Source organism: Cupriavidus sp. 01L45 (assembly GCF_056399885.1).
This window is the reverse complement of record NZ_JBFTSG010000003.1, coordinates 1-112,414: the sequence shown is the minus strand read 5'-3', so window position 1 is coordinate 112,414 and position 112,414 is coordinate 1. Positions and strand designations below refer to the sequence as shown.

Below are 112,414 nucleotides of genomic sequence, written 5' to 3'. Positions count from 1 at the left end.
GCCATGTGACATGTCGTGTGCGGTTCACAGCGGCGGCACCGCCGCGCGTCCTCTGCAAGCCAGATAAAGGTTGAGGGCATGCCTTTGTAGCCCTTGTATTGCAAGGGTTTACAAGTTTGAGACATTTGCCTGGCACCGATTATGCGGAAAGAGAGGCTGGTTTGGCCGAGTGCCGGACCCGGGCCTCCAGCCATCGTTCTCCCCGAGCGCTGGCGAGAGGCTGAGCCGCTGTGAAATTCTCCTGGGAGCTTTGTATGAAAAAGACCTTACTTGCGTCGGCGATTGCTTTGGCCCTTGGGGCAGGCGGTCAGGCGATGGCTAACCCGACGAACAACAATGGCGAGGAAACGCGCAGTACCACGCAGACAGCCACTGCAACTTCCACCCAGTCCGGCGGCGGCGCGGCGGCGAACGAAAACTCATCGGCCTCGCAAGACAACAGCTATCACTCGAGGACATCCACCAAAACTTCTACCAGGAACACCACCAATACCACAACCAAGAACAACGCCGATAACCGGGGCCGGGTCACTTTCGATGAAGGCTATGGCAATGCCGGCGCGAACAACGGCGGCACGGCCAACGCCGCTTTCACCAACTCCTTCAATACCAGCAAGGCAATTGCCATCAGCAAGCTCTCGGGCTCGGTGAGCGGCATTTCGATTGGCAACATCGGCAATGTCGCCACCAACAACGGTAACGCCAATGGCGGCGCCGGTGGCAAGGGCGGTTCCGGTCATGGCGGCGCCGGCTACGGTGGCTCTGGCGGCAACGGTGGCAACAGCGGCAACGGCGGCAGCGGCGGTAGCGGCGGTTCCGCTAGCAACGGTAGCGCCACCGCGGGTGCTGCCAGCAACGGCAGCGCCAATGCTGGTGACGGCGGCAATGGCGGCAAGGCCATCGGCTGGGCCGGAGACGGCGGCAACGGCAAGGGCTCTGGCGGCGATGCGCTTAGCGCCAGCGTCGGCGTGGGTGCCCGCGGCGGCAGTGCCAAGGGCTCCGGCGGCGACTCGCTGGGTGCCAGCCTCGCAGGCTCCGGCAAGGGCGGCAGCGCAGGTGCCGCCGGCGGTAGCGCCGGCAGCCTGAGTGCCGGCAAGGGCGGCAGCAGCGGATCGGCTGCCGGCAGCGGCGGCAACGGTGGCCGCTGGGGCTTTGGCGCCGGTGGCGGCGGTGGCAGTAGCACGGCAGGTGCAGGCGGTGCCGGCACTGGCGGCACGACCACAGCCACGGCAGGCGCAGGTACCGCGACCGGCGGTGCAGGCGGTGCGGCGACATCCGGCGCATCCAGCCCGACCGGCGGTGCCGGTACCGGGCTTGGCGGTGCAGGTGGTGCGGGCACAGGCGGCGCGGCAACGGCTTCCGGCGGCGCAGGCACCGGCACGGGTGGCGCGGGTGGTACCCAAACCAGCCTGGCCGGTAGCGGCGGCGGCGGCGGCAGCGCAGCCAACGGCAGTGCTACCACCCAGGCCACCAACGGCAGCGCAACGGCAGGCGCTGGCGCGGTTGGCGCGGCTTCCGGCGCCGGTGGCGCTGGCGGCGTGGGCAATGGCGGCACTGGCGGTACCGGCAATGGCGCAGTGGGTGGAGCTGGCGGCGCCGGCGGCACCAACTACGTCGATGCTGGCACCTTCAATATGTCCAACACCATGACCAGCGTCGGTCAGTCGGCAGCGGGCATCATGATCGCCAACCAAAACAGCGGCTTCGCTTCGCTGGTGCAACAAAGCGTCAACGTCCAGGCCAACCTGGCGGTCGGCAAGTAAGGCGCGTGCGTGGTGGTGGCGTGCGCTGCGGGTGGATGGCCCGCGCGCACGTCCCGCCGGCACAGCTTGACTCCGGCAACTCAGGGCATCCCGGCGCATCGTGCGCTGCCGGGGTGCCCATTCGACGAAGCGTCCACTCGCTTCCGGTGTGATCGTCTGGATGGGGACGGCACGCAAGAGGCTGAAGGAGACACCAACATGCGATCGGTCCGCTCCGCTGTCACCCTGGTCACGACAGCAATCCTGGTCTGGCCTGGCCTGCAAGCCTTTGCCGGGCCGCAGCCCGCCGGGCCATCAGCCGCAGTGCCTGCGGCCAACACCGGAACCGCCATGAACACCAGCGCGGCGGCGCCGGATCAGACTCCCGCTGCCGTGGTGGGTGGCGCTCGGCGCGGCATCTTTGCCGATCTCGGCAAACCCGTCGCCAGCGACAAGCTCGAAGGTATCCGCGGCGGATCCGAACTGGTGGTCAACGACATGCGCCTCGGCGGCACCGTGGCGGATAACAGCGTGAACCGCATGATCAGCGGCTCCAACAGCATTGCCGAAGGCTCTTTCGCCAGCGCCGCGGGTCTGCCCACTGTCATCCAGAACTCGGGCGCCAACGTGCTGATCCAGAACGCTACCATCGTCAATATCCAGTTCAAGCCATGATGCTGCGAAAGCTGCTTCTGCAGGCTACGCTCTTGCTGGCTTCGGCCGGCGTGTCCGTGGCGTGGGCCGACTACATATACGTGCCAGGCGATGGCGGAAACTACTACAACGTGCGGGTGACCAGCCTCAAGGAGGCACGGTACAAGACCACCATCCGCCAGCAATACGACTTCAGTTGCGGCTCTGCCGCGGTAGCAACGCTGCTCACTTACCAGTATGGCTTTCCGGTCAGTGAGCAGACGGTGTTCCAGAACATGTATGTCAACGGCGACCAGGCCAAGATCCGGCAGGAGGGGTTCTCGCTGCTGGACATGAAGCGCTTCCTGGAGTCGCGCGGCTTTCTTGCCGATGGCTATGAATTGCCCCTGTCCAAGCTGGAGGAAACCCAGATCCCCGCCATCGTACTGGTGGTGGAGAACGGGTATCACCATTTTGTCGTGGTCAAGGGGGTGCACGGCGACCGTGTGCTGGTCGGCGACCCGGCGCTTGGCACGCGCGCGCTGTCGCGTGAGCACTTTGAGCGGATCTGGGACAGCCAGTTGCTGTTCGTCATCCACAACCGCGAGGAATCCGCTCGCTTCAACCTGGCGGCCGACTGGCGTGTAGCGCCGAGCGGCCCTTATTCGATGGGTATCAACCGGGATAGTCTGTTCTTCACCGTCATGCCTTCGCATGGCGGTAGCGACTTCTAAGGAACGTACCATGTTCCAGACATCCTCAAAGTCCGCGCAGCATCGCCGCAGTAGCGCCGGTTCGGCCACTGCCGTCATGTTGCTCGGCGCGGGCCTTGCCTGCGCCGGGCCGGTGCGGGCCGACGAAGGCACGGGGATCGAGGCGCTCGGCACGCTCGGTGCGACCGACCCTGCCGGCTTCACGGCACCGCCCGCAATGCAGGCGGAAACCCACAACCCTTACCTGGCTGCGGCACTTGGCAGCATGGCCGGCCGGACGCCGGTCTCGCAAGACCCCCTCGCCGTGGCGGAGCCGGCTGACCGTCCGGCAGATGGCCGCGCCACCCTCGGCGCGGCCGATGCCCCCGATGCTGCCGACTTGGCGCCGCCGGTGGAGCGGCAGGCCGAAACCGGCAATCCCGTCCTGGCCGCCGCCAGCGCGCCTCGCCGGCTTGCGGTACGCAGCAGCGCGGGCGCGCCGAAGCCGGTAGCGTCGGAACGGCTGGAAGACCTGCGGGGCGGTTTCGCCGCCGCGAGCCAGTCGCCAGATGCAGCCGGCGCCGCTGCCCCGGCAACGCCTGCCGTGACGCTGGCGGCTGTCGGAACATCGCCCACACATGCCGCGCGCAGCACCATGGCGAGTTGGAAGCCGGTCGCGCAAGAGCGGCTTGACGATTTGCGTGGCGGGTTCGACGTGGGCGCCGGCTTGCAAGTTTCGTTCGGTATCGAACGCGCCGTGTACATCAACGGTGCCCTGGTGGTGGCAACCAGCCTTACTATTCCCGATGTGAGCCGCATCACCGCCGACCAGGCCAGCCGCCTGGCCACGGCGCTCGGTGGGGCTGCAGGTGCGGCGGCCATGGCCAGCGCAGCCGTGAACAACGCGCTGGCCGGCAACCCGGTAACCGCGACCGGCGCGAATGGCAGCAGCAGCACGGGAAGCAGCAGTAGCAGTACAGGCACCAGCGCCAGCGCGACCGGCAGTCCGGGCGCATCGGTGACCAGCCTGCCTGCCACGGCGATAGCGGCGGGTGGCGCCGTGGTGACAACCAACGGCGCACTAAGCCTGATACAAAACGGGCCGGGCAATAGCGTCGCCTCCAGCATGCTGGCAGGCACACCTGCCACGGTGATTCAAAACTCGCTGAACAACCAGTCGATCCAGAACCTGGTGACCATCAATGCAGGCGTGAACACCCTGCAGGCATTCCGCGCCCAGGTGGCTAATTCAGCATTGAACAGTGCATTGCAGAGTGCCGCGAGCCGGCACTGAATACCTGCAGGCGATTGGTAGTACGTGCAACGAGAGGGGCAGTATGCGTTAAGCAGGTTGCGGACTCCTGTACGAAGCAGTCCGCCGTCCGGGGGAGGAAGGCGAAATGAATAAAAAGTCGCTGCGCGGCATCCGGCAGGCAGGGTGCTCGACATTGCTGTTGCTGGGCGGGATGGCACACGGCCAGACCCCGCCTGACGAGGGACCAACGGCGGCGAAGCTGGATGCGCTCAAGCGCGAGGTGACAGAGCAGGCCGCGACACTGGAGCAGATGAAGCGGGCAATGGCGGAACAAGAGGCCACCATCCGCGAGTTGCGCAGTGTGCTGGGTCCCGAAGTGCTGGCGAGAAAGCGCGGCGGCCAGCGCGCGCCAGGCACCGGCGGCGTGACACCCGGCGACACCGCCACCAATGCCGCGGCGGCCGCCGCCGGCGCGGCAGGCACGCAAGCCCTGCCTAATACCGCCAATGTGCCGCAGGAAGGCGCCACGCAGGCGCAGCAAGGCGCAACGCCGGCACAGCCAGCAGCCGACAGCCAGGTTGCGCAGGCCGGCGACGAGCAGCCGGTGGGCAAACCGCCCGAGGCCGACACCGCTCCACCTGCGATTGCACCGATTTTCGACCAGCCTGGCGTACTCACGCCCGCGGGCAAGTTCGTGCTCGAGCCGAGCTTTCAGTATGGCTATTCGTCGAACAACCGTGTGGCGCTGGTCGGCTACACGATCATTCCCGCCATCCTGATCGGGCTGATCGATGTCCGCGAGGTCAAGACCTCAACCTATATCGAGCAGGCTGCGCTGCGCTATGGCGTGACCAAGCGGCTCGAACTCGAGGTCAAGGTGCCCTACGTGCAGACCTCGGGCTCCACCATCAGCCGCGAAGTCTTTACCGGCACAGCGGTCGACAACGTCTTTAATGCCAGTGGCCAGGGCCTGGGCGACGTGGAAGCCACCGTGCGCTACCAGCTCAACTACGGCAACGAGAAAATGCCGTACTTCATCGGCTGGCTGCGCTACAAGTCCAATACCGGCAAAAGCCCCTTCGACGTCGTGACCGACTGCGTGACACGTTGCGTGGGCAATACAACCGGCACGGGCTTGCCGCTCGGGCTGCCCACCGGCACCGGCTTCCAGGCGATACAGCCGGGCATTACGTGGCTGCTGCCCACGGATCCGGCGGTGTTCTTCGGTACCTTCAGCTACCTGCACAACTTCGCGCGGGACAATGTCAGCCGCACCGTGCTCAACGGGCAGCAGGAGAATCTCGGCAAGATCGCGCCGGGCGATATCTTTGGCTTTAACTTCGGCATGGGCCTGTCGCTCAACGAGCATGCGTCGTTCAGTATCGGCTACGACCAGAGCATCATCTGGCCGACCAAGCAAAATGGCCAGACCGTGCCCGGCTCGGTGCGCATCACGCAGGGCACCTTGCTGGTGGGTTATTCGTATCGCTTCAACAGCCGCTATACGCTGAATGTATCGGTCGGCGCGGGACTGACGCGCGATACCCCGGATCTGCAGGTCACGGTGCGCCTGCCAATCACTTTCTGAGGGCTGGTGACATGCGCGAATTCGACGGATGAGACGCCACGTGATGCGCGGTAGGCATGCCGTGGTCATCGCCTTGCGCTTGCCGCGCGACTGGCGTACAAATGAGTTACCCCGTCCCCTGGGCGGATACGGATGCACCTCCACCTCCATGTTTTCCGTGACTGCGTGAAGGCGACTCCGCATGCACACCGCTGCCGGGATGACCCGAAATGGCCGCGAAACGGCCTGAAGCGAGGAGAGAGTCATGCGCAAACGCATCTTCTGGTTGTTGCCCGATCTGGCGAGCGCCCGCCGCACCATGGACGATCTGCTGCTGGCTCGCGTCGAGAACAGTCATATCCACTTCATCGCGCGCGATGGCGCCGATATGACTGGCCTGCATGAAGCCAACCTGTTCCAGACTTCCGACATCGTGCATGCTGCGGAAATGGGCCTGATGGTTGGCGGCGGCATCGGCATCGTGGCCGGGGCACTGGTCGCCCTGTTTCCCATCGTCAGCGAGACCCCGCAATGGGGCCTGGTCGGTGTGCTGGCAGTGCTCGGCGCGGTGTTCGGCGCCTGGGCGTCCAGCATGATCGGCTGCTCAGCGCCCAACAGCCGGCACAAGACCTTCGAGAAAGACATTGAGGAAGGCAAGATCCTGCTGATGGTGGACGTACCGCGTGGCCGCGTTGAGGAAATCGAAGCGCTGCTGCAACAGTCCCATCCGGAAGCCCGCTTCGCCGGGATGGACCCGGCCATACCCGCCTTCCCCTGAACGGGGACCGGCCAATGCGGGGGCATGGCGGCCTGCGGGCCGCCTGCCCTTGTGCGCTCCGACCCTGCTTTTCCCTGCCATACCCGATTCCTTCCCGAGCTGCCGTTCGATGCCGCTGTGATGACTTTTGCAACAGCGATTTGCAGAATGGCGCCGCTTTGAGGTAATTTGCTTGTCGCCGCGCCCATTCGTGGCGCGCATGACAAAGCAAAAGATTCGTAAGCGAACGAGGGGTCGGAGATGAAAACAAAATGGATCGCGTGCGGCCTGCTGGCCGCGGCGCTGGGATTGGGCGCGCCGGTGGCGCAGGCGGAGCCGGGGGTCAGCAAGACCGCGATCCGGATCGGGCAGTCGGCCGGCGTGACAGGGCCGGTGGCGGGCTCGGTCAAGGAGCAGATCGCCGGGGCGCAGGTCTACCTGAAGACGGTCAACGCCAACGGCGGCGTGGGAGGCCGCCGGATCGAGCTGGTGACCTACGACGACGGCTTCGATGCCAAGCGCACCCCCGACAATGTGCGCAAGCTGGTCCAGGAGGACAAGGTGTTCGCGCTCTTCATGGTGCGCGGCACGCCGCAGAACGAAAGCATCCTGCCCATCATCCAGGCCGAGAAGGTGCCGCTGGTGGCACCGCTTACCGGCGCCATCACGCTGCATCGTCCGGTCAGCCGCTACGTATTCAACGTGCGCGCCAAATACCAGGATGAAGTCGCCCGCGCGATCAACCATCTTGCCACCACGGGCATGACCCGCATCGCCATCTTCTACGCCAATGACGGCTTTGGCCAGGACGTGTTCGAGGGCTTCAGCACCGCGCTGCAGGCGCGCGGCGTACAGCCTGCCGCAAGCGCCTCGTTTGCCCGCCCAATGGGCGATATCCAGGCTGGCGTCACCGCCATCAACAAGGCGAATCCGCAGGCCGTGCTGGTGATCGGCTCAGGCTCCGAGGCCGCGCGCCTGATCAAGGAACTGCGCCGCGGCGGCAGCCAGGCGCAGTTCGTCACGCTGTCCAACAACGCGGCCGATTCCTTCATCAAGGAGCTGGGCGAGGACGCGCGCGGGCTGATCATCACGCAGGTGGTGCCGGGCACCAATTCCAGCCAGATGAGCATTGCCAGCGAATATCGCAGCCAGGCCCGGCAGCAAGGCGTGGAGCCCAGCAATGCCGGCATGGAGGGCTTTATGTCGGCCAAGGTGCTGGTGGAGGGCTTGCGTCGCGCGGGGCCGGATCTGACCCGCGAGCGGCTGGTCGGCGCGCTGGAGAGCCTGCGCGACTTTGACCTGGGCGGGATCCTGATCAGCTATAGCCCGACGCGGCATACCGGGTCGTCATTCGTGGAGATGTCGATCGTGTCGTCGACGGGCAAACTGATCCGCTGAGCGAAGGGTCCGGCCGCAGCGCCCCGCCGGCGCGCTGCGGTATAGTCGCCGGATGGCTACCTCACTTTTTTCCCTGCAAGGCCGCGTGGCGCTGGTCACCGGCGGCGCGCAAGGCCTGGGCCTGGCGATTGCCGCCGCCCTTTCGCAAGCCGGCGCGCACGTGATCGTTGCGGCGCGCAATGCCGAGCGCGTGCATGCCGCCGCGGCCGAGCTCGCCCGGCACGGCGGCAGCGCCGAGCCACTGGTGCTAGACATTACCGACGAAGCGGCGGTCGACGCTGCCTTTGCCCACGTCGACGCCGTGCACGGCCGCCTCGATATCCTGGTCAACAACGCCGGCGCGCGCAAGCGCAGCAATATGGCGCATCTGGACGCGGCGGATCTGCGCGAGATGCTGGAGACCAACCTGGTGGCGCCGTATGCCTTGTGCCGGCACGCCGCGCAACTGATGCGGCGCGGCGGCTATGGACGCATTGTCAATGTCAGCTCGATCGCGGGGCAGGTGGCGCGTGCCAATGACGTGCTCTATCCCGCTACCAAGGGGGGGCTGGATGCGCTTACCCGGGCAATGGCGGCGGATCTCGGGCGGGATGGTGTGACTGTCAATGCCATTGCGCCGGGGTATTTTGCTACCGAACCTAATCAGCCTATGGTCGATGACGCTAGCGTTGCCGAGTGGTTGCGGCAGAGGACTGCGTTGGGGAGGTGGGGGCAGCCGGAGGAGGTGGCGGGGGCGGCGGTGTTTTTGGCTTCGCCGGCGGCTTCTTATGTTACTGGGCATGTGTTGGCGGTGGATGGGGGGTATTTGGCGCATTTTTGATGGATGCCTTAACTTCAACTTCAACTTCAAAGGCTTAAAAGTCAAAGGCGGTTTCACCCCCCTGCGGGGGGCGACCTACTTTCTTGTCTTGCCAAGAAAGTAGGCAAAGAAGGCGCGCCGGATGGGGCGACCCCCCCTCGTCGGCAGACAAAAAGAGCGGCCGGGACCCAAACTCGCATCGCCTTAAGGCGATACTCAAACATGGGTCCCTCTTTTCCGCTCTTTTTGCCTGCCGACGAGGCGCCCCATACGGCCTGGTACACCTTGACGGCTCGCTTCGCATCGCGGGTTGGTGCGGCCCGCCCTTGGGGGCGCTCCACACGGCTACACCAGGTCGTTGATCTGGCGGTGGCGCTTTTCTCTGCGTTGCTTCGGTCCGTCAGGCTTTGCTTGTCAGGCGCGAGTTCCACATTCGCCTTTGGTCTTGGCCAGGCTGTTGCCGTTAGAGCATCGTCGCTGCAGCCTAGCCGCTTCCGCCTTTCCTGAAATGCGCTTGCAAGGCTTCAATCATCGCCGCTGCCGCTACCGAGTCTCCTCTCTCTTTCAGCCGCACCAGGCATATCTCGCGTACCAGGGAGGGTAATTGCAGGGGCCGGATCGCCAGGCTTTCTTGCTGGAACTGGAACAGCGCCAGCGCGGGCACCACCGTCACGCCGAGCCCCGCCGCTACCAGTGCGGCTACGGTGGCGAGGTGTTCTACTTCCATCACCCCGTTAAGCTTGAGCGGATGGAGCGCGGCGTCCAGGTGCTGGCGCACGCTGCTGGTACGCGAGAGCTGGATAAAGGGCAGGCCCGCAAGCGCTTGCGGGGCCACCCGCCGGCGGCGCGCCAGCGGATGGTCCGCCGGGCAAACCAGGTGGAAGCTGTCCGTCACCAGGGGCTCGATGCGCAGGTCGCCGTCCTGCGCCGGGGCGGGCGCCAGCGCGAAGTCCGCGCGGCCTCGCCGTACCAGGTCGATGCAGCCGTCCGCCAGCAGGTCGAACAGCTCGATGGCAATGCCGGGATAGCGCTGGTGGAAGGCCGCGAGGATCGGCGGCAGGTCGCCCGCGGCCAATGAGGGCAGCGCTGCAATCGAAACCCGCCCCTTGCGGCGTTCGGCGTGGTCGCGCAGTTCCGCGAAGGCGGTCTCGAAATCCGCCAGCAGGCGCGTGGCCACTTCCTCGAAGCGCCGGCCTTCCACGCTCAGTTCCACATGCCGCGTGGTGCGCTCGAACAGCCGCGTACCGGCCTGTTCCTCCAGCGTCTGGATAAGTGCGCTGAAGGCCGATTGCGACAGGTGGCAGGCCTGCGCGGCGCGCGTGAAGTTGCGGTGCGTGACCAAGGCCACGAAGGCGCGCAGGTGTTTGACCGAGAGGTTCATTGGCAGGCGCCCAATTCAGCTGAAAAAACGATAGATTAATCCAAATTATCCATTTTTTAGTTGAGGATGACACGTCTAGAATGACTTCATCGGACGTGCTCATCGGGGCTCGTACTTCTTCATCACCCAAGCTTTTCTCAGGCCATCAACGGGCTTCCATCCTATGACCGCTCCTCTGCTGATTGGCTCAGGCGCCGGCTTCTCCGGCGACCGCACCGACGCCGCCCTGCCCGTGGTGCGGTCCCTGATCGCAGCGGGCGGTCCGGCCGTGCTGATGTTCGAGACGCTGGCCGAGCGCACGCTGGCGCTGGCCCAGCTGGCGCGCCGCGGCAACCCCGCCCATGGCTATGAACCGCTGCTCGACGCGCTGCTGGCGCCCGTGCTGGGGCTGTGCCTGGCCAATGGCATTCCCATCGTCGGCAATTTCGGCGCGGCCAATCCGCATGCCGCCGCGCAGCGCGTGGGCGCACTGGCGGCGGAGCTTGGCCTGGCGCCGCCGCGGGTGGCGGTGGTGGAGGGCGACGATCTTTCGCACGAGGCCGGCCGCGCCGTCCTGCGCCAGATCGTCGGCCCTGATTTTCCCGAGGCGCGCTTCGTTTGCGCCAACGCCTACATCGGGGCGCAGGGCATTGCCGATGCGCTGGCCGCCGGCGCGCAGGTGGTGGTGTGCGGCCGCGTGGCCGATCCCGCCCTGGCGGTCGGCCCGGCCATGGCGCATTTCGGCTGGTCATGGCAGGACTGGGATCGCCTGGCGCGCGCCACCATGGCAGGCCACCTGCTCGAATGCGGGGCGCAAGTCACCGGCGGCTATTTCGCCGATCCCGGCATGAAGGACGTGCCGGATGTGCACGCCGTCGGCTATCCCATCGTGCGCCTGGATGAAGACGGCAATATCGAGGTGGGCAAGGCGGCGGATACCGGCGGCTGCGTGGACCTGCGCACGGTCAAGGAACAGTTGCTGTACGAGGTGCATGACCCTGCCGCCTATCTCACGCCCGACGTGATCGCCGATATCAGCGCGGCCACGGTCGAGCAGGTCGGCCCCGACCGCGTGGCCGTGCGCAATGTGCGCGGCCGCGAGCGGCCCGGACAACTCAAGGCCAACCTGTTCTACGAAGGCGGCTGGATCGCCGAAGGCGAGATTTCGTACGCCGGCCCCAACGCCGCGGCGCGCGCGCGCCTGGCTGCGGAGATCGTGCGCAAGCGCATGGACCTGCTGGGCCACGCGGCGCCGATCCGCTTCGACCTGATCGGCGTGCTGAGCGTGTTCGCCGACGATGGCGGCCGCCTGCTGCAACAGCCGCAAGCCGGCGAGGCGCAGGCGCGGGACGTGCGTCTGCGCGCCGCGCTGGCGCATGAGGACAAGTCCGTGGCGGAAACGCTGCTGCGCGAGGTCAATGCGCTCTATACCTGCGGACCCGCCGGCGGCGGTGGCGTGCGCACCGCGCTGCGCGCGCGCCTGAATGCCATGTCCTGCCTGGTGCCGCGCAGCGCCGTCACCGCAAGCCACACTCTGCTGCCATGAACGCCACCACCTCCAATACCGCCACGCCGGCTGCCGCTGCAGCCACCATCGCGCTTTATCAGCTTGCGCACGGACGCACGGGCGACAAGGGCGATCGCTCCAATATCAGCGTGATCGCCTACGACCCGCGCGACTTCGACCATCTCGCCGCCCATGTCACCGAAGACGCCGTGGCGGCACTGTTCAGCTACCGGCGGCCGTCTGCGGTCAGACGCTACCTGGTGCCCTCGCTGCAGGCGATGAACTTCGTCATCGACGGCGTGCTCGACGGCGGCGTCAACGATGCACTCAACCTGGACACGCACGGCAAGGCGCTGTCCTTCCTGCTGCTGCAACTGGAAATTCCCTTGCCCCCGCGCCTGGCCGGCGCCGGCTGAAACGCCGGATCCAGACCGCAAGCGACAAACCACAAACCACGTATCACAAATCAAAACGATTCGAGATTCGAACAGGAGACCCAAGATGTCCGCATACACCAAGCCCGCTTCCGTCCTGAAGGCGGTCACCGGCATCGCCGCCGCCGCGCTCGTGCTGCTGGCCGGCCCGGCGCACGCGGAGTTCCCGGACAAGCCGATCCGCTTCGTGGTGCCTTTCGCCGCCGGCAGCGCGACGGACCAGCTAGCCCGCGCGATCGGCCAGGCCATCACGCTGGATGCCAAGGTAACGGTGGTGGTCGACAACAAGCCCGGCGCCAACGGCTTTATCGCCGCCAGCGACGTGGCCAAGGCCAGCCCCGACGGCTATACCGTGCTGATCACCAGCAACACTACGCATGCGGCCAACGAGCACCTGTTCAAGAAGCTGCCTTACGATCCGGTCAAGGACTACGTTCCGGTGACAGCACTGGGCCGTGGCGGCCAGATCATGGTGGTCAACCCGCAGTTGCCGGTCAATAGCGTGGGAGACTTCATCGCGCTGGCCAGGAAGGAGCCGGGCAAGCTCAGTTTCGGCAGCGGCAGCTCGTCCTCGCGTATCGCGGGCGAGCTGTTCCAGCAGATGGCGCATGTGCAATTGCTGCACGTGCCCTACAAGAGCAATCCGCTCGCGGTCACGGATCTGCTGGGCAACCAGATCCAGATGATGATCACCGATACCGCCACCGGACTACCCCAGGTCAAGAGCGGCAAGCTCAAGGCGCTGGGCGTGTCGGGCAAGACCCGCTCGCCGCTTGCGCCCAATGTGCCGACCATCGACGAGGCGGGCGTCAAGGGTTATGAGATGAGCTACTGGTTCGCCGCCTACGCGCCGGCCAAAACGCCGCAGCCGGTGGTGGACAAGCTCAACGCGCTGATGGTAAAGGCCGCCAGGAGTGACACCGCGGCCAATTTCTACCAGTCCACCGGTACTGAAGTGTTCACCAGCACGCCGGCGGAACTGGCGAGGTTCCAGACGCAGGAATCGGCCAAGTGGGGCCGCATCATCAAGGCCGCGAACATCCAGCCCGAGTAAGCCATGCGTGCCGCCTTGCCGTGCGATCCACCTGCACGGCATGGCCTGGCAGCCAACCGCATACGGCAGCTTGCCGGGCTAGGCGCTGCGCATCGGATGTGTTGGATGGGGCGGGGCGCGCCCTAGGTCAACCTTGCTGGCGGCAGGGCCGCAGCGCCCCGGGCGCCACAGACGGGCTACCATGCCGGCACCCACTCAACTTTCGCCACGCCCCGGCCCACGGCCATGCGCGGACGTACGCAAGGCACAGCATGAACGCAACCGCCGCTTCGGGACTTCCCGGCTCCCTCGACCCCCAGGCGCTGATCCGCACCTATATCCGCGCCAAGGACGAAAACCGTCCCCACCTGATGGCGCAGGCCTTCGCCGCCGATGCCACGCTGGAGATGACGGTCAAGTCCGCGGCCATCGCCTTCCCCGCGCGCAGCGAAGGCCTGGCCGCCATCAGCGATGTGCTGGTGCGGCGCTTTGGCCAGAGCTACGACAATGTCTACACGTTTTGCCTGGCCGAAGCCCAGCCCGCAGCGGATGCGCAGCGCTATGCCTGCGACTGGCTGGTCGGCATGACCGACAAGGCCACCGGCGGCGTACGTGTGGGCTGCGGCAGCTACGCATGGGAATTCTCCGGGCCGGGCAAGCCGCGCGTGCAAGCCCTCGCCATCGTGATCGAGGCCATGGAAGTATTGCCCTCCGACACCGCGCAACCCGTGCTCGACGGCTGGCTGGCGCGGCTGCCCTATCCGTGGTGTGCTGGTGCACTCGCCTGTCAGCAGGCGCCGGCGCTGCCGCAACTGGCACCGGTGCTGTCGTATCTTCGTGCCGGCGCCGCGGACCGGTGAGGAATCCGGGCGGCGCGGGCGCCGCTCAGCGCTTGAACCCGAGCACCAGCACGCCGGCGCCCACCAGAGCGATGCCGGCCCACTCGCGCAGGCTGGGGCGTTCGCCGAGGAAGATCACGGCGAACACCGCCACCAGCAGCAGGCTGAGCTTGTCCACCGGCGCCACCTTCGAGGCATCGCCGATCTTCAGTGCCCGGAAGTAGCACACCCAGGAGGCGCCGGTGGCCAGTCCCGACAGGACCAGGAAGATCCAGGTCCGGGGCGGCAGCGCGAGCGGGTTGCTCCACTTGCCCGTCAGCACCACGAAGATGCTCAGCACCACGATGATCACCGCGGTGCGCACCAGGGTGGCGAGGTCGGAATTAATGCCCTCAAGCCCGATCTTGGCAAAGATCGCCGTCAGCGCGGCGAAAACAGCCGACAGCAATGCCCAATGAAACCAACCGGTGGAAGAAGCCATGGCGTTGCGTGTGAGGTGTTTGGCGGCCGCCTTGCGCCACTCAGGTGCGCCGGCGCTCCATGGCCACCAGCGAAGGCACGAAGCCTAGCTGGCCGAAGAAGGCCGCCTCGGACGAGCGTCCGGCGCGTAGCACCCAGGTGATGTCGGGATCGTTGCCGACGATCTGGCGCACCAGGGCGCGCCCGATGCCGCGCCGGCGATGGCTCGGTGCCACCGCGACCATCGACAGATAGCCGTTGGAGATGTCGTCGCACAAGGCACGCGCGAAACCTACGACTTCACCGTTATCCACCGCCACCACCACCCGTTGCGAGTTGGCGATCAGGCGGGCGAAGCGTTCCGTATTGGCGACCCGGTGTGCCCACCCGTTGGCCGCAAGGAGTTGTCTGGCTGCCTCGGTTTCTTCTGGCAGCAGATTGCGGATTTCCATCAGGGCTCCCCATGCAAGCACATACTGCAACTCGGCGCTGCCCTTCTTGTGGGGGGGCGTCTCGAGGCGAGTGCGGCCCGAGGCCGCGAAAGACTGCTGGCAGTGTAGCGAGCGCGCGCAGGCCCGTCAATTTGCGACAGGCCATGTTGCTACCATGCTGTGGCGGGGTATCATGGACACCATGAATGCCTCGATCTTCTCTTCCGCCCATCCGGCCGATCAGCTGGCCGAGTTCAGCGATGCCGATGCCGCGCTGGCCCGCATCCGTGAAATCTACGATGCCTCGGTCGGCGCCATCCGCGCGCGCTTCGATGCCTTTGCCAAGGGACAGCCACTGCCGTCAGCGGCACATGCCTGTTACCCCTACCTCGGCATCTCGGTCAATCTCGAAACCATGGTCACCGACAGCCGCCCATCCTGGGGCACGGTCGCCTACCCCGGCGTGTACGGCACCACGGTCACCCGGCCCGAACTGCTGGCGGACTACTACCGGGACCAGATCGAGCGCCTGATACGCTACCACCGCGTGCCCGTGGTGGTCGGCGTGAGCCGGCGCCCGATCCCGCTGCCCTTCGTCATCGAAGCCTCCACCACGGACATCAGCTACACCCAGGCGCGCGAGCTGGAAGCCTCCTTCGTGCTGCCCGAGCTGAGCCGCATCGACGATGCCATCGCCAACGGTACCTATGAGCCGGTGGCGGGCGAGGCCTGGCCGCTCTCGATGTTCCCCGGCGAGCGCGTGGACCTGGCGCTGCAGCGTCTCTACCACTACACCGGCACCGCGCCACAGCACTTCCAGCGCTTCGTGCTGTTCACCAACTACCAGCGCTACGTCGATGAATTCATCGCGCTCGGCCGCTCGCTGATGGGGGCCGAAGATGCGCAGGGCGCCGATGGCTACGTGCGCTTCGTCGAACCCGGCGACGTGATCCAGGAGCGCGGCGCGGCCGAGCCCGACGACGCCCAGCGTCCGCGCGCGCTGCCGCAGATGCCCGCCTATCACCTGGTGCGCGAGGACAAGCTCGGTGTCACGCTGGTCAATATCGGCGTGGGCCCGTCCAACGCCAAGACCATGACCGACCACCTTGCCGTGCTGCGTCCGCACTGCTGGCTGATGGTCGGCCACTGCGGCGGCCTGCGCCGCTCGCAGCAACTGGGCGACTACGTGCTGGCGCACGCCTATGTGCGCGACGATCACGTGCTCGATCATGACCTGCCGCCGTGGGTACCGGTACCTCCCATCGCCGAAATCCAGGTCGCGCTGCAGGAGGCCGTGGTGCGAGTGACGGGCTTGTCCGGCAATGAAATGAAAACCCGCATGCGCACCGGCACGGTGGTTTCCACCGACGACCGCAACTGGGAGCTGAAGTCCAAGGCGCTGTACGCCCGCTTCAACCAGTCACGTGCCATCGCCATCGACATGGAGAGCGCCACGGTCGCGGCCAACGGCTTCCGCCTGCGGGTGCCATACGGCACGCTGCTGTGCGTGTCCGACAAGCCGCTGCACGGTGAGCTCAAGCTGCGGGGCATGGCGAATGCGTTCTACCGGCAGCGGGTGAGCCAGCATATGTCGATCGGGCTGGAAGCGATTCGTATCCTGCGCGAAGGTGGTGCCGAACAATTGCACTCGCGCAAGCTGCGTAGCTTCGACGAACCGGCGTTCCGCTAGGCGGGCTTCTTCGGGAAAGCTGCAATGCAAGGGGGCCCCGTGATGCGGGGCCTTTCTTCTTGTGCCGCGCTCTCATCGACGTGCGAGCTGGCGTACGTTCGCACTGGCGGTCCATCGCATTCCCTGTTCCCGCTCACCGCGCCGTTGGCCCGCCACGCGTGTTTCACCGGATCCCTGGCGATAACCGGCTATTGCCTATTGGCGATATGCCAGTCCAGGCATAGAATCTCGCGCTTTGCCAGATGCCATTCGCCGTCATGCGGCGAATGCCGCGATTGCCCGGCATGGCATCCACCTGGCCATGCCGGTGCCGTTGCGATCTGCACCACTTCAGAACTATGACTACGAACCACCATGCGGTCGTCACGCTGGCCAGCCTGACGCTGGCAGGCTGCTTGCGTTATCCGCATGCCTCTGGCCATCTGGTTCGCACCGCGACGATTGCGGCCGGCCTTGCGGAAATGGTCGGACTGCGTGCCGAGGAGTGCGAGCGCATTCGGCTCGCCACGCCGGCGCACGACGTCGGCAAGCTCGCCATCCCGGACGCCGTGCTGCTCAAGCCCGGCAAGTTGCTTCCCGAAGAGAGACAGGTGATCGAGCGCCACGCCGAGATCGGCGCGAACCTACTTGCGGGTAGTTCGAATGCCCTGATGCGGCTCGCATCGCAGGTCGCGCATCACCACCATGAGCGCTTTGACGGCACGGGCTATCCGTGTGGGCTGGCCGGCCAGGAGATCCCGCTGGCAGCTCGCATCGTGGCGGTTGCCGATGCCTTTGACGCGATGACCGAGGCGCGTTGCTATCGCCCCTGCATGACGGACGACGATGCGCTATCCATCGTCTCGGCTGGGTCAGGCACGCAATTCGACCCGGAGGTGACGAGCGTCTTCCTCGCCAACATCCCGCAGGTCTTGCACCGCCGGCGGTCGGCGCAAGCGCTGCTCAGCGCCGGCTCCGAGATGGCCGTGGTCGCGCGCTTCTACGGCTTGAATCGCGATGCATTGCGGCAGATCCCCCGTCAGGCGAGGGCCTGACGGGGGATCTGCCGCGCGCGCCTGGAAGCCCGGTTAAAGCGTCCGAGGCGTCCGAGGCGTCCGAAGGGCTCGATGTGTTCGATGTGTTCGAGGTGTTTAGAAGCGGTAGCCCACACCCATGCTGAACAGCCACGGATCCAGGCTCACGTTCGAGACCTTGACGCCGGCCGCCTTGACGTCGCTCGACAGCCACACCTTCTTGATGTCGGCATTGAGGAACCAGTTCTTGGTGAGCTTGTAGTCCATGCCGATCTGCAAGGCAGGCGCCACGCTCCAGCTGTCGAGCGATAGCGAGTTGTTGGCAATGTCGGCGCCCCAGATCCGCGTGAAGTTCAGGCCCGCGCCCACATAGGGGCGGAAGGTACCGTTGGGGATGAAGTGATATTGCACCAGCAGCGTCGGCGGCAGGTGGGTGAAGGAACCGATCTTGTTGCCATCGAGGTAGACGTTCTGCTTCTGCGGCACGGTCAGCACCAGTTCCGCGGCGATGTGTGGTGTGAAGAAGTAGGTGACGTCGAGTTCCGGGATCCACTTGTTGTTGACGGTGATGCGGTCCGATGCGCCAACGCCGCCGATCGGGTCCGACTTGTCGGCCATGTCCAGATAGGTGGCGCGCAGGCGCACCATCCAGTTGCCCTGGGTTTCGTCGGACGCTGCCATGGCGGGCGCCGCGGCAACGCTGCCGAGCAGGGCGATGGCAGCAACAACGGTTGTGGAAAGGCGGGTGGACAGACGCTTCTTCATGATGGTTGGCTCGTGTAGTAGGGAAACTTCACGCTCAGTGTGGCGTAGGGTTCCCAGCCAAGCCTTGACCGAAAGCAAGAAGCACTGCATCGGCGGCGCGCGTGTGCATGTGCGTCGCAGCGTCGCCACAGCCGCTGTCTGGTTGTCAGGCGGGATCGTGGGCAAGCCGCCGGACTTTCGCATTTCCAATCGCGCTCCGGGGTTCTAAGGACATGCGCAAATATTCGTGGCAACCGGCACCGGCGCCCCTTACGCTGTGCACACAGTCAAGCAACGAGCATGTCGTGGGCGTCCCGCCAAGGGCGTCTTTCCGGGTGTGCCCCGTGGGGGCGGGGCACACCGGTTTTTCCTCGGTGGACCTCAGCCGGCCAGGGCTTCCTCGCGTTGCGACTGACTGGTGGCGCGCAGGTGGCGGTTCACGCCGGACACCACAGCCTTGAGCGACGCCGTGACAATATTGGCATCGATGCCGGCGCCGAAGCCGGTGGCGGAATCGCCAACACGCACTTCCACATAGCAAGCCGCGGCGGCATTAGCGCCGGACGACAGCGCGTGCTCGTGGTAATCCATCACACGTACCGGCGCATCGAGCGCGCCGGCGAAGGCGCCGACGAACGCATCGATCGGGCCGTTACCCCGGCCGCGCACGCTGACGGACTCGCCGTCGCGCAGCAATGCCACTTCGATCTCCACCTGGCCTTCGCTATCGGACACCATCTGGTGGCCCACATAGCGCAACGGCGCGGCGTGTTCGAGATACTCGCGCTGGAACAAGCCGTAGAGGTCGTCGGCGCTGGCTTCGAGCCCGCTTTCGTCGGTCATTGCCTGCACCGCGCGGCTGAACTCGATCTGCAGGCGCCGCGGCATATAGATGCCATGCACCTGTTCCAGCAGGTAGGCCATGCCGCCCTTGCCGGACTGGCTGTTGACGCGGATCACCGCGTCGTAGCTGCGGCCAAGGTCGGCCGGGTCGATCGGCAGGTAGGGCACTTCCCAGATCTCGTCAGGCTTTTGCTGGGCGAAGCCTTTGCGGATCGCGTCCTGGTGCGAGCCCGAGAACGCGGTGAAGACGAGGTCGCCCACATAGGGGTGCCGCGGATGCACCGGGAGCTGGTTGCAATGCTCCACGCAGTGGCGCACTTCGTCGATATCGGAAAAATCGAGCGCAGGGTCCACGCCCTGCGTGTAGAGATTCAGCGCCAGCGTGACCAGGTCCACATTGCCGGTACGCTCGCCGTTGCCAAACAGGCAACCTTCCACGCGATCCGCGCCGGCCATCACGGCCAGCTCGGCGGCAGCCACGGCGGTACCGCGGTCATTGTGCGGATGGACCGACAGCACGATGTCAGCGCGCCTTGCGAGATGGCGGTGCATCCATTCGACCTGGTCGGCGAAGATATTGGGCGTGCTGCATTCCACCGTGGTCGGCAGGTTCAGGATCAGGGGGCGCGCAGCGCTCGGTTGCCAGATCGCGGACACCGCATCGCAGACCTCGAGCGAGAAATCCAGTTCGGTCATGCTGAAGGTTTCCGGCGAGTATTCGTAGCTCCATGCCGTCTCGGGCATGGCATCGGTCAACGCCTTGATCAGCCGCGTGCCCTCCAGGGCGATCTCCTTGACCTCCTCGCGGCTGGCACCGAACACGATGCGGCGAAACGCGGGAGCGATGGGATTGTAGAGATGCACCACGGCGCGAGCCGCGCCGCGCACGGAATCGATGGTACGGCGGATCAGGTCCTCGCGCGCCTGCGTCAGCACCACGATGGTCACGTCATCCGGAATGCGGTCTTCCTCGATCAGCATTCGCACGAAATCGAAATCGGTCTGCGATGCCGAGGGGAACGCCACCTCGATCTGCTTCAGGCCGATCTTCACCAGTTGCTCGAAGAAACGGAGCTTGCGCTGCGGGTTCATCGGCTCGATCAGGGCCTGGTTGCCATCGCGCAGATCGGTGCTCATCCAGATCGGCGCGCGCGTGATGCGCTGGTCGGGCCAGGTGCGGTCGGCGATTTCGACGGCGATGGCGGGGCGGTACTTGGCGGCGGGGTTGCACAACATCATGACGGTTCTCCTTCCTCGCGGGAAGATGCAAGACACAATAGGCCAGAGCGCTAAAGCGCAATGGCGGAAAAAGGGTGGCGCGAGGCTGCCGAACTGCCACGAGGCACTAGGCCCGGCAACCGATCGGTAGGTCTAGCAGTAGCGAGGAGGAGAGATGCGGCGCCGATAGCGCCGGAGCGGTGCCCGGCACACGGCCTGCTGCCGGCACGCGCACGGCTGCGGCGATGCTGGAAGCATCGGCGGCCTGGCGGTGGGAGCAGGTGGCTTGGTGCATTGCGTGCGGTGCGGGAAGCGGTCCGGATGGCGCGGCTTCCGTGGTTGCGCTGATCACTTGCGTTGCATGCCTGTCGCCAGCGAAGCGGCAAGCATCTGGCAAGAGTAGTCGAGTTGACGCGCGGGCGTCAAGGGCGCCGCCGCGTCGTCTTCGGGCCTGAGCCGCAAAGGTGCGCGTTTCGCATTTCACCCTGACGGATGGCGGCGCGGGGATGAGCGCTGCCGCACATAAGCCTCGAACCCTCAACCGTATGGCTGGTACAGCAGTCCGCGCATCCTGACTAGTCTGGTAAGCGACGTGACCAGAGATTCCGCCATTTTCCCAGCTGGCGCGTCCGGAAAACGAGATTCGGCACCTGCGCCTTTGCCTTGTTCGGCATGGCCCGCGGACAGGACGCCATACGGGGGAGACATCATGACAAACACCAAGAGGTGGCCAGCATGGCTGGCCTGTGGCGCCATGGCATTGCTGGTGGCGGGTTGCGGTGGCGGGGGCGGCGGCGGAAATTCAGCCGCGCCCAGCACGGCGAGCACCGCGGCCGATACGACACCGCTGAAATACTCGGTAACGCTCACGATGACCTCGGGACAGGTGGGCGTGGGACGCAGCATTTCGATGTCAGCCTCGGTGGTGGACAGCAAGGGCACGGACGTGACCTCGTCCACCGCCTTTGCCTGGACTTCGTCAGTCGATACAGTGGCCACCGTGGTCCCTGCCGCCGCTGCAAGCGGCAGCGCCACCGTGACGGGCGTGGCGGTGGGTACGGCCACCATCCAGGTGGTCGCCAGCGTCAAGGCGGCCGACAACACCACCACGCAGTTGCCCGCACAGACCGCGACGGTGACCGTGGAGCCGGGCACCGTCAGCTACAACCTGGCGTTGTCGAATCCGGTCCTGTCGCTGGTCGACGGCCAGGTGCAGCCAGTCACGGCGAAGCTGGTCGATGGCAACGGCAACGACGTCAGCGCGGCCGTGCATGACTGGGCCTGGGCCAGTTCGATTTCCAACGTGCAAGTCAGTGCCACGCAGAACTCGGCTTCGCTCAAGGGGGTCAACAGCTCTGATACGACCGAAGCGGTCGGCACGGTCACCGTGTCGGTCACCGCGCCCAACGGCAGTCCTGTCAGCGGGCAAATGCTGGTGACGGTGCAGAAGAACACCAGCTACACGTACCAGCTCGAACTGTCGCAGGGGGGGACGCCGATCAGTACGCTGACCGTGCTCAATGGCTATCCGCAGACCTTTGGCGCCCGCGTGATCCGCAGCGACTCACATGATTCCACCGCGGACTTCGACGGCACCTGGAGCTATGCGATCGCTTCCCCGACACTGTCCGTCTCCGCGACTCCGGCCACGCGGCAAGCCGTGGTGAGCAGCAATATCGTGATTGGCAAGCCCACCGTGCAGAGCCAGTTGCTGGTGACGGCTGCAAGTTCCAAGATATCCAGTACGCCCAAGGCCAGCCTGACGGTGACGGAGCAGCCGAAATGGGCGCTGGTGTATAGCGGGCCGCAGCCCCTGAAGCTGCTGCTGTCGCTGCCGGTGCCCATTCCAGTCAGCGCCAAGCTGATGTTCTTCGGTGCGGCAAGCCCGTCCCTCAACTGCACCGGCTGGAGCTGGACCAGCAGCGCAAACGTGACGTTCGGGCCTGGCGTCGATGCCGCGCAGATCGTAGTGACGCCCCTGGCGCTTGGCGACTTCTCCGTGACGGCAACCTGCACGGCAGGCCCCGAGTTGCAGCCGATCTCAATCACGATTCCGGGAACGGTGATCTGATACGAGGGCCAGGTCTTCCTGTACGCCTTCTCGGCTTTGACGCGGCGCCCGGCATGCTTATCTGCCGGGCGTCGTTGTCATTGCCGGCGCACTGCACAAGCAAGCAGAGGTTGGCCTGGCATTCGGGAAAATACCGTAACGCGGTGGGAATCCGGCAACTGCTCGTGCATGAGAGCCTGGACCTTGGCGCAACATCGTGGAGACTGCCTGGCCCAGGCTTCCTGGCGGGTAGAGAAAGACGGCGCAGGGGGAGGGGGAAAGGAGGCGGGAAAAGCCGGGATTCAGCCCCGGCGAACCCAGGGCGTACCCGTTTCTGCGTGGACCGGCAAGAGGGTTCGCGATGGGTCTTGAGGGTATTTCAGCGCTTGGCCACGAAACGGATGACCTGCTCGCCGGCCTGTTTGCCGGGCGCCGGATGCTCGCCCTGCGCCGTGCTGGAGTCGCAGGTATTGCACCCGCCGCTGTCGCAGCCGCTGGCGCAGCCGGCCGCGGCCTGCGGTGCCAGCCATGCCACGGCGCGCTGGCGCCAGCCGTTGGCGGCGCTGCCGCCCAGGCTCGCCGCCAGCCACGCCTTGACCCGCTCGCGCGTGCGCGGCGCGTAGCGCGCCAGCACGGAGAGCGCGCAGACCAGCACGATCAACGGTACGAGCAGGGTTTCGGCGGCGTGGTAGAGGTTCATGACTGGGTGCTGCTGGTTAGCTGAACATCAGGGCGATGCGGTATGTGGCAAAGGCTGCCACGTAGCCCAGCCCCGCCAGGTAGGCGGTCGAGGCCGCCATTACCTTCCAGGAGCCGGTCTCGCGCCGGATCACCGCCAGCGTGGAGATGCACTGCGGCGCGAACACGAACCACGCCAGCAGCGACAGCGCGGTGGCGAGCGACCATTGCGCGGCGATCATCGGCGCCAGCTGGCTGGCCATGGCGTCCTCGCTGCCCGACAGGGCATAGACGGTGGCCAGCGCGCCCACGGCGACTTCGCGCGCGGCCAGGCCGGGTACCAGCGCAATGCAGATCTGCCAGTTGAAGCCCACCGGCGCGAAGACATGCTCCAGCCCGCGGCCGATCATGCCGGCGAAGCTGTAGTCGATGGCCGGGGCGGTGGCGCCGTCCGGCGGCGACGGGAAGGTGGCCAGGAACCACAGCAGCACCGTCAGCGTCAGGATCACCTTGCCCACGCGGGACAGGAAGATACGGGCACGCTCCCACAGGCCGATCGCCACGTCGCGCGCATTGGGGATGCGGTACGAGGGCAGCTCCATCAGCAGCGGGTGGTCGGTGCGGTCGCGGCGGAAATACTTCAGCACATAGGCCACCACCAGCGCGCTCACGATGCCCGCCACATAGAGCGCAAACAGCACCAGTCCCTGCAGGTTGAACAGCCCCATCACCGTGCGCGCCGGGATGAAGGCGCCTATCAGCAGCGCGTATACGGGCAGGCGCGCGGAGCAGGTCATCAGCGGCGCCACCAGGATGGTCGCGAGGCGGTCGCGCGGGTCCTGGATGGTGCGCGTGGCCATGATGCCGGGAATCGCGCAGGCAAAGCTCGACAGCAGCGGGATAAAGGAACGGCCGGACAAGCCCGCGCCCATCATCAGCCGGTCGAGCAGGAAGGCTGCGCGCGGCAGGTAGCCGGATTCTTCCAGCGTCAGGATAAAGAGGAACAGGATCAGGATCTGCGGCAGGAACACGATGACGGCGCCCAGGCCGGCAATCAGGCCATCCACCAGCAGGCTGCGCAGCATGCCTTCTGGCAGGTGGCTGCCGACGATCTCGCCGAACCAGTGCACGCCGCCCTCGAGGCCGTCCATCAGCGGCGTGGCCCATGAGAACACCGCCTGGAACATCAGGAACAGCAGCACGGCCAGGATCAGCAGCCCGAACACCGGATGCAGCAGGATGCGGTCGAGCCGGTCGTCCATGGCGGCGGTGCGCGCCGGCATCGTGACGGACGCATCCAGCAGGCGCTTGACCTCCTGGTGGACGTCCAGGTCGGAAGCGCTTTCGGCGGCGGCCTGCGGCGCCGCGGGCAGGGCGGCGTCGAGGGCGGCCAGCAGGTTGGCGGCGCCATCGCGCCTGACGGCCACCGTCGCCACCACCGGCACGCCGAGCGCGGCGGACAGCTTGTCGCGATCGATGTGGATGCCGCGCTTGGCCGCGGCGTCGCTCATATTGAGCACCAGCACCATCGGCAGGCCGAGGCGGCGCAGCTCCAGCACGAAGCGCAGGTGCAGGCGCAGGTTGGTGGCATCCACCACCGACACCAGCAGGTCGGGGCGCGGCTCGCCCGGGCGCTGCCCCAGGCAGATATCGCGCGTGATGGCTTCGTCCAGGCTGGCCGCGTGCAGGCTGTATGCGCCCGGCAGGTCGAGCACCCGCACCTGGCGCCCGGCCGGCGAAACGAAATGGCCTTCCTTGCGCTCGACGGTGACGCCCGCATAGTTGGCCACCTTCTGGCGGCTGCCGGTCAGGCGATTGAACAGGGCGGTCTTGCCGCAGTTGGGATTGCCCACCAGCGCAACGCGCAAAGCGGGACGCTGGGAAGCGGAAGTCGGGGAGGCGACAGACATATTCTTGGCAGGTGCCCGGTCAGGCAGCGGAGCGTTTGACGGCGGGCGCGTCGGGCTGCGCTGCCGGCGTGATGCTGGAGACGGAAGCGCTGACCGCTTCCACGGTAATGCGGGCCGCTTCGGCGCGGCGCAATGCAAACCGGGTAAAGCCAACCTGGGCGACAAGGGGATCCATGCCGAACGGTCCCAGTGCAATGACCTGTACAGCTTCGCCCGGCACAAAGCCGAGTTCGCGCAGGCGGCGAGCTACCGGATCGTTAGGAGAGTTGTCATCGACAGACACGATGACAGCGGCAGTGCGCCGCGCAAGGTCAGACAACCGCATGTGGCTTCCAGTCCGTTGGCGCGAGGCACGGCACGCGGTCGGCAAACTCACACCAGGGTTGGTAAATGAAAATCGTTCCTATTGTAGCCGATTTGCATGCCTGTGTTCGGCTTTCGGGCCGTTGCCATGTTGCTGCCGCAAATCTTCCGCTGGTAACGGGCATTTGCGGTTGTGGAAGCGGACATTGCCGGGGGACGGACGGCGTTGCGCGACGGGATGTTGCCCCCTGTCATAGAATGCGAGTCGGCACACACCCGGCGCTGGCCCAGGGCGGCCAAGCCACGCTAACAGGGAGCACAAGACATGATTTTCGAAATAGCGCAGTTCCAGATCAAGCCGGGTTCCGAATCGGCGTTCGAGGCGGGTGTGGCGAAGGCGGCGCCGCTCTTCAAGCGCGCCCGCGGCTGTCACGCCATGCGCTTGCTCAGGTCGATCGAGAATCCCTCGCACTACACCCTCGAAGTGAAGTGGGAGACGGTCGAGAACCATATGGTCGATTTCCGCGAATCCGAGGATTTCACCGAGTGGCGCAAGCTGGTTGGCGAATACTTCGCGGCGGCGCCCAATGTCGGGCATGCGAGCGTCGCGGTCGAAGGGTTCTGAGGCCGGCGGCAGCCGGGGATGCCCGGGCTGCCGGCGCTTTTCCCCTGCTGCAGTCCCCTGCTTCGGGAGGGGGGCGAATAACGCAATTGCGTTATTGGTGGGGGCATGGCCAGGGGGTAAGCTGTTTGCACGCTGAACACCCCGTTCCACGCGTATTTGACGTGCCACCTGCCGGTAAAGCAGGTGGCATTTTCTTCTTGTGCCGGGGCTTTCGCCATAGGGGCGCTGCGATGCCCATTCAAACCCGAAAGCACCCTGCGTGAACTGCCGCGCTGTCCTCCTGCCTCATCCCCTCACCATTTCCAGGAACCGGTCCCTCGCCGGATCATCCGGCCCGGCCTTCCACACGCAATACACCTCCGACGGCACTGTCGCCTGCGCCAGCGGCAGGAACACCGCCCCGGCCATCGCCGAGTGCTGCAATGCCGCCGGCACCACGGCAACCCCGGTGCCTTGCGACACCAGCGACACCACCGACAGCCAGTGCCGCACCTCATGCCGGATCTGCGGATAAAAGCCCTGCGCCGCGCACATCTCGAAGATCCGGTTGTAATAGTCGGGCGAAGCCTTGCGCGAGAACAGTACGAAAGGCTCGCCACGCAACTCGCCAAGCGCTACGGAGGCTTGGTTGGCCAGCGGATGGTCGTCGGGCACGCAGCACAGGAACGGCTCGCTGTGCACTAGCGAGGTGGCGAGCTCGTCCGGGACGCGGTTGGTATGGATGAAGCCGGCGTCCAGCGCATCGTGCAGCAGCGCGTCGATCTGCTCCTGCGAGTTGAGTTCGGTCAGCGCCACCTGGATGCCGGGGTAGCTGGTCTGGAACGCACGCAGGCGCTGGGGCAGGCCGCGGTACAACATTGAGCCAACGAAGCCGATGCGCAGCCGTCCCACCGCGCCGGCCTCGATCTCGCGCGCCAGCAGGCGGGCTTCCTCGGCCTGCGCAAGCAGCGCGCTGGCCGATTCCCGGAAGGCCCGGCCGGCGGCGGTCAGGCGCACGCCGCGGCTGTCGCGCTCGAACAGGCGGGCGCCCACCGAAGCTTCCAACTGCTGGATATTGAGCGACAACGGCGGCTGGGAGATCGACAGCCGGCGAGCGGCACGGCCGAAATGCAGCTCCTCGGCGAGCACAAGGAAGTAGCGCAGGTGACGGAATTCCATAGCGATACAGAAATTATATGGATCAAGCCAATTTTAGAATTAGACACGAATCGCCGGGCTTTGAATAATGCAGACAGAGCATCCGTCCGCCGCCCCGCGCGCGATGCCACGGCCCAGGGGCCACGCAGATGCCCTGCCCGCTAAAAACGGCCGGTAAAAGCACAAAACTAACAGCAAGAGACAGCAAAACCACCACACCGCGCAAGAACCGCCCGCCAGCAGCCTGGAGCGTCCGCCCAGGGGCCGGTCTGGCTTTGGACCCGGCGTCACGCGCCGGCAAACTCAGGAGACACCTCATGCAGACCAGCGCAGCGCGCCAAACTGCCACTTCCGCCACCACCGCACCCGCCGCCACGGCCACGCCAGCCCATCCGGTGCCGGACCAGCAGGGCGTCAACCTGTTTGCCAGCGATCCGGATCTTCGCGCGCTGTTGCCGCTGTATCTCCCGGCGGACCTGTTCGCCCACCTGCTGCCCCACCTCGATCGCATGGGCGCGCTGGCCGGCGGCGTGCTGGACGAACTCGCGCATATCGCCGACCAGAACAAGCCCACCTTGTCGCACCGGACCCGCACCGGCATCGATGCGCAACGCATCGACAAGCATCCCGCTTACGTGGAGCTTGAGAAGGTAGCGTTCTCCGAGTTCGGCCTGGCGGCGGCATCGCACCGCGGCGGCGTGCTCGGCTGGGACAAGCCGATGCCCGCCGCGGCCAAGTATGCGCTGACCTACCTGTTCGTGCAGGCCGAGTTCGGCCTGTGCTGCCCGCTGTCGATGACCGATTCGCTCACCCGCACGCTGCGCAAGTTCGGCGATCCGGCGGTGGTCGAGCGCTTCCTGCCCAATCTCACTACCCAGGTCTTCGAGGACCTGTACCAGGGCGCCATGTTCATGACCGAGCAGGGCGCCGGATCCGACGTGGCCGCGACCACCACGCGCGCCGCCCGCGACGCGCAGGCCGAAGGCGGCTGGCGCCTGTCGGGCGACAAGTGGTTCTGCTCCAACCCGGACGCCGCGCTGGCGATGGTGCTGGCCCGCGTCGAAGACGAGAACGGCGAGGCCGCTCCCGGCATCAAGGGCGTGTCGCTGTTCCTGCTGCCGCGCACACTGGCCGACGGCAGCGCCAATCACTATCGCATCATCCGCCTGAAGGACAAGCTCGGCACGCGCTCCATGGCCAGCGGCGAGATTCGCCTCGAAGGCGCCCATGCCTACCTGGTGGGCGAACTGGGCCGGGGCTTCGTGCAGATGGCCGACATGATCAACAACTCGCGCCTGTCCAACGGCGTGCGCGCGGCCGGGCTGATGCGCCGCGCCCTGTCCGAGGGCCAGTTCATCGCGCGCGAGCGCCGCGCCTTCGGCAAGCGCCTGCTGGACATGCCGCTGATGCGCCGCCAGCTGCTCAAGCTCGTGCTGCCCACCGAGCAGGCCCGCACCATGGTGTTCCAGACCGCCGAGGCACTGCGCCGCGCCGATGCCGGCGAGGCCGATGCTTATCCGCTGATGCGCGTGCTGACGCCGCTGATCAAGTTCCGCGCCTGCCGCGATGCGCGCAAGGTCACCGGCGACGCCATGGAAATGCGCGGCGGCTGCGGCTATATCGAGGAATGGAGCGATCCGCGCCTGGTGCGCGACGCGCATCTTGGTTCGATCTGGGAAGGCACCAGCAATATCGTCGCCCTGGATGTGCTGCGCGCGATCCGCCGCGAAGGCGCGTTGCCGGTGCTCGAAGCCCACCTGGCAGGCCTGCTGCAAGCCACGCCGATGCATTCCACGGCGCGCGCTGCGTTCACCAGGGCCGTCGCTCGTGCCAGCACGCTGGCCGACCGCGCAGCCGAAGCCGGCGCCGATGGCGATGTGCTGGCCCGCCAGGCCGCCTCGGCGCTGTACCACGTGACCAGCGCGGTCGCCATGGCCTGGGAAGCCGGCCGCATCGGCTCGGTACGGCGCATGCGCCTGGCCCAGCTGGTGCTGCTCCATCGCGTGCTGCCCCAGGATCCTCTGGCCGGCGAGGCCGAACCCTACTGGCTGGCCGACACCGTCGCGCCGCCCGACGACGGCGCCGTGAGCGCTACCGGCGAGGTGGACCAAGTCAACCTCTTCTGACGCAGTACCGCAAAACCGTAAACCGACAAGCCCCCGCGGCGCCCACCGGCGCCGCGCACGCCGCCGCAGCATCGGCTGCCCGGCGGAAGAAGACCTAAACCAGGAGACAAGCATGACCCTCTGGCAACGCATCGCGGCCATCGCCGCCTGCACCCTCTGCGTAGGCGTGGCCCCCGCGCAGGCGCAGAAGGAATTCCCGTCCAAGCCGATCATGATGATCGTGACCTACCCGCCCGGCGGCCCCACCGACGTGATGGCGCGCACCCTGGCGTCCGCGCTCAAGGGCAGCCTCGGCCAGACCGTGGTGGTGGAAAACCGCGCCGGTGCCGGCGGCAATATCGGCGCCGAAGCGGTGGCGCGTGCCGAGCCGGATGGCTACACGCTGATGTTCGGTACCTCGGCCCCGCTGGCGATCAATGTCAGCCTGTACCGCAAGATCAACTACGACCCGGTAAAGAGCTTTGCGCCGGTGATCCAGATCGGGCAGTTGCCTAACGTGCTGGTGGTCAACCCATCCGTGCCCGCCAAGAACGTGAGCGAACTGATCGCGTACGGCAAGGCGCATCCCGGCAATCTCACCTATGCCTCCTCCGGCAACGGCGCGTCCTCGCATCTCGCAGGCGTGCTGTTCAACAACATGGCCGGCACCGACTTCCGCCATATCCCCTACAAGGGCACCGGTCCCGCGCTCAACGACCTGCTTGGCGGGCAGGTCAGCATGGCGTTCACCGATGTGCTCACCGCGCTGCCCTTTATCAAGAGCGGCAAGGTGCGCGTGCTGGGCGTGACCACCAAGGGCCGTTCGCAAGCGCTGCCCGATGTGCCCACCGTGGCCGAGCAGGGCGTGCCCGGCTTCGACGTCTCGGTATTCTTCGGCGTGGTCGCGCCGGCCGGCACGCCGCCGGCGGTCATCACCCGGCTCAATCGTGCCTTTGCCGAAGCGCTGCAACAGCCCGAAGTACGCAAGACCTTGCTCGCGCAGGGTCTGGAACTCGCGCCGTCGACGACGCCGGAGCAGCTCGGCAGCTTCGTCAAGGCGGAGGTGACCAAATGGCGCGGCGTGGTGCAGAAATCGGGCGCGCAGCTGGACTGAGCAAACGGCGCCGGGGCGGCCGCGCCGCCGCCCCGGCGGTGACGCTGGCCAGGCAAGGCTATGAACGATGGCCGGTTCGGCTGTAGTATCGTTGTTTGCGAACGAGCGTGCGTTTCTGCGCACCTCATGGCATGAAGCCTGTTCGTGGGCACAACAAAGCAGCGGTGCCCGCTCCGGACTTCATGACCGTCCCTCGTTCCCGCGTTTCCTGACCGCCCCCAACCGACCCCGCCTTATATGACCGATTTATCCAAGCCCACGCCCGTCAACGAATTCGCCGGTGAGGCGCCTGGCCTGCTGTTCGCCCTGCCGATGCCGATGGCCCGCGTCTTCGGGCTGACCGGCGTGCACATCGACGCCAAAGAAGCGCGCGTGCGCATGCCCTATCACCCGGACCACACCAACAGCCGCGGCGACGTGCATGGCGGCGCGCTGGCCACCCTGCTCGACTGCACGCTGGCCTGCGTCGCGCGCGGCCACGATCCCCGGCGCTATGGCGTGGCGACGATCGACCTGTCGGTGCATTTCACGGCGCCCGGACGCGGCGAGCTGACCGCCACCGCCTGGTGCGAGCGGCGTGGCCGCTCCCTGTGCTTCGCGCGCGGCGAGATCCGCGACGAGCAGGGCGAGTTGCTGGCGCTGGCTACCGGCACCTTCAAGCTGCTCGAGCGCGCCCCCGCGGCTGCCTGAGCAGCAAACGCCAATCGTCAACCGTCAACCACCGCCAACCGCCGCCAACCACCGCAGCTACGGAAACCCATCTCATGAGCAAACTCCCTGCATCCCCCGGCGCCCTCGCCGGCATCCGCGTGGTCGATCTCTCCCGCATCCTGGGTGGCCCGTTCTGCGGCCAGATCCTCGGCGACCATGGTGCCGACGTGCTCAAGATCGAACCGCCCCAGGGCGACGACACGCGCACCTGGGGGCCTCCGTTCAAGGATGGCGTGGCCTCGTACTACTTCGGGCTCAATCGCAACAAGCGCGTGATGCGCCTGGACCTCACCACCGATGCAGACCGCGAAGTGCTGCTCGCCTTGCTGGCGGATGCCGACGTGCTGGTCGAGAACTTCAAGACCGGCACGCTGGAAAAGTGGGGCCTGGGCTTTGACGCGCTGTCGGCGCGCTTCCCGCGCCTGGTGCACTGCCGGGTCTCGGGCTTTGGCGCCGATGGCCCGCTGGGCGGCTTGCCCGGCTACGACGCGGCGATCCAGGCCATGGCTGGCATCATGAGCATCAACGGCGAAGCCGGCGGCGATCCGCTGCGCGTGGGTTTGCCGGTGGTGGATATGGTGACCGGGCTGAATGCCGCGCTGGGCGTGCTGCTGGCGCTGCAGGAGCGCGAGCGCAGCGGACGCGGCCAGTTCGTCGAGGCGGCGCTGTACGACTCGGGACTGTCGCTGCTGCACCCGCATGCCGCGAACTGGTTCATGAACGGCAAGGAGCCCACCCGCACCGGGAACGCACACCCGAATATCTATCCCTACGACACCGTCGCCACCGCCACCGATCCGATCTTCCTCGCGGTCGGCAACGACCGGCAGTTCCGCATCCTGTGCGAGTACCTGGACCTGGCCGCGCTGGCCGACGACGAACGCTACGCCACGGCAGGCGCGCGTTCGGTCAACCGTGCCTTGCTGAAGGTGGAGCTGGAAGCCCGCATGGGCAAGCTGGATGGGAAGGTGCTGGCCGATACGCTGGTGGCTGCCGGCGTGCCGTGCGCGCCGGTGCTGTCGGTGGCCGACGCCTTGCAGCATCCGCACACCGCTCACCGCGAGATGGTGGTGGAGATGGCGGATGGTTACAAGGGACTGGGCGCGCCCATCAAGCTGAGCCGCACGCCGGCCACCTACCGCTACGCGCCGCTGGCCGAGGGCGATCAGTTCCTGCCGCGCGACGCCGCCAACGATAGCGAGTAACGTCGCCGCGCCCGCCGCGCATTGCACGCGGCAGGCGCCGGTGCCCGCTCAGTGCGGCACCATGCCCGTGAACACGTAAGCCTGCAGCACGGTGATGATGCCCACGATCACCGCGAACAGCAGGCTGTGCTTCACGGTGAAGCGGAACAACTCCGATTCCTTGCCCACCAGCCCGGTCGCCGCGCAAGCCACCGCGATCGATTGCGGCGAGATCATCTTGCCGGTCACGCCGCCGGTGGTGTTGGCCGCCACCAGCAGCGTGTCGGACACGCCGATCTGGTGCGCGGTGGTGCTCTGCAGCGAGCAGAACAGCGCATTGGACGACGTATCCGAACCGGTCAGGAACACGCCCAGCCAGCCCAGGAAGGGCGAGAAGAACGGAAAGGCCGCGCCGGTGCCGGCCAGCAGCAACGCCAGCGTCGACGACATGCCCGAGTAGTTCGCGACGAACGCAAACGCCAGCACCAGCCCGATCGACAGGATCGGGCGGCGCAGTTCCGCCAGCGTCTCGCCGAAGGTGGCCAGCGCATCGCGCGGCTTCATGCGCAGCAGCACGGCGGAGATCAGCGCGGTCAGCAGGATGGCAGTGCCCACCGCCGATACCAGGTCCAGCTTGAGCACTGCCTCGTAGGCCTTGGGCTGCGCCACGATCGGCGCGGCCTTGATCACCAGCTGGTCCAGCGCCGGCACATGGAACTTCAGCACCCATCCGGCCAGCGCGCCGTTGCCGGCGAACAGCGCCTTGAACGGTTGCAGGCTCCACACGGTAACGATGGCGGTGAGGATGCCGAACGGCGCCCAGGCGCGCACGGTCTGCGCCACGGTATAGGGCGAGGCGCGGCGATTGTCGCCCGCACCGTTGCCGACGGCACCGGCGCCAGCGGCGAGCCCGCTGCCCATGCGCGCCAGCGCGGCGGCACCGCCGCTGCCGGTCGCCACCGCGCCGCCGGCACGCTGGCTTGCGCGCTTCGGCTGCCACACCTTCAGGAACAGCGTCAGCGACACCAGGCTTACCAGCGCCGAGGTGATGTCAGGCAACTCGGGCCCGATGTGGTTCGAGGTGAAATACTGCGTCACCGAAAAGCTGGCGCCGGTCACCAGCGCTGCCGGCCACGTCTCTTTCACGCCGCGCTTGCCGTCCATGATGAATACCAGCCAGAACGGCACCGCCAGCGACAGCAGCGGCAATTGCCGGCCCGCCATCGCGCCGATGTGCATGGCGTCGATGCCGGTCACCTGGCCCGCCACGATGATGGGAATGCCCATGGCGCCGAAGGCCACCGGGGCCGTATTGGCGATCAGGCACAGGCCCGCCGCATAGAGCGGGTTGAAGCCCAGCCCCACCAGCAGCGCCGCGGTGATCGCCACCGGCGCGCCGAATCCCGCGGCGCCTTCCAGGAAGGCGCCGAAGGCGAAGCCGATCAGCAGCATCTGCAGGCGCTGGTCATCGGTGATGGCCAGCACGGATGCGCGGATGATGTCGAACTGCCCGGTCTTTACCACGATCTTGTAGAGGAACACCGCGGTCACGATGATCCACGCGATTGGCCACAGGCCGTAGGCAAAGCCGAAGCCCGCGGCGGCCAGCGCTTGCGGCACGGGCATGCCGTAGGCGAAGATCGCCACGCCTAGCGCGAGCAGTAGCGTGATGGCTGCCGCCACGTGGCCCTTCATGCGGAGCACCGCAAGGGCGAGGAAGAAGAAGAGGATGGGTAGCGCGGCTGCTAGCGCGGACAGCCATAGGCTGCCTAGCGGTGTGTAGATCTGGGTCCAGGGTTGCACGGTGGGTCTCCTCCGGGGATTGCGTTTGGATGAATTTGCTTTGGGGCGTTTTGGTGCTTGCGTTTGTTTTTTGTTGGCTTGGGGCATCACTGACATCTTCTGCAACTGACTGACTGCCTGACTGGCAAGGTCAAAGGCTTAAAGTCAAAAGCAGTTTCACCCCCCTGCGGGGGGCGACCTACTTTCTTGTCTTGCCAAGAAAGTAGGCAAAGAAGGCGCCCCATACGGCCTGGTACACCTTCACGGCTCGCTTCGCATCGCGCTGGGGTGTGGCCCGCGGGCGGGCCTACACATCGAATCCGCGCGCTTTCGTTGTGTTTGTTCCCGGTGCCGGCCTACTCTGCCTGTCCACGCTCGCGCAGCAAGTCCGACAGACTGCGCGGCGCTGGCGTAAGCGGCGCGCGGTGCCGTGTCCAGCCAAGCTGGCGCGAAGGCGTAAGCGCACGCAGCCGCGTTGCGGCCCAGCGGAACAGTCGGTAGGTGAAGGGATGTGCGAAGGCTCCGCTCCAGAAGCGCCAGACCAGGTGTTCGCTGCGGCTGAATTTCGCCCCCTGGCCTCGCAGCGGATGCGCTACCTGTTCGTCCGGATCGCGGTTGGCTTCGGTGCGCAGGCGGACCAGTAATTGCGGGATGGGGATGCGCACCGGGCACACTTCGCCGCAGGCGCCGCACAGGCTGGAGGCGGTGGCGAGATCGGCGGTGGCGTCGAGCCCGAGCAGGTGCGGCGAGATGATCTTGCCGATCGGGCCGGGGTAGGTGGTGCCGTAGGCATGGCCGCCAATGCGCGTGTACACCGGGCAGTGGTTCATGCACGCGCCGCAGCGGATGCATTGCAGCGTGGCGCGCAGTTGCTCGTCGGCGTAGGCCTGGCTGCGGCCATTGTCGAGCAGCACCAGGTGTACCTCGCGCGGGCCGTCGCGCTCGCCGGCGCGGCGCGGGCCGGAGATCAGGTTGAAGTAGGTGGTGATGGCCTGGCCGGTGGCCGAGCGCGTCAGCAGGCTGGCCAGCGGCACGATGTGCTCCAGGCGGGCCACCACCTTCTCCATGCCCATGATGGCGATATGCACGTCGGGCACGGTGGTGGAGAGGCGGCCATTGCCTTCGTTCTCCACCAGCCACAGCGTGCCGGTGTCGGCCGCGGCGAAGTTCACGCCGGACAGGCCGATATCGGCGTTGACAAATTCCTGCCGCAGCGCGCGCCGGCCGGTCTGGATCAGTTCGTCCACGTCCTCGGTGTAAGGCGTGCCGGGGATGTGCCGCTCGAACAGTTCGGCGATGTCGCCGCGCGTCTTGTGGATGGCGGGCATCACGATGTGCGACGGCTTCTCGCCGGCGAGCTGCACGATGTACTCGCCCATGTCGGACTCGATGCAGTCGATGCCGCGCTCGGCCAGGTAATGGTTCAGCTCGATTTCCTCGCTGGCCATCGACTTGCCCTTGATCACCCGCCGCGCCTGGCGTGCCTGCGCGATGCGGTGCACGATGGCGTTGGCTTCATCCGCGGTCTCGGCCCAGTGCACCTGCACGCCGGCTGCCGTGAGCTTGTCTTCGAGCTGCACCAGCAGGTCGGGCAGGCGCGACAGGGCGTGCTGGCGCACCGCTTCGCCCAGGTCGCGCAACTGTTCGAGTTCGTCGCCGTCGGGGAACTGCACCGAGCGCTTGGCCTGCAGGAAATCCATGGCGCCACGGAAGCTGCTGCGCAGCTTGGGGTCATCCAGCGCGGCGCGCGAGCGCGCCTTGAAGTCGGCGGCGGGGACGAAATGCAGGGGCGCGGCGCCTGCGGTGCCGGAGGTGTTCGGCGTACTCATTGGGCGGCTCCCGTTGCATCGCTGCGAGTGACGATGATCACCCACAGTTCGCGCGGACCATGCGCGCCGTAGGCCAGCGTCTGCTGGATATCGGAGGTTTTGGATGGTCCGGACACCAGCACCAGGTTGGTTGGCATCCCAGCGCTCCAGCGTTCGGCACGCGCGGCGGCATGCAGGTCGGGATGCAGGGTGTCGGCGTAGACCAGCGCGATATGCAGCGGCGGTACCAGCGAGACGGTGCGCGGCGTTTGCGCGTCGGGCGCCAGGATCAGCGTGCCGGTGCCGGCAATGCCGGAACGCGCGACGGTAAAGCCCGCGTCCACGGAGTCGAAGAGCTCGGATTTCCAGGCTTCGATGGGGCGGTCGTAGGCGATGGCCGCCACCGGGGCGTGCAGGGCACGCACAAGCGCTGCGCCTTCCGCGCCAGCAGGGTCCAGTAGCAGGCGCCGCACGCCGGCTGCGGCGAGCTTGTCTGCAAGTTGCGCGGGCCAGGCGTCGGCACTCGCGCACCAGGCTTGCGCGTGCGAAGCGCCCAGCGCGGCCTGCATGGCTTGCGCCAGTTCGATCGGGGTGGCAGGCACGGCGGATGCCGCCTCGCGGCGCGCCTGATAGTGCGCGTCGATGCTTGCGTCCAGCATGCTGGCATCGCTCGCGGCGGCCGGCGCTGCCGCGCGCAGCCTGCCCAGCATGCGCTCACGGGCATTCAGTGCGTTCATGCTTGGCCCCCGGTACGCCGCCACAGGAAGGTAGCGAGATGTTCCACCGGGAGCGCCGCGCCCTGGTGCCGGGCCGCATGCCCGATATTGAGCAGGCAGCCGCAGTCGGCGGAAACCAGCCGGTCGCAGCCGGTGGCGCAGGCCGAGGCGATCTTGTCCTGCACCATGGCACCGGAGATATCGGGATGCTTGAGCGAGAAGGTGCCGCCAAAGCCGCAGCATTCGGATTCGCGCTGGTGCTCGGCGCGCGTTACGCCGGGCAGGGCGTCGACCAGGGCTACGCCATGCTCGCGCGTACCCATTTCTCGACGCGCGGCGCAGGAGGTGTGCAGCACCACTGTTTCGGGCGGTTGCCCGGCCACGCCACTGACATCGAAGCGTACCTTCAGCACGTGCAGCAGGAATTCGCTTAGTTCGAACACGCGCTCGGCCAGTTCGCGCGCCTTGGGGCCCGCCACCGGGTCATGCTCGAACAGTTGGGGCCAGTGGTGCCGCATCATCCCGGCGCATGAGCCCGAGGGCACGATGACCGGCCACGGTTCGGCGAAGAGGTCCAACTGGGCCAGCGCTACCGTGTGCGCCTGCTCCGGGTTGCCGCTGCTGTATGCCGGCTGGCCGCAGCAGCTCTGGCCGCGCGGGAAGTGCACGGTCAGCCCTTCGCGCTCCATCAGGCGCACCGCATCCAGCCCGGCTTGGGGCACGAACAGGTCAACCAGGCAGGTGGCGAACAGGTAGACCTGTGCCGGGGCAGGGGGGTAGCGCCTTTGCTTCATGTCTCGCTCCGTGGGGCGGCTGCCTTGCTGTCAGGTCGGCCGGTGTTTGGGCGCATAATTCCGCGAGACGCGCGCCAGTTCAAATTGGTTGGACCAGGTGGATGCGCAGGGCGATTTCGGAGCTGGGGATGGCGGCGGGCATGCAGGCGCGGGGGCGCGTGGAAGAGGTCATGCGGAAACTGGAAACGGCCATGCTGGACGGCACCTGGCCGGCTGGCGCGCGCCTGCCCGCGGAGCGCCTGCTGGCGGCGCAGTACGGCGTGGCCCGCAACACCATCCGCGAGGCGATCCAGCGCCTGGCCGCGCGCGGGCTGCTGCAGAGCCGGCAGGGCGCCGGCGTGTTCGTCACCGACCAGTTGCGTACCGGGATGGCCTCGCCGTGGCGCCAGCTGGTGGCCGACCACCCCGTGCTGCGCGACGATATCCTGGAGTTCCGGCGCGTGCTGGAGGGCGCCACGGCCTATTTTGCCGCGCTGCGCGCCGATGCCGCCGATCTCAAGCGCATCCGCGGCCTGCTGCGCGCGCTGGAAACCTCCCGCGAGCAGGACGACAAGGCCGCCGAGGCCGAGGCGGATGCCAGGCTGCACGAGGCCATTGCCCAGGCCTCGCACAACACCATGTTCCTGCACCTGCATACCAGCGTGATCGGCATGCTGCGCGAACACATCACCATCAATGGCACCGGCCTGCGCGTGCAGGACGAGGACGCCTCGGCGCTATTGCTGCTGCAGCACCGCACGCTGTGCGAGGCGATCTGCGCGCGCCGGCCCGAGGAGGCGCGCACCGCCATGCAGACGCATATCGATTTTGTGCGCAGCCGGGTGGAAGAGGGTGGGGGTGGGGTCTAGGGTGGATTGGTCCAACCAGGGTGGGGAGCCTGGCGACTTGCGCCCTACTCGGCGCATCTTCGGCACGCGAGACAGCGCCGCGCGGCCCTCCCGATTTACCCTAGGTCTTCGGGACATCGGGGCGGCGGCGCGGCGCGAGCCGGCCAGGCCGCCGGCTCAGACCAGTCCCGCGTTGGACAGCTCGCGCTTCAGGTAGGCGTAGTAGATCGGCCCGGCAATCACGCCGGGGATGCCGTACAGCGATTCCATCAGCAGCATCACCGTCAGTAGCTCCCAGGCGGCGGCATTGATGCGCGCGCCGATGATGCGCGCGTTCAGGAAGTATTCGAACTTGTGGATCACCACCAGGTAGAACAGCGAAGCGATCGCCATCGGCAGCGAGATCGACAGCGAGGCCACCACGATGAAGGTGTTCGATATCAAATTGCCCAGCACCGGCAGCAGCCCGACCAGGAAGGTGAGCGCCACCAGCGTCTTGGTCAGCGGCAGGTGCACGCCGAACAGCGGCAACACCACCAGCAGGTAGACCGCCGTCAGCACGGTGTTGATCAGCGAGATCTGCACCTGGGCGAAGATGAACTGCGAGAAGGCCAGTTGCAGGTTGCGGGCGCGTTCCACCAGCGCCGTGGCCAGCGGCCTGCGGTTGGGCTTGGAGATGGCGCGGTACAGGGCGACCATGGCGCCGATCACGAAGCCGATCAGGATGTGCGCCAGGGTGCGCAGCACTTCGGCGCCCAGCTTTTGAGCCATCTGCGCGTGCTCGCGCAGCCAGTCGATCAGTGTGTTGGCGAGTTCGTCCACCCCGCGCGGCAGCGCGTCGCTGACCCATACCGGCAACTGGGCCCGGGACTTGTCGATGATGTCGGCGGTGCGGATCAGCAGGGTGTCCAGGGTATTGCCGTCGCCGCTGACGAAGCGTACGACTGCCCAGCCTCCCAGCGTCAGTCCCAGCAAGGTGACCGCCGACAGGATAGCCACTGCCAGGGCGTCGTGACGCTGGTGCAGGCGCACCAGCTTGGGGGCCAGCACGTCCACCAGGGAGTACAGCAGCAGGCCGGCCAGCAGGGCTGCCACCAGGTTGGCCTGCATCACTGTCCAGAGCGCCAGGGCGGTCAGGATATAGGCGGCCGTGCCGATGCTGAACCACTTTGCTTCCGGCAGGCGGGGCAAGTGTGGCGGATCGGGTTGATTCATAGGTCTCCTGCTTGGGGGGGGCCGTGGGACGGCCGGGCGTCTGTGGATTGTACGGCGCTTGATTGGGGGGTGGGGGATTGGGGTGTTGCTGGGGGGAGTATTGAGGGGCGTTGGGGGCTGGCTGCGGGCGCCTTGGTCAAAGGCTTGAAACCTTAAAGTCAAAGGCGGTTTCACCCCCCTGCGGGGGGCGACCTACTTTTTTGTCTTGGCCTTAAGGCGATACTCAAACATGGCCCCCTCTTTTCCGCTCTTTTTGCCTGCCGACGAGGCGCCCCATACGGCCTGGTACACCTTCACGGCTCGCTTCGCATCGCGTGGGGGGCTCGCTTCGCATTGCCTGGGGGCTTGCGGTCGGCGTTGTCTAGTTCGGGCGGCTTTGCCCGGTTGGTCCGCGCAGGGCCGCCGATGGCAGTTCGCCGAACATGCGGCGGTAGTCCTGGGCGAACTGCGACAGGTGATGGAAGCCCCAGGCTCCAGCTATGTCGGAAACGGTGCGGTGGCCGTTGCCGGACTTGAGGTCGCGGCGTACGCCGTTCAGGCGCAGGGCGCGCAGGTAGGCGGCGGGTGACATGCCGGCTACGTCTTCAAAGCAGTATTGCAGCGCGCGCCGGCTCAGGTGGAAATGCCGGCACAGGTCCGGCACGGTGATGGGGTCCGCGGCATGGGCCAGCAGGTAGTCGCGGATGCGCTGTACGGTGCGTTGGCGGTTGACGTGCGTGACGGTGGCGCGTTGCGCGCTGTCGCTGGATGCCATCAGCAGGGTCACCAGGCTGCCCAGCAGCCGTTCCTGCAGGTCGCGGCAGAACAGCGCCGGGTCGGCCCGGTCGGCTACATCCATCGCGTGGTGGCCCGCAGCTTCGGAAAGAATCTCCATCAGCGCGCGGCACAGCCGTGCGCGTGCCCACGGCTGGACCGACAGCACCTCGCGCTGGCCGAGCACGCTGGCCGGGTCGCGATGCTCTACTTCCTCCATGTAGCGGGCGAACTCGGCGGTCTCCACCACGATGCCGAAGATGCCGAAATCCTCCGGCGTGCGCAGTTCGAACTCGGTGCCTCCGGGCCGCACGGCAATGGCCGTGGGCGCGATGGCAATCCCGCCCACCGTGGCCGGGGCCTGGACCGAGGGCAGCGGCACGCCGAACCACATCGCGTCGGGCCAGGCCATGCACGACTGCCGCAGGCTGCGGTTGGTGCGCTCGATAAATACCTGCGCATGCGGCAGCCATAGCTCACGGACCTCGCCGGCGAAGTGGCCGGGAGAGAGCTGGTCGTAGGTCTGGGTCCAGCGCGACAGGTTGCTGGCGTGCTCGTCGGCATCGTGCGCGGCGGTGACGCGGAAGATGCCGTGGCGGCCGGCGCTAGTGTTGCTGTCGGTGCTGCGATCGAACGTAGCGCTCATGGCGAAGATGGGGGCATTCGGTGCAAAGCGTCTCTCCCGCAAGTTTCATTCCAGCGTCGGGATGCAGCATCCGTTGCGCCGGCGCCCTTGCCTGCTGTCTTTGCACGGGTCCAAGGCAATGCTGCCAATTTTCGATAACGCTGCCCGCACGGTTTTGGCGATGATGCCGGAAATGCCACCGCCAAGGCAATGCACCGCGGTGGCAAACCGCCCCGGAGAAACCCTAGCCATGTCCAGCCAGCCCCACGCATCGCCGCTCTCGTCCTCCCCTTCGTCCGGTGGCGCCAAGACCCTGACGCAGACGCTGGGCACCGTACAGCTCTGGGGCATCGCCGTGGGGCTGGTGATCTCGGGCGAGTACTTCGGCTGGAGCTTCGGCTGGGCCAGCGCCGGCACGCTCGGCTTCATGGTCACGGCGGTGGCGGTGGCGACCATGTACGCCACCTTCATCTTCAGCTTCACCGAGCTGATCACCAGCATCCCGCATGCCGGCGGGCCTTTCGCCTATGCGTATCGCGCGTTCGGGCCTGGCGCGGGCTATCTCGCGGGGCTGGCTACGCTGATCGAGTTCGTGTTCGCGCCGCCGGCCATTTCGCTGGCCATCGGCGCCTACCTCAATGTGCAGTTTCCGGGGCTCGATCCCAAGATGGCCGCGGTGGGCGCCTATATTGTGTTCATGGGACTCAATATCATCGGTGTGCGCATTGCGGCCACCTTCGAGCTGGTGGTGACGCTGTTTGCCATCTTCGAGCTGCTGGTCTTCATGGGCGTGCGGGCCGTGGGCTATGCGCACTACCACTGGCGCGGGCGGCACCAGGGCGCGCACTGCGACCTGGCCCGCAGCGGGCCGCAGGTGCCGGCTCCCGTGGCCGCCCCCGCCGACTGAGACGCACTATGGCCTTCACCCACACCGTTGCCTCGCGGCGCCATCTCTTCGCCGATCTCAAGGCCCTGCTCGCCAAGGCCAGCCCCGCACGCTCGGGCGACTACCTGGCGGGGCTGGCGGCCGCCAGCGAGGAAGAACGCATGGCCGCGCGCATGGCGCTGGCCGAGGTGCCGCTGGCGCATTTCCTGAACGAAGCGCTGGTGCCATACGAAGAGGACGAAGTCACGCGCCTGATCGTCGACCGCCATGACGCGCACGCCTTCCGCGAGATCGCGTCCCTCACCGTAGGCGACTTCCGCAACTGGCTGTTGCTGCACGAGACCGATTCCGCCGTGCTGGCCCGCGTGGCGCCGGGCGTTACGCCCGAGATGGCCGCCGCCGTGAGCAAGCTGATGCGCAACCAGGACCTGGTCGCGGTGGCGCGCAAGTGTCGCGTGGTCACGCGTTTCCGCAACACCATCGGCCTGCCCGGCAGGCTCTCGGTGCGGTTGCAGCCCAATCATCCCACCGACGATGCCCGCGGCATTGCCGCATCGATGATCGATGGCCTGCTGTATGGCTGCGGCGATGCCACCATCGGCATCAACCCGGCTACCGACAATCTCGGTGCCATCGTCACCCTCATGCGCCTGATCGACGACCTGCGCCGCCGCTACGACGTGCCCACGCAGTCATGCGTGCTGACCCACGTCACCAATACCTTGCGCGCCATCGAGCAGGGCGCCCCGGTGGACCTGGTGTTCCAGTCGGTGGCCGGCAGCGAGCGTGCCAACGCGGGCTTCGGCATCAGCCTGGCGCTGCTGGCCGAGGCGCATGACGCCGCGCAGAGCCTGGGGCGCGGCACGGTGGGCAACAACGTGATGTACTTCGAGACCGGCCAGGGCAGCGCGCTATCCGCCAACGCGCATCACGGCGTGGACCAGCAGACCATGGAAACCCGCGCCTATGCGGTGGCGCGCGAGTTCTCGCCGCTGCTGGTGAATACGGTGGTGGGCTTTATCGGCCCGGAATATCTCTACGACGGCAAGCAGATCATCCGCGCCGGGCTGGAGGACCACTTCTGCGGCAAGCTGCTCGGCGTGCCGATGGGCTGCGACGTCTGCTACACCAACCATGCCGAGGCCGACCAGGATGACATGGACACGCTGCTGACGCTGTTCGGCGTGGCGGGCATCAACTTCATCATGGGCGTGCCCGGCGCCGACGACATCATGCTGAACTACCAGAGCACCTCCTTCCACGACGCGCTCTACCTGCGCGACACGCTGGGCCTGCGGCCCGCGCCGGAGTTCGAGGCCTGGCTGCAGGCGATGGGCATCTTCGGCGAGGACGGGCGGCTGCTTGAACTCGCCGAGCGCCAGCCGCTGCTGCAGCTTGCCCACGGTTTGTGAGACATCGCCAGCCATGAGCCGCAAACTGATCCAGGACAACCCGTGGCAGCGCCTGCGCCAGTTCACTGCCGCGCGCATCGCGCTGGGCCGTGCCGGCCACAGCCAGACCACGGAGGCCGTGCTCGCCTTCGGGCTGGCGCACGCGCAGGCGCGCGACGCCGTGCATCTGCCGCTGGCGCGCGCGGCCATCGAGCAGGCCCTGCGCGACGCGGGTCTTGGCTGCGTGCCTGTGCACAGTGCCGCGCCAGACCGTCAGCACTACCTGCGCCGCCCCGACCTGGGCAGGCAGCTTGATGACGACAGCCGCACACGGCTGGCGCAGGCCAGGCCCGCCGAAAAGCCTGACGTGGTGTTCGTGATCGCCGACGGCCTTTCCGCGCTGGCCGCCGAGCGCCACGGCGTGGCCCTGTTGCTGGCCGTGCGCGAACGCCTGCCGGACTGGCGCATCGGGCCGGTGGTGGTGGCCGAGCAATCGCGCGTGGCGTTGGGCGACGAGGCCGGGCACCTGCTCGGCGCGCGCCAGGTGGTGATGCTGATCGGCGAGCGGCCCGGGCTGAGTTCGCCGGACAGTCTCGGCATCTATCTCACGCATGACCCGCGGCCCGGGCGCAGCGACGCCGAGCGCAACTGCATCTCCAATGTGCGGCCGGAAGGGCTGCCCTACGCACAGGCCGCCGACAAGCTCGCCTTCCTGCTGCGCGGCGCGCTGGCGCTGGGGCGCAGCGGCGTGGACCTGAAGGACGACAGCGAGCACGCGGCGTTGCCCGAGGCAGCGCCGGGCACGCTGCCTGCGTCCGGCGCAAAGACTGACTGAGGCCGTGGTGAGCGCAGTCGGCACCGCGCTCACCGGACAGCCTCGCCATCCGGCCTGTCTGCGGCCGAACCTTCACCTTTTACGCCGGTCCTATGGCAACCCGGCCAGCCGAGCGCTCGCGACCGCGCATTCGACGGTAATACGCAGGGGGCCTGATCCAATCCCTGCCAGGCACGGCCCCGCGCCTGCTTGCTCCGATCTCCTGGTCGTTTATCGCGAGGAGTTTCTCGCGCCTCTGGGCATGAGCGCCAATGCGCTCGCCGTGGCACTGCATGTGACCGCAGCCCGCATCAACGACATCGTGCGCGAGCTTCGGGGGATTACGCCGGACACCGCTCTCCGGCTGGTGCGCCACTTCGGCGGCGACGCTGAATCCCGTTTGGCGACATTGCGCCTTCCTCAATCCGGATCAAACACCCGCCCTGGGCTGAGGATGTTGTGTGGATCCAGCGAGCGCTTGAGCAGGCGCATCAATCCCAGTTCCTCCGGCGTGCGCGAGCAGTGCAGGTAGGGCTTCTTGTGAAAGCCGATGCCGTGCTCGGCAGAGACGCTGCCCTTGAACTCCCGCACCACGCCGTACATCACGTCGGAGATCTCGTGCTCCGGGAAGTCTGCGTCGGTAGCGCCCGGCAGGTACACGCTGACGTGCAGGTTGCTGTCGCCCACGTGACCGAAATTGACCAGTTCCGCATGCGGCCACACGGCCAGCATGCGTGCGCGCAGCGTGTCGGCGAATTCGCCGATGCGGCCGATCGGCAGGCTCACGTCGTAGGCGGCATTGGGCGCCCACATCACCGGGAATTCGGCGACCGCGTCGCGCAGTTGCCAGAAGCTCTCCGCTTCCTTGTTGCTGGAGGCCACCGCCGCGTCCCGGATCAGGCCGGCTTCCATGGCGGACTCCAGCATGCCTTCGAAGGCCGCGGCATCCTGCGCGTCGTCATTGCCCTGCAGGTCGAGCAACACATAGAAGGGATGGCCTTCGGGCAGCGGCGCGCGCACGCCGGCCACGCGCGTGGTCACGAGGTTGTAGAAGTCCGCCCACATCGCCTCGAAGGCGGATAGCCGGCCCGAGAGCTTGCGCTGCGCATGGCGCAGCAGGCGCACCACGTCGTCGTAGCTTTCGAGCGCGCACAGCGCCGTCTGCGTGGCCGCCGGCAGCGGCGCCAGCCGCAGCACGGCACGCGTGATCACGCCCAGCGTGCCTTCGCTGCCCACGAAGAGCTGGCGCACGTCATAGCCCGCATTGTTCTTCTGCATCTTGTTGAGCGACGAGACCACCGTGCCATCGGCCAGCACCGCTTCCAGCCCCAGCACCTGGTCGCGCATCATGCCGTAGCGGATCACGCGGTTGCCGCCCGCGTTGGTGGCGATATTGCCGCCGATCTGGCAACTGCCACGCGCGCCCAGATCCACGGCCAGCAGCCAGCCGGCCGCGCGCGCGGCTTCCTGCGCGGCCTGCAGCGTGGTGCCCGCCATCACCGTCATGGTGCCGGCTTGCGCGTCGATCTCTTCCACGCCGCGCATGCGCTCCAGCGACAGCACCACCTCGCCGCCCTCTGGCGTGGCGGCGCCCGCCAGCCCGGTCAGTCCGCCTTGCGGCACCACAGGCTGATGCAGCCGGTTGCACAGCGCCAGCACGGCCGCTACCTCCTCCGTATTGCGCGGGCGCACCACCGCCAACGGCGGCACCGCGCCGAGCGGTGCGTACCAGTCCTTGCGGAAACGGGTTTCGATGGCGTCGCCCGTCTGCAGGCCGGCGGCGTCGAGCAGGCCGGCAAGTTCGGTGAGCAGGGTGGCGGACTGGGCTGGCGCGTTGCTTGGCATAGGGGGGAGGCGGTGAAGGGGAAGAACAAGGACGCTAATGCTATGGAAGGATCGGCCTTGCGTTAAGGGCCAATCCAGCGGGAGGCGATGGCACCATCGCACGGCGCCGCGCGCATGGCAAGCCGCGCACGCGCCATCACGCGCCGCTCCACGCCTCCCGGTTGATGGCCGCCGCAGGCGCGCGGCGCGGTGCCTGCGTGCGTGCCAGGTGCTCCAGCGCGGGTTCGATCACCTCCGCCAGCTTGTTGAATGCAGGCGCGATCTCGGCTTCCGGCACGCAGGCATAGCCCAGCAGCAGGCCCTGCTGCGTCGCCTGCGCGGGATCGGAGAAATAGCGCGACAGCGGCCGCGTGGACAGGCCCTGGGTACGCGCCGCCATGCTGATGCCGAGATCGTCGGCGCCCGGCGGCAGGTGGAGCACCATGTGCAGGCCGGCCTCGTGCGTGGACGTGGGCCAGGCCGCGCCGAGGCGCGCCGCGATGGACTCGCGCAGCAGGCCCTGGCGTTGTGCGTAGCGCTGACGCATGCGCCGGATATGCGTGGCGTAATGCCCTTCCTCGATAAAGTCGGCGAGCACCGCCTGCTGTACCAGTTGTCCCTCGCGGAACAACTCCGAAAGCCCTGTGGCGAAGTGCGGCGCGAGCGGCTTGGGCAGCACCATGAAGCCCATGCGCAAGCCGGGGAACAGCGTCTTGGAGAACGTGCCCATGTAGATCACGCGGTCGTGTTCGTCCAGCCCTTGCAGCGAGGCCAGCGGCCGGCCTTCGAAACGGAATTCGCTGTCGTAGTCGTCCTCCACGATCCAGGCGCCGCGCTGGCGTGCGTATTCCAGCAGCATGCGCCGGCGCGACAGGCTCATCACCATGCCCAGCGGATACTGGTGCGAGGGCGTGGCAAAGATAAAGCGCGGCGGATTCTGCAAAGTAGCCGCATCCGGGGCGAGCCCCTCGCTGTCCACGGGGACCGGAATGGTCTCGATGCCCGCGCTGTTCAGCAGGCTGCGGGTGCCCCAGTAGCCCGGGTCTTCCATCCACGCCTTGTCGCCGACGTCGCCCAGAAGGCGGGCGATCAGGTCGATGGCCTGGTGGATGCCGGTGGTCAGGATGATCTGCTCGGGCTCGCAGCGCACCGAGCGCACCAGCCGCAGGTGCTCGGCCAGCACGCGGCGCAGCGGCATGTAGCCGCCGTTATGGGCATAGGTCAGCAGTTCGGGGCGCGGCGCGCGCCAGTGCTTGTTCAGCAGGCGTGCCCACACGGCGTGCGGAAACAGCGACACGTCGGGTACGCCCGCAACGAATGCGCCCCATTGCCGATCCGATGCACCGGAGTGCGATATCAGGTGCTGGCCGCGGCGCGAAAGCGTGAACCGGTTCGGGTTCTGCTGCATCGCAGGCACTGCCATGGTGCCACTTTGCGCCCTGTGGTTGTGCAATGCACTATGGTCGGGAAAACTTTGCGACACGAAGGTGCCACTTCCGCTCGCCGCTGTGACATAGCCTTCCGCGAGCAACTGCTCATAAGCGTAAAGCACGGTATTGCGGGAAACCCCTACCTCTTTCGACAGCAGGCGCGAGGCGGGCAGCTTGGTGCCCGCAACCAATGATCCGGCAAGGATTTCCTGGCGAATGATCTCGTAGAGCTGGCGGTTCATGTGCGCGCCATTCTTGTCCGTCGCGCCGTCCGCAGGCCGCTCCAGACGCTGCAACAGCAGCTCGGACAGAATCGTCTCTTTCAAAGCGGCCCCTAGTGAAAAGAAAAATATGGATCTATGTATGGTACCAATGATCCGCTAAGTTTCCACCCATCATATTTCGAGCGTCGTTTTCCTGAACGGCGTTTTGCCGATCCGGCCTATCCGGCCGAGTTGCCCTCTCCGGACACACGCCCGCTGCGTGCACCGGACCCCCGTGGAGCCACTTATGCATCGTCCTGCAGGCAGTTCCGGTTTGTCCTCCATTGCTACCCCCACGCTTTCCACCGACGACATCGCCGCCGCAGTGCGCGCGCTGGAGCCGTACATGGTGCGCACGCTGTCGGAGTTCGTGGCGGCGCCCAGTCCCTCCGGACAGGAACAGCCGGCCGTGGCGTTCATGGAAGGCGCGCTGCGCGAACTTGGCCTGGAGCCCGAGCGCATCTACCTGCGCAGCGAGACGCTCAAGGACCTGCCGCTGTTCTCGCCGCCGTGCTGTCCGGACGGCGGCCGCTACAACCTGCTGGCCACGCACAGGCCGGTGGCCAAGGGCGGCCGTTCCGTGTTGTTCAACGGCCATCTGGATGTGGTGCCCACCGGACCGGAATCGATGTGGCGCCAGTCGCCCTATGCGCCCTTCGTCGAGGACGGCTGGCTGTTCGGCCGCGGCGCGGGCGATATGAAGGCCGGCATCATCTGCACGCTCGCCGCCTACAAGGCGCTGAAGGACCTCGGCGTGCAGCCCGCCGGCGCGGTCGGTTTCAACTCCGTGCTCGAAGAAGAGAACACCGGCAATGGCGCGCTCGCCACCGTGGCTGCGCTGCGCAGCGCGGTGGGCGCCGGCAAGCTGGCTTCCTTCGACACCGTGGTGATTCCCGAGCCGCTGGGCGAGAGCCTGATGAGCGCGCAGATGGGCGTGTTCTGGATGTTCGTGGAACTGACCGGGCGGCCCGCGCACGCGGCCTACATGACCAGCGGCGTGAACCCGGTGGAAGCCGGCATCGAAGTGATGGCCGGCCTGCGCAAGCTCGAGGCCGAGTGGAACCTGCCCGAGAACCGTCCCGCAGCCTATCGCGACCACGCCCACCCGATCAACTTCAACCTTGGCCAGATCCAGGGCGGCGAGTGGAATTCGTCGGTGCCCTGCACCTGCACGCTGGGGATCCGCATCGGCTTCTACCCGACCATGAGCGTGACCGATGCCAAGGCGCGGGTCGCGGCCTGCGTGCAAGCCACGCTGGATCGCCTGGCCAGCAACCTGACACTCAATATCCGCTACGAAGGTTTCCACGCGCCCGGTTGCGAGTTCGATCTCGATGTGCCCAGCATGCAGGCGCTGGGCGAGGCGCACCGCAAGGTCAATGGCGAGGCAGTGCGGCGCGAGGCCACCACCGCCACCACCGATGCGCGGCATTTCCGCCTGATGCTGGAAACGCCGGTGACCTGCTACGGACCGCAGGCCCGCAACATCCACGGCATCGACGAGTCGGTTTCCATCGAAAGCATGGTGCGCGTCGCCACCACGCTCGCGCAGTTCATGCATGACTGGTGCGGTGTCGAGCCGGTCGCTACCTGAGTCAACGCGTCAATGCGTCAATGCGTCGGCGCGTCCGCATGGCGGCGCGCGGCACTCGCGCGGCTTGACGGGGCTGCATGAGGTGCCATGGACCCAGGCAATCGAAGTTAGTCGTCTTCCGTATCCGCAGATCACGATCACCACCACAGGAAACTGACCGATGAAACACCTCACCCAACACCTGAAAAAGAGCTTTGGCAAAAGCCTGGTGTCGATGGCGCTGGCCACCGCCGGCCTGGCCCTGGCACCGGTACTATTGCCCGCGGGCAACGCTGCCGCGCAGACCGCCGGCGGCACATTGTCCGGCATCGTGCAACCCGAACCGCCGATCCTGATCAGCGCGATGAACTCGCAGGCGCCCACGCAATACATCGCCGGCAAGATCTACCAGGGCCTGCTGACCTACGGCCCCGACCTGAAGCCGCGCCCGGAACTGGCCAAGTCGTGGAAGATCTCGCCCGATGGCCTGACCTACACGTTCGAGTTGCAGAGCGGCGTGAAGTGGCATGACGGCAAGCCCTTCACCTCCGCCGACGTGGTGTTCTCGATCGACAAGATGCTGCGCGAAGTCCACGTGCGTACCCGCGCGGTGCTCAACAAGTACGTGGAGTCGATCCGCGCGGTGAACGACAGCACGGTCGAGATCAAGCTCAAGGAAGCCTTCCCGCCGTTTATCTCGATGTTCGAGACCGGCACCATGCCGATGATGCCCAAGCACATCTACGACGGCACCGATTACCGCAACAACCCCGCCAACCAGAAGCCCGTCGGCACCGGCCCCTTCGTGTTCAAGGAGTGGAAGAAGGGCGCCTATATCAAGCTGGCCAAGAACCCCAACTACTGGAAGAAGGGCAAGCCCTACCTGGATGAGCTGGTCTTCTACGTGATCCCGGATTCGGCCTCGCGCGCGGTCGCCTTCGAGAAGGGCGACGTGCAGGTGCTGCGCGGCGGCGACGTCGACAACGTGGACGTCAAGCGCCTGCGCACGCTGCCCAATGTGGAATACACCACCAAGGGCTGGGAGCTGTTCTCGCCCATGTCGAACCTGCTGATGAACACGCGCAAGCCGCCGTTCAACAACGTCAAGGTGCGCCAGGCGGTGATGCACGCGCTCAATCGCAAGATGATCGTGGACAACATCTTCTTCGGCATGGGCAAGCCGGCGATCAGCCCGTTCGCCTCGGCCACGCTGTTCTTCGACAAGAACACGCCGGCCTATGATTTCAACCTGAAGAAGGCGCGCGAGCTGATCAAGGAGTCCGGCGTCAACGTGGGCCAGTACCCGGTCAAGATCCTGTCCACGTCCTACGGCGCCAACTGGGACCGCCTTGACGAGTACATGAAGCAGATGCTGGAACAGCTCGGCTTCAAGGTCAGCATCGAGTCCGCCGATGCCGGCACCTGGTCGGCCCGCGTCAGCAACTGGGACTTCGACCTGACCGCCACCTACACCTACCAGTACGGCGATCCGGCGCTGGGCGTGGAACGGCTCTACGTGACCAAAAACATCGTCAAGGGTACGCCGTTCGCCAATGTACAGGGCTACAGCAATCCGCAATCGGATGAACTGTGGGCCAAGGCCAGCATCACCATGGACCCGGCGGAGCGCCAGAAGCTCTACACCGAGGTGCAGAAGATCCTGATGACGGAAGTGGCCGCGGGCAACCTGTTCGAGCTGGAGTTCCCCACGCTGTACCGCAAGAACGCCAAGAACCTCGTGACCACCGCCATCGGCCTGAACGAGTCGTTTGACAACGTCTCCATCGAGAAGAACTGAGTACGCGAGTACGAAGCCGCCAGTAAGTTCGCGCGCCGGGCAACCCGCCCGGCGCGCGCGAGATGGTGCCGGCCAAGCCCGTCGCCGCCGCGCTCCGCCAGGACTGCGGTGATGGCGCGGCCGGCCCGGGCCCAGCGTTTGCCCGTGTGGAGCATGCCGTGAATTTTCTCTCTTTCCTGCTATCCCGGCTGTGGAAGGCCCTCGTGGTCGTCCTCGGCGTGGTCATCATCAACTTCTTCCTGATCCGCATGGCGCCGGGAGACCCAGCCACCGTGCTGGCGGGCGAGGCCGGCGCGGGCGATGCCGCCTTCGTGGGCCAGTTGCGCCAGCAGTTCGGGCTCGACCAGCCGGTGCTGACGCAGCTTGGCATCTACCTGAAAGGCGTGGCCACGCTCGATCTCGGCTACTCCTATCGCAATCACCTGCCGGTGCTCGACCTGATCCTGGACCGGCTGCCCGCCACCATCGTGCTGATGAGCGGCGCCTTCGTCTTCTCCCTCGTGCTCGGCGTGTTCCTGGGCGTGGTCTCGGCGCGCACGCGCTATGAGAACAAGCGGCGCTGGATCGACAGCGCGGTGATGTCCGGCGCGCTGCTGCTGTACGCCACACCGCTGTTCTGGCTGTCGCTGATGGCCATCATCCTGTTTTCGGTGGTGCTGGGCTGGCTGCCCGCCTTCGGCATGGAAACCATCGGCGCCGGCTATACCGGCATGGCGCGCGTGCAGGACGTGGCGCTGCACATGATCCTGCCCACCATCTCGCTGGGCTGCTTTTTCATGGCGGTGTATGTGCGCCTGACGCGGGCGTCGATGCTGGAAGTGATGGGTATGGACTTTGTCAAGACCGCGCGCGCCAAAGGCGTGCCCTCCGGGCGCGTGATCCGCGTGCATGTGCTGCGCAACGCATTGTTGCCGGTGATCACCTTTGCCGGTATCCAGCTTGGCCAGATGGCGGGCGGCGCGGTGCTGACCGAAACCGTCTTCTCCTGGCCGGGCATCGGCCGGCTGATGTTCGATGCCCTGCTGCAGCGTGACTACCAGCTGCTGCTCGGCATCTTCTTCGTCACCTCGGCGCTGGTGGTGTTCTTTAACCTGGTGACGGACATCGTCTACCGCTTTATCGACCCGCGCATCTCGGTGGGCGGCAAGGGAGCCACGGCATGAAAGCCTTCGCACAACGTTATTGCCGCAACTACGGCGCGGTGATCGGCCTGGTCGTGCTGCTGCTGGTGGTGGCCGTGGCGCTGCTGGCGCCGGTGCTGTACGAGGAGTCGCCCTGGCTGATGGTGGGCGATCCGCTGGTGCGCCCGTTTGCCGAAGCGGCCTTTCCCTTCGGCACCGACATGCTCGGGCGCGACATCACCGCCGGCATGCTGTACGGCGCGCGCGTCTCGTTGCTGGTGGGCGTGATCTCCACCGGCGTGGCGCTGGTGTTCGGCATCCTGATCGGCTCGGTGGCCGGCTATTGCGGCGGCCGCATCGACGACGCGCTGATGCGCTTCACCGAGTTCTTCCAGACCATTCCGCAACTGGCGATGGCAGTGGTGATCGTGGCGATCTTCAATCCCACTATCTACTCCATCGTGGCCGCCATCTCGGTGGTGTCGTGGCCGCCGGTCGCGCGGCTGGTGCGCGGCGAGTTCCTCACCCTCAAGCAGCGCGAATTCGTGCAGGCCGCGGTGGTGATCGGGCAGAAGCCGCTGAGGATCATCCTCACGCAGATCCTGCCGAACGCCATGTCGCCCATCATCGTGTCGGCCTCCTTCATGGTGGCGACCGCGATCCTGACCGAGTCGGCGCTGTCCTTCCTGGGCCTGGGCGACCGCAACATGATGAGCTGGGGCTTCATGATCGGCGCGGCCCGCACCATGATCCGCGAAGCCTGGTGGATGAGCGTGTGGCCCGGCGTGGCCATCCTGCTGACGGTGCTCTCCATCAACCTGATCGGCGAAGGCCTGAACGACGCCATGAACCCGCAACTGCGCCGCCGAGGCGAGTAAGCACAAGGAATACGCACCATGCAAGCACCAGACAAGCTACCGCTGCTATCCGTGCGCGACCTCACCATCGCGCTGCCCGCCGGCGGCGACCGCGCGCACGCGGTGAAGGACGTGAGCTACGACCTGCACGCCGGAGAGATCCTCTGCATCGTCGGCGAGTCCGGCTCGGGCAAGTCGATGAGCGCCAACGCCATCATGGGCCTGCTGCCGCCCTACCTGAAGCCGCGGGGCGGCCAGATCCTGTTCCAGGGCAAGGACCTGCTGGCACAGGACGAGCAGACCCTGCTGTCCATGCGGGGCAAGGAAATGGCGATGGTGTTCCAGGAGCCGCTATCGGCCCTGAACCCCGTGATGACGGTAGGCGACCAGATCGCCGAGGTCATGCGCGTGCACGACGCCTGTCCGGGCGAGGCGCGTACCCGGCGTGTACTGGAGTTGCTGGCGTTCGTGGGCCTGCCCGATCCCGCTACGTTGATCCACAGCTATCCGTTCCGCCTGTCCGGCGGGCAGCGGCAGCGCGTAGTGATCGCCATGGCGCTCGCGCTGGAGCCGGCGCTGCTGATCGCCGACGAACCCACCACGGCGCTCGACGTCACCACGCAGGCCCAGATCCTGGCGCTGATCAAGCGCATCCAGGCGGAGAAGGGTATGGGCGTGATGTTCGTCACGCATGACTTTGGCGTGGTGGCGGAGATCGCCGACCGCGTCGCGGTGATGGAGAAGGGCGTGCTGGTGGAAGTCGGGACGGTGCAGCAAGTGCTCAACCACCCGCAGCATCCCTATACCCGCCGCCTGATCGGCGCGGTGCCGCACGGACGCGCCAAGGCGCGCGACCAGCAGGCGGCCGAGATCGTGCTGGATGTGCGCGGGCTGCGCAAGACGTACTCTTCCGGCGGCGGTCTGTTCAGCAAGAAGCGCGTGGTCAACGCCGTGGACGGCGTGAGCTTCAGCGTGCGGCGCGGCCAGACGCTGGGCATCGTCGGCGAATCCGGTTCGGGCAAGTCCACCATCGGCAAATGCCTGCTGAAGCTGACCGATATCGACGGCGGCGAGCTGCTGTTCGACGGGCAGGATATCGCGCGCCTGTCCGAGCGCCAGTTCCGTCCGCTGCGCAGCGACGTGCAGATGATTTTCCAGGACCCGTTCGCCTCGCTCAACCCGCGTCATACGGTGGGGCGCATCATCACCGACGGCCCGGTGGCCAACGGCGTGCCGCTGGCCAGGGCGCAGACCCGCGGCCGCGAACTGCTGCAGCTGGTAGGGCTGGAGGCGTCCGCCTTCGACCGCTATCCCAACCAGTTCTCCGGCGGCCAGCGCCAGCGTATCGGCATCGCGCGTGCGCTGGCGCTGGAGCCGAAGCTGCTGGTGGCCGACGAATCCGTCTCCGCGCTCGATGTCTCGGTGCAGGCGCAGGTGCTGCAACTGCTGAGCGACCTGCAGAAGCGGCTCGATATCGGCCTGATCTTCATTACCCACGACTTGCGTGTTGCCGCCCAGATCTGCCACCACGTGATCGTGATGCACAAGGGCAAGGTGGTGGAGTCCGGACCGCCCGGCCAGATCTTCGACGCGCCGCTGCACGATTACACGCAGCGGCTGATTGCCGCGATTCCTGGCAAGGAGTGGGACCCGACGCTGATCCGCGCCGCTGCCTGAAGCCGCGCGCGCCATGCGGCCCGCGAGCGCGCCCAGGTGCTGCGCGCCAGGTACGAACTGATGCTGGCCAACGCCCGCGACCTCGCCGGGCGGGGTGGACCGCTAAGCCGCCAGGCCTTTGCCACAACACATATCGCTTTCAGGAGCATCCGCCATGAGCAGACCCCAGGCCGTCCCCACCGTGCAGGTCGACAACGACCGCGTGGTCGTCACCGAGTGGCGCTTCGCGCCGGGCGCGGAGACCGGCCATCATCGCCATGGCTACGACTACGTGGTGGTGCCGATGACCACCGGCGCGCTGCGGCTGGAGACGCCGGCCGGCGAGGTCGTCAGCCAGCTCGTGGCGGGCCGCGCCTACTACCGCGGCGCGGGCGTGGAGCACAACGTGATCAACGCGCATGACGGCGAATGCGTGTTCGTGGAAATCGAAATCAAGCAAACCGCCGCGCAGCCGCCCGCCACGGGCGACTGAGTGGCAAGGGGTCCAGGCCGGCGATAACGACAACGCGCAAGCTCAGGCGACGTGGTGCCAGGGGCGCCACCCGGCGGCCCGGAAACCGTGAGTCTCACCTTTACAAAAACCATCATGCGCGCCTTCTTCTCGGATGACCAACTGCTGCACCAGCCCCGCCAGTTCATGCGCGCGGGCCGCTTGTGCGAACCTACCGACGTGCCCGCCCGCGCCCACGCGCTGCAACGTGCGCTGGCCGGGCGCGGCATTGCGCTGGCCGAGCCGGCGGACTTCGGCCGCGCGCCGCTGGAGGCGGTGCACAGCCCGGCATATCTCGATTTCCTCGGCTACGCTTACGAACGCTGGATGGCGCTGGCGCGCCCCGGCTTCGAGCCGGGCATCGAAGTGCTGCCAAATCTCTCCCCGTACTACAACGGCCGCGTAGACCAGCCGCGCCGCGTGCCGTGCCCGACCGATTCCATCATCGCGCAGGCTGGTTACTACCTCGGCGACCTGAGCGCGCCGCTCGGGCCGCATAGCTGGCGTTCCATCCTGCGCTCCGCGCACAGCGCCGTGGCCGCGGCCGGGTACGTCTGCGAGCAGCAGGACCGGCAGGGTGTCGCGTACTCGCTGTCGCGCCCGTCCGGCCACCATGCGCACAGCGACCGCGCGGTGGGCTTCTGCTATGTCAACAACTCGGCCATCGCCGCCGAGACGCTGCTCAAGCGGTTCGACAAGGTAGCGGTGCTCGACGTGGACGCCCACCACGGCGATGGCACCCAGCAGATCTTCTACCAGCGCTCCGACGTGATGACGATCTCGCTGCACGCCGACCCCAGCGCGTATTACCCCTTCTATACCGGCTACGCCAACGAGCGCGGCTATGGCGCGGGCTACGGCTACAACCTGAACTTCCCGCTGCCGCACGACACCGGGGATGCCGGCTTCCTGGGCGCGCTCGACAACGCGCTCGACGCGCTGCGCGACTACCGGCCGCAGGCGCTGGTACTGGCGCTGGGCTTCGACACCTATATCCACGATCCCATCAGCGTATTGCGCGTCGGGCTGGACGCGTACCGTGGCATCGGTGAGCGCATCAATGCGCTGGGCGTGCCCACGGTGGTGGTGCAGGAGGGCGGCTACGAGGTGGAGGCGATCGGTCCCGCGCTCGACGCTTTCCTGTCTGGCCTTGTCCCTGCGATGGCCGGGGTATGAGCGATCCGGGGCACGCAGGCGCGGCGGGCTGGTGGCGCGGTGGCCTGATCTTTCTCTGCGCGGTGGCGTTGTTCGCCACCGTGGATGCCACCGCCAAGCATCTGGTGGGGCGCTATCCCGCGCCTTTCCTCAATGCTGTGCGCTATGCCATTACCGCCACCGTGGCCATCGCCATGCTGGCGGGCTCGGGACGCCTGCGCTTCTGGCGCACGCCCCACCGCGGGATGCTGGCGCTGCGCGGCGTGATGCTGGCGCTGGTGGGCACCTGCTTCATGACCGCGCTGCTGTGGATGCCGCTGGCCGAGGCCACGGCGATCTACTTCATGTCGCCGCTGGTCATCGTCGCGCTCTCGCCGTGGCTGCTGGGCGAGCGCGTGGGGCCGCGCAAGTGGGTGGCGGTGGCGGCGGGCTTCGCGGGCATGCTGCTGATCGTGCGGCCCGGCGGGGAACTGTCGGCAGTGGGCACGGTGCTGATGGTCGCCGCGGCGGTGGCGTATGCCCTGCTGCAGCTGCTGACGCGGCGCCTTGCCGGGAAGGTGGAGGCGGGCGTGCAGTACGGTTTCGCGGCGGTGATCTGCATGATTGCCACAGGGTTGCCGGCGCCGTTCTTCCTGCCCGCGGCATGGCCTGGCATGGCAGACTGGCTGGCCATTCTCGCCATGGGATTCATGAGCGCGATCGCACAGGTGCTGCTGATCCTCGCTCTGCAGCGCGCGCCGGCATCCACCGTGGCGCCGCTCAATTATTGCCATTTGCTGCTGGCGCTGGTGTACAGCGCGCTGTGGTTCGGCCGCTGGCCGGATGGTCCCGCCATGGCGGGTATCGCGCTGATCATCGCAGCCGGGCTGTCGCTGACGTTGCCGCAGCGGGCCGGGGCCGATGCGGGAAATCGCCTTCGTTCCACTTCCATCGCGGAATCATCATGAGTGATTTGCGCGCGCCCAAACCGGTGCGCCGCGCAGGCAATATGCACTAACGGCGGAAGGCCGGATACCCAACACGGTGCGCCAGCATCTCAAAGCGATGGTAGCGATGGGGGCGGCTTGGTCGCGCCCTGAAAATGCCGGAGTTTACTGCGAGCCGGATGGCACGGGGCTTGCTGCTGATGCGTATCCGCCGTCCTTTGGATCACGACGGTTCACTACCAGAAGCCAGGAATCCCATGACCTTCCCTTTGCTCCAAAGCCGCACCGTCGCCGCGCTGGCCGCCATGCTTGCCACCAGCCTCATTGCCGCCGCCCCTGCCTCTGCCCAGGCCCGGCATGACTGGCCCACTCAGCCGGTGCGCATTGTCGTCCCCTTCCAGGCTGGCTCCGCCACCGACCTGATCACACGCCAGCTCGGTATGGGCCTGGGCCGCGAATATGGCCAGACCTTCGTGGTCGAGAACCGTCCCGGCGCCGCCGCCATGATCGGCAGCGAGGCCGCCGCGCGCGCGCCCGGCGATGGCTACACGCTGCTGATGTCCGGTCCCGCCTCCATGGTGACCAACCGCTTTCTGTACAAGAAGCTCAGCTACGATCCCGATGCTTTCGAGAAGGTCGCGGTGGTGGCCTTCACGCCGAATATTTTGCTGGCCAGTCCTGACCAGCCCTTCAAGACGCTGCCGGAAATGATCGCCTATGCCAAGGCCAATCCGGGCAAGCTGACCTACGCCTCGTTCGGCGCCGGTACCACCTCGCATATGGCGGGCGAGATGCTCAAGGCGCTGGCCGGAATCGATATCGTGCACGTGCCGTACAAGGGGGCGGGGGAGGCGATTCCCGCACTGCTTTCGGGACAGGTATCGATGTATTTCGATACGATCATGACGGGCCTGCCTTATGTGAAGGCGGGCAAGTTGCGGGCGCTGGGCGTGTCGAACAGCAAGCGTTCGGCGATGGCGCCGGAGATTCCTACGATTGCCGAGCAGGGGTATCCGGGGTTCGATATTGCGCCCTGGTATGGGATCGTTGCGCCCAAGGGCACGCCGGCGGAGGTGGTTGCCAAGTTGAATGCATCGATCAACAAGCTGCTTAAGGATCCAGGCTTTCGGGAGAAGCTGGCGGCTACTGGTGCCGAGCCGCGAGGGGGCTCGGTGGCGGATTTTGGGGCGATGGTTGGGGCGGAGATTCCGCGGACGGAGAAGTTGGTCAGGCAGGCCGGGGTTAGTTTGCAGTAGGGTGGTTTGGTGAATTGCAGTGTTGGAGGCTTTGACGTCAAAGGCCTTACTTCAAAAGCTTAAAGTCAAAGGCAGTTTCACCACCCCTGCGCGGCCTGGTAGGTAAACCTTCACGGCTCGCTTTGCATCGTGCTGTGTGTGGCCCGCTCGCGGGCCACACACTTCGGTTTGCTACATCATGCGGCGCGAGAAATGCCCTTGTTCTGCTCCTGCCATCAGGTCTGCGAACTGGTCGCCGCTCATGTGGACGAGTTGCTGGTGGTCGCCTGCCTCGAAGAATACTTCCGGCTGGGCCAGCAGGCTGTCATCGAGATAGGTGTGCATGCCGTAGGCCATGGCGACTGGCGGAATGGCGCCGAGATCGCAATCCTTGAAGACTTCGCGGATTTCGTCTTCATGCGCCAGTACCAGCGTGCGCCCGGTTTGCGCGCAGATGGCGGCGAGGTTGAGGTGGTGGCTGGACGGGATCACCGCGGCTACGTAGCCGATGTCATCCTCCAGCAACAGGGTCTTGGCCAGGCGATCTCCGGGAACGTGCGCAGCCTCTGCAGTGGCCATGCTGCTGAGGGTGTAGGGATGGCGGATGGTGTCGAAACGGCTGTTCCTGCTGTTGAGGCAATTTGCCAGGGTGGTAGCCAAGGCCATGATGCGTCTCCTTCGCTGTACGTGCGGCGGCCACGGGGGCGGGCCCCTGCGTTTCCTACTATAGTCCGTGCCCCCGCCGGCTGCGCTGCTATCCGCCTTGCCCGCGTTGCCTCGCGTCGCCGTCATGCCTCGTCGTCCGCTTGCGCGGGGGCGGCCTGGCGCGGCTGGGGCCACAAAGCCTGCAATTCGGTCTTGAGGAAGTTCAGCAGGTAACGCGTGGCCATGGTCTGGTAGCGGTTCGGCATGGTCAGCATATAGAGACGGCTACCGAATACGCTGATCTGGTAGTCCGCCAGCACGGGCAGCAAGGCGCCCGTGTCGAGCTCCGCGCCGACAGCGTAGAGCGGGAAGATGCCCAGGCCGAGATCGCCCATCACGCCATCCTTCAGGAAGGCGAAGTTCTCGGAACTCAGCGTGGGCTCCAGCGACACTTGCTCGCGTGCGGCGCCGCTGCCATTGCCGCGCGTGCCGAAGGCCTTGAGCTTCTGGCCGATGGGCGAGGCGCAGACGATGGCGTGGTCCTTGAGATCGGCCAGCTCGCGCGGAGGCGGCTGCGTGGCCAGGTAGCCTGGCGATCCGCACACCACCCATTCGACCACGCCGATCTCGGTCGCTACCACTGAATCCGGTGGCGTGGAGATGATGCGCAGCGCCACTTCCACATCCTCGGACACCAGGTTGTGGATGCGGTTGTCGAACACCACGTCGAGCGTGATGTCGGGATAGCGGTGCTTGAACTTCACCAGCAGCGGCGACAGCATCGAATGCCCCAGCCCGGTGGGTACCGACAGGCGTACGTGGCCTTGCAGGCTCTTGCCCATGCTGTTGATCAGCGCGTTGGCCGCCGCCACTTCGCCCAGGATGTTGCGGCCGTGCTCGTACAGCCCCGCGCCCACTGGCGTGGGTTCGACATGGCGGGTGGTACGGCGCAGCAATTGCACGCCCAGTTCTTCTTCAAGGGCCTTCAGGTGGTAGCTCACGTTGGCGCGGGTCATCTTGAGCTTGCGCGCGGCAGCCGAGAGGTTGCCGGCGTCGACGATGTCCACGAAAAGGCGCAGGGCGTTCAGGTCCATGTGGCGGGTTGGTTCCTTCGGGTGAAAACGTGCCGGCAGGCGCCGGCACGGCAGACAGTGTAGCTTTTGCGGCGGGCGGCGCCGTGCGCGGCCTCTGGCGCTATAGCGACTGCGCGACCTCCTTGAACGACTGCACGAGCTGGCTCAGCCCAGGGCTCTCCGCATTCCTGTTCCACAGCATCCCGAGCGCGCTGAAGGCGACTTCCGGCGTCATCCGCACGCATTCCAGCAGGCCCATCGCGGCATAGTGAGCGGCGACCGACCCGGACAGCACGGTCAGGTATGGCGACTCGCGCAGCAGCATCTGGATGGTGATGATGGAAGCGGTCTCGATGCGCGGCATCGGCACCGGGGTGGCGGCGTGCATGAACGCATCTTCCAGCCGCGTGCGCATCAGGGTGCCGGCCGGCGGCATGATCCAGTCGTAGGCCGCCGCCTGCGCCCAGGTCGGCTTGCGCTTGCGCGCCATCGCATGGCCCGGGCTTGCCACCACCTTCACGGTGTCTTCCATCAGCAACTCGCTGGCGAAGCCGGACTTATGAGCGCGGATGTCGAGCGGGCCCAGTATCAGGTCCAGTTCGCGGCGCCCCAGCCGCTCCAGCAAAGTCTCCAGCGTGGCCTCGACCACATGGATGAAGATGCCCGGCATCTGGCGCTGCAGCCGCGCAATGCCCTTGGGCAGGATCACCGGCGCGGCGGAGAGGATGGAGCCCACATGCAGGCGCCCCACCAGACCGGTGCGGATCGTGCCGAGTTCATCGTTTACGCGGCGCACATCGCCCAGCATGCGCAGCGCGTGACGCCGCAGCACTTCCCCGGCCGGCGTCAGTTGCAATTGTCGTCCGCGGACAAATAGCGCGGTGCCCACCACATCTTCGAGGTCCTTCAGCCAGTGAGAGACCGCGGGCTGCGTCATGTGCATCGCCTCGGCGGCCGCAGTGATGCCGCCGGATTCCACCAGCGTGAGGAAAACCTCCAGGTGGCGCAGCTTCATCCGGCGTGCCCAGAGGATGTCGTCAAGGTTCCATGTCATGCACGAATGCTAATGGAAGTCTCAAGTTATTTCATTATTAATTCATGAATAGGCTATGCATAATCGGTCGTGGATTTCACTTCGATGACACGCCCGGCGCGGGCTGGGACGACAACCGGGAGTGCAGCGTGAGGACATGGAAAAGCAGGGCGGTGGCAGGCGCGCTCGTGATGGGCGCCATAGCCGGTTTGCAGTTTGGCGCGGCATCCGCGCACGCCGATGCGGTGTACCCGGCCAAGCCGGTGCGCCTGGTGGTGCCGCAAGCGCCGGGCGGCGGCACCGATGTGGTCGGGCGGCTGTGGGCCGATTACATGTCGCGCCATCTCGGGGCGCCGGTGGTGGTGGAAAACCGGGCCGGCGCGAACGGCGTGGTGGCGGCCAGCTTCGTCGCCAAGCAGGCGCCGGATGGCTATACGGTAATGGTGGCGGGCATTTCCTATCTCGCTTTCAACCCGTATATGTACAAGGCATTGCCCTATGACCCGCAGAAGGATTTCGACGGCGTCAGCCTGCTGGTCAATACGCCATTCCTGCTGGTGGCCAGCCCGTCCACAGGGATCAAGTCGCTGGAGGATCTGGCGAGAGCGGCAAAGGCGAAGCCGGCGGAATTGAATTTTGCCTCGGCGGGGAAAGGCAACTCGACCCACCTCGTCGTTGAAATGCTGGAGCAGCGCCTGGGCCTGCAACTGACCCACGTGCCATACAACGGCGCGGCGGCCGGACTGACGAGCGTAATGGGAAACCAGACGCAATTGATGGCAGATGTGCTGAACACCGCCGCGGTGCAGGCGAATGGCGGCAAGGTGCAACCGCTGGCAGTTATCGGTACGCGGCGCGCATCGAGCGTACCCAATGTGCCCACGCTGGCCGAACTCGGCATCAAGGATTTTCCTTTGCCGGGCTGGTACGCGCTGGTAGTGCCGGCTGGCACGCCAAGGATAATCATTGACCGGCTGAATGCGGAAACCCGGAAGTTCTTTGCCGATGCTTCGGTGAAAGCCAGGCTCGATGCGCTTCAGCTCGAGCCGCTGCCATCCAGCCCGGAAGCGGTAAAGGAATGGATGCAGCGCGATAGCAGGATATGGGGTCCCCTGATCAGGCAACTCGGCCTGAGCAACGACTAGATTAGACAGCCAAAGGAAATACTGCCGTGCCAATACTTACCAAAGCCGTCTGGGACAGCCGCTATCGCAAGATGCTCGCCTTGATGGACGACATCCATGCCGATGCGATCATCTTCACCAGCAGCGACTTCTTTCAGTTCGCGACCAATTTCCACACCGATGTATTGCCCTGGGAGCGGCCGGTCTTTGCCGTGGTGCCACGCAATGGCACGCCGTTCCTGGTGATGAACGAGTTGTCCACCAACCATATGCGGTTCTCCCAGGAGCGGGAGAAAGTCTGGATTACCGATATCAGCTATTACGCCGAGCATCCCAGGCTGAGCCACCGCCTGCCCTTGCTCGGGCAAGTGCCGGAATTGCTCGCCGAGCGCCTTAAAGGGGCTGGCCTGGCGCGCTCGCGCATTGCTGTCGAAGGCGGCAGTGCCGCGCTGGCCGCCGCTGCCCGGCTGCTGCCCGAGCTGACGCTGCAGCCCGCCACGGCGGAATGCCGCAGCCTGCGCTGGCAAAAGCATGCGGAGGAACTCGCGGTGATGGCGGCCATCGGATCGATTTCCGACTGGGTCCAGGATCGCTACCGGGAAAATATCCGCCCCGGCAGGCTGGTGCAGGAACTGGATTTCGCCATGGCCTCGCTGTTCGTGCAGGAGGCGGCTGAGCGCTTTCCCGGCGAGCATTTCGAGGTGATCCGCTGCTGGACCCTGAGCGGTCCGGCATCGGCTTCGCCCCATGGCGACGGGGCCTCCTGCGGCGCGCGCATCAAGGAGGGCGACGTGCTGGTCAATATCGTGATACCGCGCCTCAACGGCCTGGCCATCGAAAACGAGCGGACATGGTTCTGCGGCCGGCCGGGCGACGAGCAGGTCAGGCTATGGACCGCGGCCCGGAACGCCAACGAAGCCGCCATTGCCGCGGCCCGCACCGGCAACCCGGTGAGTGCCATCGATGCCGCCGCACAGGCACAGATCGAGCAGGCGGGCTTTGGCGACTATATTCGCCATCGCACCGGCCATGCGATCGGCATCATCCATCACGAGTATCCGGAGGATATGGCCTTCTGCCACCGGCCTCTGCTCGATGACGAAGTGTATTCGGCTGAGCCGGGCATCTATGCCTATGGCATTGGTGGATTCAGGCTGGACGACACGGTCGTGGTCGGGCAGACGCCGCGCACGCTGACCTCCACGCCCAAGACGCTGGAATACGCGACCGTGCTTTAAAGCAATGCCATGGGCAGTGATTCAAGCCGTCACCGGCAAGCCAAGGACCAAGGACAACGCTGGCTACAACTCTTCCTGCAGCGGCAGCAGCCGCAGCAGGCCCTGGCCGAAATGCTGGAAGACACTCATGTCGGGTTCACTGTCGTAGGTCCGCAGTAGCCCGTTGTCGCGCGTTACCCAGACCAGCTTCGGCTCCCCGCCGGCGGGGTCTGGTTCCAGCATTACCTTGTAGGCCACATCAAGCAGCTTTTCGTCCAGCGCCGCGCCAAGCTGCGTGCACAGCGTCGCGTTGTCGACCACCACGCCCATCTCGGTATTGAGCCGGGCCGAGCGCGGGTCCAGGTTGAGCGAGCCGACGAACAGCAAGCGGCGGTCGACCATATAGCTTTTGGCGTGCAGGCTTGCACGGCTCTTGCTGATCAGGCTGCGGTGCCCTTCGTGCGCCATCTCCGCATAGGCCGACGGTTTGAGCTCGTAAAGCTGGATGCCTGCCGCCAGCAGCGCCTTGCGCGTGGGCGCATAGCCGGCGTGCACGGCGCTCACGTCGGTGGCCGCGAAGGAGTTGGTCAGGATACTGACGCGCACCCCGCGGCGCGCCATGCCGGCAAGCCAATCGACCGCTGATGCGTTCGGCACGAAATACGGCGAAACCAGTGACAGCTCCCGCCGGGCGCTATCCAACAGGTGCACCAGCTTGGGGATGGCGTGGCTGCTGTTGTCTTCGGGCGGAAGCGTGACCTTGACAGCCTGGTCCGCAATCACGGAGCCCTGCCCCCAGTAAGCGGGCAACTTGCCGCCTTCCAGCGCCTGCGCCATGCCGGAATCGAGCAATTCCCGCGCATAATCGCCGCCCCTGGCCTCGGCCGCATGTTCGTCCAGGTATGTGCGCAGGGCCTGCACCTCGGCTTGCGCATCGGCAGGGGCCGGCATCAGGCTGGCCACGGGATAGCTCGCCGCGCCATTCCAATAGTCATCGAACACGGCCGATACCTGCGGCACCACCGGGCCGCCGGCGAGCACATCGAAGTCGCTAAAGTCCGTTGCCGTACTGGCGGAGAAATAGGGGTCGCCGATATTGCGCCCGCCCACCACCGTCAGCTGGTTATCGGCGGTCATTGATTTGTTGTGCATGCGCCGGTCCAGACGCCGGAAATCAGTGGCGAACTCCAGCCAGCGCGCGCTGCGGTTGGCGAAGGGATTGAACAGCCGCACCTCGATATTCGGATGGGCGTCGATTGCCGCCAACTCGCGGTCCTGCCCGCTCAGGTGCAGGTCGTCGAGCAGCAGGCGCACCCGCACGCCGCGGTCGGCCGCGGCAACCACCGCCGCCAGCAAGGTCTTGCCGGTGAGGTCGCCGTCGAAGATGTAGTACTGCAGGTCCAGGCTGCGCTCGGCGCCGCGCGCCAGCGCCAGGCGTGCCACCAGCGCATCCGGCCCGGACGAAAGCGGGTAGAAGACCGATTGGCCAGGGTGCTGCGCCTGGCCGGGGGCGAGCGCCCTGCCCAGGCGCGTGCCGGCGGTGTCGGCAAGGGCTCGCGATGGCGTCCGGCTGGCCGGCTCGGGCAGGCTGGCGCAGGCCGTCAGCAGGGCGGCTGCCATTGCGCTGCCGGCAAACAGGCCGAAGCGGCGGAGCCAGCGTCCTTGCGCTTTCCCGGCGGCCACTACCTGCGCCTCATGGATTTCCTCCAGGCAATGCGACATGGTGTTTTCCCCAAATTGGCTGTGCCAATGCCCCAAGGGGGCGGCGCGTTTTGCAAGGTACCACCAGTCCGGTTGGCATGGAACTGAAAGATTTCTGGCCAGCCAGATCTCGTGGCACGCGCGCTGCTTTTTGGAAAGGCGCGGGCGCCAGAATCCATAAGCCGGAACGCTGCCTATCAAACGCCGCAGGCGTTCCAGGCTAAAACGCAATCAACCCGGAATTGGGCAAATGCCGGGTAAAAAAAGTCGCCACAGATGCATAAGCGAGGCTTCGGCAGCGCCGATTTGCTAGTGTTTCTGGCGCGCGGATTGCCCGGCATTTCTTGCTTTGACGATCATCGATCGCCAGCTTTCCGCGCGGTTCCAGGGTGGGATTGACGGCGAGGCACGGCCCGAATTGGATGGGAAAGTGGATACTGCTTAGCATCGTGGCCGAACCCTATGCCTTTGCCTGGCAATTTCCGGAAACCCGTGCTCGCCGGTTCAGCCTTCCTTATCACATTGGCATGGCCTGCACAATGTCCGCACATCGCTCGGATTAGTCGGGCATCGCGTTTGCCAACGACTTGCAAGACCGTCCTTTCAAAGACCTTTCGGACAGAGTTGTCTTATTGCATCTTAGTGCCGGCGGGTGATTGCGGCGCCGTGGCGCACGTCAATGCCGTTAGCAGCGTGCGGGAGCAAATTGTTGAGCCGCCTTTGCCGCGCAAGCTATTACTTGAATCCGGCAATGCGCACAGGTATTCGTCTGCTTCGACGGGGCATTCCGGCTGCCGATCCTGGGTGCAATGTGGGTGTCCGCCGGGCTTTTCAATTCGCTACAATTCGGGGCGGATGTATCATCTTCTTACGCGATTGGATTTTCTTTAATCAAACGTGGTAGGCTGTGCCAGCAAAATTTCCCCTATCATTGAATTAACACCGCTCCAGGAGAATCAAAATGGCGACTTACAAGCAACTGATCGCAGAAAAGGAAGCGCTCGAAGCCAAGCTGGCGGAGATGCGTGCTAGTGAAGTGGCGGGCGTTATTGCCCAGATCCAGGGGCTCATGGCGGAATACGAACTGACGGCTGACGATATCGCCCCGAAGCGCCGCCGGGGCCGCCCGGCAGCCAGCGCGAACGGCGCCGCGGCCAAGCCCAAGTCCAGCCTGCCTCCCAAGTATCGCGATCCCAAGACAGGCGCCACCTGGACCGGCCGTGGCCGCGCACCGGCCTGGCTGGGTAAGAACCGTGCCCGCTTCCTGATCGCAGAAGCCTGATCACGCAATAGCAGACTGAAAGCGCTGGCTCCAGCCGGCGCTCGCTTGCCCACATTTGTCCGCTTGCCGGGCATGGTGGCAAGCCAATGGCCGCGCCTTGTGCGCGGCCATTGGCGTCCAGGAAACAATTCCCCCAAGATTCGATATGAAAAAAGCGCTGCTTTCAGCGTTGCTGCTTGCCGCGTCCTTTGCCGCGCATGCTGACGAAAAACTGTTGTCGAAACAGTACGGGGCCTGCATGGAGCGCCCGGATGTCACTACTGCCGGCATGCACGAGTGCATTGCGGCGGAGACCGCACGGCAGGACAAGACCCTGAATACCATTTATAAGCGTCTGCAGCAGGCGATTTCGCCCGCCAGGAAGCCCAGGCTGCTTGATGCGCAGCGTGCATGGCTGAAGTTCAGGGATGCCAACTGCGATTTCCAGGCCGATCCCGACGGCGGCACGCTTGCTGGCGTCAATGCGTCCGCCTGTGTGATGCAGATGACGGCGGACCGGGCCAAGGAACTGGCCGACCTCGCCGTCGAAGCGGGAGCGCGCTGACCAGTCGGATCGGCCATGCGGCGAGGAATGCGCCGTTTTGGCCATATTCCACCGTTGTCAAAATTTGTTATCCATTCTGTTCAAGACCGGGGGGATTGTCAAAGCCAGGTGACGGCGTACCATGTGGGCCACATCGTTGTTTGCTTTGACCGGAGACCCCCATGAGCCTGGATGCAGAATCCTTTTCGCTGCTGCGCGCGTCGGTGCAGCGTTTCATCGACGAACGCCTGAAGCCGGCGGAAGACACGCTCGAGGAAACCGACGACGTACCAGCCGATATCGTTGCCGACATGAAGGAGATGGGCCTGTTCGGGATCTCCATTCCGGAAAACTACGGCGGCATCGGTTTGTCGATGGCGCAGGAATGCGACGTGGTGTATGACCTCGGTCATACCGCTTTCGCTTTCCGCTCGGTATTCGGCACCAATGTGGGCATCGGCTCGCAGGGCATCCTGATGGACGGCACCGAAGCGCAGAAGCAGGAATATCTGCCCAAGATCGCCAGCGGCGAGCTGGTCATCTCGTTCGCGCTGACGGAGCCGAACGCGGGTTCCGACGCGGCTTCGCTGCAGACCAAGGCAGAGCTCGACGGCGATCACTACATCATCAACGGCACCAAGCGCTTCATCACCAACGCCCCGCGTGCCGGCGCCTTTACGCTGATGGCACGCACCGGCGGCGCCGGGGCATCGGGCATTTCCTCGTTCATCGTGCCGGCGAATACGCCGGGCATCTCGCTTGGCAAGCCGGACAAGAAGATGGGCCAGCGAGGCACCAAGACCTGCGACGTGGTGCTGGAAAACGTGCGCGTGCCTGCCGCCAACATCATCGGCGGCGTGCCCGGCGTGGGCTTCAAGACCGCCATGAAGGTGCTCGACCGGGGCCGCCTGCATATCTCCGCGCTGGCCTGCGGCATGGCGCACCGCCTGATTACCGATGCCGTGGCCTATGCCAAGGAGCGCAAGCAGTTCGGTCAGCCGATCGGCGATTTCCAGCTGATCCAGGCCATGCTGGCCGATAGCCAGACCGAGCTGTATGCCGGCTTGTCGATGGTGCGCGACTGCGCCCAGCGCTACGATGCCAAGACGCCTGGCAAGAGCGATCCGGAAGTCAGCATGCTGGCCTCCTGCACCAAGATGTTCTGTACCGAGATGGTGGGCCGCGTGGCCGACCGCGCCGTGCAGATCCATGGCGGCGCGGGCTATATCGCCGAGTACAAGGCCGAGCGCTTCTATCGCGATGTGCGCCTGCTGCGCCTCTACGAGGGCACCACGCAGATCCAGCAACTGATCATCGCCAAGCAGCTGCTGCGCGACTGACCGGAAGACGCGAAGCGAGGCGGGCGCAAGGCCAGCCTTGCCGTTAGCGTGCGGACCCCCGGCCCGCGGCGCGCCGGCCGGTGTCCGCGCCGGGTCCGGGCAGTGTTCGTGCCGCGATGGCGCTGCGCCCGCGGGCTAACCGAAGCGCGCACGCGATGTCCTGTTGTATTCAACGGAGGCCGCCCCGATGGCAATTGCCGCTTTCAATTTTCCCGTTCCCAGTACTGACCACCTGCGCCGGCCGCACTCGTCCGGCAACGGCACGTGGACCGATGGCGCACCGTGCTACCCGATTATCGAAGCCCTGATGGCCGGCGCCGCGCGTGGGTCAGGCGCGCCGCTGGACTGTATCCGCCTGGCGCTGGACGCGGCCGGCGCGCTGGGCCGTGCCGATCCGGTGACCTCGGTCCAGCCGGCTCGCCTGCAAAGCTTCGACGGCGCGCTCTACCGCACCGGCACCGGCGCGTGGACCATCCTCCACAGCGATCGCCTGGCAGCGTCGGATGTGCGTTTCATGATCGCTTACCTGCTGGGCCGCCAGCTTCTTGGCGGCAGCGAGATGGACTACGTGGAGTGCGCGAACGCCGACGTGATGGTCATGCCGGAAGATGACTCCGCTGGCGGCCTGGCCTACGCCTTTGCGAGCCGGTTGCTGATGCCGCTCAATGCCTTCCGCCTGGCATTGCCCGGCGCGGTGGACCTGGATGTGCTGGCCGGGCTGGCCGAACGTCTCTGCCTGCCGGTGCATCATGTGGCGCGGCGCTGGTTGTCCTATACCTCCCGCAGGGCCCGGCTGACCTTGCGGCGCGACGGTATCACGCTCGGCACCTGGGCCAGCGAGACGGCATTCGGGCTGTGGGGCGAGGGCCTCGACGGCGCGAAGGGCTTGCGCGCGGCGCCACAGACGTTGCGGCTCGACGACGGCGCCAGCATCGAGCTGGCCGTGGGCCCCAGGCATCTTGCTGCGCGGACCGGCGCGTACCAGTGCGCAGCCTTTCCCCGCTAACCCAGGCCACCCCCGGCCGGGCGCCGGCGTCAGTGTTCGTGATGCAGGTACTTGGCCTGCCGCGGCAGGCGGAAGCTGACCATGAACACGATCACCATCATCACCGTCACGTACCAGTAGAAGCTCGATTCGTGGCCCAGGGATTTCAGGTCCAGCGCGACGTATTCGGCGGAGCCGCCGAAGACCGCGTTCGCCACGGCATAGGCCAGGCCCACGCCCAGCGCCCGGATCTCCGTCGGGAACATCTCGGCCTTGACGATGCCGCTGATGGACGTGTACAGGCTGACGATGGCCAGCGCCAGGGAAATCAGCACGAAGGCGACGAAGGGACTGTGGACGCCGCCCAGCGCCGTGAGGATCGGTACGGTAGCCAGCGCTCCCAGCGCGCCGAACAGCAGCATATTGTTGCGCCGCCCGATGCGGTCGGAGAGCGCGCCGAACAACGGCTGCATGCACATGTAGAAAAACAGGCAGCCGGTCATCACGTAGCTGGCGGTCTTGATCGACATGCCGGCGCTGTTCACCAGGTACTTCTGCATATACGTGGTGAACGTGTAGAAGATCAGCGAGCCGCCCGCGGTGTAGCCGAGCACCGTGAAGAAGGCCGCCTTGTGATTGCGGAACAGCTCGGTCAGGGTGCCGGCCTCCTTGCTCGCGCGGGTGGCGGCAGAGGTGGTTTCGTGCAGGGTGCGGCGCAGGAAGAGCGCCACCACTGCCGTGACGGCGCCGATCACGAACGGAATGCGCCAGCCCCAGGCCTTGAGTTCCTGCTCGTCGAGAAACTGCTGCAGCACCACCACCACGAGCACCGCCAGCAACTGGCCGCCGATCAGCGTGACGTACTGGAACGACGAGAAAAAACCGCGCTGGCCCTTGAGCGCCACCTCGCTCATATATGTGGCGGTGGTCCCGTACTCGCCGCCCACCGAGAGCCCCTGCAACAGCCGTGCCATCAGCAGGAGCGCGGGCGCCCAGGCTCCGATGCTGTTGTAGGTGGGCAGGCTGGCGATCATCAGCGAGCCGCAGCACATCATCGTCACCGAGATCAGCAGCGAGTTCTTGCGGCCATGCCTGTCCGCGATACGGCCAAAAAGCCACCCGCCGATCGGCCGCATCAGGAAACCCGCGGCAAACACGCCCGCGGTATTCAGCAGCTGCGCCGTCGGGTCGGATTTGGGGAAGAAGGATCCCGCGAAATAAATGGCGCAGAACGCGTAGACGTAGAAGTCGAACCACTCGACGAGATTGCCGGATGAGGCGGCGACGATGGCGTAAATGCGCTTGCGCTTTTCCTCGGCGCTCGGCGGTGCGTCGAGAAGGGGGGCGGACAGGTCAGTCATGATTTGTCTCTTCCTTTCGGCATGCCGCCCCACGTGAAGAGCCGTGGTGCGAGATCGGCACGCAGGATTCCAGTGTAGTGCGCTTGCGCCGAACTGCCGGGCCGCCGTCAGGCCGGGAACTGCGTGGTGGACAGCACCTGCCTGAGCATCAGGAAGTCAAAGACCTGCCGCACGCTGGGCAGTTACACCAATTGCCTGGCGTGCAGGCGGTTGAAGCTTTCGCTGGCCCGAGTGCGCAGCAACCCAGTCCGTGACGGCCGATCCGCAACCGGCCTGGGGCCAAGCGTGGAGGGAGCCGGGGGAGGGGTGCGATGCCTGTGAAGAACGGCGTATCGCCTGGATTGGACCGGGAGGCGTCCGGTGCGCGGGGAGCATCGCCGCACATAAACGATGCTGGCCGCATCGCGCGGCTGGGCAAGCGCCGCTAAGCCGCTTCAGTTGCGAGGCGCCTGGCCTGGACGGCTGTTTTCGACGTGGATAGCGCCTCTTGCTACCACTTGCCGCCTTATTGCGTGGGTTCTTGCGTTTCTTGTGCTTCTTGCGGCCAGACTCCGTCCACATCCCTTAGCAGATGACCTGCCAGGATGTAGTCGCCCAGTCGGGTCGCCTTGGCTTCGAGATCAAGCAGTTCATGATCGGCCAGCGTGCCGAGATCGAACTGGCAATACAGGTTGCGCTGCCGGAAGGTGGTCTTGGTTTTGGCCAGGCCCTCGATCAGGGCTTCGCGCGAATGGACAGCAATGCTTTCCTGTCCGCGGTATTGCACTTTGATGCCGCGCTTTTCTCCGAGCCGGCCGAGTTCGACGGCGTCCTGCCATCCGGTTTCATAGTCCAGCTCAAGCGCCAGCACATCTTTCGATGCGAGAAGCCGAAGCGCTTCTGCTTTGCTGCTAGCTCGCACTATTGACATCCACACCTCTTATATCGTCTTATACTGTACGAATATACAGTCAACGCGTCATTGCGGCAAGGGGTTGCCCCCCGGCCCTTTGGACTACTCTTGGGCTACCGCGCCGGCGGCGTCTTCCGCCGCCCCGCGGTACCGCTATTTTCCTCCAGTCTGGCCCTTTTAGGGGGCGGGTGTGGTCTCGGTGGCCGCACTATCCGCCTTTATGGTCGCTCCGGCATTTTGCGCTGCCGTGACAGAAAAATCGCCCGCATAGACATGCACCACCCGCGCCGGGTCCAGGTACCTGCGGATTACCGCGTTGACCTGTTCGACGGTCGCCGTGGCGATAGCTTGCTCATATTCCGTGACAAAGCGCATCGTGCGCCCCAGGAATAGCTGGTTGGCCAGCGCGCCGGCCAGTGCCGAATCGCTGGTGCGGGAAAGCGTGCCTAGCTGCAGCAGGCCGCTCCTGGCTTGCGCCAACTCCTCCGGCGTAATCCCGGTATCCGTAAGGCGGGACATTTCCTCTTCGACGCCGCGCTTGAGTCTATCCAGGTTCTGCGGCGCATAAAGCGCTTGCATGCCAAACCTGCCGTTGGTGTCGAGCGCGCCCACTTGCACGAAACTGCCGACACTGTAACTGATGCCGTCGCGTTGGCGTAGCCGATCCGCAAGCCGGCCCTTGAGCGCGTTGCCGCCGAACACGCGATTGGCAATGACCAGGGCCGGATAATCCGGGGAATTGCTGGTCAGCTCGATCGGCAGGGCGGCCAGGTAGATGGCATTGGCCTTACCAGGTGTCTCCCGGGTCAGGCGGGCGGGCGCGAGCGGTACGAAGGGGCGGTCGACACGCGCATAGGGCGCCTGCGCCTCCCAGTCGCCGAACAGGGTAGCCAGCTGCGCCTGAGCCGCCTCGCGGTCGAAGTCCCCGACCAGCACCGCCTGTCCGTGGCTGGCGCCATAGAAGCGCGTGTGAAAGTAGCGCAAGTCGGCCAGCCGCAGCTGTCTGAGTGCTGCAATATTCTCTTGCGTCGTGGGCACATAACGCGGGTCCCCCAGCTCGTAGGGATTGCTGTGGCGGCCGAGCGCATTCGATGCAACCGTTTCGGGCTGGCTCAGCCCGCTTTCGACGCCGGCAATGGCGTTGGCACGCAGCGTCTCGAACTCGGCGGCTGGCAGGCTGGGTTCGCGCAAGATCTCGCGCAGCAGCGCCAGCGTCTCGGCAAGTGTTTCCCGCCGCGCCTCGAAACGAACGTTGACCGATTCGGCGTCGCCCTGGATCGACACCACTGCCCTGAGCGCATTCAGCCGGTCGGCGATCTGCTGCCGTTCCAGGCGAAGGGTGCCGCGCATCAGCATGGCGGCGGTCAGGCTGCCGGCCGCGTCCAGGCCCTGCAGGCTGTTCACGTCGCCCATGCGCAGGATCAGCATGCCATTGACGGTCTGCCCGCGGCTGGGCTTGGGCAGCAAGGCGAACTGCATGCCGTTGGCCAGCTTGCCGCGCAGCGTATGGGCCTCGATATTGTCCGGGCTCGGGTCGAACGCCGGCACCGCGGCCTTGGCTGGCTTGGCCTGGTAGGCGGCCACCAGCGCGGCGATATCCGGAGCGGCGGGCACGCTGGCCGACGCAGGCGTCTCGGCTGGCTTGTCCCCGGGCATGTCGAGCGGCACGAAGCGTCCCAGCGTGCGGTTGCTGGCGCGCAGGTAGTTCTGCGCCACCCGCTGCAGGTCGGCCAGCGTCACGCGCTCGGCCTGCTGGCGCGCGATCAGCAGCAGGCGCCAGTCGCCCTTGGCAATCGCCTCGGACAGGGCCACGGCATAGCCGGAGGGGTTTTCCAGCAGGCGCTCGTAGCCGTTGAGCATGCGGGTGCGGGCACGCTCCAGTTCCACCTCGGTGACCGGCCGCTCGGCGAAGCCCTCGACCTGCGCCACCAGCGTCTGCCGCGCCACTTCGAGATCCTTCGACTTGCTCAGCCCGGCGCCGAACAGGACCGAGCCGGGATCCTTCATTGACGATACCGAGCCGAACTGCCAGCTGGCCTTGCCGCTTTCCACCAGCGCCTTGTACAGGCGGCCGCCGGAGCCATCCGAGAGGATGTCCGCCAGCAACTGCATGGCCACCGCATCCGGATGGGCGCCGGGGGCAATGTGGTACTGCACGGCCACCACTTGCGAGTCACCGACGCGGCGCAGCGTGATCTCGCGCGCGCCTTCCTGCGGCGGCTCCACGGTGTACTGCGCCGGCAGCGTGCGCGCCGGGCGCGGGATCGCGCCGAAGTGCGTGCCGATGCGCGCCAGCGTGGCGGCTACGTCGAACTTGCCGGCCACCACCAGCACCGCGTTGTCGGGCTGGTAATAGCGGCGGTAGAAGTCCTGCAGGTTGCCGATGGCGACATGCTCCACGTCGCTGCGCGCGCCGATCGGCGCCTTGCCATAGTTGTGCCAGCGATAGGCGGCCGAGCGCATCTGCTGCATCAGCACGCTGCCGGGGTTGTTCTCGGCGCGCTCCATCTCATTGCGCACCACCGTCATCTCGCTGTCGAGGGCCTCGCGGGCGACGAAGCTGTTGACCATGCGGTCCGCTTCCATCTTCAGCGCCCAGTCGAGATTCTCATCGCTGGCGGTGAAGCTCTCGTAGTAGTTGGTGCGGTCGAAGGCAGTCGTGCCGTTGAACTGCATGCCGCGGCGCGTGAGTTCCTGCGCGATGGTGTTGCCCGGCAGCGCTGGCGTGCCCTTGAACAGCAGGTGCTCGAGCAAGTGCGCCATGCCGGTCTCGCCATAGTTCTCATGGCGGCTGCCGACGAGGTAAGTCATGTTCACGGTGGTGACTGGCTGCGCCGCGTCGGGCGCCAGCAGTATGCGCAGGCCGTTGGGGAGCCGGTACTCGGTAATGCCCTCCACGCTGGCCACTTCGACCGGCGCGGCGGAAGACAGCCTGGCACCTGCTGCGGTCGCCGGGACTGCCGGGGCGGCGGCAGGTACGGGTACGCTGAAAGTCAGGGCCAGCAGGCAGGAAAGGCACTTGAACGTGAGACGCATGCGGAATTCGAGGTGTGGATTGGCTCCCTTGTCGCGGAGATCTGTGCGATTCTGCGGGGCGCGGCAAGGCAGCGGTAAGGTCGGCCCGATGGCTGATTCTAGCTCTTGCCAGGCCCGTAGCGGCATGGCGCAGCGCTTTTCAGCCGGTTCGCAGTGAATTTGGGAATATTCCGCATGCTTCAAGCCGCGGCAGGGCACCGGGTGTCCTGAATCAAAATTCGTTGAATTCAGGTTCAGGACATCAAGACAAGATGCCAGCGGATTGCTGCTCCGGCCGGTCCCCGTCAACAGACCGGCAGCGCACCGGCATCATCCATCGTCGCTCTCGCCCTCCTGCTCATCCAACGCGGCCAGTTCGCTCAACACCAGCGTTTCGTGCGCAAGCACGGTCACCAGCGAAAGCAGATGGCCCTGGGTCTCTTCGGTGAGGTTGCAGAAGGTGCCGCCCGCCGCGTTCTCGATGGCAACCGACAACAACGCATTGAGCTGCGCGGTCTTTTCGGCGGCGAGGCTTAGCGGGCTTTCGGATGGGGCATGCGCGGTCAGGAAGGTATCGCGGCCCGCGCGTTGGGCGGTGATGTTGTAGCGCGGGTAGTAGTTATGCATCGAGTGCCCTCCGTCGGGATGCGCGCAGGCGCTGGCAGATTAGGGGGAGCTTGGGGGATGCGATTTGCCCGGAACGGGCGAGCGAAGACTGGGGCATGGGAGTGCCTCCTCTGTCAGCGTATTTTGACTCCGCTCCCTGCTGCTAATCGGGGTGGGCGGGCGCAAGGCGAGGTTAGCAGACCGGGACAGAGATCCGGCGAGCCCGAAGGCTCCCCCGCCTAGGCCCGCCCATAAGGACGTGCAGAGGCACGACGGACGCAAAAACGCCGCCTGGTGGCGGCTGTCCGCCTCTGTCATCCGGGCTGCTAAACCCGGCCGCTGTGGTTGCAGCGACGAGCGAAGTATAGCGTGGGGCAATGCGGCCCAACCCGGCCGCAACAAAAAGTCACGCCCGCTACGCCATCAAACCACCACCGGCACCAGATCGATCCTGCCGGCCGTCCAGCCGAGCAAGCATGCTTTCCCGTCGGTGATGTGGGACTCAGCCCCGGCCAAGCGTTCTGCGCACCTTTTGAAGCATCGGCATTCCAGCACCTCAACCGGGCGCCTGAGGGCGCAGTGCCGTCGGTTCGATGCCGAACATGCGCTTGTGCGTGCGAGTAAGGTGAGCCGAGTCCGCAAATCCTGCCTCATGCGCAGCTTCGGTCCAGGATGCGCCCGACATGACCGCCTCGACGGCCAGATTGATGCGCAGCCATAGGAGATACGCTCTGAACGAGCTCCCGGTCCCGGCGACGAACAGATGCCGAAAACGACTCTCCGACAGGGCGACCACCGAGGCCACGTCATTTAATGAGAGGGGATTTCGAATGTTCGACCGGATATAGTCCAGGGCCCGGCTAAGGCGCGGGTCCATGTCCTTGTCCGGCCTCGTCGCGGTCCCACACAACTCTGCAACGGCCAACGTTGCTGCCTCGACCATGTCTTTGGCCAACTGGCTCGACTGCAAAGCCTCGGACAGCAACCTGGCAGCCGCGCGGGCACCTGCGGCCGGGAGTTCAGCGACGGCATTCGAACCGAAGCGTGCCGTGAGTGCGCGCCCGGCGCTGGTTTCGGGTTCCACGAAGAGATGGGCCATGGTAGCGGCGCCAACAACTTCGAACTGGTGCGTGCATTCACTGGGGACGATGGCGGCCTCGTAGTCAGTCCAGGCACCATCAGCCGTGGTGCGAAAGCGGAAGCTACCGCGCAACGCGATGACGAGTTGATGGGCATGGTGCCCATGCCATTGCGTTCTGCCCTGACCTTCGCCTATCCAGAGAATGCCGCCTTGCCATAAGTAGCTGCGACCCGTGGATGTGACGGCCGAGAAACGACCGTGCGCGATGGACGGTTGCGCGGAATCGCCCTGCAGTGCTGTCACGATGCGCCCCCCCTCAACTCAGCCGTTTCGTTCAAGTTCATTCCGTGCGCGGCCCCGACAATGGCTCGCATATTAGCAGCCCATCCCGGACACCCACGATGTACCGCTCTACCTTCGCCTTTCAAATTCGCCCCCACGTCCAGGCCGAGCTCGATGCCGCAGCGGCGCACGAAGCTCGGGGCGAGTCAATCTTGGCGTTCACGCATCTCGAGCGCGCCCACATCCTTGGGCAGGAATCCACTGTGGAACACGTGCGCACCCACTGTGCGATGTTCCGCTGGGCGCTCCGCCAGAACATTGCGGGCGAAGCTTTCGGCCAGACCTGGCGAATCGTTGCCGCGGCATTGAAAACCTGGCCGGGTTGGGTGCCCATCGGTAATACCGGCGGTGCCAAAGTCAGCGGCTTCAAGCCCATGCCGGTTCCGGCAGACCTGCAGCAGCTCATCGACGCCGCTCGCTCAGTGCACTAGCGGCCACGACGCGCCATCGACGGCGCCCCCGGATTCCCGACAACTTCTTTAGGTGCCTCATTAGGGCACCCGGACTTAGCTCATTCCATCGTCATCGGAAAAAAGGACCCAACCATGTTCAAACTCTCCGCGCCGACCGCGCTCGCAGCAGTCGCCTTCTCCCTTCTCACCGCCGCCTGCGGCACACCGCCGGCGAACCTTGACCTTTCCCTGCAGCATCCTAGTTCCCAAGGCCAGTTCGTTGTCCGCATGGACCCTCCGGCTTCGGGGCCAGCTATCAACCAGATGCACGCATGGCAGGTGCACCTGGAGACACCCGATGGAAAACCTGTGTCGCGAGCCGTGATTGGCTTCGACGGGGGCATGCCGCAGCACGGCCACGGCTTCCCTACCAAGCCTCGCATCACACGCGAGGTAGCGCCTGGCGTCTACGCACTCGAAGGCATGAAGTTCAGCATGACCGGCTGGTGGGACATGCGCCTGGCAATTCAGGCCGGGGATGTGACCGACGGAGCCGTGTTCAACGTCATCGTCGGGGACTCGGGGATTCAGCGCTAAGCGTCTTGGTCAGGGAGACAGTTTAATGAGCCAGCTCCACAAATCCAAGCTGCCTGCGTCACGGCAGGCGAGCAAGCGCGGAAGGCTGACGGGCGCACTCGCCGCTGTGGCCGTGGTCCTGGCCCCGCTTGCCTTGCTTACCGGCTTCGGACGTGCCGGCGACGCCATGGACGGCGCCGCCTCGTGGTCGCAGGAGGAACGGGCCGTCCTATCCTCAACGCGCCTTAACAAGCTTCCCGCACCGCCGCCCGACCCGTCGAACGCCGTGGCGGACAAGCCAGAAGCAGTCGCGCTCGGCAGGCGGCTGTTCGCGGATGCACGCCTATCTCGCAACGGGGCGGTGTCGTGCGCCAGTTGCCATGCGCCCGACCGCCAGTTCCAGGACGGACTGCCTCTCGGAAGGGGTATCGGAGTCGGGAAACGCCGGACCATGCCAATCGTGGCGACGGCGCACAGCCCGTTCTTGTTTTGGGACGGTCGCAAGGACAGCCAGTGGTCTCAAGCGTTGGGTCCCTTAGAGGATGCTGTTGAGCACGGCGGCAACCGCGTCCAGTTCGCCCGGGTCGTGCGGACGCACTACCAGCGGGAGTATGAGTCGCTGTTTGGCGCCCTCCCGAACCTGCAGGATCTGCCGGCCGACGCGAGCCCCCTGGGCGGCGCCGACGAGAAGCGCGCCTGGTCTCGGCTGACGAACGAGCAACGCGATGCCGTCAACCGCGTCTTCGCCAATCTCGGCAAAGCCATCGCGGCCTACGAACGGACAGTGACCTACGGTGAGTCCCGCTTCGACCGGTACGTTGACGCGGTTCTCATAGGTGACCGCGCGGGCCAGAAAACGTTATCGACCCAAGAGGTCAATGGCCTTCGTCTGTTCATCGGCAAGGCTCAATGCGCGACGTGCCACAACGGCCCGCTCCTGACGGACCAGGCCTTCCACAACACGGGCGTCCCGCCCAGAGAGCCAGCACGCCCGGACAGTGGCCGCGCTCCCGCCACAGCCAAGGTCTTGGCGGACGAGTTCAATTGCCTGAGCCGCTACAGCGACGCGCCACCGCAAGTCTGCCAAGAGCTGCGCTTCATGGCCACCGGCGAACCGGGCATGGAAGGCGCCTTCAAGACCCCGAGCTTGCGCAACGTGGCACTACGGGCTCCGTACATGCACGCGGGCCAGCTCGCGACCCTGGAAGAGGTAGTAAGGCACTACGTGCGTTCGCCGGCAGCGGCTGTCGGTCATTCCGAGCTGGCACATGGTGGCACGGGGCACGCCGAGCGCAAGCCCATCCGCTTGACGGAGGAGGAGATGCGCGATGTTGTCGCGTTCCTGCGGACCCTGTCGGGTCCCGTCATGGAGCGTTCTTCTCGCTAAGAACCGAGAGGGTTGCCCTATCATTTCAGCCGCGTTGCACTGGGGAAGATGGACGCAGGTTCACCCCTCAGCCATGGCGCGCGACCATACCCTCGCGGGCAACGCATTGATTTGCGTACTGATACAGGTACTCCTGGGCGAAGCGGAATGCGTCCATCGGCAGCGTGCTGGCTCCATGCCTGCGAACCGCTACCTTCGCCGCGCGCAGGGCATTGAGGCGGAGGTCACGAAATCCACGTTCCGTCGCGGCCACGTAAATGCGGCAAGTCGTCGCAACGGCGACGGCTGGAAAGAGTAGCTTGCGGACGAGCGGATTGGAATCGGACGAATCCGTATTTTGCTGCGGAATCTTCGCAAAAATATGCATTGCATTTTAGGACTTGTCTGATTGATTTCCATGAGGAATTACGTGCAAATGGAGGGCGAATTTGCGCACATAGCCCATCCTGACGGAGATCGTATGCAGGAAGACAAACAGCCCATCTGCAGTTGGGCGGCCCAACCATGAAGCGAAGCACTGCCTGCGTTGGCGACGCGCTGGAGCGCGGGGGGAAGACCCTGCCTGATGCAGGCCAGGCTTACTGCGAAGCTTGCAACAGCACCGGCACGATTGCCAGGTCCGGGCCGGGATCTTCGGGGAGGGTGCCTGATGCAGCCGATCAAGACAGTTAAGGTGCAACATGCGCCCGTCGAGGACCGGGCGCCGGCCAAGGTCGATTTGCCGCCGCCGCGCGGCACCCTGTATTGGGGCGGTGCCGGGCTGGACGGCGGATATGTTCAGCCGCTGCTCGATGCGTTCCGGAAGGCGGGGATTGCGCACTGCTTCGCTGGACTGACCCATACCGCCAGAGCGGCCATGCCAGATGGATACGAGTTCGCTGGCACGTTGCTTGATGCCATCCATTCGGGAATGCTGATCCGCTCACGCGACGACAGCGAGTGGACGATTACGGGGCGCATGGCGGCGGAGGCGCCGCAGTTCAACCTGATCGGTTACAGCTACGGCTCTCTCCTGGCCGCGCAAACCGCATGGTCATATGCCCGCGCCGGCCACGTGATCGACCATTTGGTATTGGTGGGCTCGCCGATTGAGGCGGGATTCCTTGCGCACCTGCGCAGCCACGAGAACATCCGCAAGATCGTGGTTATCGATTTGAAGCAGCTCGGAGACCCGATCTACGCCGGAATGCCCTGGCGCGCGCTGGTCGAATCGGCACCGATGCTAAATATGCAGATGCTCGCCGGCAAGGGCGAGGGGCACTTCTACTATGCCCATGTTGTGCGAGACAGCCCGAAACGATGGGCGGCACTTGCCGAGCGCGTTGCGGCGGAGGGCCTTGAATGACGACGCGCAAAAGGGCCGTGGTGCGCATCGTTGACTGCATCGCCGTGCTTCTCGCCCTGGATGGGTTCGCCTTTGCGGTGGCCACCATGCTGACACCGATAACTCGGCAGCAGGTGACTACGGGCGCCCTCGTCGTCTATGCCGCGGTGGCATTCCTTCTGGCTGCCGTGCCGCTGCTGGTGGGGTTGGTGTTTGTGCTGGTGGCTATGGTCCGGCGGTCCGCTGGCGCATTCTCAGTTCCTACTGCATCGGGTTCGCGCTGTTCGGCGGGGGGGAGTCTTCGTGTCGGAGTGGATCGCCGCGCGTCTCCCATAGTGAACAAAGCCATTCTTGGCCGAGGATGGTTCGCGCTCCGCCGCCAACTCGATTGCAAGCTGGCATGGAATGGTCGATACCTGATTCCTTCAAAATGAAAGCGAAGATGCTAACCTTGATTGCCGCGATGCCGGCACTGATGTCGATACTGTATGTTGTGTATCGAGTTTAGAACCGCCATGCACCGGAAGTCATGTTGACCTGTGGATTGATTCTTGGCTGACCAGCAACAATACTCCCGCCCTGTTTCAACAGCGCGACATAGCAAGCGATATTTTTCCATTTCACCGAGGCCCCTCCGAGCCAGCGCCACCTCACGCCTGATCCACATCGCTTGAGGCGCGGCAGGTCAATACACGCCGTCCAGGCAAATGTCCGAATCCAGCTAGTACCGCCCTCGCAACGGAGTAGCATGCTGGCTATGAAACTCGATCCGGACACCTGCTACAAGGCCGTTGCCTCGCACGACCGCCGCTTCGACGGGCGCTTTTTCGTGGGCGTGTCGTCCACCGGCGTCTACTGCCGGCCGGTGTGCGCCGTGCGTACACCCAAGCGCGAGAACTGCTCCTTCTACGAAACCGCGGCGGCCGCCGAGAAGCAGGGCTTTCGCCCCTGCCTGCGCTGCCGTCCCGAACTGGCGCCGGGGCACGGTCTGGCTGATCTGTCGGGACGGCTGGCCCAGGCGGCGGCCACGCTGATCGACGATGGCTTCATGGCCGATGCCGGCGTCGCCGCCCTGGCCGCGCGCATCGGCGTCACCGAGCGCCACCTGCGCCGGCTGTTCGATGCGCAGTTCGGCGTCTCGGTGCTGGAGTACGCACAGACCCAGCGGTTGCTGCTGGCCAAGCGCCTGCTGACGGATACCGCGCTGACGGTGACCGATGTGGCGCACGCCGCCGGGTTTGGCAGCGTGCGGCGCTTCAACGACGTGCTCAAGACGCGTTACGGGCTCACGCCGCTGGCGATGCGCAAGCGCGCCGCCGACAGCGTGGCCGAGGAACTCGTGTTCGAGCTGGGATACCGCCCGCCGATGGCCTGGGCGGCCTTCCTGCAGTTCCTGGGGGTGCGGGCGGTGGACGGCATCGAGCAGCTTGCCGATGGCAGCTATGCGCGCACGCTGGCGATCGACAGCGGGGGCCGCACGCATCTCGGCTGGCTGCGGCTGGCGCATGTGGAGCGCCGCCATGTGATCAGGGTCACCTTGTCGGGCTCGCTGGCGCACGTGATTCCGCAGGCGCTGGGGCGCGTGCGGCGTTTGTGCGACCTGGGTTGCCGGCCCGATGTGGTCGATCAGCACCTGGGGCCCCTGGCGGCCGGGGTGCCCGGCATGCGCCTGCCCGGCGCGGTGGATGGTTTCGAGATCGCCGTGCGCGCGGTGGTGGGTCAGGTGATTTCGGCGAAGCATGCCCGCACCCTGCTGGCGCGGCTGGCCGAGCGCCATGGCCGCGTGCTGGCGCAGCCGGCGCCTGCCCTGCGCCTTGCCTTTCCCGACGCCGCCACGCTTGCCGCGGTGACGCCGGAGAGCCTGCGCGAGATCGGCATCCCGCTGGGCAAGGGCCGGGCCATCCACGCCATCGCCAGCCGCGTGGCGACTGGCGAGCTCAAGCTGGAACCCAGCGCCGCGCCGGAAGACACGCTGGCGCGCCTGCGTGCGATCGACGGCGTGGGCGACTGGACCGCGCAGTACGTGGCCATGCGCGCGCTCGGCTGGCCGGACGCCTTCCCGGGCACCGACTATGTCTTGCGCAAGGTGCTCGGCATCGCTACCGTGCGAGGCATGAGCCAGCACGCCGCGCAGTGGGCGCCGTGGCGTGCCTACGCAGCCATCCACCTGTGGCGGCGCCACGAAGACAGCAAGCCGGGACAAGAAGACAAGGAAAGGGGCGCACCATGATTGCATACCGTATCGTCGCCAGCCCGCTGGGCGAAGTCCTGCTGCGCGCCGATGGCGCGCGCTTGAGCGGCGTGTTCTTTGCCGGGCAGAAGTACTACCCGGCGGCGGCCACGCCGGATACCGATGTACCCGCCGCCGCGAAGCCGGTCTTCGAGCAGGCGGCCGACGAGCTGGCCGATTATTTTGCCGAACGCCTGCAGGCCTTCTCGGTGCCCATGATGCTGGCCGGCAGCCCCTTCCAGCGCAGCGTCTGGCAAGCGCTGTGCGAGATCCCGTTCGGCGAGACCACGTCCTATGGCGAACTCGCTGCCGGGCTCGGGCTCCCACCGACCCATGCGCGCGCGGTAGGCGGCGCGGTGGGGCGCAACCCCTTGTCGGTGATCGTGCCCTGCCACCGGGTGCTGGGCGCCAGCGGCGACCTGACCGGATACGCCGGCGGCACTGACCGCAAGCGCGCGCTGCTCAGGCTGGAGGGCACGGCCGCGGCAATGGCGCTGCCCATCCTGCGCCAGTCAGCGTTGGCGTTTGCGTGAGCGGGCACGGCGCAGGCGCCGCCGCGCAAGTTGGCGAGAGGATACCGATGGCACGCCTGTTCGTGGCAATCGAAGTCCCGCAGGCGCTCGCCGGCGCGCTGCTCGCGCGCGTGCCCCGCGTGGCGGGTATCCGGCCGGCGACGCTGAACCAGATCCACCTCACGCTGCATTTCCTCGGCGAGCAGGACGAAGCCGCGGCGATGCGCATCGAGCAGGCGCTGGGGACGGTGTCATGCGCGGCCTTTGCGCTCACTGTGAAAGAGGCAGGCTATTTTCGCGGCCGGCGCGCGAGCGTGCTGTGGGCGGGGTTGGAGTCCAACGCGGCGCTGGATGATCTGTACGCGGGCGTGGAGCGGGCGCTCGCCGGGAACGGTATCGACACGGGTATCGGGCACGATGAGAACAACGCGTTGCCGGACTCTGGCTCAAGGCCTCAGGCGCGCTTCCATCCGCATATCACGCTGGCCCGTTGCGCGCCCGCCGTGGCGCACGCCACGCTGCAGGCATGGCGCGGCTCGCAGTCCGGGCTGGTGTGCGAACCGTTCCACGTCGATCGCTTCATCCTGTATCAAAGCCATCTCCTTCCCGGTGGCGCGCAGCATGTGTGCCGGCGCGCCTATGCGCTGAATGCGAGCGAGGATCCGCCGGCAGGCTGATGGCGCATTCGGCTCAAGCCGTCACGCCAGGTTGCTCAGGCCAAGCGCAAGGCCAAGCCCAAGCAGCGCCGAGCCAATCACGCGGTCCAGCACACGCTGTCGCTTCAGCATCGCGGTGCGCAGCGCGGGCGTGGTGAAGCAGCACGCAATCAGCCCGAACCAGACCAGGTGCGCCAGCGACATGAACAAGCCATAGCCGAACTGCACGGACAGCGGCGTTTGCGTGTTCACCACCTGCGTATAGGTGCTGACGACGAACAGCGTGGTCTTGGGATTGAGCGCATTGGTGAGAAAACCCATCTTGAGCGCGCCGGACGAGGTCAGGGCAGCAATGCCCCCATCCGCCGCGAGCGGCGCCGCGCTGGCGTCCGGCACGCGCTTGCGCAAGGTCTGGATGCCAATCCAGATCAGGTAGGCGGCGCCGAGGATCTTGACCACGGTCAGCAGGCCATGCGCGTGCTCCATCAGCAGCGCCACGCCGAACATCGTGTAGAAGACGTGCACTTGCACGCCCAGCGCGATGCCGAGCGCGCAAAGCAGCCCGGCCCTGCGGCCATGCAGATAGCTGTTGCGCATCACCATGGCGAAGTCGGGGCCGGGGCTGATGACGGCCAGCACGGTGATGGTGGCGACGGCCAGGAGTTCGGTGAGGGGATGCATATCGTGTGAGTATCTCTGACGGAGATGGGCGGGGAATCTTGCGGCCCATGTTTGAAACCAGGATGGGAATGTCGCTATTTTCAGAGTCCACGCGGTGCGCCACAACCGATTTATACTCGTGCAAATCGGTGAGTAAAACTGATACATCAAGGCAATCATGCACTGGCTGGGCGGGATACGTTTTTTCGAGGCGGCGGCGCGGCACCAGAGCTTCATGCGGGCAGCCGACGAACTGCACCTGACCCACGGGGCGGTCAGCCGCCAGATTCGCCAGCTGGAGGAGGCGCTCGGCGTGGCGTTGTTCGAGCGGCGCAACCGGGCCGTCTTCCTGACCGAGTCCGGACGCATCCTGCATGCCGCCGCCACGCAGTCGCTGGAAGTCCTGGCCACGGCGGCCGAGCGCATCCGCGCGCACGGGCAGCACAAGGCGCTGGTGCTGTCGTGCGAACCCACCATTGCCATGCGCTGGCTGATTCCCCGCCTGCCGCGCTTTGCCGAGGCGCATCCGGGCGTGACGCTGCATCTGATGGCCGCCGGGGGAGCGGTCGACTTCGCCCGCAGCGGCGTGGACCTTGCGCTGCGCCGCAACGATTTCCACTTCGGCACGCAGCTGCACGTGTGCAAGATTGCCGAGGAATGGGTGGGCGTGGTGTGCCGCGCCGGCACCCCGGCGGCGCGGGCGCCGGCCTTGAGTTCGCTCGCCCGCCTGCACACGCGCTCGCGTCCCGATGCCTGGCAGCGCTGGGCCCGAGCCACCGGCAGTACGCAGCGCTTTGGCGCGGATGCCTGGTACGAGCATTTCTACCTGACCATCCAGGCCGCCGCCGCCGGGCTTGGCTGCGCCATCGCCTCGCGCCTGATGGTGGCTGACGAGATGGCCGATGGCCGCATCGCCGCGCCGCGTGGGTTCGTGCGCGACGGCTCGTCCTACCACCTGCTCTCGCCGGTGGCGTTCGAGCGCGACGAGCGGCGCCGCGCAGTCCGCGACTGGCTGTGCCAGGAGGCGCAAGCGTCGCTCGGCGCGGACCCGGCCACGGCAGCCGTGCAGGCGGGCACGGCAAATGGCCGCCGCCGCGGCAAGAGCGCAACGGACCAGGGGCGGCGTGCAAAGGCATCCTAGATCACAGGCCGGCAAAGCCCGGCGAGTCCGCGCGGATCGCCGATGCGTAAACCCGCCCGGGCGGGCTACCCCACGGAAGTCTGTCTCAAGTTTTGCCACACTCCGCCGTTGTCCAAACAAGAGCTTGCACAGCGGCGGGCGCCGCGCTTAACATGCGGCGCTGGCCGCTCGCACCCCGGTTGTATTTCGATTGCAACCCGGTAAGCGGGCAGCCCGAATTCCCCGTCGCAAGCCAGTCTGGCGCGACGCAGGCCTCTCTCAGACGTTTGCGTGATTTTCATGAGTCTCCAAGATTCCCCGGAGCAATCCGAGCTTGACGCCGGCGCGTTGCCAGACGACCGCTATCGCCTTACCCATTCCTCGCAGATCGGCACGGTGCTGCGCGACCTTGCCTGGCAGAAGTGCAGCCTGAACGTGCGTGCGCGTACCGCCCACGAGATGGTCACCACCGTGCTGCATGTGGACCCGGCCAGCCGCACTTTTGTCTTCGACTGGTGCCGCACCGAGCCCGAGCGCGAAGCGTTGCTGGCTTCCAGCGAGAATGCCTTTTCGGCGTCCCTGCGCGGCGTGCCGGTGAACTTCATCATCGGTACCCCCGAAACCACCCAGTTCAAGGGCGGCCCGGCCTTCTCCGCGCCGTTCCCGGAGAAGCTCTACCACTTCCAGCGCCGCCGCCATTTCCGTGCGCGCACGCTGGTGACCAAGGGCTACGTCTGCACAATCAAGATGAGCGACGGCACTGTGCTCACGCTCGATATTGCCGATCTCTCGCTTTCGGGTGTCGGCCTGCGCTCCAAGACCGTGGATGCCACGAAGTTGCCGGTCGGCACCACGATCCCGGGCGTGCAGCTGGATTTCGGCGCGCTGGGCAAGCTCACCCTGAGCCTGCAAGTGGTGGGCCACTGGCTCGCCGGGCACAATGACAGCGCCATCCACCACTTCGGCTGTGCCTTCTCCAATCTCGATGGCCGCATGGAGAACTTCCTGCAGCGCCTGGTGTTCGCGCTGGAACTAGCCAGCCGGGGTTGAACGACGCTGGCCGCACGCAGCGCCGTTCGCTGACGGCGCGCGCCGGCCGGCCGGCTGCCTCGCCTCGCCATGCCGGCATTGCCCGCCGGCGTCTTCCCGATTCTTGTCTTTCCTTCCAGGCATGTCTCCGGCCCGGCAGCCTGGCTGCCAGGGTTCGCCGCTTTGCGCCGATTCGCTAAATTTTGCGTATCCGCAAAATTTGGGTTACGCTTGCCGACATCGGATCTGCCGCTGAGGGGCTTCCCGCAACGGCGCACGCATGGATGAAGGAGGGCTTCGATGACAGCATACGATTCCGCGGATTTCCTGGTGATCGGCGGCGGCATTGCCGGTGCCTCACTGGCCTACTGGCTGGCCCAGGCCGGGCGCGTGATCGTGCTCGAACGCGAGGCGCATCCCGGCTACCATTCCACCGGCCGTTCGGCCGCGCTGTTCATGGAGAGCTATGGCACGCCGCAGGTACGCGCGCTCACCATGGCCAGCCGCGCCTTTATGGACGCGCCGCCGGCCGGTTTTGCCGAGCATCCCGTCCTGAGCCCGCGCGGCGCCATGACAGTGGGCAAGCCGGGCGAGGCCGCCGAACTCGACCAGCATTTCGAGGCGCTGGCGGCGCTTGGCGCACGCGCGCAGCGCCTGGACCGTGACGCCACCTGCGCCCTGGTGCCGGTGCTGCGTGCCGGCAAGGTGCTCGGCGCCGTCCTGGAGCCCGATGCCGCCGACATGGACGTGCACAGCCTGCACCAGGGCTACCTGCGCGGCATGCGCCAGCGCGGCGGCACCCTGGTGTGCGATGCGGAGGTGACGGCGCTCGCGCGCAACCAGGGCTTGTGGGAAGTGCAGGCAGGCGGGCGCGCCTATCGCGCGCCGGTGGTGGTCAATGCGGCCGGCGCCTGGTGCGACGTGGTGGCCGCGCTGGCTGGCGTCAGGCCGCTGGGGCTCACGCCCAAGCGGCGCTCGGCCTTTGTCTTCGCACCGCCCGAGGGCGTGGAGATCGCGCACTGGCCCATGTTCGTCTGCTTCGACGAGACCTGGTACCTCAAGCCCGACGCCGGCATGCTGCTGGGCTCGCCCGCCAATGCCGATCCGGTGCCGCCGCACGATGTGCAGGCCGAGGAGATGGACATTGCCCTTGGCATCCATCACATCGAAGACATGACCACGCTCGCCATCCGCCGCCCGGCCCGCGTCTGGGCGGGCTTGCGCTCGTTCGTCGCCGACGGCGACCTGGTGGGCGGATTCGACGGCCAGGCCGAAGGTTTCTTCTGGGTGGCCGCGCAAGGCGGCTACGGCATCCAGACCTCGGCCGCCATGGGCGAGGCCTGCGCCGCGCTGGTACAGGGCAAGCCCTTGCCGCAGCGCATCGCGGATTTCGGGCTGACCGAAGCCATGCTCGGACCCGGCCGGCTGCGGCGCTGAATCGCTGAAGCACGCAGGCACTCAGGCGCGGCGGCAATCCAGCGCTCAGGCCGCGCTGATGCGGATCCGGTTGCGGCCGGCCCGCTTCGCTTCATAGAGCGCCCGGTCCGTTTGGGTCAGCCACTCCTGATGGCCTTGCATGCGTGTATCGAACGCGGCCACGCCCAGGCTGGCGGTGTGGCCCCGCAGCGCGGCGATCTCCGCGCTGGCGCCGGAGCCGGGTTGCAGCGCGCGCGACAGGCGCTCGGCCATCTCTACGGCCTGCGTCAGGCTCGCGCCGCTGAGCAGCACGCCGAATTCCTCGCCGCCGTAGCGCCCCACCAGGCATTGGCGCGGTTCGCCGCGGCCCGGGGGGTGAAGTTGCACAGTGTGCTGCACCACCAGCGCGGCGAATGCCTTGAGTGCTTCGTCGCCGGCCACGTGGCCGTGGGCGTCGTTGAGTTGCTTGAAATGATCGATATCCAGCAGCACCAGGCTGGCGGCCTGGCGGCGGCCGTTCTTGCAGGCCTGGAACTCCTCGGCCAGCTTGGCTTCCCAGTAGCCGCGGTTGAGCACGCCGGTGAGCCCGTCGAGACGGCTGCTGGCCTCGACCGCCTTGCCGTGCGCAGCCAGGCGGCGCGAGATGCTGTAGGTGGTGCGTCCCAGCGCCAGCGGGTAGAGCACCAGCATGGGCAGGCTGGCCACGATGGTGGTGAGGTCAGCCTCCGGATGCCAGGCCGCGCCGAAGGCCAGCACCCCGGCCAGCGCGCCTGCCAGGTGCCAGCCCAGGCCGCGCAGCAGCAGGCGGGTGCCGCCTGCCGCCACGTTGTTCATGCTCATCATCGACAGGATCAGCACGCTTGGCAGCAGGTTGAATTTCATGCATGCCGCCCACACCCCGCCCAGTGCCGCGTCAATCATCAAGTTGCGGATTTCCGCCAGGAAGGGTACCTCGCTGTGCCTGGACCACCATGCCGCCACGTGCGGCCAGACAAAGCCGTGCAGGAACACCGGCGCCAGCAGCCAGCGCGGCACTCCCGCTTCCAGCATGGCGGCCGCCACCGCGAAGAACCCGATGGCAAGGCCGACGACGCGCATGGCATAGACGCGCCGGACAAAGCGCATGCCCTTGCCCGCCTGCGGATTGGGGGTGCCTGGCGCCACGGCTCAGGCGGCGATCAGCTTGCCGATGGCCGCCGCGGCTTCACGCATCGGCGGCAACAGGCGGGAGATCATCTCGGCTTCCGATACCTGCGCCGCGCGCACGCTTACGCTGATGCCGGCCATCACGGTCCCCGAGATGCCGCGCACCGGCACCGCGATGGCGCGCAGGCCAGGTTCCAGTTCTTCGTCGATCACCACGTAGTCCAGCTCGCGCGCTTTCGCGAAACTGATTTCCAGCTCGGGGCGCGAGATCTTGGTCTGCAGCGTGCGCGGGCGCAGATCGACGTGGTCGAAGAAATCTTCCAGCGCCGGCTCGGCGAGGTGGGCCAGCAGCAGGCGGCCGATCGAGGTGCAGTAGGCCGGCAGGCGGCTGCCCATGCCGAGCGAATAAGTGAGCACGCGCTGCACTTCCGAGCGCACCAGGTAAAGGATGTCGGTGTCGTCCAGGATGGCGAGCGCCGAAGTCTGCTGGATGCGCGTGCTCAGGCTGTCGAGGATGGGCTGGGCCAGCGACACCAGGGAGGTCGACGAGAAATACGCGTGTCCCAGGTGCAGCACGCGGGGCCGCAGCGCGAACTGGCCGGCTTGCTGGCTGACGTAGCCAAGCTGTTCCAGCGTGTACAGGCAGCGCCTGACCGATGCCCGCGAAAGCTGGGTGCGTTGGGCCACCTGGGAGATGGTGAGCGGGCGCTTACGCTCCGAGAAGGCCTCCAGCACGCTCAGGCCGCGTGCCAGCGATAGCATGAAGTTCGGGTCGCCGGAGAAGCTGTTGAGCAGGTCTGCCTGGGGCCGGGCGACGCGGACAGTGGCGGCCGTTGCCTGGCCAGGGCTGGTAGGAGGGGGGGCGTCCATGTGTGCGGGTGCGCGCGGGTTGTTCGATAATCGCGCATCTTAAACCGGCTGGGCGCCTCGGGCCAGCGCTTTTGTCAGGCACGAGCCCGGGTTTGGTGCGAGAAGGGGGCCGGCGGGCAAAAAAAACGTCGCCGTCTAAAATTGGCGGCGACCGGAAGGGGTTCGTCATCAAGACGGGGGCCTTGGCGACGCTTCCAGCATAGGACGTGGCACACAGACATTAAATACAACTTCGGAGGGGATCGGTGTGCCGTCATGGCCGCGCCCGAGGCGGCTGGCGGGATGCCGCGCCCGCCCCCACGGCGGGACGGGTAAAATCGCGTCCTTGTTGCCGCCGCCGTCCCGTCCTCCCGCCGCCAGGCATTGCGTGGTCCGGGCGACGCCCGCAGTCCACCGCGCAGCCCCGAATTGAAGCCAGCCATGACCAATCAGCCCGAACTTTCGCCCGAAACCGATGACCACGACGCCGGCGGGGACAACGCAGACAAGATCCAGGAGCCGCGCCTGTGGCGCGCCGACGGATGGACCGCCCGCGTGATCAAGAACGAGGATGACGAGGGTTGGGCTGTTGCCATGATCAAGGATGGCGAGCCGGAGCCTGCTCTGGTGGGGCCGTGGACCATGGGGCGCGACAAGAAGAACCCCAAGCCGCTCGATGCCAATGCCTTTTCGACGCTGGTCAAGACGGCTTCCGAAGTGCTGCGGCGGCATGAGCAGCAGTTGCATGCCATGTTGCACAAGAGTGTGGTTGTGGATACGGATGCTGCGCGGATCAGTGTGACGCTGGATATCGTGCCGGATGAGGATAATCCTTATGCGGTGCTGAGTGCTGTTGATGAGAATGGGGATGAGTTGGCGCAGGTGCGGGTGTCGGCTGGATTTAAGTTGAGTAAGGCTAGTGCGGGGGATTGGATTGAGGATGAGTTTCGGAAGCCTCGGTAGGGGCTGATTGACTGCAGAGTCAACTTCAACTTCAACTTCAACTTCAACTGCAAAGGCTTAAAGTCAAAGGCAGTTTCACCCCCCTGCGGGGGGCGACCTACTTTCTTGTCTTGCCAAGAAAGTAGGCAAAGAAGGCGCGCCGGATGGGGCGACACCCCCTCGGGATCCGACGAAAAGAGCGGCCGGGACCCAAACTCGCATCGCCTTAAGGCGATACTCAAACATGGGTCCCTCTTTTCCGCTCTTTTCGCCGGATCCCGAGGCGCCCCATACGGCCTGGTACACCTTGACGGCTCGCTTCGCATCGCGGGTCGGTGTTTGCCGCCCCTCGGGCGGTAAACACGGCTACACCGAATCGTTGTTCGGCGGCTGCGCTGTTGTTTTGGCCATCGGATATCGAATGTTTGGCGCTCGCTATGCCGTTGTGCCGCAAGCTTCTGGCTTCGCCTTTCGTGGCGCTGACACGTATTTCGTATCCGGAATCCCGGAATGGCAAACCAAGGCAGTGAAGCCACTGCGCCCTAGCGCCGCGCAGCCGGCGCTAGCCGCGCGATCAGCGTGGCGTGCCGTGGGTGCGTTGCCAGCAGGCTGTCGGTGTCGGCCAGCTCGAACTCGCTGAACTCGAAGCCCGGCGCCACCGTGCAGCCTACCAGCGAGAATCCGGCCGGATCGCTGCGCTCGGCGGCGAACCAGCAGCCCGCCTTGACCACGGCCTGGAAAACCGCGTCGTCTTGCGCGAGCGCGTTGCCCAGCCGGTGCGTGGTAAGGCCGCCACCGTCCTCCAGCACGTGTACGTCGAGCGGGCTGCCCGCGTAGAAGTGCCACACTTCGTCGGAGCGGATGCGGTGCCAGGCGGAGTAAGCGTTGTCGCACAGCAGGTAGTAGATCGCAGTGGAAGCGGCATGGGTGGCGGGGCCGCCGATTGTGCCTTCGCGTGCCACGCGCGCCGCATCGCGGTGGGTCTCGCGGTAGTAGCCGCCTTCCGGATGCGGCTGCAAGCCAAAGCGTTGGATCAACTGGTCTTGCGAGGCAGGTGGGGCAGACATGCGGGGCTCCGGGTTAGGTAGGCGCCATGATGCCCGCACGCGGGTGCGACAGGCAACAGGCCGGAACGCATGGCGCCATCAGGCGGTTGCCACCCGCCAGCCAGATCAGGGCGCGGCAGGATTCGCCGCCGGGCGATCCATGCGCGGCGCGCACCGCTTCGTCGTTGCGCCGGTGCGCCGGATAGACCAGGTAGTGGCCATCGCCTTCGATGACCGGCGGCGACCGGCTGGCGGCCGCGTGATGCGGCGCATGGACGGCATGGCTGAAGCCGCCGGCGCGCGGCTTGCCTGACGTCCGCGCCCGCTACGTTCTTCTTTGCATCCACGCCGCGCTGCGCGGCGTATCTGGTCTAACCGCGCGATTCACGTGCGGCCGGAGCGGCGCGATGCGCTGCCTCCCCGCAAGCCAGCGGCGATCCGCCGATCGCCAGAAGGAGACCATCATGAAGAACCATTGCCTCAAGTTGTTGATGACGTCGGCCGCTCTTGCCGGATTTGCCGCCATGGCGGCTCCCGCACAAGCCACCGGCCCGAAGGACAGCCCCGTGGCGGCGGACCGCTATGGTTACGTTTTCCATGCCTCGCGCTTCAATGTGTACAGCGATGGCGCACGGCTCGACCCGGCCGCGTCCGGCGCCGACGCCAGCCGGACGCGCAAGCCCGATCCGTTCACGGACGGCGCGCGGAAGCTGTCCGGCCTGGACCGGACTGGCGTTTCCTCCGACCCGGCACGGAAGGTCGATCCCTTCCTGGACGGTGCGGAAAAGCTGGCCGGCATGGACCGCACCGGCGTTTCCTCGGATCCCGCGCGCAAGTTCGATACGTTCCAGGACGGCGCCCACGCCTGACGATTGGCGAGCTAGCCCAGCGCCCGGGGCATCGCCCGTTCGTTCAGGGTTTTTGATGTTGGCATGCAAGACAACGCACTGCACCGCGCCGCCTTGGTGGCACACTACTGCCTATGCCCGTCGGCGCGAGCGAGTCGCTCGCGCCGAATACCTTGAAGGGCCGGAAACAGCGCAGGCGCGCAAGCGCGGGAGATCGGTGTGGGTGAGTTGCAGTCCTTGCTGGAGAGCCACGGCGTCATGCTGGTGTTTCTCAATGTGCTGGCCGAGCAGGCCGGGCTGCCCGTGCCGGCCGTTCCCATGCTGTTCGTCGCCGGCGCGCTCGGCATGCGCGAGGGCGGCCCGGCGCTGGGCGCGGTGCTGGCGGCGGTCATCCTGGCCTGCCTGATTGCCGACACGGCCTGGTACTTCGCCGGCAAGCGCCTCGGGCAACCCATGCTGCGCACCATTTGCCGCGTGTCGATCTCTCCCGACAGTTGTATCCGCCAGACTCAGTCGCTGTACCTGCGGGTGGGTCCGCGCTCGCTGGTGTTCGCCAAGCTGCTGCCTGGCGCCGGCGCGCTGTCCACGGCCATGGCCGGCATGACGTCCACGCCTTTCCTCGTCTTCCTGTTTTATGACGCGCTCGGCGCGCTGGTGTGGGCCGGCGGTGCGTTGCTGGTGGGCGCGGTGTTCACCGATTTCGTCGAGGTCATCCTGAGCACGTTCAGCACGTATGGCCCGGTGGCCGTGATGGTGCTGGTGGCTGGGTTCGCGGCCTTCGTGGCGTGGAAGTTCTGGCGCCGCGTGCGCCTGCTGCGCCGCACGCGCCTCGTGCCCCGCATGTCGGTAAGCGAACTGGAGGCGCGTCGCCACGGCGATCGCTTTCCGCTGGTCCTGGATGTGCGCAGCGACGCGGACGAACGCATCCCCGGCGCCATGACCATTGACCTGAACGCACCGCTGGCCTTGCTCTCCGACCATCCACGCACGACCGACATCGTCATCTACTGCGCGTGTCCGAACGAGGTGTCGGCCGCAATCCTGGCAGAGCGGCTCAAGTCCGCCGGTTACGCCAATACCTGGGCGCTGGCCGGCGGCTTCGACGAGTGGAAGCGGTTGCATGGCGAAGTGACACCGGACCCTGCCGAAGATAGCACCGAGGCGGCGCTCACGCCACACGCGGGCGGTCCTGGCGCTTTGCGCTAGTCCGCCGCCAGGCCAGTTGGCCGACGGGTCAGCAGCCGACCCAGTAGGCGTAGCCCACCAGCCGCTCGCCGAGGAAGTACAGGCGGTACTGGTCGCCGTCGCCATCCAGCGTGTAGAGCGTGGTGTAGGCGAGCTGTTCGAGCGGGTCATCCTCATCGCGGTCGGCGGGGCTGCGCACCTTGCCCGGCGCTTCGGCCATCTTCCAGTGCGGGTTCTTGCGCAGGGCCGCGTTGATCTGCGAGAGCGTGGAGGCCGCGGTGATGTCATGGCCTTCGAGCTTGAGCGTCAGCCCGGCCGGAATGCCATGCAGTGCGCGGATCACGGCGTCGCCGCTGCGGCCCACTTCGATCAGCGCATCCGGATAGCGGTAGTCCATCAGCTGCTCTTCATCGAGCGCCGTACCGCATTCTTCCTGGTTGGGCGTGATGTCGGGTGGCTTGCCCCAGGCGGCCTGGACGTCCGCCATGCTGCTCAGGCCGCGCAGGGCCACCAGCGGGCGGGCCAGCGGCGCGGGGGCGAAGACGGGCGTGTCGTCCGGCTGGGCGGCGGCGTCGGCGCGAGCGGCCTGCGCATCCGAGGCAGTTGCCGCCGCGGGGGCGGCCGGCGCCGGTTCATTGCGCTCGCAGCCGGGCAGCGCGGCCAGCGCCGCACAGGCGGCGAGGGCGTACAGGCAGCGGGACAGCGCGTGGCTTTCGGGGTCGTTCAGGCGGAGCATGTTGCAAGAATAGCCGCTAGGGCGGGGACTGCGTCAGGTGCGCAACCATACACCGAAGCGCGTCCGCTGAAAATGCCCGCGTGTTGCCTGCCGCACATGGGAGCGCCGCCCCGCCGGGTCTCAGCGCGCGGTGCCGGCGCGCTGGAATACTGTCATGTCGGGATAGATCGCGCGGATCTTGTCCCATTCCACCGCGTTGAAGAACTGGCACTTGCCGTTGCCGAAGCGTTTGGCGACTTCCACGCAGAAGCGTACGGCCTCGGCAATGTCGATCTCGTGGTTGGCGCTGGTGGCGCTGCCAGAGACCACCGACCGCGCCGTCAAGGCTACGCCAACGACCGGCGCGCCGGTGGCCACGTGCGGCTGCATGATGCTGTTGAAGTGATAAAGGCCGTTATGGTAGGGCGTGATGTCCTGCTGCGAGATCGGGAAGGTGACCGCCGGGCAGCCGGTGGTGGACTCCATCGTTGCCACCAGGTCGGGGCTCACGCGCAGGATATAGCCCTGCATGGCCGTCGGCGAGATCGCAAAGCCGCGCTGCTTGATGATGCTGTTGCCCTTGGACGCATCGATCGACAGGATGGCGTCCATCTCCGGCAGCACCTGGTAATCGTTCATGGTGTCGGACGACACCGGCATGCCCATGAAGGGCACCGGATCGTGCGGCTGCATCGACACGTTGGTGGACAGGTGCGTGGTCACGATGACGTCGCCGGCGAGGTGGTCGCCCTTGTGCTTCATCTGCGCCAGCTTGAGCGCCACCGCCAGGCTGCCGATCGGTCCGTCCGCGTCGGATACCAGGCCGACCAGTTCCGGGCGGGCGCCGATGGCGCCGTTGCGGCCGATCACGCCGAGCGTAGGTGCTTTGCCGCCGTTACGCTTGCCGTTTTTGCCGGGGATGACGATGGTGATGAAGTCGGTGGTGTTCTCTGTGCTTTCCGGGGGGGCGTTGTTGACGGTGGCGACTTCCACTGTCACGCCAGTGGCGGTGTAGGCGTCGAACAGTTCGCGTATCACCGTGCCGTTGGCGGCGGGGCTATCGAGGGCTTCGTGGATGACCAGGGTTTGCTGCAGGGACATGGGGTTCTCCTTGATGGGGTTTGGTTGAAGCCAACTTCAACTTCAACTTCAACGTCAAAATTCAAAAATTAAAGGTCAAGGTCAACTTCAGGGGCTTGGAGGCAAAGGTGGTTTCACCCCCAGCCGGGGGAGAGGGCGGGCGCTCGCCATGCTTCGCCGTGCGCATCCGAACCTGCGCGACGCCCGCGCACCGCGCCTTTAAAACAAGTGACGCATCCCCAGCATCACCGTCGTCTGGTTGTTCCGTCCATCCAGCGTCTTGCCGCTGCCGCCGGTCCAGTTGGTCGTGCCGTTGCCAAACAGCCCCGACCAGTCGCCGCGCACCCAGTCGTACGCCAGCGCCAGGTAGACATCGGTGCGCTTACTGAAGGCGTAGTCCGCCACGCCGTAGGCGGTGGTGCGGCTGCCGCTGAAGGCGTCGGCGCGGGTGCGGTCGTGCATCGCGCTGGCGGTCAGGGTGACCGCGGGGGTGACCGCGTAGTTGGCGCCCACGGTGAAGAAATCATCGTGGCGGCTGCCGCCGAACACCGAGTTGAAGGCCGCGCGGTTGGTGGCCGTGGCGGCGGTCGACATGCTGGTGATGGTGGCGGTGTCGGTGCCGCCCTTGGAGGAGTCGAAGCCGGCGTCGCGGTCGCTGTGGATGTAGTTGGCGAACAGGCTGGCGCGGCCCGCCGAGGCTTTCAGCCCCGCCAGGTAGATGCGCGCGGCGCGGCTCATGTTGTCGCGGGTCTGCTGGAAATCGCCGACGGCCACGATCGGCCCCGATGCGTACTTCACGCCGAGCGAGATGGACGACATCGCCGAGCCCTTGCCGGCGGTCTCGCCCAGCGCGTACTCCGCAATTACCGACACCGGGCCGTAGTTGCCGGTGTAGCTGATCGCGTTGTCGTAGCGCTGGCCGGTCAGGTAGACCATCCACGCATTGGACGGCGCGGCGCCAACGCCAAGCGGGTCAACGTAGTACAGCATGGTGTTGGCCGTGGTGTATTGCCGGCCCAGTGCCAGTTCGCCGTAGCGCTTGCTGCCGATCCGCACATAGGCCTGGCGGCCGAACAGCTGGCCCTGCTGGTCGAATTTGCCGGTGTCGGCGAGAAAGCCGTTTTCCAGTACGAAGCCCGCCGACAGGTCGCCACCCAGGTCTTCATTGCCCTTGAAGCCGAAGCGGCTGCCGGACAGGAAGCCTTCGCCGCCCTGTTGCAGCCCGGTCTGCGCGTTGCCGCTGGGGTCCGAGTGTGTCTGGTAGGTGAGCGCGGTGTCGATGACGCCGTACAGCGTCAGCCCGTCCTGCGCCATCGCGGCGGCGGGCAGGCTCAGGGCGAGCGCACCCAGCCAGTGCTTGCTTGTCATGTTGTTCTTCTCCTCCAAGGGTAAAAGGGGGCCCGCGCAGGGGTCTGTCGCCCTGCGTCCGGTGCTATTGCGTGTGGGGTTTCGCGCCGCGCGGCGCGGGAGGTCAGGTCCGGAAGTCTTGCCAGCCGTCCATGCCGGCCGGTCCGGTGATGCGCGACAGCGGGAAGGTCTCGCCTTCGCGCAGCGTCTCTACCTGGCCCTCGGCCGTGAAGTGCAGCGCATGGCGCTCGCCCAGCACCTTGCCGTTGCTGCCATCGGAGAACAGGGCCGAACCTTCCGGCAGCGCGAAGACTTGCTCTGGCGCGTTGATGTGCAGGAACTCGGCGAGGCGCTCTTCGCGGCTTTCGCCATTGTGGCCGGCGGGTTTGCCGCTGATGAAGTGCGGGTTGACCTGGAATGGCACCAGGCGCAGCGCGCGCAGCGAGGGCGGCTGCACGATGGGCATGTCGTTGGTGGTGCGGATGGTCGGGCAAGCCACGTTGCTGCCGGCGCTCCAGCCGACGTAGGGCGTGCCGGCCCGCACCTTGGCGCGGATCGCCTCGACGATGTCGGCGTCGTACATGCGCTTGAGCAGGGCGAAGGTATTGCCGCCGCCCACCGCGATGGCTTCGGCCTGTTCCACCGCGCGGCGTGCGTCGGCGCTGTGATGGATGGACTCGAGCGCGTAGCCCAGGCGCTCGAACACCGGTTTGACCATGCCTTCATATGTGTCGAAGCTGAAGCTCACGCCGGCGAAGGGGACGAACAGGACCTTGCGTGGCTCGAGCTTCAACAAGGTGTGGATCTGCGCGTCGGCATGTTCCAGGTAGCCGAGGTTGTCCTTGCGTGAGCTGCTCATCAGCAGGATGCGTTGATTCATGTCAGGTTCCGGTTGTTCAGTCGTGAAGGAAGGCTCAGGCGACGGCGGCGGCGATCAGCTCGGCCACGCGGTCGATTTCCTCATGCGTATTGAAGTAGTGCAGAGAGACCCGCGCCATGGTGGAGACGCCGTAGCGTGCCAGGATGGCATCGGCCATGAAGTTGCCCGCTTCGATGATGCATTGCTGCTGTTCCAGCGCGGCCACGATGCGGGCCGGGTCCACGCCGCGCACGTTGAAGGGCACGATGCCGATGCGGTCGGCGGCGTTGACCGGGCCATAGAGTTCGAAGCCGGGGATGGCGGAGAGCTTCTGCACGGCGTACGCGGTGAGGTTGCGCACGCGCGCTTCGATGGCGTCGACGCCGATGCGTTGCGCATAGCCGATGGCGCTGCCGAGGCCGAGGATGGCGGGCACGATGGGGCAGCCGGCTTCAAAGCGGCGTGCGCCCGGCACCAGCGACAACGCGCCGGTGGCGCGGTCATAGCTGCCGTTCCACCAGCCAACGAGCGCAGGCTCGATCGACTCGATCAGCGCGCGGCGTACATAGAGGAACCCCGAGCCCTCGGTGGCGCGCAGCGCCTTGCGCCCGCAACTGGCCAGAAAGTCGCAATCCAGCGCTTGCACATCGGAGCGCAGGATGCCCACGCTTTGCGCGGCGTTGACCAGGGACAGCACGCCGTGCGTGCGCGCCACTGCGCAGATGGCGGCGGCGGGCTGCACCGCGCCGGTGGAGTTGGGCAGGTGCGAGAAGGTCAGCAGCCGAGTGCGTGGCGTCACGGCGGCGGCAAAGCTGCCGGGAGACAGCAGCCCCTGTGCATCGGCTGCCACCATCTTCACCACGATGCCGTGGGTCTGCTCCAGGCGCTTCCACGGCAGCAGGTTACTGAGCATTTCCGTGTCGGCCACCAGCACTTCGTCGCCCGCTTGCCACGCGATGCCGCGCGCCACGATGGAGATGCTCTCGGTGGCGTTCTTGGTAAAGGCGATCTCGTCGGCCCCGGCGTTGAGCAGGCCGGCCAGTTGCGCGCGCACCGCTTCCACGCGGGCGTAGGTGGCCTTGCGGAAGGCCGGCAGGTAGATGCCCACGTGGCCGGTATCGAGCAGATAGGCGCGCACCTCGTCGAGCACGGCGTCCGGCGGCAGCGAGGCCGCCGCGGTATCGAGGTAGATGGTGGAGGCCGTCAACGGGGTGTCGGCGCGGATTGCTTGGATATCCATGAAACGTCTCGGGGTCGTGCAGGAAAAAGGGGGCTTCTTGCGTTGGCAGCGCTTACTTGCGCAGCTTGGTCACGGAGCCGAAGAAGCTGAACAACGCATCGCCCGCGATCACGCCGCCGGCGAAGGCGCTCATCGCCGCGATATCGCGCTCGCCCCGCAGGCGCAGCAGCACGAAGCGGATCAGCAGGCCGGCGAGTACCGCCCAGCCGGCCAGCGGCGAGGCGATCAGCATGCCGGTGGAAAGCAGGATGCCGAGCTGGCGCCTGGAGCCGCCCAGCAACTGCAGCAGCGCGCCGGGAATGGCCCAGATCACCAGGTTGCGTGCGATCTCGGCGGAGGAGCCGGCCTTGATCGACGCGGCGTAGACGCGGTCCACCGGCGGCAGCATGTTCTGTGAAAAGAAGGTCCCGTGGAACACGATCACCACCACCGCGGCGACGGCGAAGCCGATCATGGCGGCGAAGAACTGCTGCTTGCGCCCGGCGAGTTCCGCCTCCATGTCGCGGCCTTCGCCACGCAGCAGGTAGCCGGTCTTCAGGTCGTAGCCCATGTCGGCGAAGGCTGGGCCGGTGGCGGCGGAGAAGCCCACCAGGACCGCCAGCGCGGTCGGCGGGAAGCCGATCAGGATGCCGATGGTCAGCGTGATCAGCGCCACCGCGAAGGCCGGGAACCAGCCCGAATGCATTGCGGCGATGCCGACGATCAGCTCGTGCACATAGGCGGCGAACGCCGCGTACAGCACGAACACGACCAGCATGCCCAGCGACATGTCGGAAACATGGCCGGCCAGCACCGAGATCAGCAGCGCGATAGCCAGGTAGACCAGGAAGCCGCCCGACAGGATGCGGCTGGCGCGCGACGCCGGGACCTCGATGGTGCGCTCGTCGGCAGCCAGGGCGTTGCGCGACTTGTGGATTTCACGCGCGACCTGGAACAGCGCTACCAGCCCGGCGCCGATCATCAGGCCATGCGGGATATAAGCCTTGGCGATGTCGATGCCGAGCAGCGGCACCGAGTAGCCGCGCGTCAGCAGCCCCAGGCCGAACATGGTCAGCGCGGCGAGGTTGCCGAGAAAGGCCGCACCAAAGGCCGACATCGGAATGCCGAACCACGCGCCGCCCACGCCCACCGCGATGCCCAGGCCCAGGAAGGCCGCCTTGCGTCCGCCGCGGTCGCCCGCCCAGATCGCCTCCGCCGTGGCAATGCCCGCCGGCCAGGTGCCCGTGGCCGGGAAGATCTTGCTGCCGAACAGGAAATACAGCATGGCGCCATCGACGAACATGGCGATCACCGCGCCAATCAGCATCGGCGTGGCCAGCTCCGGCATGCCCATGGCGTAGGGCACGCCAAGCGGGATCATCAGCGAATTGGCCGCGCCGAAGGTGGCCGAGGAAATCGCTGTCTGCACCAGGTTCTGGCGCTCCAGCACACGGAAGCGCCGCGTGATTTCCAGCGGGATGCGCGAGAACACGATGGCGATCAGCGCGCCGATGATCGACGTATTGGCCGAGATCCCAAGCGAGACGATCAGCTGCATGCCGATCATCGCGCCGAACACCGACAGCCCTACCGTGACCAGCAGCAGGAAGGGTTCGGTGATGCGCGAGCGGGTGGCGGCTGTTGCCGCCAGGGGTGGGTTCATTGCTGCCGGGGCTTCCATGGTTCTACCTTTCATCATCTGTCCTGCCAGTGTTCTCCGCACGTTTTATTTAGCGGATGAAACCGGCAACCTCCTCGATTGGCCCCTTGGCCCGGCGCATTGCGTCCAGCAGGCGGGGTACGGCCTGTATGTCCAGTCTTTGCAGCGGCCCGGCGATGCCGAGCGAGCCGACCACCGCGCGCCTGTCGCGCGACCACAGCGGTACGGCCAGCCCGGCCACCGTGGCGGCGGCTTCCTCGCGGGTATGCGCCCAGCCGTCCAGGCGGATGCGCGCCAGTTGCGCTTCCAGTGCGTCCACTGCCTCGTCTTTCAAGCCGCCCGCGCGGTACACCTCGCCGCGGAAACCCTCGTCCTGGTAGGCCAGAATGGCCTTGGCATGGGCACCGGCGAACAGCGGGAAGCGCTGGCCCACTTCGATGGAAAAGCGCAACTGGTGCTGGCTCTGGGCGATATCCGTGCACAGCCCCTCGAAGCCATCGCGCCACGACAGGAAGACGGTCTCGCCGCTCTGCGCGGCCAGGGCTTCCAGCACGGGTTGCACCACTTCGCTGGGCGAGAAGGTGTTGCGGGTTGCCTGGCCCAGTTCCAGCCAGCGCAGGCCCAGGCCATAGCGTCCGGCGGCGTCCTGCACCAGGAAGCCATTGGCGGCGAAGGTGGCGAGCACGCGATGCACCACGGCGTGATGCAGCCCGGCGTGCTTGGCGAGTTCGCGCACGCCCCAGCTTGGCTGGCGCACGGTGAAGTGCGTCATCAGGCCGAGGGCACCGTTCAGGGTCTTGAGCATGGAAGCAGTCGGTGTTGCGGTTTTTGTGTCTCTATATAAGAGACAGTGTCTCTGTATGTGTAAAATGCTAGGCCTCGATGCGAGGCTGAACAATCAGGGTAAACACCGGGCGGGCAGGCTCCCGGGCACATGGCGTGCGGCCTTCTCCACGCCGTGGCGCCGCCTATACTTGGGCGGGGATCTGCAAGGGAGGATCGGCATGCCAGTCGAAGACCAGGCTTCCGGAGACGAGTTGGCCCGCATCGCGCGCCGGCGCCGGCAACTCGGCATTGCCAGGCGCATCCGCGATGGCGACGGCAACTGGGCCGTGGCGCTCTCCGGCGGCGGGATTCGCAGCGCCACCTTCTGCCTGGGCGTGATGCAGGCGCTGGCCAAGGCGCCGCCGCCGCCGGTGGCCGGCGCGCCCGGCGCGACACTGCATGACGTGAAGCGCGACGGCGGGCAGGCCGCTACGGCGGCGGCCATGCCGGATGTCATGCAGGACGCCGTGCAGGAAGGCGATGGCCCCGCGCCTGCTCTCACCGCGCCCCCGCCAGCCACCACCGCACTGCTTGGCCAGTTCGATTACCTCTCCACCGTCAGCGGCGGCGGCTACCTCGGCGCCTTCTTCTGCAGCCTGTTCGTGCCCGGCCGCCTGAAACCGGGAACGACGCCGCCCGAGGCCGCCGCGCTTGCCTACCGCACGCTGCGGCAGGAGCCGCCGGGGCGCATCCGCTCCTCGGTGTCCTACGCCGCCGACCCCGGCCGCGCCGCCGTGGCGTGGTTGCGCGAGAACGGGCGCTACCTGACGCCCACCGGCGCCGGCGATTCGCTCTACGCGGCGTCGCTGATGGTGCGCAACTGGTTTGCCATGCAATACGTGATCGGCAGCGCGCTGCTGTTGCTGCTGGCATTGCTGGCCCTTTCCCGCCATCTCGCGGTGGGGACCTGGCTCGACCTGGGGCGGCATGAGATGGATCTGCTGCACGACGCGCGGCAGGTGTTCAACGAGGGCGGCCTGGCGATCTGGTGGAGCGAGTTGCTATGGCTGCCGCTGGCCGCGCTGCTGCTGTTCGCGGTGCCGCCCGGCCTGGCTTACTGGCTGGTCTACCCGCGCGCCGGCGACGGGCGGCCGGCGTTGCGCTTCGATAGCCTCGCCACGCGCCTTGCCGCGCTGGCTGGCGTTGTCATGCTGGGGCTGGCCGCCTGGCTGCACAACCTCGGGCCGGGGCTGGTAGTGTCTTGCCTGCTGCTGGCCATCGCGGTGCTGACCTTGCTGGGCGTGGCATGCTGCTTTGTCCTGTGCCGGAGCCAGCCTGCCACCGTGCAGGCCTACCGCGTGCGTGCCACGCGCGTGCTGAGCCGTGCCGTCGGCGTGGCGCTGTGGCTCGCGGCGCTGGGCGTGGCGGATACCGTGGCGCGTACCTTCTACCTCTACACGCAGGCCACGGGCCACCCCTGGGGCGCGCTCGGTCCGGCGGGGATGCTGGGTGGCCTGGTCTGGCTGATCCGCTATGGCGCGGGCCTGCTCGATGGCAAGGGCAGCGATGGCAAGGGGGGGACGTGGCTGTCGCGGCTGCCGGTGTCGCTGTTGGCCGGCATCGCCGCCGCCGTGGTGGCGATGCTGGTTTTCGTCATGTGGTCGTGGCTGGTGTTGTGGGTGAGGTGGAATGGGCGCGAGCCGGTCGACTGGCTGGTGTTCGGCACGGGCTACACCGCGCCGGTGCTGTCCGTGCTGAGCGCGCTGGCGCTCGGGCTCACGCTGATTTCCGGGCGCTTCGCCGGCTTCCTGAACCTGTCCACGCTGCAGCAGTTTTATTCGGCCCGCCTGACCCGCGCCTACCTCGGCGGCTCCAACGGCCAGCGCTTCGCGCCCGGCAGCGGGGCGGCACCGGCGCAGCAGCACGCCAGCCAGCGTGCCAGGCTCAGCGTGGCCGAGCCCGAGGCCGGCGATGCGCTCAGCCTGAACACCTACTACGATCCCGCCATGCTGGCGCCGCTGCACCTGATCAACGTCACGCTCAACCTCACCGTGGATCCCGCCGAGCAACTGGTGCAGCGCGACCGCAAGGGCAAGCCGCTGTGCATCGCGCCCGGGCCTTTCATGTTGCCGCCCACGGCCACGCGCGCCGTGCCCGCCGATTCCTTCGTGCGCTTCACCGTGGACGGGCAGTTGTATTACCCGGAGACGCACAAGGCGGGCGGCAGCGAGCTGTCGCAGTCGCGCACGCTCGGCGACTGGATCGCTACCTCCGGCGCGGCGATCTCCACCGGGCTGGGCCGTTCCACCACGCTGGGCACGTCGCTGTTGCTGGGGCTGGCCAACCTCCGCCTGGGCACCTGGTGGCCGTCGTATCCGCTGGATGCCGGCAGCGCGCCGCGCGCCGGCGGCGCCGACCGCGACTGCGTGCAGGCGGACCGTGCCGGGTTGCCCTGGCTGGGCGGCTTTATCACGCTGTTCCGCACCCAGTACTACCTGGCCTGCGAGCTGAGCGCGCGCTTTCATGGCACGCGGCGCGGCTGGCAGTATCTGTCGGACGGCGGCCATTTCGAGAACACGGCCGTGTATGAGCTGCTGCGTCCCGAGCGCGGCGTGACGCTGATCGTGCTGTGCGATTGCGGGGCGGATCCCCAATACCAGTTTGGCGATCTTGCCAACCTGATCCGGCTGGCGCGCATCGACATGGAGCTGGAGATAGTGGTGGATACCGCGGCCGCCGGTGACGATGTGCTCGGCAACGCGTTCGGCACGCCGGCGGATTTCCTGCCGTCGGCGCGACAGGCGTCGAGCGAGAAATGCGCGATCCTGCTGAACGTCTTTCGTGCCGCCGACCCGGCTGCCACGCGCCGGCCGGTATCGCGCATCGTCTTGCTCAAGCCCTGCATGATTGGCTCGGCGCCGGCCGATGTGCAGCAGTATGGCGCCGGCCATCCCGGGTTCCCGCAGGAGCCGACCAGCGACCAGTTCTTCGACGAGGCGCAGTGGGAGAGCTACCGCGAGCTGGGCTTCGCCATTGGCCAGCGCGTCTTCGGCGGCGGGGCGCAGGGCGATGCGGTGGCGCACGCCCTATGGCTACACTAGGCTCGCTCAGCGTCCGAAGCCCACCACCTCTTCCAGCCGGCGGCTCGCTTCGCGCAGCGCATCCAGCATGCGCGGCACCGATTCCTCGTTCAGGCGTTGCTGCGGGCCGGCAATCGCCAGCGAGCCGACCACCTCGGTGTGGTCGCGCGACCATAACGGCAGGGCCAGCCCAGCCACGCTGGCGGCGGCCTCGCCGCGCGTATGCGCCCAGCCTTGCGTGCGGATCTCGGCCAGCTGCGGCTCGATGACGGCGGGATCGGGCGCGGCCAGCGCGGGCTGCGCCTGGTCGCGGGCATTCTCCAGCACGCGGGCGCGAAAGGCATCGTCCTGGAAGGCCAGGATCACCTTGGCGTGCGCACCGGCGTGCAAGGGAAAGCGCTGGCCCAGCTCGATCGAGAACCGCAACTGGTGCTGGCTCTGGACCATGCCCACGCACAACCCCTCGTGACCATCGAGCCACGACAGGAACACCGTCTCGCCGCTTTGCTCGGCGAGCTTTTCCAGCACCGGCTGTACCACTTCCGCCGGCGAGAAGGTCTTGCGTACCACCTGGCCCAGTTCGAACAGCCGCAGCCCCAGCGAATACTTGCCGCTGACCGCGTCCTGCACCAGGAAGCCATTGGCGGCGAAGGTGGCGAGCACCCGATGCACCACCGCGTGATGGACCCCGCTGTGCTTGGCCAGCTCGCGCACGCCCCAGGTGGGCTGGCGCACGGTGAAGTAGGTCAGCAAGGCCAGCGCGCCGTCCAGAGTCTTGAGAGTCATACGAATTTCCTGCTTTGCATGGGCAGCATGGTACGGATAAGCGGCGTGGGGCTCAATGTCTGCGCGGGGTTTGCTGCGGATTCATGCAAAAACGGCGGACGGCACCCACAGGTGCCGTCCGCCGTTCTCGGCGAAGCGTTCGCCGTACAGGCTTTACCGGTTGACCACCTTGGCCGGCATCGCCAGCACCAGGAAGCAGCTCGCCAGCAGGCAGCCCGCAAACAGGATCAGGCCCGCGCTTGGGCTATGGAAGGTGTCCTTCAGCCAGCCCAGCAGGTAAGTGGCCGCAAAGCCACCGAGGTTGGCGATCGAGCAGGCCAGCGCAATGCCGGCGGCGGCCGCGGTGCCGCTCAGGAAGGTCGACGGCAGGCACCAGAACACCGGGAAGGTGGCCACGATGCCCACGTTGGCCAGCGTCAGCATCAGCACGGTGGCGGAGGTGGAACCGGTGACGAAGGTGCTGCCCACCAGGCCGGCGGCGCCCGCCAGGATGGGGATCACGATATGCCAGCGGCGCTCGCGCGTCTTGTCGGAGTGGGCGCCGTTGAGCAGCATCGCGATCACCGCCACCGCGTGCGGGATCGCGGTCAGCAGGCCGATCTGCAGCGGGCTCGCCACGCCGGAGTCGCGGATGATGGTCGGCATCCAGAAACCGATCGAGTACGTGCCCATCAGCAGGCACATGTCGATCAGGCCCAGCATCCACACGCGCTTGTCGGTAAAGGCCGCCTTGAGCGAGTGGCTGCTCTCCACCAGCACGTCGGTGTCCAGGTTGCGCTGCAGGGTGCGCTTCTCGTCGGCCTCCAGCCACTTGGCGTCCTTGATGCCGTTGGGCAGGTAGAAGAACACCATCACGCCCAGCAGCACCGAGGGAATGGCTTCCAGGAAGAACAGCCATTGCCAGCCGGCCCAGCCGTGCATGCCGGCGAAGGCGGTCATGATCCAGCCGGAGATCGGGCTGCCGATCATGCTGGCCAGGGGCAGGCCCATCATGAACAGCGCAATGATCTTGCTGCGCTTGTGCGTGGGGAACCAGTAGGTCAGGTACAGCAGCACGCCGGGCAGGAAGCCGGCCTCGGCGGCGCCCAGCAGGAAGCGCAGCACGTAGAACTGCGTTGGCGTGTTGACGAACATGGTGGCGCCGGACAGCAGGCCCCACGTCACCATGATGCGGGCGATCCAGATGCGCGCCCCCACCTTTTGCAGCACCAGGTTGCTCGGCACCTCGAACAGGATGTAGCCCACGAAGAACAGCCCGGCGCCCAGGCCGTAGACCGTTTCGCTGAAGTGCAGGTCGTCCAGCATCTGCAGCTTGGCCAGCCCGACGTTGATGCGGTCGAGATAGGCGGCGAGGTAGCAGGCACAGAAGAACGGGATCAGGCGCCAGGTCACCTTGCGATAGATGTCTGGCTGCGCTGCCGCGGGTAGCACGCCCGCCGCGCCGTCTTGATACTGATACGACATGTTTACTCCTTAACTGTTTTACCGTTGTCTACCGTGTGGATGTCTTTGCCATCGCTGTCGCCGCTTGGGTGCTGTTGCATATGCAAGCAGCGGGCCAGGGCCTGTGCAGTGATGGATGTTCGATTTTTATGGTTTCCGGCGGGCTGGCCGGGATGTTACGCGCCGTCCTTGTGCAGGGGCGGCACCGCTTTCCTTCATCCGGCACTCATGTAGTGCCTTCTACATGAAGCGTTCAGCGTAAGCTACATGAAACAAGCTCGCAAGGGAGCGATGGCGGTTTTCTCCTCGGGGTTTTCCCGTGCCGCGCGGCAAGCGCGCGGCAGCGGGCGGCGGCAAGGTGGCTTGCCGCAGGAATTGACGGATCGGGGGCCTCAGGCCGGCCTGTTTTTGTTCAGTGCCTGCTTAATGAGATGGGGCTGCGCGCAGCCGCGCGAGCGTGTCGTCCACGTTTTCCCATGCGGGTTTGTCGGGGGCGAAGCGGGCGCGCAGGTAATGCACCAGCTGCGTCAGTTGGCGGTCGTCGAGGCTTTCGCCGAAGGCCGGCATATAGCCCAGTTCGCTTGCCGCCGGCGTGGGAATACCGTCGAGCAGCACGCGGATCAGGTTGTCGGGCTTGTCGCCGTGCAGGTTGGTATTGAGCGCGAGCGACGGCTTGATGCCGAACTGCCTGATGCCCTGGTCGCCCTGGTGGCAGACCGCGCAGGCATTCTGGTAAAGGCGCGCGGCAGGGCCGCCAAGCGTACGCGCCGCGGTGGCGCTGCGCTGCTCGAGCAACATGGCTTGCGCGCTTGCCGCCGCCGCATCCGGCCCGGTCTCGCCGAACGACGCCACATAGTGCGCGATGGCGCGCACATCGTCCTCGGGCAGCAGCGCCAGTTCTTCCACCACCGGCGCCATCGGGCCGGCGGCGGCGCCATGATGTGGCGCGTAGCCGGTGCGCAGGTATTCAAACAGCGATTGTTCCGTCCACGGCACCGGCGCATGCGAGAGCTTGCCCAGCGCGGGCGCCTCCCAGCCTTCGGCTTCGCCGCCGCCCAGGTAGAGGCGGCCGCCGCGTTCGGCGCCCAGCGCATTGCGCGGCGAATGGCAGGCGCTGCAATGGCCCAGGCCCTCGGCCAGGTAGGCGCCGCGGTTCCACTGCGCCGAGCGGGCCGGATTGGCCTCGAAGGGCTTGGCGCGGTGGAACAGCAGGTTCCATCCGGCCATCAGCGGACGCAGGTTGTAGGGGAAGGCCAGCGCGGTCTCGGGCGCCTTGGCGCGCACCGGCTCGGCGGCCATCAGGTAGGCGTAGAGCGCCTGCAGGTCGCCATCGCTGACCTTGGCGAAGGCGGTGTACGGGAACGCCGGGTACAGGTGCCGGCCATCGCGATGAATGCCCTGGCGCATGGCGCGCTCGAACGCCGCGTAGGACCAGTTGCCGATGCCGGTCTCGACATCGGGCGTGATGTTGGTGCTGTAGATGGTGCCGAACGGCGTATCCAGCGCCAGCCCGCCGGCATTGCGCACGCCGTTGGGTGCGGTGTGGCAGACCGCGCAGTCGCCCGCGGCGGCCACCAGCCGGCCGCGTTCGATGGTGGCGGCGGAATAGAAGCCGGCTTCGGGCGGGGCGACCGGCGCGATCGGCGCGCGCCACGGCATCGCGGTGGCGAACAGGCCGACGGCGGCGGTGGCGCCGGCCAGCAGCCAGTTGCGCTTGCGCGCGGCGCCTCGCTTGCTGGTGCCATCGGCACTGCCCTGCGCGGCAAGCGCAAGGCGGATACGTTCGCCGCTGAACGGCGGCTCGCGCAGGCGCACGCCGGTGGCGTCGAAGATGGCGTTGGCCACGGCGGGCGCGGCGGGCAGGGTGGCCGCCGCGCTGGTACCCAGCGTGGTGGTTGCCGCACCGAGTGCGCCGGCAATGCGTACCTGCGGCAACGGCACGGTGGCGAGCGCGGGCAGGCCGGCGTCGTGCCGTGCAGCCAATGCCGGTGCCGCTGTGCCCGGCCAGCTGTCGAAGGTGCCGCCGGCGATGAGTTGCTGTGCCGCCCGCGCGGCTTCCTGCTGCAAGGCCAGGGCGTTGCCCGCGCCTTGCTCGCCCGCATCGCTGTCATGGCCAAGCGTGACACCGGTCACGCTGACCTCGCCGGTGCTGGCATCGACTTCGACTTCGGCCACCCAGGCGGACCAGCTTTGCGCGGGCTGGCCCGCGTTGGCTTCGCCGGCTTCGATGGTGCTGGCATAGGCAAATCCACGCCCGCGCCGTACGTTCTGGTTCGCTTGCGTGCGTTCCCCGCGCGGCTGCCAGTTGGCTTGCGCCGCGACCCGGCGCACCAGGCCGGCCCCGCGCGCGTCGTCGAGGTGCCGCAGCCGCAAGGCCACCGGATCCTGTGCGCTGGCCGCCGCTACCTCGTCCAGGTGCGATTCATGTGCGAAGACATAGGCCCTTGCCGTCTGGCCAGGCGTGCCGGCGGCGCGCGGCAGGCCGGGCGCGCCGGCCTGCGTCACGCTCAGGCTGGCGAAGCGGTAGGGCGGCAGGATGGCGTCGCCCCTGGTTTCGTCGCTTGCGCCGGATGCATCGAGGTCAATCTCGCCGACCGGCGCCGGCGTTCCGGTCAGCCACAGGGCAAGCGGCGGGGCCGCCATCACGGCCGCGCTGCCGCGCGCATCGACAGCCGCATTGACAGCGTAAGCGGCGATCTCGCCATCGCCCGTCCACGCGCTCTCGATATGGGTATTCACCTGTGCCTGCGTGGCGCCCAGCTCATGCGCTTCCACGCGCACCCGGACCGTGCCGCCGGCGGCCTGCGCCAGCAAGGCGGCATCGGCAGCCGCATGATGGGCGTACAGCGCATCTTCGCCGGCGCGGTTGTTGTCGCTGTCCATGGCCTGCCAGCAGACCAGCGTGATGCGGTCTTCGCCGACGCCTAGCAGGGCCGCCAGTTCCATGCGCAAGGCCCCGGGGTTGCGGCTGGGCAGCCACACGCGCAGCGCGCCATCGCGCCAGTCGGCGACGGCGGTGCAACCTCTAGGTTGCAGCCCGGCAAGCGGCCATTGATAGTCTTGCGCGCTCCGGCCCGTGGCGTCCGCCATGGCCTGGGTGGTGTCACCGTGCGCGGCAAGCAGGCGGCGGGTGAGCGGCGCGCCTGGGGCCACGGGTTTGGGGGGTGCCTGCCAGCGGGCACGCAGCACGCCGGCTGCCTGCGCGGCCTGCTGCGCCGTGGCGGCGGCAATGCCCAGGAAATCGCCGCGCCGCACTACCGAAGCAACGCCGGGTAGTGCGCGCGCAGCGGCGTCGTCGCATTCAAGCAGCCGTGCGCTGCGCAGGCTGCCTGCGTGCCATTCCAGCACGGGAGGGCGTATCACGTGGCCTGCCAGCCATTGCCGCTCGGGCGGCGGCTGCCATGCCGTCACGCTGTCCTGGCCGATCACGAGTTGGTCGCGCCCGCTCATGGCGTGCCTTCCGGGGCGGCAGCCTGCCGCAGCAGCACGGCGGCGCGCCGGACCGCGCGCAGGATCTCCACATGCGTGCCGCAGCGGCAAAGGTTGAAGCGCAGTGCCTCGCGGATCTGCGCTTCGTCGGGGTCCGGGTTTTCCGCCAGCAGGGCCTTGGCGGTCATGATCATGCCGTTCAGGCAATAGCCGCACTGCGCCGCCTGTTCGTCGATAAAGGCCTGCTGCACCGGGTCGGGCTCGCCCGGCGCGCCCAGCCCGTCGAGCGTAGTGATGGCGCGCTGCGCCACCGCTTTCACGGGGATCACGCAGGAACGCGCCGCCACGCCATCCACCAGCACCGTGCAGGCGCCGCACTGCCCCAGCCCGCAGCCGTATTTAGGACCGTTGCAGGCCAGGTCGTTGCGCAGGATATAGAGCAGCGGCGTGCCGGGATCGACCTCGGCATCGAGCTGGTATGTGGTTCGGTTGACCCGGAGGCACAGGGGGCGGGGCGTGTTCATCGTGGGGCTGGGGGCGTTTTAGAACATCACTCGCGTGGCCGGGCGCCCGTTTGGGGGCGCCCGGCGGTCTTGCCGGGACGTGGCTCAGGCTGCGACGGCCACGCGCCCGGCTTCCACCAGTGGCACGCTGAACACATCGTAACCGAAGCACCAGTCCGGGTTCTCGTTGGTGCGCAGCCACGTGTTGTTGTGCGAAACCAGTTGCACCTTGCTGGCGCGCTCGGCACGGTTGGCCTCGTACAGCGCGAAGGCGGCGCCGAAGTCCGATACGCCGGTCTGGTCCAGGCAGCGCGCCAGCATGGCGGCGTCCTCGATGGCCATCGCCGCGCCCTGTGCCATGTGCGGCTTCATCGGGTGGCAGGCATCGCCGAGCAGCACCAGGCGGCCGCGGCTCCACACCGGCAGCGGATCGCGTTCCAGCAGCGGCCACTTGGTCACTTCCACGGTGCCTTCGATCAGCGATTGCACGCCTTCATGCCAGCCGTCGAACGCGGCGCGCATTTCCTCGATGCTGCTGGGCAGCCAGCTCTTGCTCATGTCCCAGGTGGGCTCGGGCACACCGGTCACGTAATAGATTTCGTCGAGCTTGCTGGTGTCGAAGTAGACCATCATGTGGCGGTCGTCGGACCACCACTTGGTGCAACGTTCGTGGGTGAAGCCTTTCACGCGCGAGATCGGGAACACGGCGCGGTGCGCCACGTAGCCCGTGTACTTGGGCGGCTCGGCGCCCAGCAGGCTTTCGCGGATGCGGGAGTTCACGCCGTCCGCGCCGATCACGATATCGGCTTCATCGACGGTGCCGTCGGCAAAGCGCAGGCGCACCACATGGCCCAGGTCTTCCACGCTGGCCAGCTTCTTGTCGAACAGCAGCGTGCCGGGCGCCACCGCTTCGGTCAGCAGGGCATGGAAGTCGCCACGGTGCACGGTCAGGTAGCTCGCGCCATAGTGCGACACGGCATAGTCGCCAAGCGGGATCTGCGCGATCACTTCGCCGCTTTGCCAGTCGCGGCTGTACCAGAAGTCCGGGTGGCAGCCCATGTTGTTGAGCGCATCCTCCAGGCCGATCCTGCGCATGACCTTCATGACATTGGGCCCGACGTGGATGCCGGCGCCCAGGCGCGAAAACGCCGGCGCCTGCTCATACAGCCTGACTTGATGTCCGGCGCGCTGCAGCAGGGCGGCCGCGACCGTCCCTCCCAGTCCGGCGCCGATCACTGCGATGCGTGGTTTGCCTTGCACGATGTTTCTCCTGGCGGTGTGATGTGGGTCTGAACAGGCCGTCTGGCCAATCGATGAATCGAGTGTACACACGAGAAATTTGCTTGTAAAGAAATGACATGCCACCCCTATGGAAAACCCTGATATCAAAGTGACTGAGCCGATTCAATGCCCATCATGCGTGAAAATACGCACCATTAAAGGGGTTGGTTCATTAAGCGGGCACTGAAATAGTGCCTATTCCTCCAGTCATGGTTTTGTTGTGCAAATAGCGTGTGTACACTACAATCGTTCGCAGGCTACGGAGACCATTGAAGGCTCCGGGCCGGCCGTGCAGGGCGCTGCCGCGAAGACGGGCGCCAGGGCGGGTGGACAGAACACATAGATGACGGAGTCGACAGTGCAGAAAATTTTCCGTATCGGCCAGATCGTGCCGAGCTCGAACACCACCATGGAAACCGAAATCCCCGCGATGCTGCTGGCGCGCCAGCAGGTGCGGCCCGAGCGGTTCACCTTCCACTCCAGCCGCATGCGCATGAAGAAGGTGGTCAAGGAGGAAC

97 protein-coding genes and 3 pseudogenes are annotated in these 112,414 nt (G+C 66.5%); 57 read left to right on the top strand and 43 right to left on the bottom strand.

Annotation, left to right across the window (positions count from 1 at the left end):
* Positions 1–254: 254 nt before the first annotated feature.
* From AC1DT6_RS02970 to AC1DT6_RS02935, 8 genes are all read left to right on the top strand, one after another.
* On the top strand, positions 255–1,763 hold the full coding sequence (locus AC1DT6_RS02970; RefSeq protein WP_441626090.1) for a hypothetical protein: 1,509 nt from the start codon (positions 255–257) through the stop codon (positions 1,761–1,763).
* A gap of 198 nt (positions 1,764–1,961) precedes the next feature.
* Complete coding sequence (locus AC1DT6_RS02965) at positions 1,962–2,417, top strand: hypothetical protein (protein ID WP_441626088.1); 456 nt, start codon at positions 1,962–1,964, stop codon at positions 2,415–2,417.
* Positions 2,414–3,109, top strand: a complete 696-nt coding sequence (locus tag AC1DT6_RS02960) for a C39 family peptidase (protein ID WP_045236394.1) — start codon at positions 2,414–2,416, stop codon at positions 3,107–3,109. Before AC1DT6_RS02965 ends, AC1DT6_RS02960 begins: the two co-directional genes overlap by 4 nt.
* Before the next feature lie 10 nt (positions 3,110–3,119).
* Complete coding sequence (locus tag AC1DT6_RS02955; protein ID WP_441626086.1) at positions 3,120–4,361, top strand: hypothetical protein; 1,242 nt, start codon at positions 3,120–3,122, stop codon at positions 4,359–4,361.
* 106 nt (positions 4,362–4,467) lie between these two features.
* Positions 4,468–5,910: an acetate kinase gene (locus AC1DT6_RS02950; RefSeq protein ID WP_477102850.1), complete on the top strand. Its 1,443-nt coding sequence runs from the start codon at positions 4,468–4,470 to the stop codon at positions 5,908–5,910.
* A 244-nt stretch (positions 5,911–6,154) separates the two neighbouring features.
* Positions 6,155–6,667 (top strand): DUF1269 domain-containing protein, encoded by a 513-nt coding sequence (locus tag AC1DT6_RS02945; RefSeq protein WP_441626082.1) that lies wholly within the window; start codon positions 6,155–6,157, stop codon positions 6,665–6,667.
* A 240-nt stretch (positions 6,668–6,907) separates the two neighbouring features.
* Positions 6,908–8,044, top strand: coding sequence for an ABC transporter substrate-binding protein (locus AC1DT6_RS02940; RefSeq protein WP_441626080.1), 1,137 nt, complete (start codon positions 6,908–6,910; stop codon positions 8,042–8,044).
* 52 nt (positions 8,045–8,096) lie between these two features.
* Positions 8,097–8,864: an SDR family oxidoreductase gene (locus AC1DT6_RS02935; RefSeq protein ID WP_477102849.1), complete on the top strand. Its 768-nt coding sequence runs from the start codon at positions 8,097–8,099 to the stop codon at positions 8,862–8,864.
* 463 nt (positions 8,865–9,327) lie between these two features.
* On the opposite strand, the gene AC1DT6_RS02930 is transcribed toward AC1DT6_RS02935, so the two are convergent.
* A complete protein-coding gene (locus AC1DT6_RS02930; protein WP_441636540.1) occupies positions 9,328–10,224 on the bottom strand; it encodes a LysR family transcriptional regulator in 897 nt (298 codons plus the stop codon).
* A gap of 163 nt (positions 10,225–10,387) precedes the next feature.
* On the opposite strand from AC1DT6_RS02930, the gene AC1DT6_RS02925 reads away from it, so the two are divergent.
* From AC1DT6_RS02925 to AC1DT6_RS02910, 4 genes are all read left to right on the top strand, one after another.
* The gene (locus AC1DT6_RS02925) at positions 10,388–11,749 is read left to right on the top strand and encodes an acyclic terpene utilization AtuA family protein (protein ID WP_441636542.1); all 1,362 of its coding nucleotides are present in this window, start codon (positions 10,388–10,390) and stop codon (positions 11,747–11,749) included.
* A complete protein-coding gene (locus tag AC1DT6_RS02920) occupies positions 11,746–12,126 on the top strand; it encodes an AtuA-related protein (protein WP_441636544.1) in 381 nt (126 codons plus the stop codon). The genes AC1DT6_RS02925 and AC1DT6_RS02920 overlap by 4 nt, the downstream gene beginning before the upstream one ends.
* Before the next feature lie 85 nt (positions 12,127–12,211).
* Positions 12,212–13,198: a Bug family tripartite tricarboxylate transporter substrate binding protein gene (locus tag AC1DT6_RS02915; protein ID WP_441636546.1), complete on the top strand. Its 987-nt coding sequence runs from the start codon at positions 12,212–12,214 to the stop codon at positions 13,196–13,198.
* Positions 13,199–13,449: 251 nt separating this feature from the next.
* Positions 13,450–14,037, top strand: a complete 588-nt coding sequence (locus AC1DT6_RS02910; protein ID WP_441636547.1) for a hypothetical protein — start codon at positions 13,450–13,452, stop codon at positions 14,035–14,037.
* A 25-nt stretch (positions 14,038–14,062) separates the two neighbouring features.
* Here AC1DT6_RS02910 and AC1DT6_RS02905 read toward each other — a convergent pair whose 3' ends face one another.
* A complete protein-coding gene (locus AC1DT6_RS02905; RefSeq protein ID WP_035862605.1) occupies positions 14,063–14,497 on the bottom strand; it encodes an EamA family transporter in 435 nt (144 codons plus the stop codon).
* Between the two features lie 40 nt (positions 14,498–14,537).
* Positions 14,538–14,927 (bottom strand): GNAT family N-acetyltransferase, encoded by a 390-nt coding sequence (locus AC1DT6_RS02900; protein WP_035862606.1) that lies wholly within the window; start codon positions 14,925–14,927, stop codon positions 14,538–14,540.
* A 172-nt stretch (positions 14,928–15,099) separates the two neighbouring features.
* Here AC1DT6_RS02900 and AC1DT6_RS02895 point away from each other — a divergent pair, with 172 nt between their 5' ends.
* Positions 15,100–16,596 (top strand): AMP nucleosidase, encoded by a 1,497-nt coding sequence (locus AC1DT6_RS02895; RefSeq protein WP_152561723.1) that lies wholly within the window; start codon positions 15,100–15,102, stop codon positions 16,594–16,596.
* A 284-nt stretch (positions 16,597–16,880) separates the two neighbouring features.
* The gene (locus AC1DT6_RS02890) at positions 16,881–17,630 is read left to right on the top strand and encodes an HD-GYP domain-containing protein (protein WP_477103630.1); all 750 of its coding nucleotides are present in this window, start codon (positions 16,881–16,883) and stop codon (positions 17,628–17,630) included.
* Positions 17,631–17,726: 96 nt separating this feature from the next.
* Here AC1DT6_RS02890 and AC1DT6_RS02885 read toward each other — a convergent pair whose 3' ends face one another.
* Together AC1DT6_RS02885 and leuA are read right to left on the bottom strand one after the other, a co-directional pair.
* Positions 17,727–18,374 (bottom strand): OmpW/AlkL family protein, encoded by a 648-nt coding sequence (locus AC1DT6_RS02885; RefSeq protein ID WP_441636552.1) that lies wholly within the window; start codon positions 18,372–18,374, stop codon positions 17,727–17,729.
* 360 nt (positions 18,375–18,734) lie between these two features.
* Positions 18,735–20,432, bottom strand: coding sequence for a 2-isopropylmalate synthase (gene leuA / locus AC1DT6_RS02880; RefSeq protein ID WP_441636556.1), 1,698 nt, complete (start codon positions 20,430–20,432; stop codon positions 18,735–18,737).
* Between the two features lie 691 nt (positions 20,433–21,123).
* Between leuA and AC1DT6_RS02875 the strand changes: the two genes are divergently transcribed.
* A complete protein-coding gene (locus tag AC1DT6_RS02875; RefSeq protein WP_441636554.1) occupies positions 21,124–22,485 on the top strand; it encodes a hypothetical protein in 1,362 nt (453 codons plus the stop codon).
* 358 nt (positions 22,486–22,843) lie between these two features.
* On the opposite strand, the gene AC1DT6_RS02870 is transcribed toward AC1DT6_RS02875, so the two are convergent.
* The 3 genes from AC1DT6_RS02870 to AC1DT6_RS02860 are packed head-to-tail and all read right to left on the bottom strand — an operon-like array spanning position 22,844 to position 25,377.
* The gene (locus AC1DT6_RS02870; protein WP_477111684.1) at positions 22,844–23,164 is read right to left on the bottom strand and encodes a DUF6587 family protein; all 321 of its coding nucleotides are present in this window, start codon (positions 23,162–23,164) and stop codon (positions 22,844–22,846) included.
* Between the two features lie 16 nt (positions 23,165–23,180).
* Positions 23,181–25,052 (bottom strand): ferrous iron transport protein B, encoded by a 1,872-nt coding sequence (feoB, locus tag AC1DT6_RS02865; RefSeq protein ID WP_441637102.1) that lies wholly within the window; start codon positions 25,050–25,052, stop codon positions 23,181–23,183.
* A gap of 19 nt (positions 25,053–25,071) precedes the next feature.
* Positions 25,072–25,377: a FeoA family protein gene (locus tag AC1DT6_RS02860; RefSeq protein WP_035862617.1), complete on the bottom strand. Its 306-nt coding sequence runs from the start codon at positions 25,375–25,377 to the stop codon at positions 25,072–25,074.
* 303 nt (positions 25,378–25,680) lie between these two features.
* Here AC1DT6_RS02860 and AC1DT6_RS02855 point away from each other — a divergent pair, with 303 nt between their 5' ends.
* On the top strand, positions 25,681–25,980 hold the full coding sequence (locus AC1DT6_RS02855; protein ID WP_035862620.1) for an antibiotic biosynthesis monooxygenase family protein: 300 nt from the start codon (positions 25,681–25,683) through the stop codon (positions 25,978–25,980).
* A gap of 285 nt (positions 25,981–26,265) precedes the next feature.
* Here the strand turns inward: AC1DT6_RS02855 and AC1DT6_RS02850 are convergent, their stop codons facing one another.
* The gene (locus AC1DT6_RS02850) at positions 26,266–27,138 is read right to left on the bottom strand and encodes a LysR family transcriptional regulator (protein ID WP_441637104.1); all 873 of its coding nucleotides are present in this window, start codon (positions 27,136–27,138) and stop codon (positions 26,266–26,268) included.
* Between the two features lie 296 nt (positions 27,139–27,434).
* Here AC1DT6_RS02850 and AC1DT6_RS02845 point away from each other — a divergent pair, with 296 nt between their 5' ends.
* The 4 genes from AC1DT6_RS02845 (at position 27,435) to AC1DT6_RS02830 (ending at position 32,252) form a co-directional block, all read left to right on the top strand.
* Entirely contained in the window at positions 27,435–29,243 is a 1,809-nt protein-coding gene (locus tag AC1DT6_RS02845; protein WP_441637106.1) for an acyl-CoA dehydrogenase family protein, read from the top strand.
* A gap of 112 nt (positions 29,244–29,355) precedes the next feature.
* Positions 29,356–30,336: a Bug family tripartite tricarboxylate transporter substrate binding protein gene (locus AC1DT6_RS02840; protein WP_441637108.1), complete on the top strand. Its 981-nt coding sequence runs from the start codon at positions 29,356–29,358 to the stop codon at positions 30,334–30,336.
* 237 nt (positions 30,337–30,573) lie between these two features.
* A complete protein-coding gene (locus tag AC1DT6_RS02835) occupies positions 30,574–31,026 on the top strand; it encodes a PaaI family thioesterase (RefSeq protein ID WP_276287419.1) in 453 nt (150 codons plus the stop codon).
* A gap of 74 nt (positions 31,027–31,100) precedes the next feature.
* Complete coding sequence (locus AC1DT6_RS02830) at positions 31,101–32,252, top strand: CaiB/BaiF CoA transferase family protein (protein ID WP_441637111.1); 1,152 nt, start codon at positions 31,101–31,103, stop codon at positions 32,250–32,252.
* A 48-nt stretch (positions 32,253–32,300) separates the two neighbouring features.
* On the opposite strand, the gene AC1DT6_RS02825 is transcribed toward AC1DT6_RS02830, so the two are convergent.
* The 4 genes from AC1DT6_RS02825 to AC1DT6_RS02810 all read right to left on the bottom strand — a co-directional run bounded on the left by AC1DT6_RS02825 (position 32,301) and on the right by AC1DT6_RS02810 (position 37,331).
* Positions 32,301–34,034 (bottom strand): lactate permease LctP family transporter, encoded by a 1,734-nt coding sequence (locus AC1DT6_RS02825; RefSeq protein WP_477111683.1) that lies wholly within the window; start codon positions 34,032–34,034, stop codon positions 32,301–32,303.
* A 335-nt stretch (positions 34,035–34,369) separates the two neighbouring features.
* A complete protein-coding gene (locus AC1DT6_RS02820) occupies positions 34,370–35,842 on the bottom strand; it encodes a LutB/LldF family L-lactate oxidation iron-sulfur protein (RefSeq protein ID WP_051649221.1) in 1,473 nt (490 codons plus the stop codon).
* Complete coding sequence (locus AC1DT6_RS02815) at positions 35,839–36,558, bottom strand: LutC/YkgG family protein (protein ID WP_441631432.1); 720 nt, start codon at positions 36,556–36,558, stop codon at positions 35,839–35,841. The genes AC1DT6_RS02820 and AC1DT6_RS02815 overlap by 4 nt, the downstream gene beginning before the upstream one ends.
* On the bottom strand, positions 36,555–37,331 hold the full coding sequence (locus AC1DT6_RS02810) for a (Fe-S)-binding protein (protein ID WP_441631430.1): 777 nt from the start codon (positions 37,329–37,331) through the stop codon (positions 36,555–36,557). The genes AC1DT6_RS02815 and AC1DT6_RS02810 overlap by 4 nt, the downstream gene beginning before the upstream one ends.
* Positions 37,332–37,459: 128 nt before the next feature.
* On the opposite strand from AC1DT6_RS02810, the gene AC1DT6_RS02805 reads away from it, so the two are divergent.
* Entirely contained in the window at positions 37,460–38,179 is a 720-nt protein-coding gene (locus AC1DT6_RS02805) for a FadR/GntR family transcriptional regulator (protein ID WP_477103632.1), read from the top strand.
* 156 nt (positions 38,180–38,335) lie between these two features.
* Here the strand turns inward: AC1DT6_RS02805 and AC1DT6_RS02800 are convergent, their stop codons facing one another.
* On the bottom strand, positions 38,336–39,373 hold the full coding sequence (locus tag AC1DT6_RS02800) for an AI-2E family transporter (protein WP_035873980.1): 1,038 nt from the start codon (positions 39,371–39,373) through the stop codon (positions 38,336–38,338).
* A 361-nt stretch (positions 39,374–39,734) separates the two neighbouring features.
* On the bottom strand, positions 39,735–40,772 hold the full coding sequence (locus tag AC1DT6_RS02795) for a helix-turn-helix domain-containing protein (RefSeq protein WP_441631428.1): 1,038 nt from the start codon (positions 40,770–40,772) through the stop codon (positions 39,735–39,737).
* Positions 40,773–41,001: 229 nt separating this feature from the next.
* On the opposite strand from AC1DT6_RS02795, the pseudogene AC1DT6_RS02790 reads away from it, so the two are divergent.
* From AC1DT6_RS02790 to AC1DT6_RS02775, 4 genes and pseudogenes are all read left to right on the top strand, one after another.
* A pseudogene (locus tag AC1DT6_RS02790) lies at positions 41,002–41,562 on the top strand (amino acid permease); the annotation flags it as partial.
* Positions 41,563–41,666: 104 nt separating this feature from the next.
* Entirely contained in the window at positions 41,667–43,049 is a 1,383-nt protein-coding gene (locus AC1DT6_RS02785) for an ethanolamine ammonia-lyase subunit EutB (protein ID WP_441631426.1), read from the top strand.
* A 13-nt stretch (positions 43,050–43,062) separates the two neighbouring features.
* On the top strand, positions 43,063–43,863 hold the full coding sequence (gene eutC / locus AC1DT6_RS02780) for an ethanolamine ammonia-lyase subunit EutC (protein ID WP_441631424.1): 801 nt from the start codon (positions 43,063–43,065) through the stop codon (positions 43,861–43,863).
* Positions 43,864–44,065: 202 nt separating this feature from the next.
* A pseudogene (locus AC1DT6_RS02775) lies at positions 44,066–44,245 on the top strand (HigA family addiction module antitoxin); the annotation flags it as partial.
* 17 nt (positions 44,246–44,262) lie between these two features.
* Here AC1DT6_RS02775 and AC1DT6_RS02770 read toward each other — a convergent pair.
* Together AC1DT6_RS02770 and pdxR are read right to left on the bottom strand one after the other, a co-directional pair.
* Positions 44,263–45,687 (bottom strand): FAD-binding oxidoreductase, encoded by a 1,425-nt coding sequence (locus AC1DT6_RS02770; protein WP_441631422.1) that lies wholly within the window; start codon positions 45,685–45,687, stop codon positions 44,263–44,265.
* A 136-nt stretch (positions 45,688–45,823) separates the two neighbouring features.
* A complete protein-coding gene (gene pdxR / locus AC1DT6_RS02765) occupies positions 45,824–47,422 on the bottom strand; it encodes a MocR-like pyridoxine biosynthesis transcription factor PdxR (protein ID WP_441631420.1) in 1,599 nt (532 codons plus the stop codon).
* 184 nt (positions 47,423–47,606) lie between these two features.
* On the opposite strand from pdxR, the gene AC1DT6_RS02760 reads away from it, so the two are divergent.
* The 9 genes from AC1DT6_RS02760 to AC1DT6_RS02720 all read left to right on the top strand — a co-directional run bounded on the left by AC1DT6_RS02760 (position 47,607) and on the right by AC1DT6_RS02720 (position 58,212).
* The gene (locus AC1DT6_RS02760; protein WP_276286008.1) at positions 47,607–48,953 is read left to right on the top strand and encodes an ArgE/DapE family deacylase; all 1,347 of its coding nucleotides are present in this window, start codon (positions 47,607–47,609) and stop codon (positions 48,951–48,953) included.
* A 160-nt stretch (positions 48,954–49,113) separates the two neighbouring features.
* On the top strand, positions 49,114–50,730 hold the full coding sequence (locus AC1DT6_RS02755; RefSeq protein WP_441631419.1) for an ABC transporter substrate-binding protein: 1,617 nt from the start codon (positions 49,114–49,116) through the stop codon (positions 50,728–50,730).
* Between the two features lie 158 nt (positions 50,731–50,888).
* Positions 50,889–51,893: an ABC transporter permease gene (locus AC1DT6_RS02750; protein WP_441631418.1), complete on the top strand. Its 1,005-nt coding sequence runs from the start codon at positions 50,889–50,891 to the stop codon at positions 51,891–51,893.
* Positions 51,890–52,729 carry an ABC transporter permease gene (locus AC1DT6_RS02745; RefSeq protein ID WP_035859582.1) on the top strand — a complete coding sequence of 280 codons (840 nt, stop codon included), beginning with the start codon at positions 51,890–51,892 and terminating at the stop codon, positions 52,727–52,729. The genes AC1DT6_RS02750 and AC1DT6_RS02745 overlap by 4 nt, the downstream gene beginning before the upstream one ends.
* An 18-nt stretch (positions 52,730–52,747) precedes the next feature.
* Positions 52,748–54,385 (top strand): ABC transporter ATP-binding protein, encoded by a 1,638-nt coding sequence (locus AC1DT6_RS02740; protein ID WP_441631416.1) that lies wholly within the window; start codon positions 52,748–52,750, stop codon positions 54,383–54,385.
* Between the two features lie 154 nt (positions 54,386–54,539).
* Positions 54,540–54,857 (top strand): cupin domain-containing protein, encoded by a 318-nt coding sequence (locus tag AC1DT6_RS02735; RefSeq protein ID WP_441631414.1) that lies wholly within the window; start codon positions 54,540–54,542, stop codon positions 54,855–54,857.
* Positions 54,858–54,971: 114 nt separating this feature from the next.
* Complete coding sequence (locus AC1DT6_RS02730) at positions 54,972–56,051, top strand: histone deacetylase family protein (RefSeq protein WP_441631438.1); 1,080 nt, start codon at positions 54,972–54,974, stop codon at positions 56,049–56,051.
* Positions 56,048–56,977: a DMT family transporter gene (locus tag AC1DT6_RS02725; RefSeq protein WP_441631412.1), complete on the top strand. Its 930-nt coding sequence runs from the start codon at positions 56,048–56,050 to the stop codon at positions 56,975–56,977. The genes AC1DT6_RS02730 and AC1DT6_RS02725 overlap by 4 nt, the downstream gene beginning before the upstream one ends.
* A 236-nt stretch (positions 56,978–57,213) precedes the next feature.
* Positions 57,214–58,212, top strand: a complete 999-nt coding sequence (locus tag AC1DT6_RS02720; RefSeq protein ID WP_441631410.1) for a Bug family tripartite tricarboxylate transporter substrate binding protein — start codon at positions 57,214–57,216, stop codon at positions 58,210–58,212.
* A gap of 171 nt (positions 58,213–58,383) precedes the next feature.
* On the opposite strand, the gene AC1DT6_RS02715 is transcribed toward AC1DT6_RS02720, so the two are convergent.
* The 3 genes from AC1DT6_RS02715 to AC1DT6_RS02705 all read right to left on the bottom strand — a co-directional run bounded on the left by AC1DT6_RS02715 (position 58,384) and on the right by AC1DT6_RS02705 (position 60,963).
* Positions 58,384–58,857 (bottom strand): aminoacyl-tRNA deacylase, encoded by a 474-nt coding sequence (locus AC1DT6_RS02715; RefSeq protein ID WP_441631408.1) that lies wholly within the window; start codon positions 58,855–58,857, stop codon positions 58,384–58,386.
* Positions 58,858–58,979: 122 nt separating this feature from the next.
* Positions 58,980–59,930, bottom strand: coding sequence for a LysR family transcriptional regulator (locus tag AC1DT6_RS02710; RefSeq protein ID WP_441631406.1), 951 nt, complete (start codon positions 59,928–59,930; stop codon positions 58,980–58,982).
* Positions 59,931–60,030: 100 nt separating this feature from the next.
* On the bottom strand, positions 60,031–60,963 hold the full coding sequence (locus tag AC1DT6_RS02705) for a LysR family transcriptional regulator (protein ID WP_441631404.1): 933 nt from the start codon (positions 60,961–60,963) through the stop codon (positions 60,031–60,033).
* A 128-nt stretch (positions 60,964–61,091) separates the two neighbouring features.
* On the opposite strand from AC1DT6_RS02705, the gene AC1DT6_RS02700 reads away from it, so the two are divergent.
* Entirely contained in the window at positions 61,092–62,087 is a 996-nt protein-coding gene (locus AC1DT6_RS02700; protein ID WP_441631402.1) for a Bug family tripartite tricarboxylate transporter substrate binding protein, read from the top strand.
* Between the two features lie 26 nt (positions 62,088–62,113).
* Positions 62,114–63,304, top strand: coding sequence for a M24 family metallopeptidase (locus AC1DT6_RS02695; RefSeq protein WP_441631400.1), 1,191 nt, complete (start codon positions 62,114–62,116; stop codon positions 63,302–63,304).
* 63 nt (positions 63,305–63,367) lie between these two features.
* On the opposite strand, the gene AC1DT6_RS02690 is transcribed toward AC1DT6_RS02695, so the two are convergent.
* Complete coding sequence (locus tag AC1DT6_RS02690; RefSeq protein WP_477103615.1) at positions 63,368–65,005, bottom strand: phospholipase D family protein; 1,638 nt, start codon at positions 65,003–65,005, stop codon at positions 63,368–63,370.
* Positions 65,006–65,945: 940 nt separating this feature from the next.
* On the opposite strand from AC1DT6_RS02690, the gene AC1DT6_RS02685 reads away from it, so the two are divergent.
* From AC1DT6_RS02685 to AC1DT6_RS02670, 4 genes are all read left to right on the top strand, one after another.
* Positions 65,946–66,266 carry an H-NS histone family protein gene (locus tag AC1DT6_RS02685; protein WP_035874525.1) on the top strand — a complete coding sequence of 107 codons (321 nt, stop codon included), beginning with the start codon at positions 65,946–65,948 and terminating at the stop codon, positions 66,264–66,266.
* 145 nt (positions 66,267–66,411) lie between these two features.
* Entirely contained in the window at positions 66,412–66,810 is a 399-nt protein-coding gene (locus AC1DT6_RS02680) for a lysozyme inhibitor LprI family protein (protein WP_441631395.1), read from the top strand.
* Positions 66,811–66,971: 161 nt separating this feature from the next.
* Positions 66,972–68,129, top strand: coding sequence for an acyl-CoA dehydrogenase family protein (locus tag AC1DT6_RS02675; RefSeq protein ID WP_477111682.1), 1,158 nt, complete (start codon positions 66,972–66,974; stop codon positions 68,127–68,129).
* A 187-nt stretch (positions 68,130–68,316) separates the two neighbouring features.
* Positions 68,317–69,135 carry a M78 family metallopeptidase domain-containing protein gene (locus AC1DT6_RS02670; RefSeq protein WP_441631391.1) on the top strand — a complete coding sequence of 273 codons (819 nt, stop codon included), beginning with the start codon at positions 68,317–68,319 and terminating at the stop codon, positions 69,133–69,135.
* A gap of 29 nt (positions 69,136–69,164) precedes the next feature.
* On the opposite strand, the gene AC1DT6_RS02665 is transcribed toward AC1DT6_RS02670, so the two are convergent.
* From AC1DT6_RS02665 to AC1DT6_RS02645, 5 genes are all read right to left on the bottom strand, one after another.
* On the bottom strand, positions 69,165–70,475 hold the full coding sequence (locus AC1DT6_RS02665) for an MFS family transporter (RefSeq protein ID WP_035874514.1): 1,311 nt from the start codon (positions 70,473–70,475) through the stop codon (positions 69,165–69,167).
* 505 nt (positions 70,476–70,980) lie between these two features.
* Positions 70,981–71,385 carry a hypothetical protein gene (locus AC1DT6_RS02660; protein WP_035874511.1) on the bottom strand — a complete coding sequence of 135 codons (405 nt, stop codon included), beginning with the start codon at positions 71,383–71,385 and terminating at the stop codon, positions 70,981–70,983.
* A gap of 159 nt (positions 71,386–71,544) precedes the next feature.
* Entirely contained in the window at positions 71,545–74,403 is a 2,859-nt protein-coding gene (locus tag AC1DT6_RS02655) for a M16 family metallopeptidase (protein WP_441631388.1), read from the bottom strand.
* 309 nt (positions 74,404–74,712) lie between these two features.
* Positions 74,713–75,009, bottom strand: coding sequence for a hypothetical protein (locus tag AC1DT6_RS02650; RefSeq protein WP_441631386.1), 297 nt, complete (start codon positions 75,007–75,009; stop codon positions 74,713–74,715).
* A gap of 535 nt (positions 75,010–75,544) precedes the next feature.
* Complete coding sequence (locus tag AC1DT6_RS02645) at positions 75,545–76,372, bottom strand: helix-turn-helix domain-containing protein (protein ID WP_441631384.1); 828 nt, start codon at positions 76,370–76,372, stop codon at positions 75,545–75,547.
* A gap of 98 nt (positions 76,373–76,470) precedes the next feature.
* On the opposite strand from AC1DT6_RS02645, the gene AC1DT6_RS02640 reads away from it, so the two are divergent.
* The 3 genes from AC1DT6_RS02640 (at position 76,471) to AC1DT6_RS02630 (ending at position 78,766) form a co-directional block, all read left to right on the top strand.
* Positions 76,471–76,842, top strand: coding sequence for a DUF3703 domain-containing protein (locus AC1DT6_RS02640; protein WP_441631382.1), 372 nt, complete (start codon positions 76,471–76,473; stop codon positions 76,840–76,842).
* Between the two features lie 114 nt (positions 76,843–76,956).
* A complete protein-coding gene (locus tag AC1DT6_RS02635) occupies positions 76,957–77,400 on the top strand; it encodes a FixH family protein (RefSeq protein WP_441631380.1) in 444 nt (147 codons plus the stop codon).
* A 25-nt stretch (positions 77,401–77,425) separates the two neighbouring features.
* Positions 77,426–78,766 carry a cytochrome-c peroxidase gene (locus AC1DT6_RS02630; protein WP_441631378.1) on the top strand — a complete coding sequence of 447 codons (1,341 nt, stop codon included), beginning with the start codon at positions 77,426–77,428 and terminating at the stop codon, positions 78,764–78,766.
* A 67-nt stretch (positions 78,767–78,833) separates the two neighbouring features.
* Here AC1DT6_RS02630 and AC1DT6_RS02625 read toward each other — a convergent pair whose 3' ends face one another.
* Positions 78,834–79,133, bottom strand: coding sequence for a hypothetical protein (locus AC1DT6_RS02625; protein WP_441631376.1), 300 nt, complete (start codon positions 79,131–79,133; stop codon positions 78,834–78,836).
* A 282-nt stretch (positions 79,134–79,415) separates the two neighbouring features.
* On the opposite strand from AC1DT6_RS02625, the gene AC1DT6_RS02620 reads away from it, so the two are divergent.
* The 5 genes from AC1DT6_RS02620 (at position 79,416) to thpR (ending at position 83,509) form a co-directional block, all read left to right on the top strand.
* Positions 79,416–80,111, top strand: coding sequence for a hypothetical protein (locus AC1DT6_RS02620; protein ID WP_441631374.1), 696 nt, complete (start codon positions 79,416–79,418; stop codon positions 80,109–80,111).
* Positions 80,108–80,524 (top strand): hypothetical protein, encoded by a 417-nt coding sequence (locus AC1DT6_RS02615; RefSeq protein ID WP_441631372.1) that lies wholly within the window; start codon positions 80,108–80,110, stop codon positions 80,522–80,524. The genes AC1DT6_RS02620 and AC1DT6_RS02615 overlap by 4 nt, the downstream gene beginning before the upstream one ends.
* Positions 80,525–80,847: 323 nt before the next feature.
* Positions 80,848–82,320 (top strand): AlkA N-terminal domain-containing protein, encoded by a 1,473-nt coding sequence (locus tag AC1DT6_RS02610; protein ID WP_441631436.1) that lies wholly within the window; start codon positions 80,848–80,850, stop codon positions 82,318–82,320.
* Positions 82,317–82,853 (top strand): methylated-DNA--[protein]-cysteine S-methyltransferase, encoded by a 537-nt coding sequence (locus tag AC1DT6_RS02605; RefSeq protein WP_441631370.1) that lies wholly within the window; start codon positions 82,317–82,319, stop codon positions 82,851–82,853. The genes AC1DT6_RS02610 and AC1DT6_RS02605 overlap by 4 nt, the downstream gene beginning before the upstream one ends.
* A gap of 47 nt (positions 82,854–82,900) precedes the next feature.
* Positions 82,901–83,509 carry an RNA 2',3'-cyclic phosphodiesterase gene (gene thpR, locus AC1DT6_RS02600; RefSeq protein WP_441631368.1) on the top strand — a complete coding sequence of 203 codons (609 nt, stop codon included), beginning with the start codon at positions 82,901–82,903 and terminating at the stop codon, positions 83,507–83,509.
* Between the two features lie 21 nt (positions 83,510–83,530).
* Here the strand turns inward: thpR and AC1DT6_RS02595 are convergent, their stop codons facing one another.
* Complete coding sequence (locus tag AC1DT6_RS02595; protein WP_441631366.1) at positions 83,531–84,169, bottom strand: LysE family translocator; 639 nt, start codon at positions 84,167–84,169, stop codon at positions 83,531–83,533.
* 157 nt (positions 84,170–84,326) lie between these two features.
* Here AC1DT6_RS02595 and AC1DT6_RS02590 point away from each other — a divergent pair, with 157 nt between their 5' ends.
* From AC1DT6_RS02590 to AC1DT6_RS02580, 3 genes are all read left to right on the top strand, one after another.
* Positions 84,327–85,289 carry a LysR substrate-binding domain-containing protein gene (locus tag AC1DT6_RS02590; RefSeq protein WP_441631364.1) on the top strand — a complete coding sequence of 321 codons (963 nt, stop codon included), beginning with the start codon at positions 84,327–84,329 and terminating at the stop codon, positions 85,287–85,289.
* 279 nt (positions 85,290–85,568) lie between these two features.
* The gene (locus AC1DT6_RS02585; RefSeq protein ID WP_441631362.1) at positions 85,569–86,318 is read left to right on the top strand and encodes a flagellar brake protein; all 750 of its coding nucleotides are present in this window, start codon (positions 85,569–85,571) and stop codon (positions 86,316–86,318) included.
* Positions 86,319–86,597: 279 nt separating this feature from the next.
* Positions 86,598–87,734 carry an NAD(P)/FAD-dependent oxidoreductase gene (locus tag AC1DT6_RS02580; RefSeq protein ID WP_441631360.1) on the top strand — a complete coding sequence of 379 codons (1,137 nt, stop codon included), beginning with the start codon at positions 86,598–86,600 and terminating at the stop codon, positions 87,732–87,734.
* A 45-nt stretch (positions 87,735–87,779) separates the two neighbouring features.
* Here AC1DT6_RS02580 and AC1DT6_RS02575 read toward each other — a convergent pair whose 3' ends face one another.
* Positions 87,780–88,877 (bottom strand): diguanylate cyclase, encoded by a 1,098-nt coding sequence (locus tag AC1DT6_RS02575; RefSeq protein ID WP_441631358.1) that lies wholly within the window; start codon positions 88,875–88,877, stop codon positions 87,780–87,782.
* A 3-nt stretch (positions 88,878–88,880) separates the two neighbouring features.
* Positions 88,881–89,729 (bottom strand): IclR family transcriptional regulator domain-containing protein, encoded by an 849-nt coding sequence (locus AC1DT6_RS02570; protein WP_045240097.1) that lies wholly within the window; start codon positions 89,727–89,729, stop codon positions 88,881–88,883.
* A 420-nt stretch (positions 89,730–90,149) separates the two neighbouring features.
* Here AC1DT6_RS02570 and AC1DT6_RS02565 point away from each other — a divergent pair, with 420 nt between their 5' ends.
* A complete protein-coding gene (locus AC1DT6_RS02565; RefSeq protein WP_441631355.1) occupies positions 90,150–90,671 on the top strand; it encodes a hypothetical protein in 522 nt (173 codons plus the stop codon).
* Between the two features lie 521 nt (positions 90,672–91,192).
* On the opposite strand, the gene AC1DT6_RS02560 is transcribed toward AC1DT6_RS02565, so the two are convergent.
* Complete coding sequence (locus AC1DT6_RS02560; RefSeq protein ID WP_441637622.1) at positions 91,193–91,717, bottom strand: cupin domain-containing protein; 525 nt, start codon at positions 91,715–91,717, stop codon at positions 91,193–91,195.
* A 139-nt stretch (positions 91,718–91,856) separates the two neighbouring features.
* Between AC1DT6_RS02560 and AC1DT6_RS02555 the strand changes: the two genes are divergently transcribed.
* The 3 genes from AC1DT6_RS02555 to AC1DT6_RS02545 all read left to right on the top strand — a co-directional run bounded on the left by AC1DT6_RS02555 (position 91,857) and on the right by AC1DT6_RS02545 (position 93,750).
* A complete protein-coding gene (locus AC1DT6_RS02555; protein WP_441637620.1) occupies positions 91,857–92,009 on the top strand; it encodes a hypothetical protein in 153 nt (50 codons plus the stop codon).
* 151 nt (positions 92,010–92,160) lie between these two features.
* Positions 92,161–92,565 (top strand): copper resistance protein CopQ, encoded by a 405-nt coding sequence (locus AC1DT6_RS02550; protein WP_441637618.1) that lies wholly within the window; start codon positions 92,161–92,163, stop codon positions 92,563–92,565.
* A gap of 198 nt (positions 92,566–92,763) precedes the next feature.
* Positions 92,764–93,750, top strand: coding sequence for a rhodanese-like domain-containing protein (locus AC1DT6_RS02545; protein ID WP_441637616.1), 987 nt, complete (start codon positions 92,764–92,766; stop codon positions 93,748–93,750).
* 28 nt (positions 93,751–93,778) lie between these two features.
* On the opposite strand, the gene AC1DT6_RS02540 is transcribed toward AC1DT6_RS02545, so the two are convergent.
* The 7 genes from AC1DT6_RS02540 to AC1DT6_RS02510 all read right to left on the bottom strand — a co-directional run bounded on the left by AC1DT6_RS02540 (position 93,779) and on the right by AC1DT6_RS02510 (position 101,414).
* Entirely contained in the window at positions 93,779–94,465 is a 687-nt protein-coding gene (locus AC1DT6_RS02540) for a hypothetical protein (RefSeq protein WP_477104603.1), read from the bottom strand.
* 120 nt (positions 94,466–94,585) lie between these two features.
* Positions 94,586–95,545, bottom strand: a complete 960-nt coding sequence (locus tag AC1DT6_RS02535; protein ID WP_441635963.1) for a DUF1177 domain-containing protein — start codon at positions 95,543–95,545, stop codon at positions 94,586–94,588.
* A 198-nt stretch (positions 95,546–95,743) separates the two neighbouring features.
* Positions 95,744–96,892, bottom strand: coding sequence for a porin (locus AC1DT6_RS02530; protein WP_441635961.1), 1,149 nt, complete (start codon positions 96,890–96,892; stop codon positions 95,744–95,746).
* 103 nt (positions 96,893–96,995) lie between these two features.
* Complete coding sequence (gene pepE, locus AC1DT6_RS02525) at positions 96,996–97,751, bottom strand: dipeptidase PepE (protein ID WP_441635959.1); 756 nt, start codon at positions 97,749–97,751, stop codon at positions 96,996–96,998.
* Between the two features lie 34 nt (positions 97,752–97,785).
* Positions 97,786–98,970 carry an aminotransferase class V-fold PLP-dependent enzyme gene (locus AC1DT6_RS02520; RefSeq protein WP_441635957.1) on the bottom strand — a complete coding sequence of 395 codons (1,185 nt, stop codon included), beginning with the start codon at positions 98,968–98,970 and terminating at the stop codon, positions 97,786–97,788.
* A gap of 52 nt (positions 98,971–99,022) precedes the next feature.
* Positions 99,023–100,612, bottom strand: a complete 1,590-nt coding sequence (locus AC1DT6_RS02515; RefSeq protein ID WP_441635955.1) for an OPT/YSL family transporter — start codon at positions 100,610–100,612, stop codon at positions 99,023–99,025.
* 67 nt (positions 100,613–100,679) lie between these two features.
* Complete coding sequence (locus AC1DT6_RS02510) at positions 100,680–101,414, bottom strand: IclR family transcriptional regulator (protein WP_477104598.1); 735 nt, start codon at positions 101,412–101,414, stop codon at positions 100,680–100,682.
* Positions 101,415–101,613: 199 nt separating this feature from the next.
* Here AC1DT6_RS02510 and AC1DT6_RS02505 point away from each other — a divergent pair, with 199 nt between their 5' ends.
* A complete protein-coding gene (locus AC1DT6_RS02505; RefSeq protein ID WP_441635951.1) occupies positions 101,614–104,475 on the top strand; it encodes a hypothetical protein in 2,862 nt (953 codons plus the stop codon).
* A gap of 6 nt (positions 104,476–104,481) precedes the next feature.
* Here the strand turns inward: AC1DT6_RS02505 and AC1DT6_RS02500 are convergent, their stop codons facing one another.
* The 5 genes from AC1DT6_RS02500 to AC1DT6_RS02480 form a co-directional block, all read right to left on the bottom strand.
* Positions 104,482–105,240, bottom strand: a complete 759-nt coding sequence (locus AC1DT6_RS02500) for an IclR family transcriptional regulator (protein WP_035865453.1) — start codon at positions 105,238–105,240, stop codon at positions 104,482–104,484.
* A gap of 153 nt (positions 105,241–105,393) precedes the next feature.
* Positions 105,394–106,704 (bottom strand): MFS transporter, encoded by a 1,311-nt coding sequence (locus AC1DT6_RS02495; protein ID WP_276285969.1) that lies wholly within the window; start codon positions 106,702–106,704, stop codon positions 105,394–105,396.
* A gap of 402 nt (positions 106,705–107,106) precedes the next feature.
* Entirely contained in the window at positions 107,107–110,133 is a 3,027-nt protein-coding gene (locus AC1DT6_RS02490) for a c-type cytochrome (protein ID WP_477112032.1), read from the bottom strand.
* Positions 110,130–110,636 (bottom strand): (2Fe-2S)-binding protein, encoded by a 507-nt coding sequence (locus AC1DT6_RS02485; protein WP_441635946.1) that lies wholly within the window; start codon positions 110,634–110,636, stop codon positions 110,130–110,132. Before AC1DT6_RS02485 ends, AC1DT6_RS02490 begins: the two co-directional genes overlap by 4 nt.
* Before the next feature lie 84 nt (positions 110,637–110,720).
* On the bottom strand, positions 110,721–111,875 hold the full coding sequence (locus AC1DT6_RS02480; protein ID WP_441635944.1) for an FAD-dependent monooxygenase: 1,155 nt from the start codon (positions 111,873–111,875) through the stop codon (positions 110,721–110,723).
* Positions 111,876–112,239: 364 nt separating this feature from the next.
* Here AC1DT6_RS02480 and AC1DT6_RS02475 point away from each other — a divergent pair.
* Positions 112,240–112,414 (top strand): annotated as a pseudogene (locus tag AC1DT6_RS02475) (Asp/Glu racemase); the annotation flags it as partial.

Excerpts from the sequence above, each read along its gene's own strand:
- AC1DT6_RS02670 (WP_441631391.1), top strand. The coding sequence starts at position 68,317 with ATGGCAATTGCCGCTTTCAATTTTCCCGTTCCCAGTACTGACCACCTG.
- AC1DT6_RS02540 (WP_477104603.1), bottom strand. The coding sequence starts at position 94,465 with ATGCTCCGCCTGAACGACCCCGAAAGCCACGCGCTGTCCCGCTGCCTG.
- AC1DT6_RS02520 (WP_441635957.1), bottom strand. The coding sequence starts at position 98,970 with ATGGATATCCAAGCAATCCGCGCCGACACCCCGTTGACGGCCTCCACC.
- AC1DT6_RS02830 (WP_441637111.1), top strand. The coding sequence starts at position 31,101 with ATGAGCAAACTCCCTGCATCCCCCGGCGCCCTCGCCGGCATCCGCGTG.
- AC1DT6_RS02505 (WP_441635951.1), top strand. The coding sequence starts at position 101,614 with ATGCCAGTCGAAGACCAGGCTTCCGGAGACGAGTTGGCCCGCATCGCG.
- AC1DT6_RS02590 (WP_441631364.1), top strand. The coding sequence starts at position 84,327 with ATGCACTGGCTGGGCGGGATACGTTTTTTCGAGGCGGCGGCGCGGCAC.
- AC1DT6_RS02660 (WP_035874511.1), bottom strand. The coding sequence starts at position 71,385 with ATGTCAATAGTGCGAGCTAGCAGCAAAGCAGAAGCGCTTCGGCTTCTC.
- AC1DT6_RS02915 (WP_441636546.1), top strand. The coding sequence starts at position 12,212 with ATGTCCGCATACACCAAGCCCGCTTCCGTCCTGAAGGCGGTCACCGGC.
- AC1DT6_RS02895 (WP_152561723.1), top strand. The coding sequence starts at position 15,100 with ATGGACACCATGAATGCCTCGATCTTCTCTTCCGCCCATCCGGCCGAT.
- AC1DT6_RS02735 (WP_441631414.1), top strand. The coding sequence starts at position 54,540 with ATGAGCAGACCCCAGGCCGTCCCCACCGTGCAGGTCGACAACGACCGC.
- AC1DT6_RS02835 (WP_276287419.1), top strand. The coding sequence starts at position 30,574 with ATGACCGATTTATCCAAGCCCACGCCCGTCAACGAATTCGCCGGTGAG.
- AC1DT6_RS02800 (WP_035873980.1), bottom strand. The coding sequence starts at position 39,373 with ATGAATCAACCCGATCCGCCACACTTGCCCCGCCTGCCGGAAGCAAAG.
- AC1DT6_RS02565 (WP_441631355.1), top strand. The coding sequence starts at position 90,150 with ATGACCAATCAGCCCGAACTTTCGCCCGAAACCGATGACCACGACGCC.
- AC1DT6_RS02950 (WP_477102850.1), top strand. The coding sequence starts at position 4,468 with ATGAATAAAAAGTCGCTGCGCGGCATCCGGCAGGCAGGGTGCTCGACA.
- AC1DT6_RS02515 (WP_441635955.1), bottom strand. The coding sequence starts at position 100,612 with ATGAACCCACCCCTGGCGGCAACAGCCGCCACCCGCTCGCGCATCACC.
- AC1DT6_RS02690 (WP_477103615.1), bottom strand. The coding sequence starts at position 65,005 with ATGTCGCATTGCCTGGAGGAAATCCATGAGGCGCAGGTAGTGGCCGCC.
- AC1DT6_RS02770 (WP_441631422.1), bottom strand. The coding sequence starts at position 45,687 with ATGCCAAGCAACGCGCCAGCCCAGTCCGCCACCCTGCTCACCGAACTT.
- AC1DT6_RS02510 (WP_477104598.1), bottom strand. The coding sequence starts at position 101,414 with ATGCTCAAGACCCTGAACGGTGCCCTCGGCCTGATGACGCACTTCACC.
- AC1DT6_RS02485 (WP_441635946.1), bottom strand. The coding sequence starts at position 110,636 with ATGAACACGCCCCGCCCCCTGTGCCTCCGGGTCAACCGAACCACATAC.
- AC1DT6_RS02580 (WP_441631360.1), top strand. The coding sequence starts at position 86,598 with ATGACAGCATACGATTCCGCGGATTTCCTGGTGATCGGCGGCGGCATT.
- AC1DT6_RS02550 (WP_441637618.1), top strand. The coding sequence starts at position 92,161 with ATGAAGAACCATTGCCTCAAGTTGTTGATGACGTCGGCCGCTCTTGCC.
- AC1DT6_RS02935 (WP_477102849.1), top strand. The coding sequence starts at position 8,097 with ATGGCTACCTCACTTTTTTCCCTGCAAGGCCGCGTGGCGCTGGTCACC.
- AC1DT6_RS02855 (WP_035862620.1), top strand. The coding sequence starts at position 25,681 with ATGATTTTCGAAATAGCGCAGTTCCAGATCAAGCCGGGTTCCGAATCG.
- AC1DT6_RS02655 (WP_441631388.1), bottom strand. The coding sequence starts at position 74,403 with ATGCGTCTCACGTTCAAGTGCCTTTCCTGCCTGCTGGCCCTGACTTTC.
- AC1DT6_RS02760 (WP_276286008.1), top strand. The coding sequence starts at position 47,607 with ATGCATCGTCCTGCAGGCAGTTCCGGTTTGTCCTCCATTGCTACCCCC.
- AC1DT6_RS02625 (WP_441631376.1), bottom strand. The coding sequence starts at position 79,133 with ATGCATATTTTTGCGAAGATTCCGCAGCAAAATACGGATTCGTCCGAT.
- AC1DT6_RS02620 (WP_441631374.1), top strand. The coding sequence starts at position 79,416 with ATGCAGCCGATCAAGACAGTTAAGGTGCAACATGCGCCCGTCGAGGAC.
- AC1DT6_RS02930 (WP_441636540.1), bottom strand. The coding sequence starts at position 10,224 with ATGAACCTCTCGGTCAAACACCTGCGCGCCTTCGTGGCCTTGGTCACG.
- AC1DT6_RS02665 (WP_035874514.1), bottom strand. The coding sequence starts at position 70,475 with ATGACTGACCTGTCCGCCCCCCTTCTCGACGCACCGCCGAGCGCCGAG.
- AC1DT6_RS02585 (WP_441631362.1), top strand. The coding sequence starts at position 85,569 with ATGAGTCTCCAAGATTCCCCGGAGCAATCCGAGCTTGACGCCGGCGCG.
- AC1DT6_RS02605 (WP_441631370.1), top strand. The coding sequence starts at position 82,317 with ATGATTGCATACCGTATCGTCGCCAGCCCGCTGGGCGAAGTCCTGCTG.
- AC1DT6_RS02755 (WP_441631419.1), top strand. The coding sequence starts at position 49,114 with ATGAAACACCTCACCCAACACCTGAAAAAGAGCTTTGGCAAAAGCCTG.
- AC1DT6_RS02940 (WP_441626080.1), top strand. The coding sequence starts at position 6,908 with ATGAAAACAAAATGGATCGCGTGCGGCCTGCTGGCCGCGGCGCTGGGA.
- AC1DT6_RS02500 (WP_035865453.1), bottom strand. The coding sequence starts at position 105,240 with ATGACTCTCAAGACTCTGGACGGCGCGCTGGCCTTGCTGACCTACTTC.
- AC1DT6_RS02650 (WP_441631386.1), bottom strand. The coding sequence starts at position 75,009 with ATGCATAACTACTACCCGCGCTACAACATCACCGCCCAACGCGCGGGC.
- AC1DT6_RS02970 (WP_441626090.1), top strand. The coding sequence starts at position 255 with ATGAAAAAGACCTTACTTGCGTCGGCGATTGCTTTGGCCCTTGGGGCA.
- AC1DT6_RS02570 (WP_045240097.1), bottom strand. The coding sequence starts at position 89,729 with ATGGACGCCCCCCCTCCTACCAGCCCTGGCCAGGCAACGGCCGCCACT.
- AC1DT6_RS02730 (WP_441631438.1), top strand. The coding sequence starts at position 54,972 with ATGCGCGCCTTCTTCTCGGATGACCAACTGCTGCACCAGCCCCGCCAG.
- AC1DT6_RS02815 (WP_441631432.1), bottom strand. The coding sequence starts at position 36,558 with ATGAACGCACTGAATGCCCGTGAGCGCATGCTGGGCAGGCTGCGCGCG.
- AC1DT6_RS02890 (WP_477103630.1), top strand. The coding sequence starts at position 16,881 with ATGGCATCCACCTGGCCATGCCGGTGCCGTTGCGATCTGCACCACTTC.
- AC1DT6_RS02810 (WP_441631430.1), bottom strand. The coding sequence starts at position 37,331 with ATGAAGCAAAGGCGCTACCCCCCTGCCCCGGCACAGGTCTACCTGTTC.
- AC1DT6_RS02725 (WP_441631412.1), top strand. The coding sequence starts at position 56,048 with ATGAGCGATCCGGGGCACGCAGGCGCGGCGGGCTGGTGGCGCGGTGGC.
- AC1DT6_RS02955 (WP_441626086.1), top strand. The coding sequence starts at position 3,120 with ATGTTCCAGACATCCTCAAAGTCCGCGCAGCATCGCCGCAGTAGCGCC.
- leuA (WP_441636556.1), bottom strand. The coding sequence starts at position 20,432 with ATGTTGTGCAACCCCGCCGCCAAGTACCGCCCCGCCATCGCCGTCGAA.
- AC1DT6_RS02785 (WP_441631426.1), top strand. The coding sequence starts at position 41,667 with ATGGCCTTCACCCACACCGTTGCCTCGCGGCGCCATCTCTTCGCCGAT.
- AC1DT6_RS02860 (WP_035862617.1), bottom strand. The coding sequence starts at position 25,377 with ATGCGGTTGTCTGACCTTGCGCGGCGCACTGCCGCTGTCATCGTGTCT.
- AC1DT6_RS02840 (WP_441637108.1), top strand. The coding sequence starts at position 29,356 with ATGACCCTCTGGCAACGCATCGCGGCCATCGCCGCCTGCACCCTCTGC.
- AC1DT6_RS02680 (WP_441631395.1), top strand. The coding sequence starts at position 66,412 with ATGAAAAAAGCGCTGCTTTCAGCGTTGCTGCTTGCCGCGTCCTTTGCC.
- AC1DT6_RS02870 (WP_477111684.1), bottom strand. The coding sequence starts at position 23,164 with ATGAACCTCTACCACGCCGCCGAAACCCTGCTCGTACCGTTGATCGTG.
- AC1DT6_RS02745 (WP_035859582.1), top strand. The coding sequence starts at position 51,890 with ATGAAAGCCTTCGCACAACGTTATTGCCGCAACTACGGCGCGGTGATC.
- AC1DT6_RS02685 (WP_035874525.1), top strand. The coding sequence starts at position 65,946 with ATGGCGACTTACAAGCAACTGATCGCAGAAAAGGAAGCGCTCGAAGCC.
- eutC (WP_441631424.1), top strand. The coding sequence starts at position 43,063 with ATGAGCCGCAAACTGATCCAGGACAACCCGTGGCAGCGCCTGCGCCAG.
- AC1DT6_RS02965 (WP_441626088.1), top strand. The coding sequence starts at position 1,962 with ATGCGATCGGTCCGCTCCGCTGTCACCCTGGTCACGACAGCAATCCTG.
- AC1DT6_RS02885 (WP_441636552.1), bottom strand. The coding sequence starts at position 18,374 with ATGAAGAAGCGTCTGTCCACCCGCCTTTCCACAACCGTTGTTGCTGCC.
- AC1DT6_RS02535 (WP_441635963.1), bottom strand. The coding sequence starts at position 95,545 with ATGTCCCTGCAGCAAACCCTGGTCATCCACGAAGCCCTCGATAGCCCC.
- AC1DT6_RS02795 (WP_441631428.1), bottom strand. The coding sequence starts at position 40,772 with ATGAGCGCTACGTTCGATCGCAGCACCGACAGCAACACTAGCGCCGGC.
- AC1DT6_RS02705 (WP_441631404.1), bottom strand. The coding sequence starts at position 60,963 with ATGACATGGAACCTTGACGACATCCTCTGGGCACGCCGGATGAAGCTG.
- AC1DT6_RS02925 (WP_441636542.1), top strand. The coding sequence starts at position 10,388 with ATGACCGCTCCTCTGCTGATTGGCTCAGGCGCCGGCTTCTCCGGCGAC.
- AC1DT6_RS02635 (WP_441631380.1), top strand. The coding sequence starts at position 76,957 with ATGTTCAAACTCTCCGCGCCGACCGCGCTCGCAGCAGTCGCCTTCTCC.
- AC1DT6_RS02900 (WP_035862606.1), bottom strand. The coding sequence starts at position 14,927 with ATGGAAATCCGCAATCTGCTGCCAGAAGAAACCGAGGCAGCCAGACAA.
- AC1DT6_RS02710 (WP_441631406.1), bottom strand. The coding sequence starts at position 59,930 with ATGGACCTGAACGCCCTGCGCCTTTTCGTGGACATCGTCGACGCCGGC.
- AC1DT6_RS02640 (WP_441631382.1), top strand. The coding sequence starts at position 76,471 with ATGTACCGCTCTACCTTCGCCTTTCAAATTCGCCCCCACGTCCAGGCC.
- AC1DT6_RS02845 (WP_441637106.1), top strand. The coding sequence starts at position 27,435 with ATGCAGACCAGCGCAGCGCGCCAAACTGCCACTTCCGCCACCACCGCA.
- AC1DT6_RS02920 (WP_441636544.1), top strand. The coding sequence starts at position 11,746 with ATGAACGCCACCACCTCCAATACCGCCACGCCGGCTGCCGCTGCAGCC.
- AC1DT6_RS02715 (WP_441631408.1), bottom strand. The coding sequence starts at position 58,857 with ATGGCCTTGGCTACCACCCTGGCAAATTGCCTCAACAGCAGGAACAGC.
- AC1DT6_RS02960 (WP_045236394.1), top strand. The coding sequence starts at position 2,414 with ATGATGCTGCGAAAGCTGCTTCTGCAGGCTACGCTCTTGCTGGCTTCG.
- AC1DT6_RS02820 (WP_051649221.1), bottom strand. The coding sequence starts at position 35,842 with ATGAGTACGCCGAACACCTCCGGCACCGCAGGCGCCGCGCCCCTGCAT.
- AC1DT6_RS02945 (WP_441626082.1), top strand. The coding sequence starts at position 6,155 with ATGCGCAAACGCATCTTCTGGTTGTTGCCCGATCTGGCGAGCGCCCGC.
- AC1DT6_RS02720 (WP_441631410.1), top strand. The coding sequence starts at position 57,214 with ATGACCTTCCCTTTGCTCCAAAGCCGCACCGTCGCCGCGCTGGCCGCC.
- feoB (WP_441637102.1), bottom strand. The coding sequence starts at position 25,052 with ATGTCTGTCGCCTCCCCGACTTCCGCTTCCCAGCGTCCCGCTTTGCGC.
- AC1DT6_RS02555 (WP_441637620.1), top strand. The coding sequence starts at position 91,857 with ATGCGCGGCGCGCACCGCTTCGTCGTTGCGCCGGTGCGCCGGATAGAC.
- AC1DT6_RS02490 (WP_477112032.1), bottom strand. The coding sequence starts at position 110,133 with ATGAGCGGGCGCGACCAACTCGTGATCGGCCAGGACAGCGTGACGGCA.
- AC1DT6_RS02675 (WP_477111682.1), top strand. The coding sequence starts at position 66,972 with ATGAGCCTGGATGCAGAATCCTTTTCGCTGCTGCGCGCGTCGGTGCAG.
- AC1DT6_RS02610 (WP_441631436.1), top strand. The coding sequence starts at position 80,848 with ATGAAACTCGATCCGGACACCTGCTACAAGGCCGTTGCCTCGCACGAC.
- AC1DT6_RS02805 (WP_477103632.1), top strand. The coding sequence starts at position 37,460 with ATGGCGGCGGGCATGCAGGCGCGGGGGCGCGTGGAAGAGGTCATGCGG.
- AC1DT6_RS02910 (WP_441636547.1), top strand. The coding sequence starts at position 13,450 with ATGAACGCAACCGCCGCTTCGGGACTTCCCGGCTCCCTCGACCCCCAG.
- AC1DT6_RS02740 (WP_441631416.1), top strand. The coding sequence starts at position 52,748 with ATGCAAGCACCAGACAAGCTACCGCTGCTATCCGTGCGCGACCTCACC.
- AC1DT6_RS02850 (WP_441637104.1), bottom strand. The coding sequence starts at position 27,138 with ATGGAATTCCGTCACCTGCGCTACTTCCTTGTGCTCGCCGAGGAGCTG.
- thpR (WP_441631368.1), top strand. The coding sequence starts at position 82,901 with ATGGCACGCCTGTTCGTGGCAATCGAAGTCCCGCAGGCGCTCGCCGGC.
- AC1DT6_RS02630 (WP_441631378.1), top strand. The coding sequence starts at position 77,426 with ATGAGCCAGCTCCACAAATCCAAGCTGCCTGCGTCACGGCAGGCGAGC.
- AC1DT6_RS02530 (WP_441635961.1), bottom strand. The coding sequence starts at position 96,892 with ATGACAAGCAAGCACTGGCTGGGTGCGCTCGCCCTGAGCCTGCCCGCC.
- AC1DT6_RS02905 (WP_035862605.1), bottom strand. The coding sequence starts at position 14,497 with ATGGCTTCTTCCACCGGTTGGTTTCATTGGGCATTGCTGTCGGCTGTT.
- AC1DT6_RS02875 (WP_441636554.1), top strand. The coding sequence starts at position 21,124 with ATGACAAACACCAAGAGGTGGCCAGCATGGCTGGCCTGTGGCGCCATG.
- AC1DT6_RS02615 (WP_441631372.1), top strand. The coding sequence starts at position 80,108 with ATGACGACGCGCAAAAGGGCCGTGGTGCGCATCGTTGACTGCATCGCC.
- AC1DT6_RS02495 (WP_276285969.1), bottom strand. The coding sequence starts at position 106,704 with ATGTCGTATCAGTATCAAGACGGCGCGGCGGGCGTGCTACCCGCGGCA.
- AC1DT6_RS02560 (WP_441637622.1), bottom strand. The coding sequence starts at position 91,717 with ATGTCTGCCCCACCTGCCTCGCAAGACCAGTTGATCCAACGCTTTGGC.
- AC1DT6_RS02595 (WP_441631366.1), bottom strand. The coding sequence starts at position 84,169 with ATGCATCCCCTCACCGAACTCCTGGCCGTCGCCACCATCACCGTGCTG.
- pepE (WP_441635959.1), bottom strand. The coding sequence starts at position 97,751 with ATGAATCAACGCATCCTGCTGATGAGCAGCTCACGCAAGGACAACCTC.